The sequence below is a fragment of the Brevundimonas sp. MF30-B genome (assembly GCF_004683885.1).
In the GTDB taxonomy this organism is placed as follows: domain Bacteria; phylum Pseudomonadota; class Alphaproteobacteria; order Caulobacterales; family Caulobacteraceae; genus Brevundimonas.
In genome coordinates, this window is record NZ_CP038440.1 from 882,846 (window position 1) to 996,135 (window position 113,290).

Genomic DNA, 113,290 nt, shown 5'->3' on the forward strand with positions numbered 1-113,290 from the left:
GGCAATCCGACGCGTTGAGGACTGTCGATGTTCCGGCGAGGCTCAGCCGCCCATCTGCTTCTGCGCCTGGCGGAAATACTGCCAGCCGGTCCACAGGGTGATGACGGCGGCCAGCCAGATCAGGGCGTCGGCGATGAACTGGAAGGTCGGCAGCCAGTCGAACGACAGGCCGAAGCCGTCCCAGTTGCGGGCGAACAGCTGGAAGCCCAGCGCCACCAGCTGCAGGGTCGTCTTCCACTTGGCCAGCAGGGTGACCGGCAGCTCGACCTCGCCGGCGGTGGTCTCGCGCAGGGCCGAGACGGCGAACTCGCGGAACAGGATCAGGCCGCAGGGAATGATGATCTGCGGCACCGACCCGCTGGTCAGCACGCCCAGGATGGCGCCGGTCACCAGGATCTTGTCGGCGATGGGGTCCAGGATGGCGCCCCAGCGCGTCTCGGCGTTCCAGCGCCGCGCCAAAAAGCCGTCGATCCAGTCGGTCGAGGCCGCGATGACGAAGATCCAGAAGGCCGTCCGATAAAGGGCGAATTGGTCGTCAGGGCTCAGATAGGCCGAGGCGAACGGAAAGCCGCTGGTCGCCCCGGCCAGGATCAGGAACATCACCACCCCGGCCAGCAGACGGGCGGCGGTCAGGATGTTGGGGATAGGGTTGGCGCGATGGGCGGTCATGGACAGGCTCCGAAACTGCCGCCCGGTCTGCCACGGTTCGCGACGATAGGCGAGGGCGCGGGACGGACGCGGGGCCTCAGCCCATCACGTCGAAACGGCCGTCCTTGCGCAGCAGGCGCAGCTGGCCCTTGGCGATGCCGAAATGCAGACCGATCAGCTCCAGCTTGCCGGCGGCCTCCCGCTCGGCGATCCAGGGGAAGGTGCGAAGGTTGGCCAGCGACAGGCGCACATTGGCTTCTTCGGACGCCTGCTCGACCTGATCGGCGGGCACGCCCCGGACCTGCTCGCGCACGCTGGGCGCCGCCATGCCGACCCAGGGGGCGACGAAGTCCTGGCAGCTCTCGGGCGCGCCGTTGACCATGGCGTTCACCCCGCCGCAGTGGGCGTGACCCATGACCACGATGCGCGACACCTCAAGCACCTTGACCCCGAATTCGAGCGCCGCCGACACGCCGTGCAGCCGACCATCGGGCTCATAGGGCGGCGCCAGATTGGCGACGTTGCGCACCACGAACAGCTCGCCAGGCGCCGCGTCGAAGATCAGGGCCGGATCGGCGCGGCTGTCGGAACAGGCGACGATCAGGGTGTGCGGCTTCTGCCCCTTGGCCAGAGCCTCGTACTCGGCCTTGGCTTCGGGCCAGCGGGTGTCGCGGAAGCGGTGATAGCCGTTCAGCAGCGGGTCGTTGGTCAAATCCGGCATGGCCCGCTTCATGCCTCATGACCGCGCCAGACGCCAGTCCGCCTCAGGGTCTGATGTCCGGCCTGCGGGCCAGGAAGGCCTCGAATTTCTCCTCGGTGTCGATGTCGATGGCGAGGGCGCGACGAGTGTCCTCTACGCCGGCCTCGTCGCCTAGCGCGCGACGCGCCAGGCCGCGGCCGTACAGGGACGCCGATTGATACGGCGCCAGGGCCAGGGCTTCCTCATAGGCCGCGCGCGCTTCTTCGAAACGATCCAGCTGGAGCAAGGCCATGCCCCGGCTGTCGATGAAGGCGGCCTGGCCGGCTTCGGCGGCCGCCTCGCAATCTGCGAGAGCCCGTTCGAGGTCGAAGCCCAGAACACCCATGCTCCAGCAGATGTTGTTCAGCAGCGCCGGATCTCCGGCGGCCCATCGGCGCAGGACGTCGTAGTCCTCTCGGGCACCTTCTGAATCCCCTGCATGCTGACGGCTCTCGGCGCGCAGGGTCAGGACGCCGTCGGCGTCCGGCGCCGCGAGCAGGGCGGCGTCAAGAGCCGCAAGGGCGTCGGCAGGCCGGCCCTGGTCGCGGCTCAGGCGCACCAGGGCTGTCAGGGCGACGACGTCCGCCGGCTCCTTGTCCAGGCGTTCGTCGATCAGAGCCCGCGCCTCGTCCGTTCTCTGCAGCCGGCGCAGCGTGCGCAACTCGCCATAGAGGCCGGTGCTGCTGCTGGGATGGGCGGATTTGAGCGCGCGGTAGTCGGCGAGGGCCCGATCCAGGCGGCCAAGGTGGTAGTAGCCGGCCGCGCGGCCTGCGAGCGCCTCGAAGTTGCCCGGCTCAAGCCTGAGGGCGACCGAATAGCTGACGACGGCTTCGCCGTGGCGACCTTCGATCCGAGCCAGGCGGCCCTGGCCGGTTGCTGCGGCCGCGTCGGCGGGATCAAGCTCGGCGGCGCGGTCGAAGTCGGCGGCGGCTCCGGCGTAGTCGCGCAACGTAAGGCGGACCATGGCGCGCGCCTTGAGCGCAGCCCCATCTTCGGGCGCGCGCTCGATCGCGGTGTCCAGCAGGGCTGCGGCGCCTGCCGCGTCGCCGATCTGGCGCAGTTGGTTGGCGCGTCGGACCAGTTCATCGACATCGCTGTCGCCGGCGTCCAGCCGGGCCCTGTCGCCGGCGGTGGCGACGTAATCGGCCGGCGCGCGCAGGCGCACAGTTGTCGCGGTCGCGGTCTCGGCCCGCTTGCGAGACGCCGCCATGTCGGCGGCGCTCATTTCGTGCGTGAGACTAACCTGGGTGACGGCGGCTTCCGCGACGCCGTCCACGATCCGGGCGGTCCGAGACAGGCGGTAGGCCGCGTCCTCGATCGTCTGATCTCCGCCTTCGAGGCGGAAGCCGCGGCCCTCTTCCGGCAGGGTCACGCGCGTCACGGCACGCATCATGAACGGGTGAGCGATCGCATAAGGATGATCCTTGAAGGCCGCGAAGAGGCCGCGCCGCTCGTCCCCCGTCGGCGTGATCAGGGCGGTGCCCTCAAGCGCCATCAAGCGTCCGCCCGAGTTGTTGATCCAGGCCAGACGGGTCTTTCCACGCAGGGTCATCCGAAAGATGTTGGCGTCGTCGTCGTAGTGGGTGTCCACTCCATCGATGGTGGTCGTGCTGTCGTTCGCGTCCATCATGGACAGCATCAGCGTCTGCAGTTGATCGCGGGGGATGGCTCCAATCTGGCTGCGCACCGCAACGGCCATGTCGCCGGCGTAGGCGAAGGTGACGACCATGGGCGAGTCCGCGTCCAGCCCTGCCGAAGCATCGACTTGAAAGGTCGTCTCCAGATTCGGCTTGGTGGCCGGGGGCTGATCTATGGCGACAAGGTCGGCGCCGTCTTCGCGCACCGGCAAGGCCCAGCGGAAGGATGGAGCGGGGAGGTCGGCCAGGGCCCTGTCGCCGGCGCCCGTGCCGTCCATCCAATAGGTCACGCCGTCGATCTCAGCGCGCACGATCACATGATCGAACCAACTGACCAGCGGAAGGCGCTCGGGCAGGCCGTCTCCCATCTGGGTGCTGACCATGGCGGCCTCGGCCTCGATGCCCAAGCCGCGCAGCAGGGCCATCAGCAGCACCGTCTTGCCCTTGCAGTCGCCGAACCGACTGCGCCAGACCTCGTCGGCCGCGGTGGGGACGTATCCGCCTTCGCCCATCGACAGGGCGACGTAGCGCACCTGGTCCTGGACCAGGCGCAGGGCCGCGGCGGCGCGCTCCACGTCCGTCGAATGGGCGCTGCGGATACGCTCGATCTCGGCGTGCAGAGGCGACGTCTCCTCCAGTGTCGAACTCCGGAGATAGAGCGGCGCCATCAGGCGCGATGGCGCGCGCCAGTCCTGGAAGTCGCTGAACTGCGCAATGCGGAGCATCTGGAAGCGCGCGGGCAGATCGCTTGGAAAGCGGTCGGGCGCCAGATCCGTGACATCGACCTCGAACACGCGGTCGCGGCCGACCCGGCGGATCGGGAGATCGCTCCACGGAGCGGTCACCTGGGTGCGAACCGGCTGATCCTCGGGCCAGCTTACGCGCAGTCGGTAGCGATCGATCGTCACGCCGGACGCCCCGGACGTCAGCAACTCCCGATGCGGCGCCAGAACGCCCCCGGTGTCATGGATGGTGAAGGCCGTCTCCAGAATGTCGCCCACCCGAAGATCGCGAGGCTGCAAGCTGGCGGTCAGGGTTCCGTCCAGCATCGACTGCTCGAGATTGCTCTCGCGCCGCAGCACCTCGAACGTCTGGCCGTCGAGCGCGTCGATCACCTGATCGCCGCGTATGATGCGGATCGCATGGACCTGCACTGTCTCTCGCGCAGGATTCCAGACGGCGCTGACGACGCTGGCGTGGCTCAGGCCCTAGCTGGTCTGGATGCGCGACCGCCGCAGGGTGTAGGTGCGCACGCCGTCAGAGTCCAAGCGGACCTGCTGATCCGAGGCCAGCAGACGGATCGGCGCGTCGTCAGCGGGCGGCGTCCGGTCGGAGAGAGGCATGGGCAGAACCCAGGAGGGCGTCGGCGCGCGCTCCACCTCCTGAGCCTCCGCAAGGGCCGCAGGAATCAGCAAGGCGGCCGCGAACACGGCCAGACGCCAGAACTTCATTGGAAAACCCCCGTTTGACGGAAGGTCTAGCACGACCTTGGGCTGTCTCAAGGGGGGCGGCGTGTCGCGCCGGCTCAGGCCTTGCGGAAGAAGGCGTGGATGCGTTCCGCCAGGGCGCGGTTGATTCCCTCGACCTTTTCCAGATCGACCACCGAAGCGCGGCCGACGCCCTTGGCCGAGCCGAAGGCGTGCAGCAGGGCGCGCTTGCGGCCGGGGCCGACGCCGTCGATCTCGTCCAGCGGGTTCTTCTTGATGTCCATGGAGCGTCGCTTGGCGTGGGCGCCGTTGGCGAACCGGTGCGCCTCGTCGCGCAGCCGCTGCAGATAATAGAGGGCAGGCGACTTCAGCGGCAGCATGAAGGGCGGCTTGCCGGGCATGAAGAACCGCTCCAGGCCGGCGTCGCGGTCCGGGCCCTTGGCCACGCCGACCACGGTGATGTCGTCCACCCCCAGGTCGGCCATGACCGCCAGCACCTCGGCCAGCTGACCCGCGCCGCCGTCGACCAGCAGCAGGTCGGGCCGCACCACCTCCTCGCCGGCCTCTTCTTCCTTCACCAGGCGGGCGAAGCGGCGGCGCATGACCTCACGCATCATGCCGTAGTCGTCGCCGGGGGTCAGGTCTTCGCCGCGGATGTTGAACTTGCGGTATTGCGACTTCTGAAAGCCCTCGGGACCGGCGACGATCATGCCGCCGACGGCGTTCGAGCCCGAGATGTGGGCGTTGTCATAGACCTCGATCCGCTCGGGACGGGCCTCCAGGCCGAAGGCCTCGCACACTTCGTCCAGGATCTTGCCCTGAGCCGACCCTTCCGCCAGCCGCCGGCCCAGGGCCTCGCGCGCATTGGTGTGGGCGTGGCGCACCAGGTCGGCCCGCTGGCCGCGCAGGGGCTTTTCGATGGTCACCACGCGGCGACCGTCCGACTGCTTGGCCTTCATCGAAAAGGCCTCTTCCAGCAGTTCCTTCTCGTGCGGACGGACATTGGACAGGATCTGACGCGGGACCGGCTTGTCCTCGTAGAATTGGCCGAGGAAGGCGGCCAGAATCTCCGGGTCGGTGTCGGCCTTGTCCACGCGCGGGAAATAGGCGCGCCCGCCCCAGTTCTGACCGCCGCGATAGAAGAAGACCTGGACGCAGGCCTGGCCGCCCTCGGCGTGCAGGGCGAAGACGTCGGCCTCGGCCACGCCGTCGGCCGCGACGGAGTTCTCCATGGCGATGGCCGACAGCGCCCGGATGCGGTCGCGCACCCGCGCCGCCTGCTCGAAATCCATGGCGTCCGAGGCCGCCTGCATCTCCTTGGACAGACGGCCGATCACCGCTCGCGATTTACCGCGCAGGAATTGCTCGGCCTCGGTGACCAGTTCGCCATAGTCCTCGAGACTGATCAGGCCCGTGCAGGGCGCCGAGCAGCGCTTGATCTGGTGCAGCATGCAGGGCCGCGTGCGGGTCTCATAGACGCTGTCCGAGCAGGACCGCAGCAGAAAGGCCTTCTGCAGCGTGGTCAGGGTGCGGTTGACCGCCCAGGTCGAAGCGAAGGGGCCGAAATAGTCGCCGGGGATGGTGTGAGCGCCCCGGTGCTTGCGCACCTGAGGCGCGCGGTGGTCGCGCCGGATCATCAGTTCGGCGAAGGACTTGTCGTCGCGCAGCACCACGTTGAAGCGCGGCTTCAGCTTCTTGATGAAGTTGGATTCCAGCAGCAGCGCCTCGGTCTCGGACGCCGTGACCACCAGCTCCATCGACCGCGTCAGCGACACCATCAGGCCGATGCGCTGGGTGTGGAACCGGCCCTGTGCATACTGGACGATGCGCTTCTTCAGACTGCGCGCCTTGCCCACATACAGGCAGGCGCCGTCCTCGCCGTACATGCGGTAGACGCCCGGCTTGTCGGGCGCGCGCTTGGCCTCGTCGCGGATCAGGTCCGCGGCGACCAGGGCAGGGGCGGGGGAATCGTCAGCGGGCGTCACGCAGCCAATATAGGGTCAGAAGCGCCGCACCATCACCACCCCGGCGATGACCAGGGCCACGCCGCCGATCCGACCCCAGTTGATCGGCTGCCTGGGGGCGCCGAACGCGCCGAAATGGTCCAGGATCAGACTGATCAGCAGCTGGCCCGCCACCATCAGGGTGATGGTCAGGGCGACGCCCAGACGCGGCACGCCCCAGGTCGCGGCCACCACGAAGATCACGCCATACAGCCCGCCGATCCAGGCGTACCAGGGCAGGCCCCGCGCCGCCGCCCAGTCGGGCCGGCTCTGGAACATCAGGGCCAGCAGGCCCAGCGCGGCCGTGCCCACGGCGAACGAGATGAAGGCGGCGTTCACCGGGCTTCCCACCGCCGTCATCAGCTTGGCGTTGGTCGGCGCCTGCAGCGCGGTCGCGCCGCCGGCCAGGACAATGGCGATCATGGAAATCAGCGCGGGGTTCATCCTCTTCCACTAGCAGGAACCGTTCGGTGCGGAAGGGGCTTCGGCTTGAACGAAAAGGCCAGTCGCCGTATGGCCTGACCCGAACAGGAGCCTCCCATGCTGGCCATCGCCGTCATCTTCGGATTCATCGCCGTCCTCGCCGCCATCAACTTCTTCGAGTTCGGCTCGGTTGACTGACGTCCCGGCCGCGCTGGTCACCGGCGCGGGCAAGCGCATCGGCCGCGCCATCGCCTTGACGCTGGCGAAGGCGGGCTACGACATAGCCGTCCACTATCGGGGCTCCGAGGACGCCGCGCGGGCGGTGGCCGACGAGGTGCGCGCCTTAGGGCGGCGATCCGAGATCGTGCGCGCGGACCTGTCGGTCGAAGCCGAGGTGCGCGATCTGGTCCCGCAGGCCGCCAGGGCGCTCGGCCGGCCGCTGACGCTGCTGGTCAACAACGCCTCGGTGTTCGAGGACGATCGGGTCGGGGCGTTGTCGCGCGACAGCTGGGATCGGCACATCGAGACCAATCTGCGGGCCCCCGTCGTGCTGGCCGAGGCTTTTGCGGCCCAGGCGCCCGACGGCTCGGCGGTCGTCAATCTGCTGGATCAGCGGGTGTTGAAGCCCGATCCGCGATTCTTCTCCTACAGCCTGTCGCGCGCCGGCCTCTGGTGGGCGACCCAGACCCTGGCCCAGGCCCTGGCGCCGCGCATCCGCGTCAACGGCGTGGGGCCGGGCCCGACCCTGCCGTCCATCCATCAGACCGAGGCCGAGTTCGCCGCCGAGGCCGCCGCCACGCCCCTGGCCCGTCCCGGCAGCCCCGAGGCGGTGGCGCAGGCCGTGCTGTGGCTGGCCCGCGCCGATCTGGTCACCGGCCAGATGATCGCCGTCGACGGCGGCCAGCACCTGGCCTGGAAGACCCCCGACATCCAGGAGCCCGCATGAGCGCCGTGCCCTTTCCCGCCGCGCCGCAGCCCCGGATGCAGGCGCTGAGCGTCTTCGTGCGCGACCTGATCGTGGACGCCGGCATCGGGGTCTACGACCATGAGCACGGCCGACTGCAGCGCCTGGTCATCGACGTGGAGCTGGCGCTGGAGCCGCGCCCGGTCGAGGGTCTGGCAGACACCGTCAACTACGAGACCGTCGCCTCGGCCGCCCGCGCCATCGTCGCCGAGGGCCATGTCGGCCTGGTCGAGACCTTCGCGCAGAGGCTGGCCCTGGCCTGTCTGAACGACCCTCGCGTGACCCGCGCCGCCGTGCGCGTGGCCAAGCCAGGCGCCCTGGGCGGCGAGACCGCACCCGGCTGCGAAGTCGTCTACGTCCGCTAGAGGCGGATACGGTTGCGTCGGCTGGGCCGGCCCGCCATTGTCCGACGGTCCCGAGGAGATCATGGCTTCCGACCACCGCACCCCTGCTGACCGACCGACCCAGACGACCGGCGATCCTGACGCCGAGGTCGGCTTCGCTTCGGCCGCCGCCCTGGCTGGGGCGGCGCGAGCAGACTTGGTCGGCCAACCGGCCCGGCCCGCCGCCGACGATCCCGTCGCGGAGGTCAGCTTCCTCTACGCCCTGTACGTGCTGATCCTCGCGGCTGCGCCGACCTTGGGCGTCGGGGCGGTGATCGGCCTTGCCGCCGTCTTCCGCCGGGGCGCGCCGGCCGGCCCGGTGGCGGCCAGTCATTTCGCGTTTCAGAAGCGGACCCTTTACGGCGCGGCGATCGCGGGCCTGGCCGGGCTGGTGCTGATCCTGGTGAACCTCGGCGTCTTCGTCCTGTTTCTGATGATGCTGTGGACGCTGTCGCGGGGCGTAGCCGGGGTGCTGCGTCTCAAGGCCGGCCGCCCCATAGACCGACCCGACACTTGGCTGATCTGAAAGGCGCACGATGACCGAGACCCTGGACCGCCCCCGTGAAGAAGGCCGGATGGCCGCCTTCGCCGTCTGGGTGCTGTATCTGCTGTCCCTGCCCAGCGCGAACCTGCTGGTCATCGTCGGCTTGATCGTGGCCTATGCCGCGCGCGGCGGATCGACGGGTCTGGCGCGCCAGCACATGGATGCGCAGATCGCGCTGTTCTGGTCGGTGTTCTGGTGGACCATCGCGCTTTGGGTGCTGATCTTCATCTGCGCGATCACCATCATTCTGATCCCGCTGGCCTTCGTCTTCGGCCTGGCGCTGCTGCTCCTGACCCTCTGGTTTACGGTCAAGAGCGTGCTGGGCCTTCTGCGCCTGCTGAGCGACCGCCCGGCCTGAACCAGAACGATCCGATCGGGGAACGCGCCCGGCGACGGGCGGTTGGTCGGGGACAGTTTCAAGGAGCCGCCCCATGACCGATTTCCGCGACGTGCCGTCCGAGCAGCGCTTCGAACAAGGCTTCGCCGACAGCGACGGCGAACTGCGGCGCGTCTGGGCCGACTATGCGGTCCAGGGGCGCACCCGAGTCATTCTGCATGTCGAGGCCGACCCGGCCCTCCGCGGCTCCGGGGCCTCGGGCCAGTTCATGCAGGCCTTGGCTGAGCACGCCCGCGCCGAGGGGATGAAGCTCCAGCCGGTCTGCGGCTATGCCGTCGCCTGGCTGAAGCGTCACCGCGACTATCAAGACGTGGTGGCGGGTTGAGGCTGATCGGTCAGGCCTGGGTCTATCGCGTCGGCAACTCGATCGTCCGGGTCGAAAACGCCTTCGCCTGGATCGGCTGGGCTCAGGAACGGCTGGTGATCAATGACGAGACCGCCAAGTCGGCCCAGGGCTGGTTCGGCGCCAAGCGGGATTTTGACGAGGACTGGCTGACCCCTACCGGTGAAGGCGTCCTTAAGGTCCGCCTCGTGGCCGGCCTCATGGGCATCCATTGTCGGGTCACCCTCGACGACCAGGGCATCGAGCCGGAGGCTCTGGAGGCGGCCGTCTGGTCGGGGGCCAAGGGCGAGTGGCCGGCGCCCGAGGTGTGGGAACCGGCCGGGGACAAGCGCTGGCACGCCAGTCCTATCCCCCCGAATAGCCACCGATGATCGGCAGGATCTCGCCGGTGATGTAGCTCGACATCTGAGGCGAGGCGAGGAAGACGTAGGCGGGGGCGATCTCCTCGGGCTGGGCCGGGCGTTTCATCACCGTCTCCGACCCGAACTTCGACGTCGCCTCGGCGTCCTTGTCAGCGGGGTTCAGCGGGGTCCACACCGGGCCGGGCGCGACCACGTTCACGCGGATGCCGCGCGGCGCCAGATGCGTGCCCAGCGACCGGGCGAAGGCGTGGATGCCGCCCTTGGTCAGCGAATAGTCAAGCAGGTCCTTGTTGCCCTGCAGCCCCGTGACGGAACCGGTCATGACGATGGCGCCGCCGGCCTTCATGTGCGGCGTCGCCGCCTTCACCAGGTTGAAATAGCCGTACAGATTGGTCTTCAGCGTGCGGTCGAAATGCTCATAGGTCAGTTCCTCCAGCGCGTTCACATGCTCCTGGAAGGCGGCGTTGGGCACCACGACGTCCAAACGACCGAAGGCGTCCAGGCAGGCCTTGACGGTCGCCTCGCTGACCGCCGGATCGGCCGCGTCGCCCTGAACGATCACAGCGCGGCGGCCCTCGGCCTCGACGGCCTTCTTGGTGGTCTCGGCGTCCCCCGCCTCGTCCAGATGGCCGATGACGATGTCGCAGCCTTCGCGCGCGAACAGCACGGCGACCGCGCGCCCGATGCCGGAATCGGCGCCGGTGATGACGGCGGCCATCCCCTTCAGCTTGCCCGAGCCCTTCCAGAAGGGCGCGTCATACATCGGCGCGGGGTCCAGGGCGGCCTCGTCGCCGGGCTTGGGCTGGTGCTGTTTGGGGAAGGGTGGGACGGGGTAGGCGCGCGCGCCGGCCTGCACCGCGCCGTCGTCGCCTTCGTCGTCCGGCTGGGCCGCGTCGGACGCCTCGATCGGCGCCTGGATCTTGCGTTCGTGTTCGGCGACCGCCTCTGCGCGGTCTTCTCGATTCTCGGCCATGGGGGCTCCTTCGCTTCCGGGGACAGGAAGCAGGAAGCCCCGCGAGCCAAGCCTTGTTCCCGAAACTCAGCGTCCGGTCAGCGGCGCCTTGGCGGTGACGGCGTGGATGTTTTCGGCCTTGGCCGGCAGGTCCGAGGCCAGGCGGGCGGCGATCTCGCGCGCGCCGACCGGATAGGCGTCGCCGCCTTCGGCGATCTCGCGGGCTTTGGCCGCGGCCTGGTTCAGCAGGGTCGCCAGCGCCTCGACCTCCTCCAGGGCCAGAGCGCGCGCTTCCAGCTGCAGACGCTTGACCCGATCGGAGGTGCTCTCGGGCGCCTTCATCAAGTTGTAAACTTCCGACTCGGCCGCGACCAGTCGCAGGTCAGGCGCGCCGTTTTCCTTTTCGCTCTTGGCCATGATCGTCATCTTCCCGGACGTGAACGCCCCCACGTCGCGCCTATGCGATGATGCCGCTCCATCGGGCCGCAGCAAAGGGCCTGCTGCGGCAAAGCTGCGGCTTTTCACGCTCTGTGGCGAAATTGCGTCATTCGCAGGCGCAACCGTCAATGCGACGGCAGGAAGGGCGAGAAGGTGATGACGGTGAAGGTGTCGCGGATGTGCGGGCGCGTCTGCACCACCTTGGTGACGAAGCTGCCGATGTCGGCGTCCTTGGACAGGTTGAACTTGGCCAGCAGGTCGTACTGGCCGGACGTCGAATAGACCTCCGAGACGTTCTCGACATTGTCGACCATGTCCGCCGCCACGTCGTTGGCGTGGCCCAGCTCGCATTTGATGAAGACAAAGATGGCGGTCATCATGGCGGGGGCTCCGGTTCGCGTGGTCCCTGATTAGCGGAGGTTGGCGTGGCGGGTAAGGGCGAAGCGGTCCTGGACCTCGAGGCCGAGTACAACAATCGCGCCCGCTGTCCCGATCATGCCGCTGTCATGGCGCGCTGGAAGGCTTCGGCCGAGGCCGCGCGCGCGGCCCATCCGCCGGTCGAGATCGCCTATGGAGACCGCCCCCGCGAGCGAATGGACCTGTTCTCGGCGGGCGAGGGGCGGCCGGTCGCGGTTTTCCTGCACGGCGGCTACTGGCAGGCGCTGGACAAGAGCTGGTTCTCGGGCGTCGCGCCCGCGCTATTGGCCCATGGCGTCGGGCTGGCCGTGCCCAGCTACGACCTGGCGCCCTCGGTGCGGCTGGGCGCGATCCTGCGGCAGGTCAGGGCGGCGGTTGACGCCGTGCGAGGGCTCAACGCCGGCGCGCCGCCCCTGGTCTTCGGCCACTCGGCCGGCGGGCACATGGCGGCGGCCATGCTGAGCGAGGGTCGCGCCGGCGCGGCCGTGGCGATCTCAGGCGTATTCGACCTGGCGCCGCTGATCTCCACCACGCTGAACGCCGCGCTCGATCTGGACGCGGCCGAGGCCTCGGCCCTCTCGGTGACGCAATGGCCGGTTCCGGCGGGCGCGGTCCTGGACTGTCTGGTCGGCGGCAACGAGAGCTCGGAGTTCATACGCCAAAGCCGCGACATGGCCGCCGACTGGGCCGCGCGCGGCGTCCAGACGCATTTGGAGGCCCTGGACGGCCTGGATCATTTCACCGTGCTGGACCCGCTGTTCGACGCGGAGAGCGCCGTCGTGAGACGGCTGGTCGACCTGAACCTGCGTTAGTCCGGGGGATATCCGTACCGATTGAGGCGCTTATGACCGGGTAAAATCAAAAGGACCACAAGCAGTCCCAGCGACCCGAGATAAAGCAAATTATTGATCATTAGCATCAAGAATAGGTCCACCCCGACCTGTGCAGTGGACCTCGCGTCTTCGAAGAGCGCCCCAAACAAGGCGAGGGCAAACAGGAAGAAAATCAGAGGAAACGCACCGATCCACCCTGGCGCGCCAATATCGTGCAGACGCCGGACGACCGCCGCAGACAATAGAACCGCACTCGATAAAGCCGCGATGGTCATAACTGCGATGGACAACGTGAATGCGCGCTCGAATGCGAGAACGCTTTCGATCTCGGTGGACGCGGCGAAGACGGCTTGCATGATTGTCGACATCATCACGCCTGATGCGACAAACACCGTTCCTGTCACCACGCCAGCATAGGGCCAGAAAATGGATGGCCGATCGCGCCCTGAAAATTCAGTAAGCCGTTTCAAAGGAGCCAAGACAGGAATAGGCCAACCCTCCACCGATCAGTCTCTGCAGGTTAAGCTAACGCGTCATCAAGCGTGAAGGCCTGATCGGTTGACGCCTTGGCCTGCGCGCCGCAGTCAAGGACGAACAGACTGGAGACCTTCCCATGGCCCATGACCGCCTCAGCGTCTTGACCGCCCTTGAGACCCAGGGCGTCGCGCCGGTCTTCTATCATCCCGACCCAGAGGTCTGCCTGAACGTCATCCGCGCCTGCGCGCGCGGCGGCGCGCCGGTGGTCGAGTTCACCAATCGCGGCGACTTCGCTTGCGACCTGTTCGGCGAGATCAATCGCGAACTGATCCGCACCGATCCGCAGGTGGTGCTGGGCATCGGCTCGGTGGTCGATGCGGGCACGGCGGCGCTGTACCTGAACCGGGGTGCGCGCTTCGTGGTCAGCCCTTGCCTGGTCGAAGAGGTGGCGCGAGTCTGCAACCGGCGCATGGTCGCCTATTTCCCTGGCTGCGGCTCGGTGACCGAGATCGGCCAGGCGCACGAGCTGGGCTGCGAGATCGTCAAGCTGTTCCCCGGAGCCTCGGTCGGCGGGGCCGACTTCGTCAAGGCGGTGAAGGGGCCGATGCCGTGGGCCAAGATCATGCCGACCGGCGGGGTCGAGCCCGATGCGGCCTCGATCGCCAAATGGTTCGGCGCCGGCATCACCGCCTGTGGCATGGGCTCCAAACTGATCACCGACGAGGCCGTCAAGGCCGGCGACTGGGCCGCGATCGAGGCCAGGGTGCGCGGCGCGGTTCAGGCCATCGCAGCCTACCGCGCCGGCTGATCCCGGCTCTACTCCAGACCCAGCGTGGCGCTGCCGAGATCAATCGCGGAAGCGGGCGCCACCACCAGATCGGGATGCGCCTGACGCAGAGGCTCCAGAAACAGCCGCGCATCGCCCACTACGACCACATAGGCTTGCTCCGAGCCGATCGAGGCCCGCGCTGCGGTCTGGACGGCCTGCGGCGTCACCGCCTGGATGCGCTCGGCATATCGGGTCAGATCGGCCAGGTCGCGCCCCTGGATGACCGCCTCGGCGATGGCCCCGCCCAGACCGGCGGTCGTTTCAAGACCCCGCGTGAAACCTCCCGCCACGAAGGTGCGCCGCCCCGAGACGATTTCATCGGGCGTGGCTTCCGATCCGATCCGGTCGAACTCGGCGAGCACCAGCCCGACCACTTCTGCCGCGCTCTCGTTCTTGGTCTGGCTGCTGGCGGTCAGCAGCCCGCTCTCGGCGCGCGCCGAGAGGTTCGAATAGGCGCCATAGCTGAGGCCGCGTTTGGCGCGCACCTCCTGGAACAGGCGGCCGTTCGATCCGCCGCCGATGACCGCGTTTGCGATGGTGAGGGCATCCCAGGCGGGATCCGAGCGAAGCGGCGCGCGTACCGCCGCGGCGACGGCGGCCTGGCCCGCGTTGGGCATGTCTACGACGATCACGCGCGGCGAGGTCGGCGCACCGGCGCGGGGCGGCGACGAAGGGGCCGGAGCGGTCGGCCGGCTCCATTGGCCCAGGGCCTGTTCGGCGAAGGCGAAGGCGGCTTCGGGCTCCATCCCGCCCGTGATGATCAGGGTGGACGTATCCGGTCTCCACCATTGGCGATGGAACTGGGCGATCTCTTCCCGGGTCAGGGCCTGAAGGCTTTCCGGTGTGCCCGCAGACGGTGCGCCGTACGGCGCGGCGCCGTACACCACCCGATCCAGCACTGCAGAAGCCAGAGGGCCCGGCTGACGCAGGTTGACGCGGAGCCGGTTCACCGCCTGGGCTCGGGCGCGTTCCAATTCGTCGGGGGCGTAGGCCGGTCGTTGAACGACATCGGCCAGGATGCCGCCCGCGCCGGTCGCCGACGCGATCGGAGCCGAGAGGGACACGCCCGTGACGTCGGCGCTGGCGCCCACGTTCAGATTGGCGCCGAGCGCTTCCAGGGCGGCCGCGATCTCGGGCGCCGATCTGTCGCCCGCACCCTGGCGCGCCAGGGTCGCCGCCATGCCCGCCAAGCCGGACCGATCTGCGGGATCGGCCGAGGCGCCGCCCGCGATGAGAAGCTGAGCGTTCATGATGGGCAGGTCGGTGGACTTGGCGGCGATGACGCGCAGTCCGTTGGGCAGGACCCGCTCGGCGATCACCGGAGCGGCGATCGGCCGGCTCTCTCCCACGGCGGGCGCCGCCATGCGCTGGCCTTCGGGCGCCAGGACGTTGGGCGGCAGCACGGCCGGCGGGACGCTGAGGAAGGTCGGGACCGGGGCCGGGTTGCGCCAGCTGTCCTCAGCGGTTCCCTCGGGTCGACGACCCTCGTCCTGATACAGGATGGAAACGCGGGCTCGCTCGTTCAGATAGGTCTGTGCGACGCGCTGCACGTCGGCTGCCGTCACGGCCTGAATAGCACCGACCCGTTGATCCGGGGCCGAAGGCGCGAGCCCTGCACTGAGGGCGTTGCCGAGAATGAAGGCGCGACCCGAGGCGGTCTCGCGCTGGCGCAGCTCGGCGGACAGCAGCTCCATCTTGGCCTCGGCCAGTTCGGCGGCCGTGACGGGCTGGGATCGGATGCGTTGCAGCTCGGCGTTCAGGGCGGCTTCCGCTTCGCCGGGGTCACGGCCTTGGGCGACCGTAACGCTGGCGGACAGATAGCCCCCTTCTTCCATGGCGTTGACCCCGAACGACGCCGAGGACGCCAGCTGGCTGTCATAGACCAGGGCCCGATAAAGGCGCGAGTTCTCGCCTCGCGACAGGATGGCCTGCATGACGTCCAGCGCCGCGTTGTCGCCGTTCTGCGCATCGGGTCCCGGATAGAGGGCGGCGACGGCGGGCAGGGGCACGTTCGGCGCATAGGCCATGACTTGCCGGGGCGCGGTCCGCGGCTGGGGCGCAGGACGTTGCATGCGCGGCACAGGGCGATCGGGGTTAGCGATGTCGCCGAAATACTGATCGACCCAGGCGTCAAGCTGGGCTGGGTCGAAGGCGCCCGACACGATAAGCGTGGCGGTCGCCGGCCGATAGTAGGCCTCGTGAAAGGCGCGCGCGTCGTCGATCGTCGCGGCGTCGAGCTGCTCGATCGAACCGATGATCGAGCGCCTGTAGATGTGATCGTCGAAGGCGTTGTCCGGGGTTACGAAGAAGGCCAGCCGGCCGTAAGGCGGCGCATAGACGCGCTGGCGGAGCTCTTCCTTCACGATCGACCGCTCGGCGTCGAACACGTCCTGATCCACGACCGGCCGAGCCATCCGCTCGGCGTGGGTCCAAAGCATGGTTTCAAGATACTGGGGCGGGACCGTTTCGTAGTAGTTGGTGTAATCCTGACTGGTCGATGCGTTGCGTGTGCCGCCGACGTCTTCGACCATGGCGCTGATCGCGCCATAGGGCAGGTTGACCGTCTTGCGCGACAGGATGTGCTCGAACAGGTGGGCGAAGCCGGAGCGACCCTCCGGATCATCCTTGCCGCCGACATCATACCACAGGGTGACGGTCACGGCGCCCGCCGTGTCGTCCGGCATGGCGTAGACCTTCAGACCATTGCTCAACTCTCGATGGGTGTAGCGCAGCGGCGGAGGCGTCACCGCAGAGGCGGGGCTCGCGGCGGCTGCGGCAAGTTGGGGCGCCTGGGTCCAAGCGGGCGTGGCCGTCAGGATCGCGGCCATAGAAGCGCCGGCCAAGGCGACGGATTTCAGCATGTCTTCCCCCTAGGTTGATGATGCGCCGGAGCATGATCGCAGTTCTGCTCCCCCCGCCGGCGGCTTGGCTATGGCCGAGCTTGTGAATTCGGCGGGTCGGAGTGATCGGCGGTCGGCGCGGGCTGGCTATGCCGTCTGCCGTTGCGATTGCGGGACAGCAGGGGCGACAGGGCCTGGCGGTCGGCCTGGTCGAGGCCCGACAGCACCTGCACCGCGCCGGTCTCCAGCCGCGCGCGGCCGCGCATCTCGGCCAAGCGCGATTCCTCCAGCAAGGCCTGCACGCCGGCCTGGTCGAAGGTCGGGGCGGCCGAGCGGGCGATGGCTTCGCGGCGGGCGGCGCGGGCGGCCTCGAAGTCGGGCTTGGCGGCCAGAGCCGAGGCCCGCAGCGCCTGGCGCACCGGCGCCTGCTGCGCCGGCTCCAGCTGTTCGATCAGGGCCATGGCGGGGCTTTGACGCCCGCCGCGCCGCTCCGCCTCGGCCTGGCTTTCGGCGCGCTGGGCGCCGATCCAGATCACCAGGCCGACGGCCAGGGCGAACAGGTTCAGACCGATCGAGGCGATCAGGGCGATCTTGAGCGCGCGAGGGGTCATCCGCTCGTTCCCAGAACTTCGGCGTCGTCCACGGTGGACAGGGACGCCTGATACAGCACCGTGTCAGCGCGAACGGCGGCGGTCAGCTTGTCGTTCAGGCCGACGCCCGCCACGACGCCGGCGCAGGCCGCCGCCGCCCAGCCGGCGCCCGCCAGCCAAGCCAGGCCGCCCCAGCCCCAACGCCGCAGATTGCGCGGCTTCAGGCCCTGCGACAGGGCCGAGCCGACGGCGCGGTCGACTTGGGCGCGCGAAGCAGTCAGGCGAGGCGACGCGTCCAGGGTCTCGTCCAGAGCCCGCGCCTGGGCCAGCAGGGCGCGCGCCGGGGCCGAAGTCGACAGCAGGCGTTCGGCAGCGGAGCGCTCGCCTTCAGGCCAGCGGCGCGGCTCCGCGCCATAGGCGGCGATCAACTGTTCCAGCCGGTCATGGGTCACCGATGGTCTCCTTCAACTCCCGGGGCGATGTCGGCCAGAGCCTGCCGCAGGGCACGACGCCCGCGTGACAGAAGGCTTTCCAGCGCCTCGACGCTGACGTCCATCAGGCCGGCGGCCTCGATGTTGGTCAGTTCCTGATAATGGCACAGAACCAGCGCTTCGCGCTGACGCTGAGGCAGAGCCGCGAGCGCGGCGTCGACCCTGCGGCCGGTGTCGGCGGCCATGAGGCCCCGGTCGGGCGCCGGGCCCTCGTCGGGCCGATCCGGCGGCGTCTCGGTTGGAACCTCCCGCCGCCGCCGCAGGCGATCGTAGCAGAGGTTCAGCGCCACCCGGTGCAGCCAGGTGTCGAACTTGGCCTTGCCTGGGGTCCAGCGCGGGGCCTGGCGCCAGGCGCGGATCAGAGCCTCCTGCGCCACGTCCTCGGCCTCGGCCGCATCGCCCAGCATTCGGCCGGCCAGCGCCAGCATGCGTGGAAGCTTGCGCGCCACCAGCGCCTGGATGGCCGCGGCGTCGCCGCGCCCTGCGCGACGCACCAGATCCTCGTCGGGGTCGGCGATCCGAACCAGTGCGGCCTCCCTCGACCCTCTGAAAAAGGGCGGACGTGGCTGAAACCGCCGTCCCCGACATCATCCTTACTCCGAACCGGGCGCCGCTGGCGACGCCGGACGCGCACCGCGCCTGTCGCGACGCTGCTCGCGCATCTGGGTCATGGCCGCACGGCGCTCCTCCGCGGTGACGACGCCGTCATTGTTTGCGTCCATCCGGGCGAACTGTTCGGCGGCCCGAGCACGAGCGTCTTCGATGCGCATAGGCTCAGCCGCACGGCTGTTGACGCGACGGTCCATGCGCTTGGCGCGCGGTCCCGCGCGTTCGGTCCCGGCGCGCTGAGACCGGTTCAGGAACTCCTCCCGACTCAGCACGCCGTCGCGATTGGCGTCCAGCCGATCAAAGGCCTGGGCGGTGCGCTCGGCGCGGCGCGTCTGCATGGCGGCTCGGCGTTCCTCGGCTGTGACCACGCCGTCGTTATTGGCGTCCAGGGCCTGCAGCCGCTCGACGCGGCGTTGGACGAAGTCGGCCTGGGCGACAGGTTGCGCGCGCTCGGCGGCGCGCGGGTTCTGCGTCTGGGCCTGGGCGGCGCCGGCGAGGCCGGTCAGCATCAAGGCGGCCGCGCCGCCGAGCACAAATGTACGGCTCATGTGGATCTCCGTGAGGATGGTTGTCGCGTCCCTGTCACGGTTCACACGCGCCGCCTGTCGGAGTCCGTCGCTTTAGTTCAGAGCGTTCTCGAAGGCGGCCCGCGCGGCGCGGCGCAGAATGGTCAGTTCATCTTTCAGCGCCCCAAAGTCCGAAGCTCCCGCGGTTTCCGCCAGGCGCCGCCTGAAGCCTTCCGGCTCGGCGTCTGGATCGGGCTGTTCGTCAAAGGCGCACGCCAGCAGCTGGGACAGCCGCTGCTGCAGCCTCCAGGCCTGCTCAAGCACATCGTCATTTGAAAGGGACTGCAGAGTGGAGACGGTCAGGGCGCGGCCCTCAGCCGCCGCCTGCAACTGGCGGTACTGGGCGACGAACTCGGCGTCCACCTGCCCCCCCGGTGAGAGCTTCAGGTCCCAGAAGCCGTGCGGCGGCCGCTCGCGGTCCATCAGGGCGCGCATGGCTCGCACATCATGCCTCAGGGCTGCATCGTCCCGCGGCTGTCTGAGTGCGGCTTCGATCGTCTGGCTCACCCGCTCGCCGAAGGCCGCGTCGCCGGCCCAGACCACGCGCGCCCGCGTCAGAGCCAGGAACTCCCAGCTGTCGGCCTCGCGGGCGTAATAGTCGGACAGGGCTGACAGCCGCACGGCGACCGGCCCCTTGGAGCCCGAGGGCCGGAGCCGCATGTCGACCTCGTACAGCCCGCCCTCGGCCGTCTGGGCCGACAGAGCCGCGATCAGCCTCTGGGTGAAGCGGCCGTAGAAGGTCTCCGCGCCCCAGCCGCGCCCCGCAGAAGAGGCGTCCGGCGCGGCGTCATAGACGGTCATCAGGTCCAGGTCCGACGACGCCGTCATTTCGCGCGACCCGGCCTTGCCCAGCGCCACGACGGCCACGGCGCCGGGAAAGGCGCCGCCCATCCTTTCGGCCTCGGCCAGGGCGGCCGGGGCCAAGGCGCGCATGGCCGCGTCGGCCAACACCGTATAGGCCCGCCCCGCCGCCTCGCCGCCGGCGCGGCCGGTGACGGTCTGAAGGCCGATGCGGAAAGTCTGTTCGCGGTGCAGCCGGCGCACCACGTTCATCGCGCCCTCGAAGTCCTGGGCGGCCGCCTCGCTCAGCATCTCTGCGATGACGCCCGAGTCCTCGTCCAGATCGGCCAGGAAGCGGGCGTCCAGGACGCTGTCCAGCGCGGCGGGCTGGCGGCCCAGCATGCGGGCCAGGCGCGGCGCATAGGCCATCATGCCCACCACCATCTCGAACAGCCGCGGCTGATTGAGGAACAGGGCCTGGACCTGCACGCCCCCAGACAGGCCCGAGAAGAAGACGGCGAACCGGCGGAAGGCCGCGTCCGGCGCGCCCGTCTCGGCCATGGCCGTCAGCAGGCGCGGCGCCAGGCGGGTGAACAGTTCGCGTCCCTTGGCTGATCGTGTGGCCGAGATGCGGCCATGATGCCACTCGCGGATCGTGGAAGCGACCGACGCCGGCTCCGAAAAGCCCATGCGCTGCAGCGTCTCCAAGGTCCCGGGATCATTCTCGACGCCGGTGAAGACGAGGCTGCCGTAGGGGGACGACAGGTCCTCGCCGCCCTCGAACAACTCCCCGTAGCGGTGGTTCACCCCCGCCAGCAGACCTTCGACGCCGGCGTCGAACAGGGCCAGATCACCCTCTCCCGCCAGGGCCGCCACGGCTGCGCGACGCGACGGATCGGCGGGCAGGACATGAGTCTGTTCGTCCTCCAGCATCTGGACGCGATGCTCCAGGGCGCGCAGTTCGCCGTAGGCGTCGGACAGCTGGCGCGCGACGTCGGCGGGCACATGGCCCGCCTCGGCCAGCGCGTTCAGGGCGTCGAGGGTCCGGGGGCTGCGCAGCGACGGGTCGCGGCCGCCCAGGATCAGCTGCTGGGTCTGGGCGTAGAACTCGATCTCGCGGATGCCGCCCCGGCCCAGTTTCAGGTTGGCGCCGGCGGCCTGCAGGCCCTCGCCGGTCTTGTGGACGTGGATCTGCTTCTTGATCGATTGGATGTCGAGGATCGCCGGATAGTCGAGGCTGCGCCGCCAGACGAAGGGCGTGAGGGCCTTCAGGAAGTCGCCCGCCTCGGCCAGGTCGCCCCCCACGGCGCGCGCCTTGATGAAAGCCGCCCGCTCCCAGTTCTGGCCTACGGATTCATAATAGGCCAGGGCCGTCGGCGCGGCGACGACCGGCGGGGTGGAGGAGGGGTCGGGCCGAAGTCGGAAGTCGACGCGGAAGACATAACCGTCCCCGGTGCGCTCGCTGAGCAGGGTCGCCAGGCCCTGGGCCACGCGGTTAGCGAAGGCCTGCGGCTCGGGCCCCGCCAGCACGCCAACCAAGACTTCCGGTTGGTAGAACAGGCTGATGTCGATGTCCGAGGAGTAGTTGAGCTCTCCAGCACCGTGTTTGCCCATGGCGACGGCGAACAAGCCGGGCGCGGGGCCGCGCGGGTCATCCGCCGCGGAGGTCAGCCGCCCGCGCTCGCGCGCCTCATGCGTGGCGCTGGCCAGGGCGCGGCGCACGCTCTCGTCGGCGAAGGCGCTGAGCGCGCCAGTGACCGCCTCCAGGCCCCAGACGCCGCCGAGGTCGCACAGGGCGGTCAGCAGATGCAGTTCCGCCTTCAGCTTGCGCAGCGGCGCGCGCAACGCCTCGGGCGGCCCGTTCAGCGCCCGGGTGCGATCTAAAAGGTCGGCAAGGCGGGCTTCGGGATCGCTGCTCAGAACGGCGAGCAGGACATCGGGCGCGCGCCGCATCAGGCCCGCGAGATAAGGAGACGCCGCCGCGATGGGCGCCAGCGCCGGCCAGGCGGCGCGCAATCGATCCGCCCAGCTCGTTTCGACGGCCGCCTCGTCCAGCCGGTCACGCAGCCGCTCTGCAGCGACGGGATCGACCACCGGACCGCAAGGGCGCAAGCGATCGATCAAGTTCATTCCGCAGCCTTGGCGGACGCCGGGGGCAGGACCAGGGCGACACGCAGGCCCGGCCCCCGTCCGCCGTAGGCCCCGGGTCCCTCGTCCAGCTGGATGCGCCCGGAGTGGGCCTCCATCACCGCCGTGACCAGCGACAGGCCCAGGCCCGAGCCCGGTTCGGTGCGGCTGTTGTCCAGACGCACGAAACGCTGCGTCACCCGCTCGCGGTCGGCGTCGGGCACGCCTGGCCCGGTGTCGGTCACCGAGAACTCGATTTCGCCGGACGACCGCCTGCGCGCACGCAGGGTCACGGCGCCGCCGGCCGGCGTGTACTTGATGGCGTTGTCGATGATGTTGGCCAGGGCCTGAGCCAGGAAAGGGCGGTTGGCCTCCACCATCAGACCGCGCTCGATCTCGGCGGCGAACTCCAGGTCCTTGTCCTCGGCGGCGGGCTCGTACAGTTCGGCCATGTCGGCGGCCAGGTCGGCGGCGTCGAACAAGACCGGATCGGGCGTGCGCCCCTTGGCCGCCTGCAATCGGGCGATGGCCAGGACGGCGTTGAAGGTTTTCAGCAGTTGGTCCGCTTCGTCCAGCGCCACCTGGAGGGCGTCCGGCCCCTCGATCCGCCCGGCCTCGGCGTCGATCAGGGCGACCTCCAGCTTGGCGCGCATGCGCGTCAGGGGCGAGCGCAGGTCGTGAGCGATGGCGTCGCCGGCGTGGCGGATCGAGGCCATGGAGGCTTCAAGCCGGTCCAGCATCCGGTTCATGCCCTGGCCCAGCTCGTCGAGTTCGTCGCCTGAGCCTCGAATCTCCGCCCGCGCCTTCAGGTCGCCGTTCTGAACGGCTGTCACGACGCGGTTCAGCCGGCCCATAGCGGTCTCGACGCGGCGGCTGATGAACAGACCGCCGGCCAGGCCCATCAGGATGACCAGCGCCATCGCCATCCACAGCGCCTGGGTCAGGCGGGCCAGATACTCTTCCGTGTCGCCCATGTCCTGACCGACGAACAGGCGGTCTCCACCCGACAGAACCATCTCGACTCCGAGGGCCTGACGCTGACGCACGCGGCCCGCGGGGTCCGTGTCGGTCAGACGAAAGGTGGTCCACTGGCTGGACGGATCCGATCGCGCGGGCACGGTCTCGAGGCTGCCGGTGACGCGCGTCCCGTCAGGCCGGCTCAGCAGGTAGACGTAGTCGTTGCCGCGCAGGATTCGGTCAACGAGCGCCTGGTTCAGGGCGTCGACGCCTCGCTCGCGGTAGATCGAGGCCAGAACGCCCACCTCGCTGCGCACGCCGGCCTCGGCCCGCGCCCGCGCCTCGCTGGCCGAGGCGAGATAGACATAGGCCAGAATGGCGCTGGCCGCCGTCACGAACAGCGCCAGAAACAGCAGCGTCAGTCGAAACGGCGTGCGGCGAAGAAGGGACGGCAGGCGCATGGCGTCTAGTGGCGAGTGACGAGTGGCGAGTGGCGAGCAAGCCGCCACGCGGCACGGCGCCGCTCCCCGCCGGCGATGTTCGGGCCTGACTCGCTCACTGTCTCGCCACTCGCCACTCGCCACTCATCACTGGCTTACGCCTCCAGCCGGTACCCCGCGCCGCGCACGGTCTGCAGCATGGCCTTGTCGAAGCCCTTGTCGATCTTGGAGCGCAGGCGGCTGATGTGCACGTCGATGACGTTGGTCTGGGGGTCGAAGTGGTATTCCCAGACCTTCTCAAGCAGCATGGTGCGCGTCACCGATTGGCCGGCGTGGCGCATCAGAAACTCCAGCAGCTGGAACTCGCGCGGCTGCAGGTCAATCTCTTGGCCGGCGCGATGCACGGTGCGGCCGATCAGGTTCATCTCCAGCTCGCCGACTTTCAGCACGGTCTGGACGCCGCCGGTCTCGCGCCGGCGGGCCAGGGCTTCGACCCGCGCAATCAGCTCGGCGAAGGCGTAGGGTTTGACCAGATAGTCGTCGGCGCCGGCCTTCAGGCCCGTGACCCGATCCTCGACCTCGCCCAGCGCCGACAGGAACAGCACCGGCGTCTGATCGCCGCCCTGGCGCACGGTCTCGACCATGCCGACCCCGTCCAGGCGCGGCATCATGCGGTCGACGACATAGACGTCGTAGCCGCCCTTCTGCGCCTCGAGCAGGCCGAAGGCGCCGTCCACGGCGTGGGTCACGTCATGGCCCGCCTCGCTGAGGCCGCGCACCATGGCGGCGGCCGCTTCCGCATCGTCCTCGACCACCAGAATACGCATAGACGGGCTCCCGACAGAGATTCGCCGCCGATGCTAGCGCATCGACGGCGAAGACGTGAGTTAAGGCTTTGTCAGACCGAGGTCACTCCTCGGCGAAGCGCAGCACTATCGGGGCAGGCTGGCCCGCGCCCCTGCGGACGAAGATCAGCACGCCGGGACGCCCAGCCTGTTTCACAGCCGCCACCGCAGCCTGAAGGTCAGCCGCAGAGCGCACTTCGCGGGTGTCGGCCCGGGTGATGACGTCGCCCGCTCTCAGGCCTAGACGCGCCGCCGCTGTGCCTCGCTCCACGTCGGTGACAACAACGCCGCTCACCGATTCCGCCACCCCGTAACGCTGTCTCAGAGCGGGAGTGATGGCGGTGACGCGAACACCTTCGATCACCTCGCCCTGAGGCGTCGGCGCTTGTCCCGGGCGGCTCGGCTCACCATCAGCGCCATCGGCCGCCAGCAACTCAGCTTCCGAGGGCCGGGTGCCGGACCGAACATTCAATGTCTGGCGTCGCCCGTCACGGATGATGTCCAGACGAATCGTCTCGCCTGGCCGCGAAGCGCCTACCAGGCGGGTGGCCTCGGTGCCATTGGCGACGGCTTGGCCGTTCACGGCGACCAGAATGTCCCCGACGCGCGCACCAGCGCGGGCGGCTGGACCGCCTTCAGTGACGCTCGATACATAGGCGGCTTTGAGGTCACGCGCTTGGCCAAGGGCCTCCCAGCGGTCGCCGTCGAAAGTGTGAAGCCCCAACCCGACATAGCCGCGCTCAACCCGCCCGTCGCGCATCAGCTGGTCGGTGATCGGCTTGGCGACCGAGGCGGGGATGGCGAAACCGATGCCGATCGAGCCGCCGGTCTGGGAATAGATCGCCGAGTTCACGCCGATTACGCGGCCGTAGATGTCGAAGGTCGGGCCGCCCGAGTTGCCCCGGTTGATGGCGGCGTCGATCTGCAGGAAGTCGACGTAGCCAGCCGAGCCCGGATCGATGTTCTGGCGCGACAGGGCCGAGACGATGCCGGCCGTGGCCGTGCCGCCCAGGCCCAGGGGGTTGCCGATGGCGATGACCCAGTCGCCGACCCGCGGCTGGGCTTGGTCCTCGAACGAGACGAAGGGGAAGTCCGCCCCCTCGACCTTGATGACGGCCAGGTCGGTCGCGGGGTCCGTGCCCACGACGCGGGCGGTCAGTTCGCGCTGGTCGGCCAGGCGCACCTTGATCTCGGTGGCGTCCTCGACGACGTGATTGTTGGTGACGATGTAGCCGTCGGCGGAGATGAAGAAGCCGGATCCGGCGCCCTGAGCCGTGGGCGCATCCTCTTCGCTCTGGCCTTCCTGACCGCGGCCCTGGCCAGGCGCGCTGAAGGGCAGGGGAGGCAGGCCGGGAATCTGCAGGAAGCCGCCGGTGGGCCGCTGAACCCGCGTCGTCACGTCGATCGACACCACCGCCGGCGAGACCTGCTGGAAAATGTCGGCGAAGCTGAGCGGCGCGCCCTGCGGAGGGGCGAAGGCGGCGGCGGGGGCGGGCGAGGCCGTCAGTCGGCCCGAGGCGCCGGCCACCGGCTCGGCGTGCGCGCCCGGCCAGGTGATTACGCCGCCCGCGGTCGCGCCCGCGGCGAGGGCCAGGCCGGCGGCGGCCCCCAGAATGAACTCCTTGCGCTTCAGCATCGTCGTCCCTGCGATCCTCTTCATTCGGCCCTGAATGGACCGTGTCGCCCTTGGATATAGATCGACGGCGGCCTTGGCCAACCGTCGGCCCGGCGATCGTTGTTCCGCCTCAGCGTCCGTCGTGGGGCGAGGTTGCGTCAGGATCGCGGCGAAGCTTGTTTTCGGTCAGACGCGCAAGGGCCGCCTCTTCCTCTGGTGACAGGGGAGCGGGGTCAGGCCGACGCCGGCGCGAACGCAGCAACAACGCCGCACCTGCGCCCAGGATCAGGGCGAACGGCCCCAGCCACAGCAGCAGGGTGCCCAGGCGGAACGGCGGCTGGAACAGGATGTAGTCGCCGTAGCGATCGACCAGGCCGCGGCGGACTTGCTCGTCGGTGCGGCCGGCGGCGACCTCCTCGCGCACCAGACGGCGCATATCGGCGGCCATGCCGGCGGGAGAATCGGCGATGGACTCGTGCTGGCACACCACGCAGCGCACATCGGCGAACAGGGCGCGGGCGCGCGCCTCCTGGCCGGCGTCGGGCAGAGGCTGGTCGGGCGCCGGTGCGGGCTCGGCGGCCATCAGGCCCACGGAGGCCAGGGCGATCAGCAGCGCGCGCTTCACGCCCTGGACCTCCTGCCCACGGCGACGCGCAGCCGCCGGTCGAACAGCGATAGGGCGCCGCCCAGGGCCATCAGCGCCGGCCCCAGGAAGATCAGCCGCGCCCACGGATTGTAATAGAGCCGGACCGTCCAGGCCTGGCCGCCGTCCTGGGCCGCCCGGCGCTCGCCCATCACGACATAGAGGTCATCCAGACCGCGGAAATCGAGCCCGACCTCGGTGGTGGTCTGTCCGCCGGCGGGGAAGAAGCGGCGCTCGGCGGTCAGCACGCGGTCCGGGCCCGAGCCCGAGCGCGGACCAACGGTCAGCCGGCCCTGTTCGGCGATGTAGTTGGGGCCCTCGATCATCTGCACGTCGTCCAGGCGCGCCGACCAGGCGCCGGCCGAGACGCTCTGGCCGATCGACAGCGGCGCGGCCGCCTCGACCTTGAAGCTGGTCTCGACCACGGCCCCCAGCACGAAGACGCCGACGCCCGCATGCGCCAGAGCCATGCCCCAGGCGCCCAGCGGCAGGCCCCGCGCGCGACGCAGGCTTTCAGCCCCGGGTGCGCGGAACAACCGGATACGCTCGGCCAGTTCGACCAGAGCGCCGACGATCAGCCAGGCCCCGATGCCGATGCCCACGGTCGCCAGCGCCTTCTTCGGCTCGAAGGCGAACCAGGCCGCCAGACCCGCGAGCACCGCCAGCACCGCCGCCCAGGTCAGGCGCTGGACCACGCCCTTCAGGTCCGCGCGCTTCCACGACATAAGCGGGCCGGCCGGCAGGATGATGAAGGCGACCATCATCAGCGGCGTGAAGGTCAGGGCGAAGAAGGGCGGTCCGACCGAAATCGTCTGGCCGGTCGCGGCCTCCAGGATCAGCGGATAGAGGGTGCCCAGCAGGACCGTGGCGGCCGCCACCGTCAGGAACAGGTTGTTCAGCACCAGGGCCGCCTCGCGGCTGACCGGCGCAAAGGCCCCGCCGTCCTTCAACCGGGGCACGCGCCAGGCGAACAGGGCGAACGCTAACCCTGAAGCGACGCCCAGGATGGCCAGCAGCATCAGACCGCGCTGAGGATCGACCGCGAAGGCGTGGACGCTGGTCAGCACGCCCGACCGCACCAGAAACGCCCCCAGCATCGAGAAGGTGAAGGCCAGAAGCGCCAGGAAGACGGTCCAGCCCTGCAAGGCTCCGCGTCGCTCGGTCACCACCGCCGAATGCAGCAGGGCCGCGCCCGCCAGCCAGGGCAGGAAGGAGGCGTTCTCCACCGGGTCCCAGAACCACCAGCCGCCCCAGCCCAGTTCGTAGTAGGCCCAGAAGGAGCCGAGCGTGATGCCGACGGTCAAAAAGGCCCAGGACGCCAGCGCCCAAGGGCGCACCCAGCGGCCCCAGGCGGCGTCGACGCGCCCTTCGATCAGGGCGGCGACCGCCAGCGAGAAACAGACCGAAAAGCCGACATAGCCGAGGTAGAGCAGCGGCGGATGCACCGCCAGCGCCGGATCCTGCAGCAGCGGATTCAGCGACGCGCCCTGGATCGGCGTCGGGTCCAGGCGGGTGAAGGGGCTGGAGGTGAAGGCCGCAAAGGCCAGGAACAGGGTGGTCAGCGCGCCCTGGACGGCGAGGGCCGAGGTCTTGAGGCCGAACGGCAGGTCGCGCGCACGCGCCAGCACGGCGCCGAACACCGCCATGACGAGGCACCACAGCAGAAGCGAGCCTTCATGGCTGCCCCAGGCGCCCGCCACCTTGTAGAGCATCGGCTTGTCGGTGTGGCTGTTGGCCGCCACGTTCGAGACAGAGAAATCCGAGACCACGAAGGCGAAGATCAGGGCGGCGAAAGCCAGGACGATGGCCCAGGCCGAAGCCACGCCCGCCCCCTGGCCCGCCCCGGCCAGCACCGGGCTGAGCCTCAGTCGGCCGGCCGTCGACAGACCCGTCTGCAGCGCGGCCAGCATCAGCGCCAGCGCCAGGGCGAAGGCCCCAAGTTCGGCTATCACAGCTGACGCGCCCTCTCGACGGAGGGCGATCCGTCTTCCGGCCGCCACTCGCCCTTTTCCTTCAGGCGGTCGGCGACTTCGCGCGGCATATAGGTCTCGTCGTGCTTGGCCAGGACCTGGCTGGCGCGGAAGGTGCGGTCGGCCTGGAAGGCGCCCTGCGCGACGATTCCCTGGCCCTCGCGGAACAGGTCGGGCAGATCGCCCTGAAACACCACACGCGTCACTGCGGCGTTGTCGGTGACGACGAATGCGACCGAGCCGTCCGCCCCCTGCTCGACGCTGCCGGCCTCGACCAGACCGCCCAGCCGGATGACGCGGCCCTCGGGCGCGGCTTCGGCCGTCGCCTCGGACGGAGAATAGAAGAAGGTCACGCTGTCCTGCATGGCCCACAGCGACAGGCCGACCGCCAGCGCCAGCACAGGCGCGACGGCGGCGACGATCCAGAGGCGGCGACGCGCCTTGGGCGAACGGGGAAGCCAGCTCATGGGCGAGAACCGAAGTCGAGGGATGGCCGCGCATATAGGCCCGCGGCCGCGCCGAGCCAACGCGTCATGATGCGCCCCCGGCCGGCGGCAGGCGCCGCTCCAGATCCTGGCGCCGCGGATCGGTCGGCTGCAGCGCAGCGATCAGCGGGGTCCACATCTCGCGCGTCACGGCGGCGTCTCCGCGCAGCAGCGCCGCCTCGCCGACGAAGAAGCGGGCGCCGAGCTGCTCCGGGTCGATGTCCAGCGCGCGGCGGAAAGCGGCTTCGGCGTCGGCGCCGATGGTTCCGTCATTGGCCCGCACCAGACTCTCGCCCAGACGCGCCCAGGCCTGAGCGTCGTCCGGGTTGAGTTCGACCAGCCTGCGGAAGGCCGAGACGGCCCCGAAGGAATCGCCGGCTTCGAAACGGGCGGCGCCCAGCATAGCCAGGGCCTGCGGATCGTCGGGCCGCTCGCGCACCACCCGGCCGACGACGGCAGCCAGCTGGGCCGGACCCAACTCGCCGGGCGTTTGCGCCCATTCGTCCAGACGCCGCTCGTAGGGCTCATCGGCCCGGCCCGGCGAACCCGTCAGGCCATACAGGCCGATGGCGAGCACAGAAGTCAGGGCCAGGCCGCCCAATATCCAGTAGCGGTCACGCGGGCCCACCACGGGGCGGATTTCGCCGCGTTCCCGGTTCAGCAGGCGGCGGGCGGCCTCGGCGCGCGCGGCGGCGAAGTCGGCGGCGCTGATCTGGCCCTGATCGCGCAGCCGCTCCAGAGCGTCGATCTCGACCGTGTCGCCGACGGATGGATCAACATCCACGCCGCGTCGCGCGCCGCTCAGCACCAGCAGCCCCGCCAGGGCGGCGGCCAGTCCGGCCAGAATCCAGAAGGTCAGCATGGCCCGCGTCTAGACCAACTCTATGGCCGCCGCGAGTCAGCGCCGCGCAGACGAGGCGATCCGTCGCCGCAGCGTGCGCGCCGCGTCCGCCGCGTCCAGCGTTTCGAGAAGGTCCGCCATTCGCGACACGACCGCACGGGCGTGGGCGGCGCGCTGGCGAGGATCGCCGGGGCCGGCGTCGATCTCCAGGTCGCCGTCGTTGACGGCGTCGATCGCCTGGTCGCCCTGGTTGAACAGCCGGTCGACTGCGGCCTGCACGACCCGGACGCGCTCGGCCTCGCACCCGAGCAGGGCGGCGGGCCCGCGCAAGGCGGCCACATGTCTTGCGCCCGCCTCGGCGGCGACGACCTCGGGAGCCTCGAGGTCGAGGTCCAGACGCGGCGTATCGCGGCTCATCATGCCGACGACCGCGACGCGGCGTAGGGGAAAGGCTTTGGACAGGGTCTTGTCCAAGGCGCGCATTGTGCGCGTCAGACGCGCTCCGGCGCGGGACCGGGCTTCACGCACGCGCGCGCCCCAAGGCGATTTGGGGTGCAGGTCCAGAGCGGCGTCGAACTCGCCCAGCACTGAGGCGCACCAAGTCAGGTCGGCCTGAAACGCCGCCTGATCAAGGGCGACGGTCGGACTCGCGAGACCGACCCGGTCCAGCCGCCTCTCGAGTTCCGCCAGAAGCCGCTCAACGAAGACGGCCAGGTCCGACTGGCGAAGCAGCGCCTCGCCGCCGCCGACCGGAGACGCCTCGACCACCACCTTCAGGATCAGCCACGCGTCGCCGACCTGGGCGAATAGAATGTCCAGCAAGCGCTCCGGCCCGTCGGGATGGATGTCGCCGGCCTCACGCAGGGCGGCCCGCAATTCGACGGCCTGGGCCTCGGTCGGACGGCCGGACCACGCCGGCAGGGAGCGGCCCAGCCGCCGCGCGAGAGCGGAAAGATCGAACGCGACCGCCAAGGCCTCCAGCCGCGCCGGCCGATCCGCCGCGCCGTCGTCCGGCCATATGCGCTCGGACGCGTCACGCGCCGCGGCGGCGGCGCGGGCGCACAGTCGGTCGGCGACGATGTCGGCGCGCGGCCCGTCGGCGTCCAGCGCCGGCGCCAGATCCGGCTCTCGCGCCAGGGCCTCGGCCCACAGGCGGCTCAGGACGTGCGAGGGGAAGGTCAGGGCCTCGACGCCGTCGCCCCGCTCGACGAACAGGGCGGTCAGCGGACCGAAGGCGCGGGCTCGGCGCGCGCGGTTCAGGGCCTCGGCCTCGACCAGATGCTCCAAATCCGCCGCCCGAGCGCCCGGCAGGGCGCGCGACATCTCGCCGATCGCGCCCAGAACGGCGTCGGGCGTGGCGGTCAGCAGGCTTTCCAGCGCGACGCGGTGGTCGGCGGACAGGCGCGATGATCGGGCAGGCTGGGACACGCGCCCATCGTGGCGGACAAGCGTTAACGTCGGGTCAGTCGCCGGCGGCGGGCAGCTCCAGAACCACTTTGAGGCCGCCCATGTCGCTGTCGCCCAGGGTCACCCGGCCACCGTAGGCGCGCGTCAGGTCGTCCACGATCGACAGGCCGAGACCCGAACCGGGCGCGTCCTCGTCCAGCCGGGCGCCACGCTTTAGCACCTCTTCGCGCCGGTCGGCGGGCAGGCCCGGACCGTCGTCCTCCACCACCACCACCATCTGACCCAGGCCGCTGGGGCCGGCCGAGACCCGCACGCGGCGGCCGGACCATTTGGCGGCGTTCTCCATCAGATTGCCGAGGATTTCCTGCAGGTCCTGCCGCTCGCCCAGGAAGGCCAGGTTGTCGGGCGCGCGCCAGTCGATCTCGACATTCTTTTCGGCGAAGACCCGCTCCAGCATGACGGCCATCTCGTCCAGCACCTCGGGCACGGGCGTGCTTTCGCCCAGGCCATGGGCGGCGCGGGCGGCGGCGCGGGCGCGGCGCAGGTGGTGATCGACCTGATCCTGCATGACTTTGGTCTGGCGCCGCACCATGTCGGGCAGCATTCCCGGGCTGGTCCCGGCCTCGGCAAGCATGACCGCGATGGGCGTCTTCAGCGCATGAGCCAGGTTGCCGACATGGGTGCGCTGGCGCTCCACCGTCTCCTGATTGTGGTCCAGCAGGCGGTTCACCTGCTGGGCCAAGGGTTCGATTTCGAGCGGATAGGCGCGGGCGATGCGCGCCGCCTTGCCCTTGCGGACGGCGGCGATCTCGTTGCGCAGATCATAGAGCGGACGCAGGCCCACCTTCACCTGAACGAAGACCGCCAGCACCAGACCCAACCCCAGGATCAGCAGGGTGGTCCAGGTCACGGTGGCGAACTGGCGCGTGTCGGCGTCCACCGCCGACCGGTCTATGCCCGCCAGGAAGACCACCGGCGTGTTGCGGCCCGGCAGTTGCTTCATCGAAGCCGCGACGCGCAGCGGCTCGCCCGCGGGTCCGACGGCGTTGTAGCTGATCGTCCGGCCAAAGGCCTGGTTTAGTCGGGGCGGCAGGTCGTCAGGCACCGACAAATCCGAATCCCACAGCGAGGTCGAGCGGGCGACCATGCGCAGCCGTCCCTCCGCGGCCGGCTCAGCCACGGCCCAGTACTTTCCTGAAAAGACGCGCAGGGTCTGGGAATCGCGGATTTCGGCCACGGTCACGCCCTGGGGCGTCGCCGTCGTGGCCACCACCAGTTCATCGATGGTCTGAGACAGCATCGCGCCCAGACGACGCAGCGCCGATTCCTGAAACAGCGAGGTCAGGAAGAAGCCGGTGATGGCCAGAGCCAGAACGATCCATCCCGAAGCCAGCCAGATCAGGCGGCGGGTGAGGGATCGTCCCGGCCGCTTGAACCAGCCGAACGGCGTGCGCGAAGACGCGTCCTGGGCCGGTTCGGCTATGTCGCTCACGCCGCCTCGGATTCCCCGGCCAGCGGCGTCAGGCGATAGCCCAGGCCGCGCACGGTTTCGATGCGGTCCGAGCCGATCTTCTTGCGCAGTCGGCCGACAAAGACTTCGATGGTGTTGGAATCACGGTCGAAATCCTGATCGTAGAGGTGCTCTACCAGTTCGGTGCGGCTGATGACCCGGCCCTGATGCATCATCAGATAATGCAGCAGCCGATATTCCAGGCTGGTCAGACGCAGGGGCTCGCCGTCGACGCTGGCGCGCGCGGCGCGCGGATCCAGCCGCAGGGCGCCGCACGACAGGGTCGCAGAGGCGTGGCCGGCCGAGCGGCGCAGCAGGGCGCGCAGGCGGGCCAGCAGCTCTTCGGTATGGAAGGGCTTGGTCAGATAGTCGTCGGCCCCGGCGTCGAAGCCCGACACCTTGTCGGACCAGGCGCCGCGCGCGGTCAGGATCAGCACCGGCGTGGTCTTGCCTTCGCGCCGCCAGCGCTCCAGCACCGACACGCCGTCGATGCGCGGCAGACCCAGGTCCAGGACAATGACGTCATAGGGCTCGGTGTCGCCAAGAAAATGCGCCTCTTCGCCGTCGGCGGCGTGATCGACGGCGTATCCGGCGTCGGCCAGGGCGCCTTTCAGCTGACGCGACAGATCGACGTCGTCCTCGACCAGCAGAACCCGCATCAGCGCTCTCCCGTCACGCGGCCGGTGCGGCCGTCCACCATGATGTCTCCGACGCGGCCGCCGGGATACTCCCAGCGCACCACATAGCCGTCGCCGCGCGGGCTGACGCCCAGCATCCGGCCCGGCCGGCCCGCCGACACGCCCCGAACGATGGCGCCCAGGTCGGCCCGAGGGGCCTCGCGCGACATCGACTCCCGTCCACGGTCGCGCCCGCGGTCTGGCGGACCGCGATCCTGCGACTGTTCGGAACGGTCACGATCGCGGCCGCGCGACTGGTCCCAGGCGTCATGCGCCAGGGCTTCCGTCAGGGGCAGCATCGCGGCCAGGGCGGCGATCAGGGGAACGCGGAACTTCATCATGGGACGATGTCTAGTCTCCGGGCTCTGAACGCGGGCTGAACGCCGGTCTCAGATTGCAGTCTAGACCATCCCCTCTTCAGGAGAGAACCCGCTCATGCGCGAGGCCTTCAGCCGCTCAGGATCATGAACGCTGTCTGACACGACCTGTTCAGATCGGGTTCGAGTTCGGCCTGCTTTTCTGAGCTCATCGCAGCCCATCCCGGGTTGCGGCCATGTCCAGAAGGATCAGTTCGATGACCAAGGCCAAGATTTCCGCCGCCGTCGCCGCCCCCATGATGGCCCTGGCCGCCGCGACCGTCGCCCTGCCGGCCACGGCCGAGGCCCAGGCCTATCGCCACGGTCCCGCCTACGAGCGCGCCGCCCCCGGCTGGCAGTCCATCACCCAGCGCAAGTACAACCTCGACGCCCGCATCGACCGCGGCGTCCAGACCCGTCAGATCAGCCATCGAGAGGCGTCGCGCCTGAAGAATGAGCTGAACAGTCTCGTCCGACTGGAGCGCAGCTACATGCGCGGCGGTCTGACCCGCTGGGAACGCCAGGATCTGGATCGCCGCTACGACCGTCTGTCGGCCCAGGTCCGCTACGAGCGCAACGACTGGAACAATCGCCGTCGCTGATTTCGCGCCGACGAGGTTGCCGACGGCGGCATGAAAGCGCATCTGGCGCCCATGACCTCCCCCGCCGTCACCGCAGAAGCCCGGTCCCTGAAGGGGCCGGGCTTTCCTGAATTCGTCGCCCTGATCGCCATGATGATGGCGCTGAACGCCCTTGCGATCGACGCCATGTTGCCGGCCTTGCCCGACATCGGCGCGGGCCTGGGCGTCGCGGACGAGAACAGCCGCCAGTGGATCATCACCGCCTATCTGCTGGGATTCGGCGTGATGCAGATCGTCTATGGCCCGCTGGCGGATCGATACGGGCGAAAGCCGGTGCTGATGGCGGGCCTGAGCCTTTATGTGACCTTTAGCGTGATGGCGGCGTTCGCTCCGACCTTCACGACCCTGATCCTCGCGCGCATCGGCACCGGCGTCGGGGCGGCGGCGCTCAGGGTGTTGGCCGTCTCCATCGTGCGTGATCGCTACAGCGGCAGGACCATGGCGAGGGTCATGTCGCTGAGCTTTCTGGTCTTCCTGGGCGTGCCGATCGTGGCGCCGACGCTGGGGCAGGCCATTCTGAACTTCGCCGAGTGGCGCTGGATCTTCGGCGTGCTCGCCTTGGCCGGCGGCGCCTTCATGATCTGGGCCCTGATCCGCCTGCCCGAGACCCTGCACCCGCAGGACCGCCTGCCGATCCGCATTCCGCGCATCGCCGGGGCTTTCCGCGAGGCGCTGACGGAGCGCCGCTCCATCGGCTACACCCTGGCGATGACGGCGATCACGGGCGCGCTGTTCGGCTTCATCAACTCCAGCCAGCAGATCTTCTACGACGTGTTCCAGGCGCCGGGCTTGTTCACCAGCGTCTTCGCCGCCATCGCCGGCGGCATCGCCGTGGCCTCGCTGCTGAACGCCAAACTGGTCGAGCGGCTGGGCTCGCGGCTGATCTCGCACACGGCCCTGGTCGGCTTCATCGTCATGGGCGCGGTCCACTCGGCCGTGACGCTGAGCGGCCATGAGAGCCTGGTCAGCTTCGCGATCATCCAGGGCCTGACCATGTTCTGCTTCGGCTTCATCGCCGGCAATTTCGGCGCCATGGCGATGGAGCGGATGGGCCATATCGCCGGCACCGCCTCGTCGGCCCAGGGCTTCATCTCGACCACCTTCGGCTCGCTGACGGGCTTCTTCATCGGCCAGCAGTTCAACGGCTCGGCCGCGCCGATGGCGGTGGGCTTCCTGTGTTGCGGCCTGGCGGCCCTGGTCGCGGTGCTGTTCGCCGAACAGGGCCGGCTGTTCAAGGCGCGCCATGTGGCGCCGGTCTTGGCGGAGTGACGACGGACGGTTGATCTTTCGGCCGGTTCGGGGCGTTGTCGCAGCGCTTCAAGAGGAACCGACCGTCATGATCCGTCCCCCCGCCCGGCCGCTGACCCTGGCCGCCTCCGCCCTGGCCCTGACGCTGGCGGCCGCCCTGTCGGCCTGTGCGCCCACGACCGGAGCCTCGCCCATGATCCCGCCCGTCGCCGCCCAGCCGATCGAATATGTGCGCGACGTCCACTCCCACGCCCGGCCCGAGATCGCGCGCGTGGTCCATGTCGATCTGGATCTGGATGCGGACTTCCAGGCCAAGACCCTGAGCGGCCGCGCCACCCTGGACGTGACCGCCGAGCCGGGCGCCAATGAGATCGTCCTGGACGTCCGCAACCTGGACATCGGCGAGGTGGTCGACGCCGAGGGCCGGCCGCTGCGCTATGTGGTCGGCAACGACGATCCCATCCTGGGCCGGCCGATGACGGTCTATTTCCCGGCCTTTGCGCCCAATGAGCGGCGGCGCATCACCATTCGCTACGCCACGCGGCCCGACGCCGCGGCCCTGCAATGGCTGACCCCGGCCCAGACCGCCGGCGGCCAGAAGCCCTATCTGTTCAGCCAGGGCCAGGCGATCCTGACCCGCACCTGGGTGCCGACCCAGGACAGCCCCGGCATCCGCCAGACCTATTCCGCCCGCATCACGGCGCCCGACGATCTGAAGGTGGTGATGAGCGCCGACCAGCTGACGCCCCAGGGCGAGGCGGCCGGCCCCGGCAAGCGGGCCTGGCGCTTCCGCATGGACAATCCGATCCCGCCCTATTTGATGGCGATTGGGATTGGCGACCTGGCATTCGCGCCCATCGACCATCGCACCGGCGTCTTCACCGAGCCGGGCGAGTTGGCCGCCTCGGCGCGCGAGCTTCAGCCTACGGCCCGCATGGTCGACGCCGCCGAGGCCCTGTACGGCCCGTATCAGTGGGGCCGCTACGACCTGCTGGTCCTGCCGCCCAGCTTCCCGTTCGGCGGCATGGAAAATCCCAAGCTGACCTTCGCCACGCCGACCATCATGGCCGGCGATCAATCGCTGGTGTCGCTGGTGGCGCACGAGCTGGCCCACTCCTGGTCGGGCAATCTGGTAACCAACGCCGTCTGGGCCGACTTCTGGCTGAACGAGGGCTTCACCACCTATTTCGAGAACCGGATCATGGAGGCCGTCTACGGCCGTGACCGCGCCTTGCAGGAACAGGTTCTGAGCTGGGGCGAGATGCAAGACGCGCTGGCCTCCATGCCCGCCGCCGACACCCGCCTGCACCTGAACCTGGACGGCCGCGATCCCGACGACGGCATGAACGCCATCGCCTATGACAAGGGCGCCGCCTTCCTGCGCACCATCGAGGGCGTGGTCGGGCGCGAGCGGTTCGACGCCTGGCTGCGCGGCTATTTCGAGCGCAATGCCTATCGGCCCATGACCTCGGCCCTGTTCCTGACCGACATCCGCGACAATCTGGTGCGCGGCGATCAGGCGATGGAGACGGCGCTGAAGCTGGACGAATGGGTCTATCAGCCCGGCCTGCCGTCCAATGCGGTCGCGCCCGTGTCGGACGCCTTTGCGCCCGTCGATGCGGCGGCCCTCGCCTTCTTCCGCGACCGCGGCCCGGCCTCGGCCATCCCGTGGTCCGGCTGGAACACCCAGCAGCGCCAGCGCTTCCTGAACTGGCGGCCCGAGGGCCTGCGCGCGGGCGCCGACTGGCTGCGTCCGGCCCAGCTGACCGACCTGGAAAGCACCCTGAACCTGGCCAATGAAGGCAACGCCGAGCTGACCTTCGGCTGGCTGCAGATCGCCCTGGCGCATCGCTATCAGCCCGCCGTGGCGACCGCCGAACGCTTCCTGACGGAGCAGGGGCGGCGCAAGTTCGTCCTGCCGTTGTTCACCACCCTGTGGGCCGAGGGCGACTGGGGCCGGCCCATCGCGCGCCGCATCTACGCCGAGGCGCGGCCGCTGTATCACCCCGTCACCACGGGCTCGGTCGATCAGGTCGTCGGCCGCCCCTGAGCCGCTTGCGCGGGCGGTTGACTTGACCGCCCGCCGGCTCGACAAGAGCGCAGTCCCTTATCCGGCTCCGTCGCCTCGCGCGGCGGGGCCGTCTCGCTTTCAGGAGGTGCGATCCCGTGTCCAGTGAACATCTGATGGGTGTCTACAACCGCGCGCCGCTGGCGGTCGAGCGCGGGCGCGGCGCCCGACTGTGGTCCACGGACGGGGTCGAATATCTGGACTGCGTCGCCGGCATCTCCACCAACGGCCTGGGCCATGCCCATCCGGCCCTGGTCGAGGCGGTCAAGGATCAGGCCGACAAGCTGTGGCACGTGTCCAACATCTTCCGCATTCCCGGTCAGGAAGCCCTGGCCGACGCCCTGTGCGCCTCTAGCTTCGCGGACGTGGTGTTCTTCACCAACTCGGGCACCGAAGCCGTCGAGTGCGCGCTGAAGACGGCGCGTAAATATCACTCCGCCAAGGGCAGCCCCGAGCGCATCGACATCTACGGCTTCGACGGCTCGTTCCACGGCCGGACCTACGGCGCGATCAACGCGGCGGCCAATCCGAACTACACCAACGGTTTCGGCCCGCCGATGGAAGGCTTCCACCAGCTGAAGTGGGGCGATCACGACGCGCTGAAAGCGGCCATCGCCGCGCCGACGACCGCCGCCATCATCATCGAGCCGGTTCAGGGCGAAGGCGGCTGCCGGGTTCTGCCGGACCAGTGCCTGCGCGGTCTGCGCGGGCTGTGCGACCAGTACGGCGTGCTGATCATCTTCGACGAGGTCCAGTGCGGCATGGGCCGCACCGGCAAGCTGTGGGCCCACGAATGGGCCGGCATGGCGCCCGACATCATGGCGGTGGCCAAGGCGCTGGGCGGCGGCTTCCCCATCGGGGCCTGCCTCTCCACGAGCGAGGCGGCCTCGGGCATGACCGTCGGGGCGCACGGTTCGACCTTCGGCGGCAATCCGCTGGCCATGGCGGTCGGCCAGGCGGCGCTGGGCGCGATCAACACCCCGGAGATCCTGGGCAACGTCCAGGAAATCTCGGGCTATCTGAAGCAGCAGCTGCACGGCGTCATGGAACGCTATCCCGACGTGATCGGGGATGTGCGCGGCAAGGGCCTGCTGATCGGCATCAAGCTGAAGCCGAACAACCGCGACTTCATGGGCTGGGCGCGCGACGAACAGCAACTGCTGGTCGCGGGCGGCGGCGACAATGTCGTGCGCATCCTGCCGCCGCTGAACCTGACGCTCGAGGAAGCCCGCGAAGCGGTCGAGAAGCTCGAACGCACCTGCGCCTTCGCGCGCACCCAGATGACTGCCTAGGAGCTTCGGCGATGGTGCGCCACTTCCTCGACATCCACCGGCTGAGCGCCGAAGACCTGCGCGCCATTCTGGACGACGCCCACGCCCGCAAGCAGGCGCGTCAGGGCTGGCCCAAGGGACGCGTCGACGCCGACGCGCCTGCGCGCGATCGCGTCCTGGCCATGGTGTTCGAGAAGAACTCGACCCGCACCCGCTTCAGCTTCGACGCGGCTATCCGCCAGCTGGGCGGCTCGGCCATCATCGCCAACGCCGCCGACATGCAGCTGGGGCGCGGCGAGCCGGTGGAGGACACCGCCAAGGTTCTGTCGCGCATGGTCGATGCGGTCATGATCCGGGCCAACGACCACGAGGATGTCGAGCGTTTCGCCCGCGTCTCGACCGTGCCGGTCATCAACGCCCTGACCGACCGGTCCCACCCGTGCCAGATCCTGGCCGATCTGCTGACCATCGAGGAGCATCGCGGGCCGGTCAAAGGCAAGACCATCGCCTGGGTCGGCGACGGCAACAACGTCTGCCACAGCTTCATGCACGCGGCGCCGAAGCTCGGCTTCACCCTGAACGTGGCCTGCCCGGCGGAATACCACCCCGACCTGCGCGACCTGGCCAAGGGCGGCGACCACGTCCACCTGACCAGCGACCCGCGAGAGGCCGTGCGCGGCGCTGATGTGGTGGTCACCGACACCTGGGTCTCCATGGGCGACCAGGACTACGAAGACCGTTTGGCCGCCTTCGAGGCCTATGGCGTGGACGACGCCCTGATGGACGAGGCGGCCGAGGACGCCGTCTTCCTGCACTGCCTGCCCGCGCATCGCGGCGAGGAGGTCTCCGACGCCGTCATCGACGGCCCGCGCTCGCTGGTGTGGGACGAGGCCGAAAACCGCATCCACGCCCAGAAGGCGGTTCTGGCCTGGTGTTTTGGCCAAGGCGGCGACTGACGGCGGCCCGACGCCAAGGCGGTGTTTTCAGCGCTCTCTGCGTTGACTCAGACGCCCTGATCCGTATATGTCGCCGCTCTTCGCCCGCGGGGGTCCTCCTGCGGGCGCACTCTTTTTGCGTTCAAGCCGAGGCCAACCATGTACGCGGTGATCAAAACCGGCGGCAAGCAGTACCGGGTCCAACCGGGCGACACCATCGTGGTCGAGAAGATCGACGGCGAGGCGGGCGCCGCCGTGACCCTGGGCGAAGTCCTGATGCTGGGCGGCGACAAGGGCGTGACCCTGGGCGGCCCGCTGATCGACGGCGCGTCGGTCGCGGCTACGCTGGTCGAAACCCGCAAGGGCGAGAAGATCAAGATCTTCAAGAAAATCCGTCGTCAGGGCTATCGCCGCACCGGCGGTCACCGCCAGATGGAATCGGTCCTGCGCATCACCGGCATCGAAGGCGCCGGCGAAACCGCCAAGTGGGACGGCGAAGTCTCGCTGATGACCAAGGCGGAAATGAACGCCCGCGCTCGCGGCCTGGCCCCGCGCACGGTCGAAACCGAAGAGGCCAAGCCGGCCCCCAAGGCCAAGAAGGCCGCCGCCCCCAAGGCTGACGCCGCTGAAGCCGCTCCGGCCGAAAAGGTGCCCGCCAAGAAGGCCGCGCCCAAGGCCAAGAAGACCGAAACCACCGCTTCGACCGACGAAGCCTAAGTATCAGACCGCGCTCAAGCAGCGCGAAGCGCGTTAGCGCAACAGGAAGTAACGGAGCAGACCCATGGCTCACAAGAAATCCGGCGGTTCGTCGCGCAACGGTCGCGACTCTGAATCCAAGCGCCTTGGCGTGAAGAAGTATGGCGGCGAGCGCGTGCTGGCCGGCAACATCATCGTGCGTCAGCGCGGCACCAAGTTCCACCCGGGCGCCAACGTCGGCCTGGGCCGCGACCACACCCTCTTCGCGACCGTCGACGGCTCGGTGCAGTTCAGCACCAAACGCGGCGGCCGTTGTTACGTATCGATCCTTGCGGCCAACGACGACGCTCAGGCGATGGCCGCCGAGTAACGCGAAGCTGGGTTTTCTCGGATCGCGTTGCTCCTCCAAGCAGCCGATCCGGACCAGGGAAAATATTCCGCGGGGAGTCTGGATCACCAGGCTCCCCGTTTGCGTTCCCCGCCTCGAAGTCCGCCCGAGCCCTCCAAGGAGGCGGACACCCCAAGGGGCGAGCGAACCATGTGCGTGATCGAAACCTCTCCCGTCGTCGAGACGCGGCGTCTGACCCTGCGTGCGCCCGGCGCCCAGGACATCAGCCGCATCGCCGCCCTAGCCAATGATCCGGGCGTGGCCCGCATGACGATGCGCATGCCTCACCCCTTTGCGGTCGAGGACGCAGAAGCCTTTGTGCTGCAGGTTGCAGCCCAGGACCCGGCGCGCGCCATAGCCTTCCTGATAGAACACGAGGATCTGGGCCCGGTCGGCGTGATCGGCCTGCACGAGAGCGAGGACCTCGCGCCGGAGGCCGGCTACTGGATCGGGCGTGAATACTGGGGCAGGGGCTTCGCCACCGAAGCCTTGGAGGGCGCCCTGGTTTGGGCCAGCCGCCGCTGGAAGCGCCGCGCCATGATGGCGGGCCATTTCGTCGACAATCCCGCCTCGGGCCGGGTGCTGGAGAAGGCGGGCTTTCTGTACACGGGCGAGACGCGGCCGGCCTTCAGCCTGGCGCGCGGCGAACCGGCCCAGGTGCGCCGGATGGTGTGGCTGGCCTAAAGGTCTGGACGGCGGTCGTCAGATGGCGGCCGCCACAGCCGGGTCCATCGCGGCTAAGGTCACGGCCGCGCCCAGCCCGGCCGCCAGCGTCGCCACCACCACGGTGATCATGACCGTTCGCGCCTTGCGGCGACGGAAGTTGCCGGACTTCATGCCCCGCAGATAGACGATGGGACGTCGGCCGAAGACTTCCGAGCCGACGATGTTGTGTTGCGACATGGGACGCTCCCCGAAATGAGGAGGTCACCAACGGGCGGGGTGAGGCCAAAGGATGGCGAACGCGGTCATATTGACCGCGCGCTTTACATCTCGACCGAAGTCATCCGTCCGCCGCGCGTCGTCACGCGGCGCATCAGGGCGATCGGTTCACCGCCTTCGGCGCGCACCGGCGCAATGACGAACCAGGCGCCGTCGGGCAGGCCGGTGAACGAAAACCGGCCGTCCTGACACGGCGCCTCGCGCACATACTGCTGATAGTCCGCATTGGGATCCGGCACGGTGCGCGCCCTCACGACTGAGGCTGGAATGGCCGCCGAGGTCGTTGAGCCGTACAGCCGCTGAAAACGGGCGCGGGTGTAGGGGGTGTCCGGCGTCAGGGCGGCGGTGCGGATGCAGGCGTGACGCTGGCCGCCCGGCGCATAGGTGATGCGCCCCTCGACCGAGGCCTGGCCACCGCGCGCGGACCAGGCGAAGTCCTGGACGTTGAAGGCTCCCGAGGGCGGACCGAACCCCCCGGCCGGCGGCAGGGGCGCGCAGGCGGCGACGGCGGCGGCCAAAAGGACAGCGGCGGCGAGAGGACGAACGGTCATGGCGGGGGCTCCGGTTCTGACAGGCCGGATGATCCTATCACGCCGCGCCCGGGTCGAGGTCAAGGTTGCGGGCTGCGCGGCCGGGCGCCACAACCGGGTCGGACCGGGCGCCAAGACCCGAACCCGCATCAGGAAACCGTCCGCGCATGATCGCCCCCCTCGTAACCTTCGACGACATCCGCGCCGCCCAGGCCCGGATCGCCGGACAGGTCGACCGCACGCCCGTGCGCCACTCGCGCCGACTGTCGGAGCTGACCAGCGCCGACGTCTGGCTGAAGTTCGACAATCTGCATTACACCGGCAGCTTCAAGGAGCGCGGCGCCCTGAACCGGCTGCTGCAGTTGACCGAAGACGAGCGGCGACGCGGTGTGGTGGCGGCCTCGGCGGGCAATCACGCCCAGGCCCTGGCCTATCACGGCGGCCGGCTGGGCGTGCCGGTGACCATCGTCATGCCCGAGGGCACCCCCTTCGCCAAGATCAACGGCACGCGCCAGCACGGCGCCAAGGTGGTGATCCACGGCCTGGACTTCTCGGGATCAACGGAGGAGGCGCGCCGGCTTCAGGTCGAGAACGGCCACGTCTTCGTCTCGGCCTTCGACGACCCCGGCATCGTCGCCGGCCAGGGCGTCTGCGGCATCGAGTTCATGGAGGACGCGCCGGATCTCGACGCCCTGATCATCCCGATCGGCGGCGGCGGTCTGATCGCCGGCTGCGCCATCGCGGCCAAGGCGATGCAGCCCGAGATTGAGGTGCACGGCGTGGAAGCGGCCATGTACCCCTCCTTCACCGCAAAACGTCGCGGCGAGCCGCCGAAGTGCAGCGGCCAGACCATCGCCGAGGGCATCGCCATCAAGGCCGTGGGCGACATCCCCTTCGCCCTGGCCGATCCGCTGATCGACGAGGTCTTCGTCTGCGAGGAGGCCGACTTCGAGCGGGGGGTCTCCTATCTGGCGACCATGGAGCGCACCGTGGTCGAGGGCGCCGGCGCCGGGGGCCTGGCGGTGCTGCTGGCCCATCCCGAGCGGTTCAAGGGCAAGCGCGTGGGGCTGGAGCTGACCGGCGGCAACATCGACGCGCGCATGCTGGCCGTGGTGCTTAACCGCGAGCTGGTGCGCGAGCGGCGGCTGACGGTCTATCGCATCCTGTCGGACGACCGGCCCGGCATCCTGTCGGCCATGGCGGCCGTGATCGGCGGCGTCGGGGGCAACATCATCGACGTGGTCCACAACCGCCTGGCGCTGGACGTGCCGGCCAAGGGCGCGGAGTTCGACATCATGGTCGAAACGCGCGATAGCGCCCACGCCGACGAGATCGGGCAGGCGTTGAAGGACAAGGGTTATGCGCTTCGGATGGGCTAAGGGGATGTGCCTCGCTGGTTTTCTAGTGCTGGCAGCCTGCGGTCGCGGCGACGCTCCGCAAGGCGATCTGACCGCCGAACTGGCCGATAACGCAGCCGAGGCCGAGGCCTTCCTGACCAGGAATGCGACCGAAGAGGGCGTCCAGACCCTGCCCAGCGGCCTGCAGTACAAGGTGCTTCAGTCCGGCCCGGCCGGCGGCGTCCAGCCCGACTCCAACGATCTGGTGAAGGTCGATTACGAAGGCGCGCTGATCGACGGCACGGTGTTCGACAGCTCCTTCGCCAAGGGCCGCCCCTTCGTCACGACGCCTGAGAACGTCGTGCCGGGCTGGACCGAGGCGCTGCAGCTGATGCGGCCGGGCGACGAGTGGATGGTCTATGTGCCGCCGGCCTTGGGCTATGGCGAAATGGGCGGGCCGCCGCGCATTCCGGGAAATGCGGCCCTGGTGTTCCGCATCCAGATGCTCGACGTGGCGCCGATTCCCGGCGGGACGCGCGGCGTCGGACAGGCGGCTGGCTGAGCCGGCGATCGGCTCGCCCGACGGCGGCTACAGGCCCGGGTCCCAGACCCCCGCGTCGCGCATTCGGCACTCGCGGGCTTCTTCCGCGCGGCCGCCCATCTTGTGCGCCATGGCCTTGATCTCGTCGGAGACCGTGGTCTTGCACAGGCCCGGCACGACGGCGTGGACGAAGGCGGCGCCCGCGAGGCGCAGCAGCTTGAAGCCGGTCCCGGCCGCCACGCCCATGTGCTCGACATAGGTTTCGCCTACCTCTCTGGGGTGGTCGGCGAACAGGCGGGACAGGGTTCGGCGCATGGCGAAGCTTAATCCGCGCGAGGCCTCGGCTCTACCCCGCCCGCGCATTTTGGCCTAAACCCGCCCTCGAAACAGGGGGCTGATCGTCACGCCTGCGTGACGCGCCCGCGCAGCCCCGCAGATCAAGGACTTGAGCCCATGGCCGACGGCGCCGCCTCCGCCCAGACCTTCCGCTGGGACGATCCGCTGGGCCTGGACGGTCGGCTGACCGACGATGAGGCGATGATCCGAGACGCCGCGCGCGCCTATGCCCGCGACAAGCTGTTGCCGCGCGTCGTCTCGGCGTTCGAGAATCAGCGATTCGACCGCGAGATCATGACCGAGTTGGGCGAGATGGGCTTCCTGGGCGCCATGTTGCCCGAACAGTACGGCGGCTCGGCCGCCAGCCACGTCGCCTATGGCCTGATCGCGCGCGAGATCGAGGCGGTCGACAGCGGCTATCGCTCGGCCATGTCGGTGCAATCGTCGCTGGCCATGTATCCGATCTACGCCTTCGGCTCCGAGGAGCAGAAGATGCGCTTTCTGCCCCGCATGGCGGCCGGCGAACTGATCGGCTGCTTCGGCCTGACCGAGGCCGACGGCGGGTCCGATCCCGCCTCCATGAAGACCCGCGCCGAAAAGGTCGACGGCGGCTACCGCCTGAACGGGGCCAAATACTGGATCACCAACTCGCCGATCTGCGACCTAGCGGTGGTCTGGGCCAAGCTGGACGACAAGATCCGCGGCTTCATCGTCGAGCGCGGCATGGACGGTTTCACAACCGACAAGATCGACGGCAAGCTCAGCCTTCGCGCCTCGATCACCGGAGACATCGGCCTGAACGACGTGCTGGTGCCCGAAGAGAATTTGCTGCCGGGCGTGTCAGGCCTGCGCGGTCCGTTCAGCTGCCTGAACAAGGCGCGTTACGGCATCGCCTGGGGCGCCATGGGCGCGGCCGAGTTCTGCTTCCACGCCTCGCGCGACTATGTCGGCGAGCGCATGCTATTCGGCCGTCCGCTGTCGTCGCGCCAGCTGGTGCAGAAGAAGCTGGCCGACATGCAGACCGAAATCTTCCTGGGGCTGGAAGGCGCCTATGCGCTGGGCCGGCTTCTGGACACGGGCGCCTGGGTGCCCGAGGCCATCTCGATGATGAAGCGCAACAACTGCGGCAAAGCATTGAGCATCGCGCGCGAGGCTCGCGACATGCACGGCGGCGCCGGCATCACCGGCGAAATGCACGTCATGCGCCACGCCATGAACCTGGAGACGGTCAATACCTACGAGGGCGCGCACGACGTCCACGCCCTGATCCTGGGCCGCGCCATCACCGGTCAGAGCGCCTTCTAGGGGTGGGGAGCACGCCGGCCTTTTCCGACGACGAGGTCGAACGCTACGCCCGGCACCTGGTGCTGGCCGAGGTCGGGGGGCCGGGCCAGCAGGCGCTGAAGCGTGCGCGGGTGCTGATCGTGGGCGCGGGCGGCGTCGGCGCGCCGGCGGCGCTGTATCTGGCGGCGGCGGGCGTCGGGACGCTCGGCCTGATCGACGACGATGCGGTCGCCCTGTCCAACTTGCAGCGCCAGGTGCTGTTTACGACCGCCGACTTCGGCCGGAGCAAGGTCGAGGCGGCGCGCGATCATCTGAACGCGCTCAACCCCCATGTCGCCGTCGAGACCTTCGCCGAGCGCCTGACGCCCGACAACGCCGCCGAACGCGTCGCCGCCTTCAATCTGGTGCTGGACGGCACGGACGATTTCGCCACGCGCCACGCCGCCAACGCCGCTTGCGTGGCGACGGGCCGGCCGCTGGTGTCTGGCGCGCTAGGGCGCTGGACCGGGCAGGTCGGCGTCTTCACCGGCCGCCCCTGCTATCAGTGCCTGGTTCCCGAGGTTCCGCCCGACGCCGAGACCTGCGCCCGCGTCGGCGTCGTCGGCGCCCTGGCCGGCGTCATCGGCTCCATGGCGGCGCTGGAGGCGATCAAGCTCATCACCGGCGCGGGCGAGCCGCTGGCTGGCCGGCTGCTGATCTACGACGGTCTGGCGGGAACCAGCCGGACGGTGCGGGTGGCGGCGGATCCGGGGTGCGAGGTGTGCGGCACTAAAACTGGGGAGAGGCCCGCATGACCACAAAGGCTCTGCGATATGCGGGAATTCTCACCCTGGGCATCGCCTTCTGGGCGGCGGCGAGCCGGATGCTGAATACGCCTGAGCCCTGGGATGCGGCCGCATATCCCTGGTGGTGCCTGGCCGCGATCCTACTGTCAGCGGCAGTCGGTTGGGTTTTCGAAGGTCGCGCCTGGGCATGGGGCGTCTTGATAATGTTTGGTCAACTGCCCGTGATCGCCATCCAATCTAGCCTCGGCTCCTTGGCCGTTGTCGGCATCGGCATGATCGTGCTTCTGTCGGTACCGGCCAGTCTTGCGTCCTGGGCGGTCTCGGCGGTTAGAAAAACTTGGCGGGAGCAATTGCTCAGAAGGCAATCTCAACGCTCGCTATTCGGCCAGGAGTTTCGAACAGTTTTCACGCTCTGCAGCGAAGATGGAAACCGGATAGCTGAGGTTCGAGAGTTCTCAAATGGCGAGACCTATCTGCTTGAAAGCGAGCGAAGCGACAGCGGTCTTCTCGAAGAGCGGCATGCTGGCCAAATGGTCGGACCATTCAAGTCGCCGACCCATGCTGAGCGCTTCATCGTTTCGACCCCATGGTTTCATGGTCGTGGCTAGAGACGTTTAGCTCAGACGATTGAGCCGTCCGCCTAAAGCATCGCGGGGATCACGCGATCCGGCGGGCGGTGACCGTTCTGAACCGTCATCAGGTTCAGGATGACGCGGTCGCCCATGTCCTGACGCGCTTCGAGCGTGGCCGAGCCCAGATGGGGCAGCAGCACGACATTGGGCTGGTTCAGCAGGCCCGGATGGATGGCCGGTTCGTGCTCGAAGACGTCCAGGCCCACGCCGGCCACGGCGCGGGCGCGCACCGCCTCAGACAGGGCGGCCTCGTCGATCAGTTCGCCGCGCGCGGTGTTGACCACGATGGCGTGGGGCTGAAGCCGGGCTAGGCGCTCCGCGTTCAGCAGGTGGCGCGTCTGGGGCGTCGCCGGGCAGTTCAGCGAGATGATGTCCATGCGCGACAGCATCTGGTCCAGGTCGTCCCAATAGGTCGCGCCCAACTCCTCGGCGATCAGCTCCGAAACGGGCTTTCTGTTGTGATAGTGGACCTGCAGGCCGAAGGCGCGGGCGCGTCGGGCCAGGGCCTGGCCGATGCGGCCCATGCCGACGATGCCCAGCCGCTTGCCCCACAGCTTGCGGCCGCACATCCAGGTGGGGGTCCAGCCCTCGAAACGCCCCTCGGCCACCACCTGCGCGCCCTCGACGATGCGGCGGCTGACGGCCAGGATCAGGCTCATGCCCAGGTCGGCGGTGTCCTCGGTCAGGACGCCGGGCGTATTGGTGACGATGATCCCGCGCGCGGTCGCGGCTTCCACGTCGATATGGTCCACGCCTGCCCCGAAGTTGGCGATCATGCGCAGCTGCTCGCCGGCCGAGGCGATCAGCTCGGCGTCGATCACGTCGGTGATGGTGGGCACCAGCACCTCCGCGCGCTGGACGGCGGCGCTCAGGGCGGCCCGGTCCATAGGCCGGTCGGTCAGGTTCAGCTCGGCGTCGAACAACTCGCGCATGCGCGTCTCGACCGCGTCGGGCAGGCGTCTGGTTAACACGACCTTAAGCTTGCGGGCGGACATTGCGGGCCTTGGCTGAAGCGGGCGAGCGCCCGACTGCGACGGGTCGTTCCGGGTGTCTAGCAAAGCAGCGTTGATCTTCAAAAGGCTGGCGGTCGCCGCCGTCTTTTCGGCCGGCGCGATCATGGCCGGGGCCGGCGGCCAGGCGGTCATGCCCGACGGACGGCCGACGCCCACGGGGCTTGAGGTGCCGCGCTGGATCACGCTGAAGTCGTCTCAGGTGCGCGCGCGTCAGGGGCCCGGCCTGGACTATGAAATCCTGTGGGAATACCGCGCCGCCAACCTGCCGGTGCAGGTGATCGCGGAGACCCGCGAGTGGCGCAAGATCTGCGATCCCGACGGCGCCGTCGCCTGGATCCACCGCACCGTCGCCTCGGGCCGCCGCAGCGTGTTCAATCCCTCGTCCGAGCCGCTGGCCGTGCACTCCGGGCGGTCGGAGGGATCCGGCGTGCGCGCCCGGCTGCAGCCGCGCTCGACCGTCGGCCTGGACGAGTGCGAGGACGGCTGGTGCCGCGTGCGGGCGCGCAAGCTGAACGGCTGGGTCCAGGCCTCGCGCGTCATCGGCAGCCAGGACCACGCCCTGTGCGACGCCGCCCGCCCCGCCGGGCCGGGGCGCCTGCTGACGGCCCGCTGAAGCCGGCAAGCCGGTTGAGCCTTTACGCGCGCTCGTGTAACCCGGCCGCTACACCTGCCGGAGCCAAACCCGCGTGAGCCAGTCGAAATACCCGTCGTCGTTCGATCATCAGGCGCTTTTGGCGTCGGGGCGCGGCGAACTGTTCGGGCCGGGCAACGCCCAGCTGCCGGCGCCGCCGATGCTGATGTTCGACCGGATCGTCACGATCAACGACGACGGCGGCGACCACGGCAAGGGCTATGTCGAGGCCGAACTCGACATCCATCCCGACCTCTGGTTCTTCCAGTGCCACTTCATCGGCGATCCGGTCATGCCCGGCTGCCTGGGCCTGGACGCCATGTGGCAGCTGGTGGGCTTCTACCTCGGCTGGATCGGAGGACCCGGCAAGGGCCGGGCGCTCGGCGTCGGCGAGGTCAAGTTCACCGGCCAGGTGACGCCCGACGTCAAGAAGGTAGTCTACAAGGTCCATCTTAAGCGGGTCATCAATCGTCGCCTGGTCATGGGCATCGCCGATGGCGTGCTGGAGGCGGACGGCCAGGTCATTTACACCGCCCAGGACATGCGCGTCGGACTGTTCGGCGCGACCAAGGACGAGACGGCTCCGGCCTGATCCGTCCCAACGAAACAACCGCGGACAACGCGGGTTCTGTCACCATAGGTCTGTAAGGAAACCGCATGCGGCGTGTCGTCGTCACCGGTCTGGGTATCGTCTCCTCCATCGGCACGGGCGCCGACGAGGTGGCCGCGTCTCTTCGCGACGCCAAGTCGGGTGTGCAGGCCGCGCCTGATCACATCCAGCATGGCTTCCGCTCGCAGGTCTGGGCGCCGCCGTCGATGGGCGCCACGGCCGCCGACTGGGCCGACAAGGTCGATCGCCGCGCCGCGCGCTTCCTGGCCAACGGCACCGCCTGGGGCCACATCGCCTTCGAGGAGGCGTTGAAGGACAGCGGCCTTTCCGCCGAAGAGATCAAGGACGATCGCATCGGACTGATCGTGGGAGAGGGCGGGCCCTCGACCCAGGTCATCCTGCAGGCGGCCCAGACCACGATCGAAAAGGGCTCGCCCAAGCGCATCGGCCCGTTCGCCGTGCCCAAGGCCATGGCGTCCGGCCCCTCGGCCGTGCTGGCGACCTGGTTCCAGCTGAAGGGGATCAACTATTCGATCTCCTCGGCCTGCGCGACCTCGGCCCACTGCATCGGCGCGGCGGCGGAGCAGATCGCCTGGGGCAAGCAGGACGTGGTCTTCGCCGGCGGCTGCGAGGACATCGACTGGTCCATGTCGAACATGTTCGACGCAATGGGCGCCATGTCCTCGAACTTCAACGACACGCCCGCCAAGGCCTCGCGCGCCTATGACAAGGACCGCGACGGCTTCGTCATCGCCGGCGGCGCGGGCATTGTGGTGCTCGAGGAATACGAGCGCGCCGTAGCGCGCGGGGCGACCATCTACGCCGAGGTCACCGGCTACGGCGCCAACTCCGACGGCTACGACATGGTCGCTCCCTCGGGCGAGGGCGCCGAGCGCTGCATGAAGATCGCGCTGGAAATGGCCGGCAACCCGCGCATCGACTATCTGAACCCGCACGGCACCTCCACGCCGGTCGGCGACAGCAAGGAGATGGGCGCGGTGCGCAACGTCTTCGGCGACGACCTGCCGATGATTTCCTCGACCAAGTCGCTGACTGGCCACTCGCTGGGCGCCGCCGGGGTGCAGGAAGCGATCTACTGCCTGCTGATGATGAAGCACGGCTTCGCGGCTGAAAGCGCCCACATCGAGACTCTGGACCCCGAGTTCGAGGGCATGCCGATCCTGCGTGAACGCCACGACGGCGAACTGAAGCACGTTATGTCCAACAGCTTCGGCTTCGGCGGCACCAACGGCACGCTGATCCTGTCGAAGCTCTAAAAGGCTGGGGGCGGCGGGTCAGCCCGCCGCCTTCACCGCCGCAGCCACGTCCGACACAACCCGCTTCACCAGCCCCGCGTCGTCGCCCTCTGCCATGACGCGGATCAGCTTTTCCGTGCCCGAGGGGCGGACCAGCAGCCGGCCAGAGCCGTTCAGCGCGGCTTCGGCGTCGGCGATGGCGGCCTTGACGGTGGCGCTCTCCAGCGGCTTGCCGGCCGAATAGCGCACATTCTCCAGCCGCTGCGGCACAGGGTCGAACTGACGCGCCAGCTCGCTCATGGGCTTGCCGGATTCCACCAGCACGGCCAGCACCTGCAGCGCCGCCATCAGCCCGTCGCCGGTCGTGGCGTGGTCGTGCAGGATGATGTGTCCCGACTGCTCGCCGCCGATGTTGAAGCCGCCTTGGCGCATCCGCTCCATGACGTAGCGGTCGCCGACCTTGGTGCGCTCCAGCGTCAGCCCCTCGCCCTTGAGTTTGCGCTCCAGGCCCAGGTTGGACATGACGGTCGCGACCACGCCCCCGCCGGCCAGGCGGCCCTGCCGCGCCCAGTCCAGGCCGACCAGGGCCATGATCTGATCGCCGTCGACGATCTGACCCTTCTCGTCGCAGATGATGACCCGGTCCGCATCGCCGTCCAGGGCGATGCCGATGTCCGCGCGATAGCGTTTCACCGCCTCGATCAGGGTCGTCGGATGGGTCGAGCCGCAGTCGGCGTTGATGTTCAGTCCGTTCGGCTCCACGCCAACGGAACAGACCTCGGCCCCGAGTTCATACAGGGTGGTGGGCGCGACCTTGTAGCCTGCGCCGTTGGCGCAATCGATGGCGATGCGCAGGCCCTTGAGGCTGAGCCCCTTGGGGAAGGCCTGTTTGGCGATCTCGATGTAGCGCGCCTGGGCGTCGTCGATGCGTTTCACCCGGCCCAGCCGATCGGACGGCGCCAGCCCCTGGCCGAGGGCCTGGTCCATCATGGCCTCGATCTTCAGCTCGATCTCGTCGGACAGTTTGTAGCCGTCGGGGCCGAACAGCTTGATGCCGTTGTCCGCATAGCTGTTGTGCGAGGCCGAGATCATCACCCCCAGGTCGGCGCGCATCGAGCGGGTCAGCATAGCCACGCCGGGGGTCGGGACCGGCCCGAAGGTCAGCACGTCCATGCCCACCGAGGCGAAGCCGGCGACCAGCGCAGGTTCGATCATATAGCCCGACAGGCGCGTGTCCTTGCCGATCACCACGAGGTGGCGGCGATCGTCGGTCGTGCTGAACAGCTTGCCGGCGGCCAGACCGACGCGCAGCGCCACCTCGGCCGTCATCGGATGGGCGTTGGCGCGGCCGCGGATGCCGTCGGTGCCGAAGTATTTGCGCTCGCCCATGGTGATCCTCTCGTCTGGCCCCTCTTGATCGGGAAACCTTGCGAAACCCCTTTTCAGATGCGCGGCGGGCGGACTTCTCCTACAGCGCGGGGTTCATCGTCGGCATAAACCGTCAAACGCGCTGCGCAAAGCGCGAGACGACAGGCCAGGGAGCGCGAACCATGTGCGGCATCATCGGCGTCACGGGCCAGGGACCGGCGGTTCCGCGTCTGATCGAGAGCCTGAAGCGGCTGGAGTACCGTGGCTATGACTCGGCCGGCGTCGCCGCCGTCATGGGCGGCGGCATCGAGCGCCGGCGCGCCAAGGGCAAGATCGCGGCCCTGGAGGCCGTGCTGGCCGCCGAGCCGCTGGACGGCACCGTCGGCATCGGCCACACCCGCTGGGCCACCCACGGCGCGCCGACCGTGCCCAACGCCCACCCGCACAAGGCCGGCCGCGTCTGCCTGGTCCACAACGGCATCATCGAGAACTTCGCCGAGCTGAAGGCCGAACTGGAGGCCGAGGGCCGCGTGTTCGAAAGCCAGACGGACACCGAGGTCGTCGCCCATCTGCTGGATCACAACCTGGCCGCGGGCCTGGAGCCGCTGACCGCCTTCAAGGCGACGCTGGACCGGCTGACCGGCGCCTATGCGCTGGCCGTGCTGATCGAGGGCGAGGACGGGCTGATCCTGGGCGCGCGGCGCGGCAGCCCCCTGGTCGTCGGCTGGGGCGAGGGCGAGATGTATCTGGGCTCGGACGCACTGGCCGTCGGGCCGTTCACCCAGAAGATCAGCTATCTGGAGGAAGGCGATTTCGTCGCCGTGACGCGCGAGGGCGCGACCCTGTTCGACGCTTCGGGCGCGTCGGCCGACCGGCCGATCGTGCAGGTCTCGGCCTCGGCCGCCATGGTCGAGAAGGGCGCCTATCGGCACTTCATGGAGAAGGAGATCCATGAGCAGCCCGACAGCGTCCAGCACACCCTGTCGCACTATCTGGATCTGGTGACCGGCCGGGCCAAGCCCCAGGCGATCGACTTCGCCTCGGTCGACCGCCTGCAGATCGTGGCCTGCGGCACCGCCTTTTACGCCGGCCAGATCGGCAAATACGCCTTCGAGAAATACGCCGGCCTGCCGTGCGACGTGGAGATCGCGTCGGAGTTCCGCTACCGCTCGCCGGCGCTGACGCCCGGCACGCTGGCGGTGGCGGTCAGCCAGTCGGGCGAGACGGCCGACACCCTGGCCAGCCTGTCGTGGTGCAAGGCCGAGGGGCTGAAGACCGCCGCCGTCGTCAACGTCCACACCTCGTCCATGGCCCGCGAGGCCGAAATGCTGTGGCCGACCCATGCGGGCCCGGAGATCGGCGTCGCCTCGACCAAGGCCTTCACCGCCCAGGTGGCCGCCCTGCTGTCGCTCGCGGTCGCCGCCGGCGTGGCCCGGGGCCGCATCGACGCCGCCCAGGAGGCCGAACTGGTCAAGGCCCTGTTCGAGGCCCCGCGCCTGCTGGCCGAAGCCCTGCAGATGGACAGCCAGATCCGCGCCATCGCCCACGACCTGTCGCGCGCTACGGACGTGCTGTTCCTGGGCCGGGGCATGATGTTCCCCCTGGCCATGGAAGGCGCGCTGAAGCTCAAGGAGATCAGCTACATTCACGCCGAGGGATACGCCGCCGGAGAGCTGAAGCACGGTCCCATCGCCCTGGTCGACGAACAGACCCCCACCATCGCCCTGGCGCCGCTGGACGACATCTTCGAAAAGACCGCGTCCAATCTGCAGGAGATCGCCGCGCGCGGCGGTCCTGTGGTGATGATCGCGCCGCGCGCCGCCCCGGCCCCGCACGGCGCCGACATTCGCCGCGTCGACGCGCCGGACTGCCACCCGATGATCGCGCCCCTGGTCTATGCCGTGCCGGTGCAGATGCTGGCCTATTACACCGCCGTCCAGAAGGGCACCGACGTCGATCAGCCCCGTAACCTGGCCAAGTCCGTCACGGTCGAGTGACGGGAGCCAGCCAGCGCGTCGCGCGTTTGGCCCCTGACAGGATCGCGCCTATGACAGGCGCGCAGATGGCTGTTCAGGATATCCGATGACGACTTCACCCGCCCGCCTTCGCAAGGCGGTCCTGCCCGTGGCCGGTCTGGGCACCCGCGTGCTGCCCGGCACCAAGACCACGCCCAAGGAACTGCTGAACGTCGTCGATCGCCCGATCCTGAGCTACATCGTCGAAGAGGCGCGCGAGGCGGGGATCGAGCACATCGTCTTCGTCACCGGCCGCGCCAAACAGGCCATCGAGGACTATTTCGACCACCAGATCGAGCTGGAGGCTCAGCTTCTGGCCAAGGGCAAGACCGACATCCTTGAGATGATGACCGCCGAGCTGGCCCAGGCCGGCGAGATGAGCTTCACCCGCCAGATGCAGCCCAAGGGGCTGGGCCACGCTGTCTGGTGTGCTCGCGATCTCATCGGGAACGAACCCTTCGCCGTCATCCTGCCCGACGTCATCGTGGATTCGCAGCCGGGCGCCCTGAAACAGCTGGCCGAGGTCTATGCTCAGGTCGGCGGCAACGTCATCGGCGTGGAGGCCGTGCCGGAGGCCGACACCCACAAGTACGGCATCGTCGATCCCCAGGACCGTGATGGTCGGCGGATCGCCATGAAGGGCATGGTCGAAAAGCCGAGCCAGGGCACGGCGCCGTCGAACCTGTCCATCTCGGGCCGCTACATCCTTCAGCCGCAGATCTTCGACCTGCTGGAAACCCAGGAGCGCGGGGCCGGCGGCGAGATCCAGCTGACCGACGCCATGGCGCGGCTGATGCAGGACCAGGCCTTCACCGCCTATGAGTACGAGGGGGTCACTCACGACTGCGGCGACAAGATCGGCCTCTTGCGGGCCAACGTCGCCCTGGCGCTGAAGCGTCCCGACCTGGGCGATGCGGCGCGCGAGGCGATCAGCGCCCTCTTGTAATCAGGGCGGCCCCGGCTCGCCGGACAGGGCGGCCCGACGCAGGCGGGCGCGCTCGAACCAGACCGACCACAGGAAGACGCCCGCGCCGATCCAGATGAAGGCGAACGAGACCCCTCGCAGCCAGGTGAAGGGCTCGCCCTGGGCGACGCCGATGCAGAAGCTGATGGTCGGCGCCAGGAATTGCAGGAAGCCCACGGTCGACAGCGGCAGCCGCCGCGCCGCCCAGGCGAACAGCACCAGTGGGCCGACCGTTATGGGGCCGGCCATGGACAGCCAGAAGGCGGCCTGAGGGCTGTCGAATACATGGCCTGCGCCCTGGCTCTGCAGCCAGATCAGCCAAGCCAGACCAAAGGGGGCCATCAGCAGGCACTCCACGAACAGGCCGGTCTGGGCGTCGGCCGGCACGCGCTTCCGGATCACGCCATAGGCGGCGAAAGACACCGCCAGCGTCAGCGACACGATCGGCAACCGCCCCAGCGCCAGGCCCTGCAGCGCGACGCCCGTGGCCGCCAGGCCGATGGCGATCAGGCCGCCGCGGCTGATCCGCTCGCGAAACAGCCAGGCCCCCAGCGCCATGTTCAGAAGCGGGTTCAGATAGTAGCCGAGGCTGGTCTCCAGCGTGTGGCCGTTGTTCACCGCCCAGACGAACAACGCCCAGTTCACCGCGATCAGCAGGGTCGACAGGCCCAGCCAGCCCAGCGTGCGCGGCTCGCTGAGCACGCGGCGCACCTGTCCGCCCTGCCGCGCGAACCACACCAAGGCGGCCCAGATCAGGCCCCAGACCGCGCGATGGCCCATGATCTCCCAGGCGTCGGCGCCGACCCGGCCCATGGGTTGATAGATCAGCGGCGACAGGCCCCACAGCACATAGCAGGCCACGCCCGCCAGCAGGGCGGCGCGCGCCGGATCAGGCGTGGAGGGCGCGCCGCCGGTGTCGGTCATGTCAGACGGTGATGGTGCGATAGCCGCCGCGCGGCTTGATCGTGCCGGTCTCGTCCAGCAGCTGGGCGATCTGGACCGCGTTCAGGGCCGCGCCCTTGCGCAGATTGTCCGACACGACCCACAGCGAAAGGCCGTTCTCGACCGTCGGATCCTTGCGGATGCGCGACACATAGACGGCGTGCTCGCCGGCCGCATCGACCGGGGTCACGTAGCCGTCGTGTTCGTGCTTATCGATGACCTGGACGCCGGGGGCGTCACGAAGGATGTCGCGGGCCTCGTCGGCGCTGATCGGGCGGTCGAACTTCAGGTTCACGGATTCCGAGTGGCCGACGAAGACGGGCACGCGCACGCAGGTGACGGTCAGCTTGATCGAGGGATCGAGGATCTTGTGGGTCTCGTCCCACATCTTGGCTTCCTCGTCGGTGTAGCCGTCGTCACGGAAGCTGCCGATGAAGGGGATGACGTTGAAGGCGATCTGCTTGGGGAACAGCTTGGGCCGGGCGTCGCCCAGGCCGTAGATGGCCTTGGTCTGGTTCCACAGCTCGTCCATGCCTTCCTTGCCGGCGCCGGACACAGACTGATAGGTCGACACCACCGCCCGCGTGATCTTGGCCGCGTCGTGCAGAGGCTTCAACGCCACGACCAGCTGCGCCGTCGAGCAGTTCGGATTGGCGATGATGTTCTTCTTGGTCGCGTCCTTGACCGCGTCGGGGTTCACCTCGGGCACGATCAGCGGCACGTCCGGGTCCATGCGGAAGGCCGAGGAGTTGTCGATCACGATCGGACCGGCCTTGCCGATCTTCTCGGACCATTCCTTGGACACCTTGCCGCCCGCGCTCATCAGGACGATGTCGACGCTGGAGAAGTCGAAGGTCTCCATGTCCTCGCACTTGATGGTGCGGTCGCCCCAGGCGACCTCGACGCCGCGCGATTTGCGCGAGGCCAGGGCGTGCATCTTCTCGACCGGGAAGTTCAGCTCTTCCAGGATGTTCAGCATTTCGCGACCGACATTGCCGGTGGCGCCGACGACGGCGAGACGATAGGCCATTCTTTGTGTGTCCTTCGGACGCGCTACGCTCGGCTCGCGGAGCCTCGCTGCCTGAGCGCGGGGGAGAGGGCGGGAGGTTCTGTGCATTTAGGCCTTCGCAGGCGCGAAGCAATCGCTTTTCGCGTCGGCCTTGGCTAAGCCCGGCCCATGACCTCCCGCATACGCAAGGCCTACGATATCCGCATCGAGGAGGGCGTGTTGGCGCCCGACCCCGCGCAGGCCGCGACCCTGGTCGAGCTGGAGCGGCTGGAGACCGACCTGGACAAGAAGGGTCTGTTCGGCCGCGCCCCCGAGGTTCGGGGCGTCTATCTCTGGGGGCCGCCGGGGCGCGGCAAGTCCATGCTGATGGACCTGTTCTTCGCCACAAGTCCCGAGCCGCGCAAGCTGCGCGCCCACTTCCACGCCTTCATGGCGCGCGTCCACGACCTGGTGAAGCAGTGGCGCGAGGGCGACGCCCGCACGCGCAAGACGGTGTTCGGAACCCATCGCGGCGACGACCCCATCCCGCCGATCGCGGCCCTGATCGCGTCTGAGGCGCGCCTGCTGTGCTTCGACGAGCTGCAGGTCACCGACATCGCCGACGCGATGATCCTGGGCCGGCTGTTCGAGGCCCTGTTCGACAAGCGCGTCGTGCTGGCCGTCACCTCCAATCGCGCGCCAGAGCAGCTGTATCTGAACGGCATCAACCGCCAGCTCTTCCTGCCCTTCATCGACATCATCCGCGAGCGGTGCGCGGTGGTCGAGACCGCCGGGGCGCGCGACTGGCGCACCGAGCGGCTGGCCGGAACGCGCGTCTGGTTCTCGCCGGTCGACGCCGAGGCCCGCCAGGGGTTCGAGACCCTGTGGGCCGATCTGAAAGGAGGAGAGCCCGAGGCGCCGACCCATCTGCCCGTGCTGGGCCGCGAGGTGGTGGTGCAGCGCACGGTCGGCGGCCTGGCCCGCGCGACCTTCGCCGAACTGTGCGGCCGGCCGCTGGGGCCACAGGACTATCTGGCCGTCGCCGGCCGGTTCCACACCCTGTTCCTGGACGGCGTGCCGCGGCTCTCGCCGGCCAACCATCACGAGGCGCGACGCCTAGTGACCCTGACCGACGCCCTGTACGAGGCGGGCACGCGGCTGGTCGTGCTGGCCCAGGCCGCGCCCGAGCAGCTGTATGTCGAGGGCGTGGGCGCCTTCGAGTTCGAGCGCACCGTCTCGCGCCTGAACGAGATGTCCAGCGCCGACTGGCTGGCGCGACCGCGGCAAGCCGGTCTAGTCTCTTCGAACTGACACGGAGACGCCGCATGAAGATCGCGATGGCCCTGGCCGCCCTGGCCCTCACCACCAACGCCTCGCCGACCCTGGGCAAGACGGCGGTGCAGGCCCCCGCGCCTCAGACCGCCCCCGCCCCGGCCGCGACGGGCCTGCCGATCACGACCGTGACCCAGTGGCTGACGGCCCAGGGCCTGACGGTCAGCCCGCTCGAAGGCGAGGCTGACGCGCCGCGCGTGCGCGTCAGCGGCGACGACCTGACCTGGACCCTGAACTTCAACGGCTGCCAGAACCAGGTCTGCGGCGACCTGCAGTTCGGCGCGGGATTCCGCAACCCGACCGTGACCGAGGCCAGGGTCAACGAGTGGAACACCCGCAACCGCTTCCTCAAGAGCTTCTACGTCGCCCCGGCGCAGGCGGGCGGCGAGGGCACGGGCATGGTGCAGTACGATGTGATCCTTCTGCCCGGCTTGGGCGTGGAGCAGCTGACGGACCATCTCGCGGTGTGGCGCGGGCTTCTGCCGGCCTACGCCACCCACATCGGCTATTTCGTCTCCGAACAGCCCGCAACGCCCCAGGCGCAATGACAAAAAGGGGCACCGGATCGCTCCGACGCCCCATTCTTTTGGCCCTAGCATTCGCCGCGCGGCGGCTCATTGCTTGAGGGTGGTCGCGCTCAAGCAGCTCGGCTTCGCAAGCCGAGCGATAGCGCCCCTTCAGATCACGCCAGCGAGGGCTCGATGTCCTTGCACGCCTGGATCAGGCCCTGCACGGACTCGACCGACTTCTTGAACATGGCCTTCTCGTCGTCGTTGGTGGTGAACTCGACGATCTTCTCGACGCCGTTGGCGCCGATCAGGGCCGGCACGCCGACGTAGAGGTCCGACAGGCCGTATTCGCCCGACAGCCACACGGCGCAGGGCAGGACGCGCTTCTGGTCCAGCAGATAGGATTTGGCCATGGCGATGGCCGACTCAGCCGGGGCGTAGAAGGCCGAGCCGGTCTTCAGCAGGGCCACGATCTCGCCGCCGCCCTTGCGGGTGCGCTCCACGATGGCGTCCAGGTCGCCCTGGCTCAGGAAACCGGCGGCGACGGCGTCGGGCAGGGGCAGGCCGCCGATGGTCGAGTGGCGCACCATCGGCACCATATCGTCGCCATGACCGCCCAGGGTCCAGGCGTGGATGTCCTGAATGGACACGCCGGTCTTCTCGGCCAGGAAGTAGGCGAAGCGCGCCGAGTCCAGAACGCCGGCCATGCCGACGACCTTCTCCTTGGGGAGCCCCGAGAACTTCTGCAGGGCCCAGACCATGGCGTCCAGCGGGTTGGTGATGCAGATGACGAAGGCGTTCGGCGCGTGCGCCTTGATGCCTTCACCCACGGCCTTCATGACCTTCAGATTGATGCCAATCAGGTCGTCGCGGCTCATGCCCGGCTTGCGCGGCACGCCGGCGGTGACGATGCAGATGTCCGCGCCGGCGATGTCGGCATAGTCGTTCGCGCCCTTCAGCGACACGTCCTGGCCGAACACCGAGGTCGCCTCGGCGATGTCGAGCGCCTTGCCCTGGGGGGTGCCTTCGGCGATGTCGAACAGGATCACGTCGCCCAGCGCTTCGCGGGCGGCCACGTGAGCCAGGGTGCCGCCGATCATGCCGGCGCCGATGAGGGCGATCTTCGCACGAGCCATCAGAGTCTCCTTTGGTGGCCCGGTCGCGCTTGGCGCGGCTTGAGGCCGAGTAAGAGGTGGGGAGGAAATCGTCGGGCGGCGGTCTAGACCCGCGTTCGGCGCGCTGCAAGTTTGCCGCATGACCGACTTTCGTCCCGACCCCGCCTTCGAAGCCGGCTCCATCGCCGCCGCGGACTGGCCGCTGTGCCATGTGCGGCTTCAGGACGACGCCCGTTTCCCCTGGCTGATCCTCATCCCGCGCGTCGCCGACGCCGTCGAGGTCGAGGACCTTTCGCCTTCCGAGCGGGCCGCGCTGATGGAGGAGCAGGTGCGGGCGGGCCGTCTGGCGCGGGCGCTGGCCGAGACCCTGGATCGGCGGATCGACAAGCTGAACATCGCCGCCATCGGCAACGTCACCCCCCAGCTGCACGTGCACATTGTCGGTCGTCGGCGGGACGACGACCTGTGGCCCGATCCCGTCTGGGGGCGTCCCGGCGCGCGGCCGTGGCCGGCCGAAACGCGCGAGCGGCTGCTCGAACAGATCCGCGACACGCCAGGCTGAGCTCCATGCGTCGGCAGGCCGCAGGGGGGCTTCGCCTTGCGCCGGTCAAGGTCAGCACCTAATCCTCAGGACAGCGCCTTCGCGCCGGGAAACCCCAAGTGCCGATTCAATTCCAGCTGATCTTCTTCGCCGTCATCGCGGCCTTCGTCCTGTTCCAGCTCTACAATGTGCTGGGCAAGCGGGTTGGCCGTCAGCCCGAGGAGGACGCCAAGAACGCCAAGCCGATGCCGGGCCTGGGCCAGACTCAGGTTCAGAATCAGCAGGTCGCGGCCAAGCCGACGCCCGGCGACGCAGCTCTCACCCTGGCCGCGTCTGGTCTGAAGGCACGTGATCCGGGCTTCGATCCCGCACGCTTTCTGGAGGGCGCCCGCACCGCCTATGAGACGATCGTGCGAGGCTATGCTGCGGGCGACCGAGAGGCGCTGAGGCCTCTTCTAGCCCCGCGCGTCATGGAGTCGTTCGAGGCCGGCATAGTCGCGCGCGAGACGCGCGGAGACGCCGAACAGGTCGAGTTCCCGCATCCGCCGCGCGCCGACCTGGAATCGGCTGATGCGGAGGGCGACCGCGCCCGCGCCCGCGTCCGCTTCCTGGCCGAGCTGCGCAGCAAGGTGACGCCGTCCGGCGGCGAGGAAGCCGTCGAAGAGCGCCGCACCGCCGAGGTCTGGACGTTTGAGCGCACCCTGGGCGACGCCAATCCCAACTGGGTGCTGGCCCGCGTCGAGCCCGCCAGCGCGTGAGGCCCCTGCGGTTCACCTGGCGTCGTGTGGCGGCTGGGCTGATCGGCGCGCTCGCCGCCGCCTGCGCCAGCGCCCCGCCCCCTCAGACCGCTCCGGGCGGTCTCGGGCCAGGCCTGCCTCCATCAATCCCGACGCCTTCTGGTCCGCCGCCGGCTGGGACGATCAGTCCCGCCGTCCTGCCCGGCTGGGGCGAGGAGGACCATCTGGCGGGTTTCCAGGCCTATGTCGCCGGCTGCGGGGTGGCGCGCGACGCCGCGACCCGACGCGTCTGCGCCAGCGGCCGCGACCTGGCGCGCGGCCGGGTCACGCCCTCTGACGCCCGCGCCTTCTTCGAGGCCAACTTCTCGGCCGTGCCCGCACGGACCGACGACGGCCGGCCGGGACTGCTGACCAGCTATTTCGCGCCCGAATATCCAGCGCGCCGGCGCGCGGACCGGGATTTCGACACGCCCGTCCTCGCCCGGCCCGACGGCTGGCGCAGCGGCCAGGTCCTGGCCACGCGCGCCGAGATCGAGGCCGGACCGCCGCCCACGCGGGTGCTGGCTTGGATGAAGGCCGAAGACCTGTTCTTCCTGCAGATCCAGGGCTCGGGCTATCTGACGTTCGAGGACGGGGGCAGGGCGCGCGCCGCCTACGCCGCCGACAACGGTCATCGCTTCGTCGGCATCGCCCGCCCGATGGCCGAGCGCGGCCTGCTGCCCCAGAACGGCACGTCCGGCGACGCCATCCGCGCCTGGCTGGCTGCCCATCGCGGCCCAGAGGCGCGCGCCGTCACGGCGCTGAACCCGCGCTACATCTTTTTCGACATTCAGCCCGACGACGGCGGCCATCCGGCCGGCGCCGCCGCCGTGCCGCTGCCGCCGCGCCGCTCGATCGCGGTGGACCCGGCGCACTGGACCTATGGCGACCTAGTCTGGATCGACGCCGACGGCGGCAATCTGGCCGGCGCCCGCGCCAGCTATCGCGGCCTAGTCTCCGCGCTCGACACGGGTTCGGCGATCCGCGGCCCCGTGCGCGCCGACCTCTACATGGGCCGGGGCGACGCGGCGGGCTCAGAAGCCGGGGCGGTCCGCCATCCGCTCAGGATGTGGCGTCTGGTTCCGCGCTAGCGAATGTGTGAGCCCGGCCGTGACCGGCTTACCGCCGCTTCATTCCGCCCAGGACGCCGCGCAGGATTTCGCGGGTGAGGGTAGAGCCGGCCGTGCGCAGGACGGACTTGGTCATGGCCTCGATCGGCGTCTCGCGGGTCGAGCGGCGAGGGGCGGCGGGCGTGCGGGCGCGGGCCGTTTCTCGATCCTGGCGCGCCTGCTCCTTGGCGCGGTCGGCCGCGACCTTCTCGGCTTCCTTGGCGGTCTGGGCGGCCTGTTTGGCGCGGGCCTCGGCCAGCTTGGCGTCCGCCGCGGCCTGGTCGGCGGCGCCGCGGCGCAGGGCCAGCACCTCTTCGGCCGACTCTCGGTTGATCGCGATGTCATACAGGCCGCGCACCGGGCTTGAGGCCATGATCTGCGCACGTTCGGCCTCGGTGGCGGGGCCCAGGCGGCTGTCGGGCGGACGTATGGCGGTGCGGGCCACCACGGTCGGCGCGCCCTTGGCGTCCAGGGTCGAAACCAGGGCCTCGCCCACGCCCAGAGCCTGGATGGCTTCGGCCGTGTCGAAGGCGGGGTTCGGGCGGAAGCTCTCGGCCGCCGCTTTCAGTCCGCGTTGTTCGGCTGGGGTGTAGGCGCGCAGCGCGTGTTCGATGCGGGCGCCCAGCTGACCCAACACCGTCCCGGGAATGTCGTCGGGGTTCTGGGTGACGAAATAGACGCCGACGCCCTTGGATCGGATCAGACGCACAAGCTGCTCGATCTTCTCAAGCAGAGACTTGGGCGTGTCGCGAAACAGCAGGTGCGCCTCGTCGAAGAAGAAGACCAGGCGCGGCTTCTCGGGATCGCCGATCTCGGGCAGCTGCTCGAACAGTTCCGACAGAAGCCAGAGCAGAAATGCGCCGTAGAGGCGCGGGCTGTTCATAAGTCGTGTGGCGTCAAGCACATTCACCTGACCCCGCCCATCCAGACCGGTGCGCATCATGTCTTCCAGCCTCAGCGCCGGCTCGCCGAACAGGCCCTTGCCGCCCTGCTGCTCCAGCTGAAGGATGGCGCGCTGGATGGCGGCGATCGAGACGGGGGCGACATTGCCGACCTCGCGGCCGATGCGCTCGGCGTTTTCGCCCACATAGGTCAGCAGGCTGCGAAGGTCGCCCAGGTCCAGAAGCAGCAGGCCTTCCTGATCAGCCACATGGAAGACCACAGCCAGCACGCCTTCCTGCACCTCGTTCAGGTCCAGCATGCGGGCCAGCAGCACCGGGCCGATCTCGCTGACGGTGGTGCGGATCGGATGGCCCTTCTGGCCGTACAGGTCCCAGAACACGACCGGCGCCGCCTTGCCCGTCAGGGTCAGGTTCATCGAGGCGGCGCGGGCGGCCAGTTTCTCATTGGCGGCGCCCGGCTGGCTGACACCCGACAGGTCGCCCTTCACGTCGGCGCAGAAGACCGGCACCCCGGCGTCGGAGAAGCCCTGAGCCATGATCTGCAGGGTGACGGTCTTGCCCGTGCCGGTCGCACCGGCGACGAAGCCGTGCCGATTTGCCCGGTTCCACAGCAGAACCTGCGGCTGACCGTCGTCGGACTGACCCAGGAACAGGCCGGGGAGAGGGGAACCGTCTGCGGACATGGCGCATCTCCGTGGATTGGCTTAGGCATATCGCCATAAGGGCCTCGGGGAAACGCCGTCATGAAACCGCCCATCGCCGTGCCGGCCTCGACCGTTTCCAGGAATGCGCTGGTCCTGCTCGCCGTCGTCGCCGGCGGCGCGGCGCTCTACTGGCTGCGGGACATTCTGACGCCGCTGGCCATGGCTATCTTCCTGATGATCATGATCGATGGGGTGAAGAGGGCGATTGAGCGGCGTACGCCTCTGCCGCACCGGTTCGCCGGGGCGGCGGCCCTGATTCTGGTGATCCTGGGCTTCTTCGCCTCCATCGCCATCATCATCAACGGCGCGGCGGGCTTCTTCAGCGAGGCGTCGGGCGTCACAGCCAATATCGGGCCGCGCATCGACCAGATTCTGGCCGACGGCTCGCGCTTGTTCGGCGTCGCCAATCCGCCGACCGCGATGGACCTGATCAACGGCATCGACCTGCGCGGCTATCTGACCCAGTTGGCCTTCCAGGTGCAGGGCATCGCCTCGGGGGCCTTTTTCGTCCTGATCTATCTGGGCTTCCTCCTCGCCTCTCAGGCGGGCTTCCGCAAGAAGATCGTCGGCATGTTCCCTGACCGGACCAGCCGCAACGAGGCCGTCGAGGTCTTCGGCCGGGTGCGGTCGGGCGTCGAGGGCTATCTGTGGGTCCAGGCCGTGACAGGGGTGATGATCTGCGCCGTCGCTTGGGGGCTGATGAAGGCGGTTGGCCTGCAGAACGCGGAGTTCTGGACCTTCGTCATCTTCATCGTCGGCTTCATCCCGATCCTGGGCGGGGCGATCTCGGGCCTCGCGCCGCCTCTGTTCGCCCTGGTCCAGTTCGACAGCTACGGCCCGGCGCTGATCCTGCTGGTGGGGCTGCAGGCCATCCTGTTCATCGTCGGCAACTGGATCCAGCCCCGCATGCAGGGCGACAATCAGAACATCGACCCGGTGGTGGTGCTGTTGTCATTGGCGCTATGGGGGCACCTGTGGGGCGTGATCGGGATGTTCTTGTCCACGCCTCTGGCGGTCATGGCGATGGCGATCCTGGCCGAGTTCAAGGGGTCGCGCTGGGTGGCGGTTCTGCTGTCCGGCGACGGCGAACCCTATGCCGAGCCGCGCGGGGCCAAGGCCGACCCGCCGGCGGCAAAAGGGCGCGGCGGAAGGTCGCAAAAGCCCGCCGCCGACGGCCCTTGAAGGCGGCTTTGAACCCCCCATTTAGGTGTCAGACGCCGGGACCTTTCCCTCCCCCTCCCGGACCCGGCGTTTCATGGACCGGCGCCTCCCTCCCCCTCCCGGCGCCGGCTTCACGAAGGCCGTCGAGCGAAAGCCCGGCGGCCTTTTCGTTGTCCGACAACGGCTTGGCCATTGTGGCGCGCGAGCAACAGCCAGGCGCGCGCAACCCCCGGAGGCGGAACGGTATCCACGCTCGATGGTTTGAGGCCCCGGAAGGGCGGGGACAAAAAAGGATACGAAATGACCAAGACTCTCACCGCCGCACTCGCACTCGCCCTGGCCGCCGGCGCCGGCGGCGCCATGGCGCAGGAACGCCCGAACTGGAGCGGCGCCTACGTCGGCGTCTACGGCGGCTGGAACCAGGCCAACGACCAGGACGACGAAGTCCTGCGCTTCGACCGCAACCTGGACGGCCAGTTCAACGAGCAGGTGACGCTCGCGGACACCGGCGCCGACGCCTTCTCGCCCGGCTTCTGCGGGGGCCGCGCCCGCGGCAGTTCTGCGCCCCAGGGCTGTGAAGGGGATGGAAACGGCGGCGTGGAGGCCGGCATCCGCGCCGGTTATGACTGGCAGTTCGGCAACTTCGTCGTCGGTGGTTTGGGCGAGTTCTCGGCCACCAACGTCAAGGACGCGGTGACGGGCTTCTCGACCACTCCGGCGAATTACACCTTCACCCGCAGGCTGGACAATCTGGCCGCTGCGCGTCTGCGCGCCGGCTACGCGGTCGGCCCGGCCCTGATCTATGGAACCGGCGGCTACGCCTGGGGCAAGATCGACAACCGCTTTGAAACCTCGAACACCGCCAACAGCTTCATCGTACAGGAAGACGACGATCGGGCCGACGGCTGGCAGGCGGGCGGCGGCGTGGAATACGCCTTGGCCCCGAACCTGACCGTGGGCGGCGAATACCTCTACACCTCGCTGGACGCGGGCGAATATGTCGTGCGCGCCGGCAACACCGGCACGACTCCGGCGACCAACCCGTTCATCCTGGCGCCGAACACCGCCGGCACGGACATCATCCGCAGCAACAGCCGGATGGGCGTCCACGCCGTGAAGATCGGCATGAACTACCGCTTCTGATCTCCGGATCGGTCGAACGGTGCGGAGCCGGCCTCGAAAGGGGCCGGCTCTTTCCGTTTTGAGGCTTCCCGCGCGCGATGACCTGTCCTAGTCAACACAGGCGGCCCCCGTCGTGCGCCGCCCTGTCCAGCGGCTCTGGCCGCGCCCCTTGCGAGCCGTGCTGATGTCCGCCGCCCCGACCGTTTCCGCCTCCGCCCCGGTTCTGACGCTGGAGGCGCTGGAAGCGGCCTTTGCGGCGGCCGGAGGCGGGCAGGGCGAGGCGGCGAAGGCGTTCCTCGTCCAGGCGCACGAAGACTATGAAGCCGACGAAACGCCGGACTTGGCGGGAGAGGATCTGGCCGCTCTCCTGTCGACCGCCTGGAAGACCGTTCAAGCTCGAAGGGTCGGCGATCCCGCCAGCATCGCGGTCGGTCCGCTGGCCGGGGCCAAAGGGCGTGTGACCGGCTATGATCTGGTGCAGATCATTCAGGACGACGCGCCTTTCCTGGTGGACAGCGTCATGGGCGAGCTGGCCGACGCCGGGGTCAGCGTGCGCGCCCTGTTCCATCCCATCATCGATCTGGGCGACGGCCGCGAGTCGATGATCGTGGTCGTCATAGACCCCCTGCCGCAGGAGCGCCGCGACGTTCTGGGCGAGGGCCTGGCCCAGGCCATGGCTGATGTGCGCATGGCCGTCGCCGACCATGGTGCCATGCTGGAGATGATGCGCGCGGCCGTCCGTCGACTGGAGAGCACGCCGCCCCCTGGGCTGGATCCCGCCGTGCTCGAGGAGAATGTGGAGTTCCTGCGCTGGCTCAAGGCGGACCACTTCGTCTTCCTGGGCGCGCGGGACTATGAATATCCGCGCAGCGCCGACGGCGGCTATGAGGCGGAAGCCCCGCTCAGCCAGTCCGCCCAGGGTGTGGGCGTGCTGGTTGATCCCGAGCGCACGGTTCTGCGCCGCGCGTCCGAGCCGGCGGTGCTGACCCGCCAGATGCAGCGCCAGCTGGACCTCAGCGAGCCGGTGACGGTGGCCAAGGCCAATCTGCGCTCGCGCGTGCACCGTCGCGCCTACATGGATTACGTCGGGGTCAAGCGTTACGGCGCGGACGGCAAGGCGGCGGGCGAGACCCGCTTCGTCGGCCTGTTCACCGCCGAGGCCTATGACAAGACGGCCAAGGACGTGCCCCTGGTCCGCCGCAAGGTCGCCAACGCCCTGGCGCGCGCCGGCAAGGCCGAGGGCAGCCACAACCACAAGCGCCTGAAGAACATCCTGGAGAACTATCCGCGCGACGAGCTTTTCCAGATCGGCGAGGACGAGCTGCTGAACATCTCGCTGGGCGTGCTGCACCTGTACGACCGGCCGCGCATCAAGATCTTCACGCGCAAAGACCCCTTCGACCGCTTCGTCTCCGTTCTGGCGTTCATCCCGCGCGAGCGGTTCGACGCCTCGGTGCGCGAGCGCATCGGCCGCATCCTGGCGCGCGCCTGGGGCGGGCGTCTGTCCGCCTGGTATCCGCAGCTGTCGGACCAGCCGCTGGTGCGCATCCACTACATCATCGGCGTTTCGCCGGGCGATCACGCCACGCCCGATCCGGTCGCCCTGGAGGCCGAGGTCGCCGAGGCGGGGCGCAGCTGGATCGACCGCTTCGAGACCGCCCTGCGGCGCGGCGGCTTCAATGAGGTTTCGGTCGGACCACTGAGCGCCAAATGGGCTGAGGGCTTCGGCGCGGGCTACCGCGATCGCTATGACGCCGCCGAAGCGGTTCAGGATTTGCAGCAGATCGATCGCCTGAACGCCTCGGGCGACCACGGCGAAGGCGAGCCTGTGGCGGTGCGCGCCTTCCGCAACGCCGGCGACAGTTGCCTGCAGTTCCGCTTCAAGCTGTATCGGCGCGGTGAAGCCGTGCCGCTGTCGGACGTTCTGCCGATCCTGGCCGACATGGGACTGAAGACGCTTGAGGAGTGGGGCCACGCCATCCGCCCGACCGGCGACGAGCCGATCCACATCCATGAGTTCCTGCTCGAAGATCCGCGCGGTGAATCGCTGAGCTTCGACGACATCGCCCGGCCGTTCGAGGAAGCCTTCTCGGCCGTCTGGACCGGTCATGCTGAAAGCGACGGCTTCAACCGCCTGGTGCTCGAGCTGGGCGTGCCGTGGCGCGCCGCCGCCCTGGTGCGGACTCTGGCCCACTATCGCCAGCAGACCGGCATGGATCCGACCCAGGCCGTTCAAGAGGAGGCGCTGCGGGAGTATCCAGACGTCGCCCGCGCCCTGCTGTCTCTGTTCCACGCCAAGTTCGAGCCCGAGGGCGGTTCGGTCGCGGACCGCGAAGCCTCTGTCGCTGAGTTGCAGGACAAGATTACGGCTCTGCTGCAGGACGTGAAGAGCCTTGACCACGACCGGGCGCTGCGCCGCATCGCCCTGCTCATCGGCGCCATCAAGCGCACCAACTATTTCCAGACTGACGAGAGCGGCGCGCCCAAGCCGCATATCTCGATCAAGATCGCCTCGCGCGAGCTGGACGACTTGCCGCTGCCCAAACCCTATCGCGAGATCTTCGTCTGGGCGCCGCACGTCGAGGGCGTGCACCTGCGCTTTGGTCCCGTGGCGCGGGGTGGCCTGCGCTGGTCGGACCGCCGCGACGACTTCCGCACCGAGGTCCTGGGCCTGGTGAAGGCGCAGCAGGTCAAGAACGCGGTCATCGTGCCCGTCGGCTCCAAAGGCGGCTTCTATCCCAAGCAGCTGCCGCGCGGCGGCGACCGCGACGCGGTGCAGGCCGAGGCGATCCGCAGCTACAAGACCTTCCTGTCGGGCCTGTTGGACATCACCGACAACATCACCGCCGAAGGCGCGGTGGTCCGGCCGGCCCATGTCGTGGCTTGGGAGGATGACGATCCCTATCTGGTCGTGGCCGCCGACAAGGGCACGGCGACCTTCTCGGACATCGCCAACGGCGTCAGCCGATCCTACGGCTTCTGGCTGGACGACGCCTTCGCCTCGGGCGGCTCGGCCGGCTACGACCACAAGGTCATGGGCATCACCGCGCGCGGCGCCTGGGAGGCGGTCAAGCGTCACTTCCGCGAGATGGGCAAGGACATCCAGTCCGAGCCCTTCACCGCCGTGGGCGTCGGCGACATGTCGGGCGACGTCTTCGGCAACGGCATGCTGCTGTCCAAGGCGACGAAGCTGGTCGCCGCCTTCGATCACCGCGACATCTTCATCGACCCCAATCCCGATCCGGCCCGGTCGTGGGAGGAGCGCAAGCGGATGTTCGAACTGCCGCGCTCGTCCTGGCAGGACTACGACAAGAACCTGATCTCGGCGGGCGGCGGCGTCTTCTCGCGCTCGGCCAAGTCGATCGAACTGAGCCCCGAAATCCGGCAGGCGCTGGAGATCGAGGACGAGGTCCTGGACCCCGCCGGCCTGATGAAGGCCATCCTGAAGGCGCCGGCCGAGCTGCTGTATTTCGGCGGTATCGGCACCTACGCCAAGGCGGCGGCCGAGACCGACCTTATGGTCGGCGACAAGGCCAATGATCCCATCCGCGTCGACGCCGGAGAGCTGCGGGCCAAGGTGGTGGGCGAGGGCGCCAACCTGGGTCTGACCCAGGCCGCGCGCATCGAGTTCGCGCGCAACGGCGGCCGCATCAACACCGACGCCATCGACAACTCCGCAGGGGTCGACAGCTCCGACCACGAGGTCAACATCAAGATCCTGACCGGGGGCGCCATCGCTTCGGGCGCGTTGAAGAGCGAGGACCGCAACCCGCTGCTGGCCTCCATGACCGAGGAGGTCGGTCACAAGGTGCTGGCCCACAACTACGACCAGACCCTGGCCGTCAGCCTGGTCGAGGCCGAGGGTGCGCGCGGTCTGGAGGCGCAGCAGCGCTTCATGCAGGCGCTGGGCGCGGCCGGAAAGCTGGACCGCAAGGTCGAGGGTCTGCCCAACGACCTGCGCATCGCCGAGATGCTGAGCCACGGCTCCGCCCTGACGCGTCCCGAACTCGCGGTGTTGCTGGCCTATTCCAAGCTGGAGCTGTCCGACGACATCGTGGCGTCCCAGGCGCCTGAGGATCCTTTCTTCGAAGAGACGGTGGTGCGCTACTTCCCCGCGCCGCTCGCTCGCTTCGAAGCCGAGATGAAAGGGCACCGCCTGCGGCGCGAGATCATCGCCACCGTCATGGCCAATGAGATCGTCAATATGTGCGGCCCGACCTTCCCGGACCGCCTGCGCATCTCGGCCGAATGCGACACCACCGCCCTGGTCGTGGCCTTCGAGGCCGCGCGGCGGGTGTTCCGTCTGGACGAGGCATGGGACGCAGTCTCGGCGCTGGATCTGAAGATCACGGCCGAGGCTCAGACCGCCCTCTATTCCGAGATCGCCATGGTCCTGCGCCGCCAGACGCTGTGGCTGGCGCGCCGAGCCAAGCAAGGCATGTCGGTCGGCGAGCTGATCGACATCTATCGCCCCGCCGCTGACGCTTTGCGTCAGGCCGGCGGCGATGTCCTGAGCCAGTTCGAAAAGGGCCGACTGGAGAGCCGGGTCAAGGCCTTCACCGATCTGGGCGCGCCCGACGCGCTGGCTGCCGAGGTGGCCCTGCTCAAGCCGCTGGTCGCCACCGCCGACATCGGCGATCTGGCGCGCGAAGCCGGCTGGCAGGCGCCGGCCATGGCGCGGCTGTATCACCAGGTCGGCGCGGCCTTCGACTTCGACCGGCTGCGGGCGGCGGCCTCGACGGTGCCGTCGGCGGACCACTATGACCGCCTGGCGGTGCGCCGCCTGATCGGCGACCTGATGGCCGAGCAGGTGATGCTGACCCGCGCTGTCGCCCAGACCGCCAACGAAGGCGTCGGCGCCACCGAACAGTCCGCCGAGGCTGCGGTCGACGCCTGGATCGGCGAGCGTCTGGCCGTGGTCGAGGGCCTGCGCGCCTCGGTGGATCAGATCGAGGGCTCGGGCTCGGGCTGGACCTTCGCCAAGCTGACCATCGCCAATGCCGCCATCCGCGACGTGGCGGCGCAGGCCATCCGCTGAGCGCGGCTGACGAATCATTGACCGGCCGCCCCTCGCGTGGGCGGCCGGTCGCAGGCATGATGCGCGGCCTTTCGGCGGGGGAGCCCTGATGCCGCGTAAGTTCCTGGTGGTCGTGGACGACAGTCCCGAATTCGACGCGGCCCTGCGGTTCGCCAGCCGGCGCGCCCGCTCGACGGGCGGACGGGTCGTGCTGCTGCGGGTCATTCCCGACGGGTCGGACGCTCACTGGTCCGGCGCGCGCGACGAGATCGACCGCCAGCAGCGTGAAGAGGCCGAGATGCTGCTGAACCGCCTGGGCGAAGAGGCGGCCGAGCGTTCGGGCGCGCCGCCTGTCTTCCTGATCGAAAAGGGCGATCCCCAAGGCGCGATCCGCAAGGTCGTCGGCGAGGATCCCGAGATCAAGATTCTGGTCCTGGCGGCCGGCCATCGCGGGCCCGGCCCCCTGGTCTCGGCGGTGATGAAGGCGGGCGGCGCCTTCACCGGCCGCAAGCTGCCCATCACCATCGTGCCGGGCGAACTGACCGAAACCGACATTGAGGATCTGGCTTGATTCTGGCCCTGGGCTCGCCGCGCGGCGGCTCGCGACTTGAGGGCAGGGGTTGAAGCGGGGCTCGTCAGGGCGCATCTGGCGACCATGTTCATTCAGACCGAAGTCACTCCCAACCCTGACGTCCTGAAGTTCCTGCCCGGCCGCGAGGTTTCGCCCCAGGCCGTGCGCGACTATCGCACCGTTGACGAGGCCGCCGGCGCGGCCGGTTCGCCGCTGGCCGAGGCTCTGTTCGAACTTGAAGGCGTCGAGGCCGTCTTCCTGGGCGCCGACTATGTCTCGGTGACGCGCAAGCCCGAAGGCCCGGACTGGAGCGCGATCAAGGCGCCGGTGCTGTCGACCCTGATGGACCACTTCGTTTCGGGCCGTCCGACCCTGCGCGGCGACGCCGTCGCGGAAGACACGGCTCAGGACAGCGAGATCGTCACCGAGATCAAAGGCCTTCTGGACAGCCGCATCCGCCCGGCGGTGGCCCAGGACGGCGGCGACATCCTGTTCGATTCCTTCGACGAGGCCACGGGCGTGCTGTCTCTGCGCATGCGCGGCGCCTGCGCCGGCTGCCCTTCATCTTCGGCCACGCTGAAGGCCGGGGTCGAGCAGATGATGCGCCACTACATCCCCGAAGTGACCAGCGTGGAACAGACGATCTGATCCGCTGAAACGATTTCGCATGGCCTGAGACGGCCGTGCGCGGCATGATCGCTCATGGCTCGATTCAATCCCGACGCTGACGCCATCGCACTGGGTGCCGCCCTGGCCGAGCTTCGTCGTGCGCGCGGCTTCAGCCAGGCCGAGGCCGGCGCGCGCTGCGGCCTGACCAGCCAGGGCTGGGGCCTTTACGAGGCCGGCCGTCGGCAGGGTCTTTATCGACCCGATGTCCAGAAGCGGCTGACGGCGGCGCTAGACGCCACGACCGAAGACCTGGCCCTGGCCGCGGCGCGCTCAGAAGGCGCGGCGACGCCCGAGCCCGCGACCGGCGTTCAAGCCAAGGGCCGCGCGTTCGATGGCGCGCCGCCGGCGCGACGCCAGCGCCTGCGGCTGTCCAGCGACGACCTGGCGCCCTGGGCCGCATCGGGCGTGGTGCTGGAATACGAGATCGGCCGCTGGCCCCGGCGGGGTCAGGGCTGCGTCGTGCGCATGCTCGACGGGGCCCAGCGGGTGCGGCTGTTCGATCAGGCTGACGCCGATAATCTCATCCTGCTTGCGTCTGCGGACGGCGCGCGCTGCGAGACCCTGGCCAGGGCCGACGTGGCCGAAGTCTCGGCGGTCACCGCAAGGCTTGACGCAGAATGAAACGGAAAAGTTGCAACAAGAATCGTTTCATGAAACGATGTGGCTCTCGCTCCGGAGACGCCCATGCCCAATCGCGCCCGCACCGCCGACTCGATCGACGCCCACGTCGCCGAACGAATCCTGGAGCGGCGGCAGGCGCTTGGCCTGTCGCAATCGGCCCTCGCCGAGCGTCTGGGCGTCAGCTTCCAGCAGCTTCAGAAGTACGAAACCGGCCAGAACCGCGTCTCGGCCTCGCGGCTGCACCGACTCTCGGCGGCCTTGGGCTGCGGCGTCGAAACCTTCTTTCCGCCCATGGGCGCGGAGGCGCGTCCTCCAGAACCGCTCGATCCGCTGAGCCGCGTGCCCGATCCTCAGGTTCGGCGCGCGCTGCGCAATCTGGTGGAGGTTCTGGCGGCCTGATCCGTGCGGGCGGGGCGGCTGCGTCATGCGTCTAATGGTGATCGACACGGCGCTGGGCGCCTGCACGGCGGCCGTGTTCGAGGACGGCCGGCCTCTGGCCGTTCGTCAGGAAGTGATGAGCAAGGGCCATCAGGAGCGGCTGGGCGGCCTGGCGCGCGACGCCATGGCGGCTTCCGGTCTGACCTTCGACGACCTGAACCGGATCGGCGTCACCGTCGGGCCGGGCTCCTTCACCGGCTTGCGGGTCGGGCTGGCCTTCGCGCTCGGCCTAGGCGCCGCGCTGGATCGCCCCGTGGTCGGCGTCTCGGCCCTGGACGCCCTGGCGGCGGACGGCGGTCCCGGCCTGGTGCTGGCGGCCATCGATGCGCGGCGGGGCCAGGTGTATGCGCGCCTGTTCCGCGACGGCCGCCCGCTGGACGAGGCACGCGCCCTCAGCCTGGACGAGGCCCGCGCTGCCATCGCGCTCGAGCGCCTGGCCGACGAACCCGTGCGCCTGATCGGCTCCGGCGCCGCCCTGCTGGCCCAGGACGACTGCGACATCGACGACCGCCCCGCGCCCTCGCCTGAGGCCTTGGCCCGCCTGACCCAGGCCGCCTCGGCGGACGAGCCGGCCCGGCCCCTGTATCTGCGCGCGCCCGACGCCACGCCGCCCAGCCGCAAGGCGGGCGCGCCCCGCGTCCGCGCGACATGAGCCAATCGGCCGCGGCGACCCTGGCGGCCCTGCACGCCGAGGCCTTCGACGCGCCCTGGTCGGCCGAAGCCTTCGCTGACCTGCTGTCGCAGCCCGGCGTGGCCGCCGAGGTCGAGGCCGACGGCTTCATCCTGATCCGCGTGGTCGCCGACGAAGCGGAAATCCTGACCCTGGCGGTCCGACCGGCGGCGCGCCGGGCCGGACTGGGGCTGGCTTTGGTGCAACGCGCGGCCGTGGCGGCGACCGCGCTCGGCGCCGAGCGGCTGTTCCTGGAGGTGGCCGAGGACAACGCCGCCGCCCGCGCCCTTTACGGCCGCGCCGGCTTCGAGGCGGCCGGGCGGCGAAAGGCTTATTATGCGCGTCGGGACGGGCCTGCCGCTGACGCGCTCATTCTCACTCTCAACTTGCCCGGGCGGCTTCCCAGGGCGTGATCGTCCGCCTATTGTCCCGCTCCATGGATCGGATCGAAAAACTCTGCGTCGAACGCGGCATGCGCATGACCGAACAGCGTCGGGTGATCGCCCGCGTTCTGTCGTCCGCTGAGGACCACCCGGACGTCGAGGAGCTGTACCGCCGCGCCTCGGCCATCGATCCGCACATCTCCATCGCCACCGTCTACCGCACTGTGCGCCTTTTCGAAGAGGCGGGTGTCGTCGAGAAGCACGACTTCGGCGACGGGCGCAGCCGCTATGAAGAGGCTGGCGACGACCACCACGACCACCTGATCGACACCAAGACGGGCGAGGTCATCGAATTCTTCGATGCCGAGATCGAGCGGCTCAAGACCGAGATCGCCCAGCGGCTGGGCTTCGAATTGGTCGGCCACAAGCTCGAGCTTTACGGCAAGGCCATCCCCGGCGCGTCGCCCGAGGACCGCGAAGGGCTGATCTATCGTCGCCAGGCCGCGACCGTGGACCCCGACAAGATCGAGGCGTGAGGCGGCCGCCGCCTTGCCCACGCCCGTTTCGGCGACCATAAGCCGGACATGAGCGACACCCTTGCACAGCCGAAGTCCGGGCCGACGGCCAAGCGTCTGTTCATCAAGACCTACGGCTGCCAGATGAACGTCTATGACAGCGAGCGCATGGCCGACGTGCTGCGCCCGCTGGGCTATGCGCCAACCGAGACGCCGGACGACGCAGACTTCGTCATCCTGAACACCTGCCACATCCGCGAGAAGGCGGCCGAGAAGGTCTATTCCGAACTGGGCAAGCTGCGCGTGCTCAAGGAGGCGCGCGGCGAAGCAGGGCAGGGGGGGATGACCATCGCCGTCGCCGGCTGCGTGGCCCAGGCCGAGGGCGAAGAGATCATGCGCCGCCAGCCCGCGGTCGATCTGGTCGTCGGCCCCCAGGCCTATCACCAGCTGCCCGAACTGCTGACGCGCACGGCGTGGGCGCGCGGCGAGCGCATCGGCGCGGACTTCGCCCCCGTCGACAAGTTCGACGCCTTGCCGGCTGAGCGCGGCGGCGACGGCGTGACGGCCTTCCTGACGGTGCAGGAAGGCTGCGACAAGTTCTGCACCTTCTGCGTGGTGCCCTATACGCGCGGCGCGGAATGGTCGCGGCCGGTCGCCGCCGTGCTGGACGAAGCGCGGGCCCTGGCCGATCGCGGGGTGCGCGAGCTGACCCTGCTGGGCCAGAACGTCAACGCCTATGACGGCGAGGGCGCCGATGGGAAGCCGTCCACCCTGGCGCGGCTGGCCTATGCGCTGGCCGACATCCCCGGCATCGACCGCATCCGCTATACGACCAGCCACCCCAACGACATGTCGGACGACCTGGTCGCCGCCCATGGCGAACTGGACGCCCTGATGCCCTATCTGCATCTGCCGGTGCAGTCGGGGTCGGACCGCCTGCTGCGCCTGATGAACCGCAAGCACGGGCGCCAGAAGTATTTCGACCTGATTGACCGCATCCGCGCGGCGCGGCCCGACATGGCGCTGTCGGGCGACTTCATCGTCGGCTTCCCCGGCGAGACGGAGCGCGATTTCGAGGACACGATGGATCTGGTCCGGCGCGTGCACTACGCCTCGGCCTTCAGCTTCATCTATTCGCCTCGGCCCGGCACGCCGGCGGCCACCATGGCGGCGCAGGTCGCGCCCGAGGTCGCCAAGACGCGGCTGCACGCGCTGCAGGCCCTGCTGCTTGAGCAGCAGGTCGCCTTCAACCAGAGCCAGGCCGGGCGCGTCCTGCCGGTGTTGTTCGAGAAAAAGGGCCGCCATGGCGCCCAGGCCATCGGCCGCTCGCCCTATCTGCAGTCGGTCCACGTCGAGGACGCGGATCATCTGATCGGTCAGATCGTTCCGGTCGAGATCGTCAGCGGCCAGCAGAACAGCCTGGCGGGACGGCTCATCCATTCACAGGCGGCGCACCTCCAGCAGCAAGGCGCGGTCAGCCAAGCGATCGGGGCCCCATCACGCAGCGAGGCTCCGTGAGCCGCGCGATAGGGAAAAACTAATCCATGGCGAGAGAGTCCGAGTTTCTGGCGCTGGACGACATGGCGTTGCGCGCCGTCATCGGGCCGAACAGCCGCCACGTCGCCCTGATCGAGGACGCCTTCAAGGTGCTGGTCGAGACGCCCGGCGGCGGCGTGTCGATAAATGGCTCGGCGCGCGATCGCGCCCAGGCCAAGCGCGTCATCGACACCCTGGCCCAGCGCGCCGAGACGGGCGCCGAGATCACCGAGGCCGATGTGCGCACCGCCGTCGGCGCCGCCATGTCTCAGCCGCGACCGGGCCAGGGATCAAGCGCCAAGTCGGTCGCCGACACGCCCGCCCTGCCGGTGGGCCGCCGCGGCGCCATTGCACCAAAGACCGCCGCGCAGGCCCGCTATCTGGAAATGCTGGGGCGCTGCGAACTGACGTTCGGCGTCGGGCCGGCGGGCACGGGCAAGACCTTCCTGGCCGCCGCCTATGGCGCGTCTCTCCTGCGACGGGGGCAGGTGGATCGGCTGGTCATCACCCGCCCGGCCGTCGAGGCGGGCGAGAAGCTGGGCTTCCTGCCCGGCGACCTTAACGAGAAGGTCGATCCCTATCTGGCCCCCATCTGGGAGGCGCTGAACGACATCTTGGGCGTCGATGACGTACGCCGCCGCCGCGAGAAGGGCGAGATCGAAGCCGCCCCCATCGCCTTCATGCGCGGCCGCACGCTCAGCCACGCCTTCGTCATCATCGACGAGGCCCAGAACCTGACCCGCCTTCAGATGAAGATGGTGCTGACCCGCCTGGGCGAGGGCGCGCGCATGGTGGTCACGGGCGATCCGTCGCAGATCGACCTGCTGAACCCGCGCGATTCCGGCCTGCGCCATGCGCTGCGCATCCTGGAGAAGGTGGAGGGCGTCGGCGTCCAGGCCTTCAAGGCCGAGGACGTGGTGCGCCACGCCTTGGTCGAGCGGATCGTGCGTGCCTACGACGCCGACGCCGCCAGCTATCGCGCGGCGCCCGAGCTCGACGCGCCCGCATGATCGAAATCGAGGTCGAGGATGAGGCCTGGCGCGCCATCGGCGCGGTCGAGGCCGTGGTCGAGCGCGCGGCCCAGGCGGCGTTGGGGACCGTAGAGGGCGACATCGTCGTTCTGCTGACCGACGACGCGGCCGTGGCCGAGATCAACGGCCGCTTCCGCGACAAGGACCGGCCGACGAACGTGCTGTCGTTTCCGGCGCCCGACAGCGCCCGTCCGCATCTGGGCGACCTGATCCTGGCGTCCGGCGTCTGCGCCGTCGAGGCGGCTGCTCAGGGCAAGGCGCTGGCCGACCATCTGACGCACCTGACCGTGCACGGCGTGTTGCATCTGCTGGGCCGCGACCACGAGGACGACGCCGAGGCCGAGGCCATGGAGGCCGAGGAGCGCACCATCCTGGCCGCGCTCGGCGTGGCTGATCCCTATGCGCTGGAGCCTGACTGAAATGCTGGACCGCGTGCTGACCGGCCGGTGGAGCCGCATTGCGTTGGCGCTGCTGGCCGGGGCGGGAATGGCGTTCGCCCACCCGCCGTTCGGCGTGCTGCCGGGCCTGCTGGGCTATCCGCTGCTGATGCTGCTGGCCGAGCGGTCGGGGCGTGTGCGCGGGGGCTTTTGGGTCGGCTGGCTGGCCGGCTTCGCCTATTTCTTCATCGGCTGCTGGTGGGTGGCCGAGGCCTTCTTCGTCAATCCGGAACAGGCCTGGATGGCGCCCTTCGCCGCCAGCCTTCTGCCGATGGGGCTGGGCCTGTTCTTCGGGGCGGCGACGGCGCTGTATCGCCGGTTCGCGCCTGCGGGCGTGCGCCGCGTGCTGCTATTCGCCGCCCTGTTCTGCCTGTTGGAGTGGCTGCGCGGTCATGTGCTGACGGGATTTCCCTGGAACCCTGCGGGCGCTGCCTGGGCGGCCGGCGGGGCCATGTCGCAGTTCGCTTCTGTGGTCGGCGTCTATGGTTTGAGCCTCGTGACCGTCGCGGCCTTCGCCGCGTTCGGCGTGGTGTTCGACCCTGTGGCTCGGCCTCGGCGCGCGGCGGTGGCCGGCCTTGGCGCGGGCGCGCTCGTGGCCCTGTTCGTCTTCGGCCAGGCGCGGCTGTCGGCTGCGGTCGTCGCGCCGTCTCAGACCACCGTCCGCATCGTTCAGGCCAATGTCGATCAGGAGTCCAAATGGACGCCCGAGGCCTATCGCGGCATCGTCGATCGCTACCTGGCCCTGACTGCGCAACCGGGCGCCGTGACGCCTGACGTGGTGATCTGGCCCGAGGGCGCCCTGCCGGCCACAGCCAACCAGGTCTTCTCCGGTCCTGACGCAGACCTGATCGCCGGCGCCCTGACGCCCGGCCAGACCCTGCTGATCGGCCTGGGCCGCGGCGAGATCGATCCGGCGGCCGAGGGCGGGGCGCGCTATTTCAACAGCCTGTTCGCGCTGGAGCGTCTGCCCGAGGGCGGGATGCGGATCGCCGCCGTCTACGACAAGCACCGGCTGGTGCCGTTCGGCGAGTATCTGCCGCTGGGCGCGCTGATGAGCCGGCTGGGCGTGCGCAGTCTGGTGCATGTGCCGTCAGACTTCTCCGCCGGACCGACGCCAGCCCCGATCCGCCTGCCCAACGCCGCGCCGGTCCAGCCGCTGATCTGCTACGAGAGCCTGTATCCGGGCTTCACGCCGGGCGCCGAGGGGCGTCCCGCCTGGATCGCCAATGTCTCAAACGACGCCTGGTTTGGCCGCACATCGGGGCCGCGTCAGCATCTGAACCTGGCCAGCTATCGCGCCATCGAGACCGGCCTGCCGGTCGCGCGGGCCACACCGACGGGCATCTCGGCCATGATCGACCCCTGGGGCCGCATCGTCGACGGCGAACGGCTGGAGCCCGGAGAGGCAGGCGTGATCGATGCCCGCCTGCCTTTGCCGACCGGCGTCACGCCTTACGGCCGCTGGGGCGATGTGGGGTTCTGGATCCTGTGGGTGCTTCTGATCGCCTCAGGGCTGACGCCGCGCGGCGGCTTGAGACGAAAATCGCGCCTCGGCGAATAGCGGTCGGATAGTCTTCGGCGTGCGGGCCAGCTGTTCAACGGCGTGGAGAATTCAGGTGACAGCGCCCCCGCACAGGCGCATCTCTTACACGCTATAACGATTTCGTGATGGGATACGACGATGGCCAGAGGCGGCGGACCGGACGGTCCTCATCCGGTCGACAGACACGTGGGGCGGCGGGTGTGCGAAAAGCGCATCAGCCTGGGGTATAATCAGAGCGATCTGGGGCGCGCTCTAGGGCTGACCTTCCAGCAGATCCAGAAGTACGAGAAGGGCGCCAACCGGATTTCGGCGTCCAAGCTCTGGGACATCGCCCGGTTCTTCAAGGTGGACATCGGCTACTTCTTCGACGGGTTGACCAACGCCGCGCCGGGCGTGGGCGAAGACGAGGCTCCGGCGTTCGAGCACGACTACCCCTCGACGCGCCATACGATCGAACTGGCTCGGTTGGCGCCCAGCCTGCCTGCACGCCATCAGAAGATGCTGCTCGAATTGGCCCGCGAACTGAGCGGCAACAGGACGGACGACGCGTCGGCTTGAGGCGGGCTATTGGCCGGACCGCCGCTGGCCGAACGTCGGCGCTCTTTCCTTCTGCTCGGCCCAGTAGGTCGGCCCGTCATTCGGCTTGAACATCGTGCGCGGCGTGCCGTCGCGAGCAACCACCGCAAAGGTGTTGGTCGAGGCCTGATAGATCAGGGTATCGCCATTGGGCCGCTTGACGGTCTCGGCGTCGCGCGGCGTGCGCGTCGTGAAATCCTGCACCTTTTTCAGATAGTCGTCGGCGGAACGGGCGCCGAAAGCCGCGCCGTTGCGCTCGTACAGGCGTTGGACCTTGGCGTCGGCGGTTTCCCGGCGATTGGCGGTGACGGCGGTCTTTTCGACCGGCGCCGCCTGCGGTTCGGGGAAGCTGGCAGTGGCCGTCAGAGTGGCGCCCTCTCCGGGCGTCGAGCCCGACCGTTCGCGCGTCTCGACCGCCGATGCGCCATTGTCGCAGCCCGCGACGAACAGGGCGGCCGCAGCCGCACACATCACCACTCGCATGCCCACCCTCCTGGATACCCCTGAAGGACAACCTAAGCGGATCATTACGGTTCGTGCAATGTTCTTTTTGCGGCTTCTCGACCAAAAGCCCGCCGACGGCTAGAGGAGGCCATGGCCCAGCCTGACCTGAGCGCACGCAAAATCCTGTTGATCGTCGGCGGCGGCATCGCCGCCTACAAGGCGCTGGAGCTGATCCGCCTGATCCGCAAGGCGGGCGGCGAGGTGCGTGTCGTCCTGACGACCGGCGGCGCCGAGTTCGTGACGCCGCTGTCATTGGCCGCCCTGTCCGGCCATCCGGTGCGCCAGGCCCTCTTCGCGCCCGACGAAGAAACCACCATGGGCCACATCGAACTGTCGCGCTGGGCCGATCTGGTGGTCGTGGCGCCGGCGACGGCGGGCCTGATCGCCAAGGCGGCCAACGGCATGGCTGACGACCTGGCCTCGACCACCCTTCTGGCCACCGACAAGCGGGTGCTGATGGCTCCTGCCATGAATGTGCGGATGTGGACCCATCCTGCGGTCAAGACCAATGTCGACCGCCTGTCCGGTTTCGAAGGTTTTCACGGCGTGCGCTGGGTCGGGCCGGACGACGGCGAGATGGCGTGCGGCGAATACGGTCCGGGCCGTATGGCCGAGCCGGCCGCGATCCTTCAGGCCATCGGCGACCTGCTGGCTGGCGAGGCCGCGCGCCCCTTGGCCGGCCGCCGCGCGGTGGTGACGGCCGGGCCCACCTTCGAGCCGATCGACCCCGTGCGCGGCCTGACCAACCGCTCCAGCGGCAAGCAGGGCTACGCCATCGCCTCGGCCCTGGCGGCGCTGGGCGCCGAGGTCACCTTGGTGTCAGGTCCCACCGCTCTGCCGGTACCCTTCGGTGTGACGCGGGTGGACGTGGAGACGGCGGCCCAGATGAAGGCGGCGGTCCAGGCGGCGCTTCCGGCCGACATCGCAGTGATGAGCGCCGCCGTGGCCGACTGGCGCGTAGACGACGTGGCGTCAGGAAAGATCAAGAAGGCGCCGGGCGGCCCCCCGTCCCTAGCCCTGATCGAAAACCCCGACATTCTGGCCGGCGTCTCCGCGCCCGGTCCTCGGCGACCCGCCCTTGTGATCGGCTTCGCCGCCGAGACCGCGGACCTGGAGGCCAACGCCCGCGCCAAGCTGTCCCGCAAGGGCTGCGACTGGATCGTCGGCAACGACGTGTCCGACGACGTCTTCGGCGCCGAGGGCAATCAGGTCATCCTGTTCACCCGCGACGGTCAGGCCGAGCCCTGGCCCCGCCAGTCCAAGACCGAGGTCGCGCGTCAGTTGGCCGACAGTGTCGCCCGCCATTTCGAGACCCGTTGATGAGCACTGTCCGCTTCCTGCGCCTGCCCCACGCCGAGGGCCTGGCCCTGCCGGCCTATGAGACCGCCGGCTCGGCCGGAATGGACCTGCGCGCGGCGGTGGCCGAGGACGCGCCGCTGACGCTTGAGCCCGGCCAGCGCGCCCTGATCCCCACGGGTCTGAAGATGGCGCTGGAGCCCGGCTTTGAGGCGCAGGTGCGCCCGCGCTCGGGTCTGGCGCTGAAGCACGGCGTCACCTGCCTGAACACGCCCGGCACCATCGACGCCGACTATCGTGGCGAGGTCGGCGTCATCTTGATCAACCTGGGCCAGACGCCCTTCGTCGTCGGTCGGGGTGAGCGCATCGCCCAGATGGTCATAGCCCGCGTCGAACAGGCCGCGCCGGTCGAGGTCGCCAGCCTGGACGACACCGCGCGCGGCGCGGGCGGCTTCGGCTCCACGGGGCGCTAGAAAGCGACAAAAGGCCTTGCGGGGGCCGGGGCCTTTCCCATATCCGAGCCAACCCGGAGAAACCCCGCTGTTGGTGGGGCCATCCATCGTCAGACCCAAGCTTTTCAACCCCTGGGGGCGGTCAAGCGCGGCGCTTCCTTCGAAGGCCGCCGCATCGCCCGCCGAACGGAGAGACAGAGACACCCATGGCAAAGATCATCGGCATCGACCTGGGCACCACCAACTCGTGCGTGGCCGTCATGGACGGCAAGAACCCCAAGGTCATCGAGAACGCGGAAGGCAACCGCACGACTCCGTCGGTCGTGGCCATCCAGGACGGCGGCGAAGTGTTGGTCGGCCAGCCGGCCAAGCGCCAGGCGGTGACCAACCCGACCAACACCTTCTTCGCCATCAAGCGCCTGATCGGCCGCAACTTCGACGACCCCGTCGTGGCGAAGGACAAGGGCATGGTGCCCTATGAGATCGTCAAGGGTCCGAACGGCGACGCCTGGGTCAAGGCCCACGGAAAAGACTATTCGCCCCAGCAGGTCTCGGCCTACATTCTGGGCAAGATGAAGGAGGCCGCCGAGGCCTATCTGGGTGAAAAGGTCACCCAGGCCGTCATCACCGTTCCCGCCTATTTCAATGACGCCCAGCGTCAGGCCACCAAGGACGCCGGCAAGATCGCCGGCCTGGATGTCCTGCGCATCATCAACGAGCCTACCGCGGCGGCCCTGGCCTATGGCCTGGACAAGAACGACGGTCAGAAGATCGCCGTCTACGACCTTGGCGGCGGCACCTTCGACGTCTCGATCCTGGAGATCGGCGACGGCGTGTTCGAGGTGAAGTCGACCAACGGCGACACCTTCCTGGGCGGCGAGGACTTCGACCTGCGCCTGGTCGACTACCTGGCCGATGAGTTCAAGAAGGAGCAGGGCGTCGACCTGCGCTCGGACAAGCTGGCCCTGCAGCGCCTGAAGGAAGAGGCCGAAAAGGCCAAGAAGGAACTGTCCTCGACCACCCAGTACGAGGTCAACCTGCCGTTCATCACCATGAACGCCTCGGGCCCGCTGCACCTGAACATCAAACTGTCGCGCGCCAAGCTGGAAGCCTTGGTCGAGGACCTGATCACCCGCACCATCGAGCCGTGCAAGAAGGCCCTGGCCGACGCCGGGCTGAAGGCGGCGGACATCGATGAAGTGGTCCTGGTCGGGGGCATGACCCGCATGCCCGCCGTGCAGGAAGCCGTGAAGAAGTTCTTCGGCAAGGAGCCGCACAAGGGGGTGAACCCCGACGAGGTCGTGGCCCTGGGCGCCGCTGTTCAGGCCGGCGTCCTGCAAGGCGACGTCAAGGACGTGTTGCTGCTGGACGTGACCCCGCTGACTCTGGGCATCGAGACCCTGGGCGGCGTCTTCACCCCGCTGATCGAGCGCAACACAACGATCCCGACCAAGAAGAGCCAGGTCTTCTCGACCGCCGACGACAATCAGTCGGCCGTGACGATCCGGGTCTTCCAGGGCGAGCGCCCCATGGCGGCCGACAACAAGATCCTGGGTCAGTTCGACCTGATGGGCATTCCGCCGGCGCCACGCGGCATGCCGCAGATCGAGGTCGCCTTCGACATCGACGCCAACGGCATCGTCCACGTCACCGCCAAAGACAAGGCGACCAACAAGGAGCAGTCGATTCGCATCCAAGCGAACGGCGGCCTGTCGGACGCCGACATCGACAAGATGGTCAAGGAAGCTGAAGCCAACGCTGAGGCGGACAAGACCCGCAAGGAACTGGTTGAGGCCCAGAACTCGGCCGACGCCCTGATCCACTCGACCGAAAAGGCTCTGGCCGACCACGGCGACAAGGTCGACGAGGCCACCAAGGCCGGCATCCAGTCCGCCCTCGATGACCTGAAGGCGGCCAAGGAAGGCTCGGACCCCGAAGCCCTGCGTGAGAAGACCAACACCCTGGCTCAGGCCTCGATGAAGCTGGGCGAGGCCATGTATGCGGCTCAGCAGGGCCAGGCCGAGGGCGGCGACGCTCCTGAGGCTCCGCCCGCCGAGGACGGCGTGGTCGACGCGGAGTTCGAGGAAGTCTCGGACTCCGACGACAAGAAGAGCGCCTGAAAGACACAGGCCGACTGAAAACCGCGACCCCCGCTTGCCTTAGCGAGCGGGGGTTCGTTTCATAAAACTTGCATCAATGACCCGGGCGCCCATGTCAGCCGGGTCGATCCGGCGAGGCGATCTTCCCTAGAGAGAAGACACGGCCGGCGGGAAGTTCAGAGGATCCACGCCTGATGGCGACGCGTGATTATTATGAGATTCTGGAGGTCGAGCGCACCATTGACGCGCCCGGTCTGAAGTCGGCCTACCGCAAGCTGGCGATGAAGCACCATCCGGACCGCAACGGCGGTTCGGAAGAGTCCATGGCGCGCTTCAAGGAGATTTCCGAGGCCTACACCGTCCTGTCGGACGAGCAGAAGCGGGCCGCCTACGACCGCTTCGGCCATGCGGGCGTCAACGGCCAGGCCGGCGGCGGCAATCCGTTCGGCCAGGGGGCCGGCTTCCACGACATCAACGACATCTTCTCCCAGGTCTTCGGCGATGCGTTCGGCGACGCCTTCGGCGGACGCGGCGGCGGCCGAGGCCAGCAGGGCGGCCCGCGTCGCGGCTCGGACCTGCGCTACGATCTCGAGATCACCCTGGAGCAGGCCTACAAGGGCGCCGATGTCGAGATCACGGTGCCCGCCACCCTGACCTGCGACGTGTGCGACGGCTCGGGCGCCAAACCGGGCGCCAAGGCCTCGACCTGCCAGACCTGCCAGGGCGCGGGCCGCATCCGTCAGGCCAACGGCTTCTTCCAGGTCGAGCGCACCTGCCCGACCTGCGGCGGCGCTGGCTCGCGCATCGCCGCGGCCGACGTCTGCACCGGCTGTCACGGCCACGGCCAGGTCCGCAAGACGCGCACCCTGTCGCTCAAGGTGCCGGCCGGCGTGGATGACGGCTCGCGCATCCGCTTGACGGGCGAGGGGGACGCCGGCCAGCGCGGCGGGCCGCGCGGCGACCTGTATGTCTTCCTGTCGGTCCGCTCGCACGAACTGTTCGAGCGCGACAATCTGGACCTGCTGGTCACCGTCCCCGTCACCATGACGACGGCGGCCCTGGGCGGCGTGATCGAGGCGCCCTGCCTGGTGTCCGAGGCCTGCGACGGCCAGTGCAAGGCCCAGGTCCAGGTCCCCGCCGGCGCTCAGACCGGCAAGACGGTTCGCATCCGCGGCAAGGGCATGCCCCACCTGAACGGCCGCCAGCGCGGCGACTTGGTGGTCGAGCTGTTCGTCGAGACGCCGACCGACCTGACCGCTCGTCAGAAGGAGCTGCTGGAGGAGCTGGCGGGATCGCTTGGCGACACCCAGACGCCGCGCAACACCTCCTTCACCGGCAAGGCCAAGCGGTTCTGGGCCGATATTCTGGGCGGCGAAACCGCGCAATAACGACCTTCGGGGGGAGGCCTGAATGAGCGAACTGTTTCACGTCGGCATATCGGGCGCGCGCGGCCGCATGGGCCGGGCCGTTTCCCAAGTGCTGGACGCGCGTGAAGACGTGGTCGTCGCCGCCCGCTACGACTGGGGCGAGGCGCCGGACCTCAGCTTGTGCGACGTGGTCATCGACTTCTCCACGCCCGAGGCCTCCGTGTCCCTGGCCAAGCAGGCCGCCGAGCGGGGCGGTCCCGCCCTGGTTATCGGCTCCACCGGCCTGACGCCCGAGCAGGAGGGCGAGATCGAAAAAGCGGCCGAAACCGTCGCCATCGTGCGCAGCGGCAACTTCTCCCTGGGCGTCAACATGCTGATCGGCCTGGTCGAGCACGCGGCCCTTCGCCTGGACGCACGCGACTGGGACATCGAAATCCTGGAGACCCATCACCGCCGCAAGGTCGACGCTCCTTCGGGCACCGCCCTGATGCTGGGCGAGGCGGCGGCGGCGGGGCGCGGGGCCGACCTGGCCGACCTGCGCAGCGCGCCCTACGACGGCATCACCGGAGAGCGTGAAACCGGCAAGATCGGCTTCGCGGCTCTGCGCGCCGGCGGCGTGGTGGGCGACCACACCGTCATGTTCGCTTCGGAGGATGAAGTGCTGACCCTGTCGCACTCGGCCATAGACCGCAGCCTGTTCGCCAAGGGCGCGGTCGCCGCCGCCGCCTGGGTGCGCAGCCGCCGCGCCGGCCTCTACGACATGCAGGACGTGCTGGGTTTCCGTCAGGCCTGACCGCCAAGCCTGACAGCAAGGCATGGCCTGAAAGCGCCGTAGCCTCTATATGCGCCTCTTCCCCTCGAAGACGCGCGTTAGACCGACCATGGCCAGCCTCAAACAGATCCGCTCGACCTTCCTCGACTATTTCGCGGCCGATGGGCACGCCAAGGTCCATTCCGCGCCCCTGGTGCCGCAGAACGACCCGACGCTGATGTTCGTCAACGCGGGCATGGTGCCGTTCAAGGACTATTTCACCGGCGCGGCGACCCCGCCCTATCCGCGCGCGACCTCCAGCCAGAAATGCGTGCGCGCGGGCGGCAAGCACAACGACCTGGACAACGTCGGCTACACCGCGCGCCACCTGACCTTCTTCGAGATGCTGGGGAACTTCTCCTTCGGCGACTATTTCAAGGAACACGCGATCGACAGCGCGTGGAAGCTGGTCACCAAGGACTTCGGCCTGGATCCCAAGCGCCTGCTGGTCACCGTCTACATCGACGACGATGAGGCCGCCGCGATCTGGAAGAAGGTCACGGGCTTCTCCGACGACAAGATCATCCGCATCGCCGGCTCGGATAACTTCTGGGCCATGGGCGACAGCGGGCCCTGCGGTCCCTGCACCGAAATCTTCTGGGACTACGGCGACCACGTTCCCGGCGGCCCTCCGGGTTCGCCCGACGAGGACGGCGACCGGTTCGTGGAGATCTGGAACAACGTCTTCATGCAGTTCGAGAAGGAGAACGACGAGATCGTCCGTTCCCTGCCCAAGCCCTCGGTCGACACCGGCATGGGTCTGGAGCGCATGACCTCGGTGCTTCAGGGCAAGAACTCGGTGTTCGACACCGACCTGTTCCAGACCCTGATCGCGGCGTCCGAGGACGCGACCTCGACCAAGGCCGAAGGCGCGCAGGCCGCAAGCCACCGCGTCATCGCCGACCACCTCCGGTCGTCGTCCTTCTTGATCGCCGACGGCGTGACCCCGTCCAACGAAGGCCGCGGCTATGTCCTGCGCCGCATCATGCGCCGCGCCATGCGCCACGCGCACCTGCTGGGCGCCCAAGACCCGCTGATGCATCGCCTTGTGCCGACCCTGGTCGACGAGATGGGCGAGGCCTTCCCCGAGCTGAAGCGCGCTCAGGCCTTTGTCGAGGACACGCTGAAGCAGGAAGAGATCCGCTTCCGCACCACGCTGGGTCGCGGCATGGGCCTGCTGGAGGACGCCACGCGCGACCTGGCCGAGGGCGGCATGATCGCCGGCCAGACGGCCTTCAGCCTGTACGACACCTATGGCTTCCCGCTGGACCTGACCCAGGACGAGGCGCGCCGTCGCGGCTTCACCGTCGACATCGAAGGCTTCGACGCGGCCATGGCCGAGCAGAAGCAGCGCGGCAAGGCCAACTGGAAGGGCTCGGGCCAGACCGCCAACGCCGGCGAATGGCTGGCCCTGCGCGACCGCCTGGGGCCGACGGTCTTCACCGGCTATGACGGCGTCGACGGCTCGGGCGAGGTTCTGGCCATTGTCCACGACGGCCAGGCGGCCGATCGCGTCGAGACCGGCCAGACGGCCGAGGTCGCGTTCGACCAGACCCCCTTCTACGGCGAGGGCGGCGGCCAGGCCGGCGATCAGGGCGAGGTCGAATGGCCTGGCGGTTCGGGAACCGTGCTGGACGTCCAGAAGCACGGCGGCGACCTGTACGCTCACCAGATCGAGGTGACGGCCGGAACGCTCGAGATCGGCGCTCGCGTCCAGCTGCGCGTGAAGCCGGACGCCCGCGTCACCACCCGCGCCAATCACTCGGCCGCCCACCTGGTGCACGCCGCTCTCAAGAACGTGCTCGGCCCGCACGTAGCCCAGAAGGGCCAGCTGGTTGACGCCGAGCGCATGCGCTTCGACTTCAGCCACAACGCCCCGGTCACCGAGGACGAGCTGGCCCGCATCGAGGACGAGGTGAATGCGGTCATCCGCCAGAACCTGCCGGCTCAGACCAAGCTGATGTCGCCCGAGGCCGCCATCGAGGCCGGCGCCGTGGCCCTGTTCGGCGAGAAATACGGCGATGAAGTGCGCGTGCTGACGCTTGGCAAGGCTCTGACCGGCGAGGGTGACTATTCCGTCGAACTGTGCGGCGGCACCCATGTGGCCCGCACCGGCGACATCGCCCTGTTCAAGATCGTGTCGGAAACCGGGATCGCCGCCGGCGTGCGCCGCATCGAGGCCCTGACGGGCGAGGCCGCGCGCCAATATCTGCTGGGCCAGGCCAATGTGGCCCGGAAGCTGGCTCAGGGCTTCAAGATCCATCCCGCGGACGTGCCGGCCCGCGTCGAAGCCCTGTCGGGCTCGGTGCGCACGCTGGAGAAGCAGGTCGCCGACCTGAAGAAGCAGCTGGCCTTGGGCGGCGGCTCGGGCGGCAACGCCGCGCCGGAAGAGATCAACGGCGTCAAGCTGATCGCCCGCGTCCTGGACGGCGTGGACGGCAAGGGCCTGCGCGGCGTGGCCGAGGACTTCCGCAAACAGGTCGGTTCGGGCATCGTCGCCCTGATCGGCGTGTCGGACGGCAAGGCGGCGGTCACGGTCGCGGCGACCTCCGACATGGCCGGCAAGGTCAACGCCGCCGACCTGGCGCGCGCGGCGGTCATCGCCATGGGCGGCCAGGGGGCGGGCGGCAAGCCCGATTTCGCCCAGGGCGGCGCGCCCGACGGAACCAAGGCCGAGGCTGGACTGCAGGCCGTGCGCGACGCCTTGGCCTAGTCTGTCAGACGCCGCGCTTCATCCCCCCCGGGGGGCTGACGGTGCGCCGTCAGCCGCGCTCGCCGCGCTCCTGAACATAGGGATATTCGCTCGACGACCGCGGCGGCGGGGCGGCGGCCGGGCGGCTGTCGGGCTGGCCGTAATAGCCCGAGGGCGGCGTATGGCCGTGGTGCGGCGGCGGCGGAGGGGGCGGAGGGGCCGGAGGCGCCTGTTCGAACTCCACCATCGGCGGGGCCACTTCGACTGAGGGCGGGGCGACATGGACCGGACCCTGGCTCACATGCACGCGCGACGGGGCGACGCGGACGTCGGCCGGCGCGACGTGGACCGGCGGCGCCTGCACATAGACGTCGCTCGGTCGCACATAGACCGGCGCGGGCTCCACATAGACGGGCGGCGCCTGGACATAGACGGGCGGGGCCTGAACGTGCACCGGCCGCTGGCGCACGTGCACCGGAGGCGGCGCAGGGGCGTAGACCGGCTCGGGATAGGGCTGGGGCCGATACGACGGCGGCGGGACGCAGTGCCCGCACTCGCGATAGCCCTGGCTGTAGCCGTAGCGGCCGCCGCGATCCTCGACATAGTCCCGGCGTTCATAGCTGTAGTGCTCGACTGGCGGGGTGATCTGCGAATAGCCGTAGCCGCTGGAATAGCCGCCCGCATATCCGCCGCCGGCATAGCCGTAATCGTAGCCGCCGTAGCCCGAGCCGCCCTGACGATAGCGCGTCCAGGGCGCGCCGCCCGAATAGTCGCGCCCGAAGCCGTAGACGGGATAGCCGAACGGCATCGACTGCTCGACCTGGCCGCCCCATCCGCCGCGGATCGGCTCGGCGTGGCCGATCACCACCGGGGGCGCATAGCCCGCCCCGCCGGCGCCGTAGGCATAGCCGCCGCCGTAGACTTCGACCGGCCCGTAGCCGCCGCGCCAGCCGGTGTCGCTGTAGCTTTCCGAGCGGGAAACGTATCCGCGCACCGAGCCGTAGCTCTGCGCGTCGGACCAGGACCGCGCCTGGGCGTGGCCCCCGGCGTAGGCCTGGGCGTGGGCCGGCATGTGGCGCGCATAGCCGCCGGCGGCGTTGCGGTGGCCTTGCGCCTCTGCGGCCGTCGCGGCGGTCAACACGGCCGCCAGAGCCAGTGTCGCGGTGGTGATGTGTCGAGCCGTCACGGCCGATCTCCCTGTCGATTCCCAGCCAAGCTAATGCCGTTTTCTCGAAACGGTTCGGATTTCCCTTTCCGCGCGAGAGACAGGGTTAACTTTCCCTAAAAATCGATCGCCAGCCCCTTCTTCTCCCAGTCGCCGTAGCGGGTGGGCTCGGGCCCGCGCGGACCGCCGTCCTCGGGCGGAAGGTCAGGGGCAATGTCGGCCTCGCGGCGTTCAGCGGCCTCCAGCAGGGCGCGACGGGCCGCGTCGCTGAGCGGTCGTTCAGGCGTGGCGTGCGGCACGTCTGCGTTGTGACGCGGCGCGATGTCTTCTTCGGGCGGGGTGGGCTGATCGGTCACAGGGCGTCTCCCTTGAGGGGCGGGCGGTGCGCAATCAGATAGTCGAGCGACCGGCCCGCGTCATGGCCGGACATGGTGACCTGCGATGAATCATCTGAAGACCTCCGCCCTTCTGGCCGTGATGACCGCCCTGTTCATGGGCCTGGGCTACCTCATCGGCGGCGTCGGCGGCATGGCGATCGCCTTCGTGATCGCTCTGGGGCTGAACATCTTCAGCTACTGGAACGCCGACAAGATGGTGCTGAAGATGTACCGGGCGCAGGTGGTGGACGAGAGCCACCCCAACGCCGTGGTGCGCGCCTATGTGGCGGACGTGGTGCAGATGGCGGCCGACGCCGGTCTGCCGCGACCGGCCATCGCCATCATCCCGACCGATCAGCCCAACGCCTTCGCCACAGGCCGAAATCCGGCCAATGCGGCCGTCTGCGCCACCACCGGCCTGCTGGACATGCTGAACCGCGACGAAGTACGCGGCGTGATGGCCCACGAACTGGCCCATGTGAAGAACCGCGACACCCTGATCATGACCGTGACGGCCACCATCGCCGGCGCCATCGCCATGCTGGCCAACTTCGCCCTGTTCTTCGGCGGCGACCGGGATCGGCCGGGCGGCATCATCGGGACCATCGCGTTGATGCTGCTGGCGCCCATGGCGGCCGGTCTGGTGCAGATGGCCATTAGCCGCGCCCGTGAATACGAGGCCGACCGCGTCGGAGCCGAGATCGCCCGCGATCCCCAGGCCCTGGCCTCGGCGCTGCAGAAGATCGAGGCCTACGCCAAGCGGATCGAGAACCCTACGGCCGAGCGCAATCCGGCCTCGGGCCAGCTGTTCATCATCAATCCCCTGACGGGACGTGGCGCCGACAACCTGTTCTCGACCCACCCCAACACCGGCAACCGCGTGCGCGCCCTGATGGAGCTGGGTGCGAAGATGGGCATGAGCCGTCCGGCGCCCACCGCTTTGGCGGACCCCGCTCCGCGCGCCTCGACGGCGGTTCCGACCTCGACGGATGCACCCCAGGGGCCACGCGGCCCCTGGGGCTGAGCCCGACCGGTCTCAGTCCATCAGTTGCTGGGACAGATAGACGTAGTGCCGCGCCCAGCGACGGGCGTTGGCGACCGGATCGGCGTCGTTGGAGTGGCCGCCCGCCGTGTCCTCGAAATACAGGTGGTCGTGGCCCATGTCGCCCAGGCGCGCGGCGAACTTGCGGGCATGGCCGGGGTGGACCCGGTCATCGCGGGTGTTGGTCGTCAGATAGACGCGCGGATAGTCCACGTCGGGCCGCAGCTGCTGATAGGCGGAATAGCGGGCGATGAACTCGGCGTCGTCGGGGATGCGCGGGTCGCCGTACTCGCCGATCCACGAGGCGCCGGCCGGCAGCTCCTGGTAGCGCAGCATGTCCACCAGCGGGCTCTCGATGACCGCCGCGTTGAACAGTTCGGGATGTTGGGTGATCGACACCGACGTCAGGACCCCGCCGTTCGACCGGCCGTAGATGCCCAGTTGCTTGGGCGTGGTGATTCCGCGCGTCTGCAGATCGCGGGCGACCGCTGCGAAGTCGTCGAAGGACCGCTGGCGGTTCTCGCGCAGCGCCGCCTGGTGCCAAGCCGGTCCGAACTCGCCGCCGCCCCGGATGTTGGCTGAGACGAAGACGCCGCCGTTCTCCAGCCACAGCTTGCCCATCTCGGGCCGGTAGATCGGCGGGAAGCTGGCCTGGAAGCCGCCATAGCCGAACAGGATGGTCGCCGCCGGTCCCTGCTGGTCGCGCGGGCGGGTGACGAAATAGGGGATGCGCGTCCCGTCGGTCGAAACGGCTTCGAACTGCTCGACTACATGGGTCGAGGCGTCGAACTTGGGCGGGGTGGTTTTCAGCTCGGTCAGCGACGCGCCCGGCACGCTGGCCAGGTTCAGGGTCGCCGGCGTCAGGAAGCCTTGGGTCGAGACGAAGACCTCGCCGCGCGACTTGGAGCTGTCGCCCAGCCCGACCGAGCTGTTGGCCGGCACGGCGATGTCGGTGGCGCGCCACGCGGCGTGGCCGCGCGGGGCGCTGCTGTCGAAACGCTTCAGCGTGCCGACGACGTTATCGGACACCACGGCCAGGATGCTGTCGGACATGACGCGCACGCTGTCGATCGACTGGCGCTCGCCCGGCGTGAAGATGACGGCCGGGTCGCCGTTGGTGCGCGTCATCTCGGGCCGCGACAGATTGTCCAGCGAGGCGATGACCAGGGCTCCAGCCGGCAGGTTGGCCCCGCCGGCGGCCCAGTCCTGATCTAGCGAGAAGACCAGCTGACGTCCCATGGTCCCGTTGATGCCCACCCGTTCGGGCAGGTTAAGCTTGACGGCGCGCCCGTCGACCCAGCGCCAGGTCTCGGCGCGGAAGGTGTCCAGCGGGCGGCGGAACAGCACGGCTTCGACGTTGCCGTCCTTGTCGCGATAGACCGCCGGGCTGACGCCATAGCCGCCGTCGCCCTGTTCGCCGCGATAGACCTCGGTCGCCTGGGCCAGCGTCTGGCCGCGCTTCAGCGATTTGACGATGTAAGGATAACCTGACTCCGTAAGCGTGGGCCGGCCGTTCTCTGCGCCGAAGTCGGTGGCGATCAGCAGGGTGTCGCGGTCCAGCCAACTGATGCGGTGCTTGCCTTCCGGCAGCACGAAGCCGCCGTCCACGAACCGCTTGGTCATGGTGTCGAACTCGCGCACCACCACGGCGTCCTGGCCGCCGTCCGACAGATTGATCAGGCAGCGCGTCTCGTCCGGCGCCAGGCAGCTGACGCCCTTCCAGACCCAGTCCTTGCCCTCGGCGCGCGCCAGGGCGCCGACGTCGATCAGGGTCTCCCACTGAGGCGTTTCGGTGCGATAGCTGTCCAGCGTCGTGCGCCGCCAGACGCCCTTGGGATTGGCTGCGTCCTGCCAGAAATTGCCGACGCCGTCGCCCAGGAACGAGGGCGAGGGAATGCGGTCCGTGGCGGTCAGGATGGCCTGGGCCTGCTGACGGAAGGTCTCGTAGCGGCGGTCGCCCTCCAGCACGGCCAGGGCTTTGCGGTTGGATTCCGCGACGAAGGCCATGGCCTCGGCCCCGTCCACCTGCTCCAGCGCCAGATGATCGTCCGCCGCAGCGACGCCCGCCGGCGACAGGTCGGCCGGGAAGTGCGGGGCCGGCCCGCGCTGGGCCGCCTGCTGGGTCGCGGGCGCCTCGGCCATAGGCGCGGTGGTCGCGCAGGCGCCCAGCATCAGGGCCGGGATGGCGGCGGACAGGATCAGGTGACGCATGGATTTCAACTCCGCTCGTTCCGGCGCATGCCGGGAAACAGGTATGGGCGGCCGAAGCTGCCCGCGTTCAGGCCTATTGCTGCGCCGGTTCATCCATCAGGCGACGCGTCAGATAGGTGTATTCCAGCGCCAGCCGACGGGCGGTCTCGCGCAGGTTGGCGCCGGCCGCATGGCCGCCGTCGGTGTTCTCGTAGAACAGGACGGGATAGCCCAACTCCTCAAGCCGCGCGGCCGCCTTGCGGGCGTGCCCCGGGTGGACGCGGTCGTCCTTGGTCGAGGTGTGGATGAAGACCTCCGGATAGGGCTGGCCCGCACGGAGGTTCTGATAGGGCGAATAGCGCTCGATCCAGGCGCGCTGCTCGGGGATGTCCGGATTGCCGTATTCCGCGATCCAGCTGGCGCCGGCCAGCAGGCGATGGAAGCGCAGCATGTCGAACAGGGGCACCTGGATGACCGCCGCATTGATGAGGTCGGGCCGCTGGGTCAGCATCGCGCCCATGAACAGCCCGCCCTGCGAACCGCCCATGATGCCTAGGTGCGGCTGGCTGGTGACACCGCGCGTGATCAAGTCCTGGGCGACGGCCTGGAAGTCCTCGTGCGCGCGCTGGCGGTTTTCCTGAAGCGCCGCCTGGTGCCAACGCGGGCCGAACTCGCCGCCGCCGCGCGTATTGGCGATGACATAGACGCCGCCGCGCTCCAGCCACAGCTTGCCGACCGTCGGTGAATAGCCCGGCAGAAGCGACGACTGGAATCCGCCATAACCGTACAGCAGCGTCGGGTTGGACCCGTCCATCGCCATGGCGTCCTTGTGGACCACGAAATACGGGATCATCGTGCCGTCCGCCGAGCGGGCCTCGAACTGGTCGACCCGCATGCCAGTCGCGTCGAACTTGGCCGGCAGCGACTTGACCTGGGCCACGTCGCCGGTCGCCGCATCGGCCAGATACAGGCTGGACGGATTCAGATAGCCGGCGACGCTGACGAACACCTTGTCGTCGCGGTCGGAGGTCGAGCCGATGCCGACGGTGACGTTTTCGGGCAGGTCCAGCCGGGTGCGCGACCACTCGCCCGATGCCGAGGGCTCATAGACATAGACCGAGCCGCGCACGTTCTCGTACAGGGCCACCACCAGCTTGTTGCGGGTAGCCGAAACCGCCTCGACCGCCTCGCGCTCGCCGGGGCGGATGATCAGTTGGGCGGGCGCGGCCGGGTCGGCCAGCCAGGCCTCCAGCGGCCAGGCGATCACGTCGCCGGTGGTGAAGTTCTGGCCGGACGGGGCGGTCCAGTCCTGATCCGTGGTGACCACCAGCTGGCCGTTCACCAGGGCGTTGATGTTCGACTTGGCCGGCAGCTGCAGCTGGGTCGTCGTGCCGTCGTCGTTCAGACGCCAGGTCTCGCTTTCGTAGAAGTTGATCGACCGGTTCAGCAGCACCGCCTTCACCGCGCCGTCGGCGTCCCGCAGCGTGTAGCCCGAAACCGACACGTCGGTGGACTGGCCGCGGAAGACTTCCTGCGCCTGATCGACCGTCTGCCCGCGCTTCATCAGCTTGACGATCATCGGATAGCCCGAATCCGTCAGCGTGCCCTGGCCGAAATCGCGCGATATCAGCAGGGTGTCCTGGTCGATCCAGCTGGCGCCGCCCTTGGACTCGGTCAGCTCGACGCCGCCCGGCACGAAGGCCTTGGCCGCGATGTCAAACTCGCGGATCGTCACCGCGTCCTTGCCGCCGTCCGACAGGGAGACGAGGCAGCGGTTCTCGTCCGGAGCCAGGCAGGTCATGCCCTTGTAGACCCAGTTCTTGCCCTCGGCGGCGGCCAGGGCGTCGATGTCCAGGATCGTCTCCCACTGGGCCGCATCGGTGCGATAGCTGTCCAGCGTGGTCATGCGCCAAATGCCGCGCACATGCTCGGCGTCCTGCCAGAAGTTGGAGACGCGGCCGTCGTGGCGAAGGCCGGGCGACGGGATGCGGTCGCGCGACTGGACGATCTCCAGGGCCTGCTGATGCAGGGTTTCGTAGCGAGGGTCGCCCTGCAGCACGCCCAGCGAGCGGGTGTTCTGCTCATTGACCCAGGCCATGGCCCGGTCGCCGTCGACCTCTTCCAGCCACAGATAGGGATCGTCGGCCTCGGCGCTGGGGGCGGAGGGGGCGGGGGCCGGCGTGGGCGTCTGGGCCAAGGCGGTCGAACTCAGGCTGGTGGAGGCGAGAAGGGCGGCGAGCGCCCCGGCGGAAGCGAGCGAACGGATCATCGACAGGGCCCCGAGAGAAAACAGGGCGGCACCTTAACCACCGAAGGCCGACCGGCAAGCGGGCGCGACATTACGGCCCGGTAATGATCAGGCGCCCTCGTCGGGGATGGCCAGGGCCGTGCCACACGCCTTGCAATGCACAGCGTCGGGGTCGTGCTTCTGCAGCGCGCAGGTCGGACAGGGAAAGCGAACCTTGTGAGGCCGCAGCAGGGTTTGCCCCAGCCGCACGAATAGGGTCACGCCGGCCAGCATGATGACGATGGACACCACCCGCCCCCACGGTCCGGGCAGCAGGATGTCGCCATAGCCGGTCGTCGTCAGGCTGGTGACGGTGAAGTACAGGGCGTCGAGATAGCCGCTCAGCCCATCGGCGCGCCCCAGGAACCACGTGTAGACAAAACCGGTGGCCACGAAGACGAAGGTCACCAGCGCCGCCAGCGCCTTGACGATCTCTTCGACGCGGGTGTCGTCGTAGCGCCGGCCGACGGTGCGCCAGAAGAAGTCGGAGCTGATCAGGGTCCACAGCCGCAGCAGCCGCAGGAAGGCCAGGCTGAACAGCCAGGCGGGGAACAGCAGGGTAGCCAGGACGAACAGATCGACCCAGACGATCGGCTTCTTCAGCCAGTCGCGGATATCGGCGTAGGCCAGGGCGCGGGCCGCTAGGTCCGCCGCAAGCAAGGCAGCGATCAGATAGTCGACCGCATAGAAGACCCAGCCGCCTTCCTTGAGCACCGGTGCGGCGATGAAGAAGGCGATGATGGCGATGTCGACGACGATGACGGCCAGCCGGAACCGCACCGCCGGCGGCTGAGAGCCGTGGTAGAGGTAGCGCAGGCGGGCCCGCAGCCGCAGGCCCCCGCCGTTCGCTTCTGTATGACTCAAGCGCATCCCCGCTTCGTGGATCGGCCGGACCATAGAGCACGCCGCGCCTGCGCCAAGCCCTGCTCGAAACCTGCGCGCCGAGAGACTATATGCCACCCATGCCCCACGCTTCGCCCGGCCGTCCCTATGTCCGCATGAACGGCGCCGGAAACGATTTCGTCGTCGTCCAGGCCTTCGACGCACCGTTTCAGCCCGACGCCGAAGCGGTGCGGGCTCTGTGCGACCGCGCGTCGCCCACCGGCGGCTGCGACCAACTGATCGTGCTGGAGCCCACGCCGAATGCGGACGCCTTCATGCGGGTGTGGAACGCCGACGGCGCCAGCGTCGAGACCTGCGGCAACGCCCTGCGCTGCGTCGGCTGGCTGATGATGGAGGCGCTGGGCCGGGACGAGGTGCGGATCGACACGGCGGGCGGCCCCACCACCGCCCGTCGCCTGTCAGGCCGCGTCGGATCGGGAGATCACGAAGGGTCGACGAGCGCGGCCCAGATTCAGGTCGATATGGGCAAGCCGCGCCTGGACTGGACCGAGGTGCCGCTGGCCGAGGAGATGGACACGCGCGGCATCGAACTTCAGGTCGGGCCGATCGATGATCCTGTGATCCATACGCCGGGCGCCGTCTCGATGGGCAATCCGCATGTGGTCTTCTTCATGGACCATGCGCCCAACGACGCCTTCGTGCGCGGCTCGGGCTCTCTGATCGAGCATCACCCGCTGTTTCCAGAGGGGGTCAATGTCGGCTTCGCCCATGTCGAGGCGCCAGACCGCATCCGCCTGCGGGTCTGGGAGCGCGGCGCGGGCCTGACCAAGGCGTGCGGCACGGGCGCCTGCGCGGCCCTCGTCGCGGCTGCGCGACGCGGCAAGTCCGACCTGTCGGCGGATGTGGTGGTGGACGGCGGGGTGCTGCGCATCGATTGGGACGAGACGACCGGCCATGTGCTGATGACGGGGCCCGTGGAGGTCGAGGGCACCGGCGTCCTGCCGGCCTGAGGCGCCAAGGGCGGTTGTCCCTGGGGAAGGGGGGCTCTAGGACAGGTCTGCGCCCGCTTCAGACCCGAGACCCCAATGCCTGAACTGACCGACAAACAGACCTTCTCCGACGACGAGGCGCTGGACTTCCACCGCGTGCCGACGCCCGGCAAGATCTCCATGGCGCCGACCAAGCCCATGGCGACCCAGCGCGACCTGTCGCTGGCCTACTCGCCCGGCGTGGCGGTGCCCGTCCTGGCGATCGCTCAGGACGCCGACCGGGCCTACGACTACACCTCCAAGGGCAATCTGGTCGCGGTGATCTCGAACGGCACCGCCATCCTCGGCCTGGGCAATCTGGGCCACATGGCGTCCAAGCCGGTGATGGAGGGCAAGTCGGTCTTGTTCAAACGCTTCGCCGATGTCGACAGCTTCGATGTCGAGGTCAAGACCACCGACCCGGACGAGTTCGTCACCGTGGTCAAGAACATCGGCGACACCTGGGGCGGCATCAATCTGGAGGACATCAAGTCTCCCGAATGCTTCGTGATCGAGAGCGAGCTTCAGGACCTGCTCGACATCCCGGTCTTTCATGACGACCAGCATGGCACGGCCATCATCTCGACCGCCGGCTTGATCAACGCCTGCCACATCACCGGCAAGAAGCTGGAGGACGTGAAGGTTGTGCTGGCGGGCGCCGGCGCGGCGGGCCTGTCGTCCATCGCGCTGATGAAGGCCGTGGGCGTGCGCGCCGAGAATACCGTCATCGTTGACCGCGACGGCGTGGTCTACAAGGGCCGCGACGGCGTCGACCAGTGGAAGGCGGCGCACGCCACCGACACGCCGCACCGCACCCTGGCCGAGGCGATGGTCGGCGCCGACGTGGTCATCGGCCTGTCTGCCAAGGGCGCGATCACCAAGGAGATGGTGGCGTCCATGGCGCCGCGTCCGATCATCTTCGCCATGGCCAACCCCGACCCGGAGATCACGCCCGAAGACGTGCTGTCGGTGCGCTCCGACGCCATCATCGCCACGGGCCGGTCCGACTACGCCAACCAGGTCAACAACGTGCTGGGCTTCCCCTACATATTCCGGGGCGCCCTGGACGTGCGCGCGCGCCAGGTGAACCACGAGATGAAGGTCGCCTGCGCCCAGGCCCTGGCCGCCCTGGCGCGCGAGGACGTGCCGGACGAGGTCGCCGCCGCCTATCGCGGCCGCAAGCTGAAGTTCGGGCCGGACTACATCATCCCCACGCCCTTCGACCCGCGCCTGATCTGGTACATCCCGCCTTTCGTCGCCCAGGCGGCGATGGACACGGGCGTGGCCCGCAAGCCCATCGAGGACATGGACGCTTACCGCACCGAACTGCGCCAGCGCGTCGATCCGTCGGCCTCGCTGATGCAGAAGATCTCGTCCGCCGTGCGGGCGGGGGCGAACAAGCGCGTGGTCTTCGCCGAGGGTGAAGAGACCTCCGTCATCCGCGCCGCCTGGGGCTTCAAGCAGGCCGAGCTGGGCACGCCGATCCTGGTCGGCCGCGAGGATCTGATCCGCCAGAACGCCGCCGAGGCCGGGCTGAACTTCGACGACTTGGGCATCGAGATCGTCAACGCCCGCGTCTCGACCCACAACATGGACTACACCGACTGGCTGTATGAGCGGCTGCAGCGCCGGGGCTATCTGCGCCGCGACGTCCAGCGCATGATCAATCAGGACCGCAACTACTTCGGCGCCGCCATGGTCGCGCGCGGCCAGGCCGACGCCATGGTCACGGGCGTGACCCGCAACTTCAACATGGTGCTCAAGGAGGTTCGGCGCGTGCTGGACGTTCAGGACACCCTGATCGGCCTGTCGATCGTGCTCGCCAAGGGCCGCACCCTGTATGTGGCCGACACCTCGATCCACGAGCTTCCCGACGCCGCCGAGCTGGCCGAGATCGCCATCAAGGCGGCGGCGACGGTGAAGAAGCTGGGCCGCGAGCCGCGCGTGGCCTTCCTGTCCTACTCCACCTTCGGCAACCCGCCGGGCGACCGTGGCGAAAAGGTGCGCGAGGCCATCCGCATCCTGGACGGCATGAACGTCGACTTCGAATACGAAGGCGAAATGCCGCCGGAGCTGGCGCTCGATCCCGAGGCGCGGTCGTCCTATCCGTTCATGCGCCTGACGGGCGACGCCAATGTGCTAGTCATGCCGGCCATCCACTCGGCCTCGATCTCGACCCGTCTCGTCCAAGCGCTGGGAGGCGCGACCGTGATCGGCCCGCTGCTGGTGGGACTGGAGAAGTCGGTGCAGATCGTGCCCCTGGGCGCCTCGGTCAGCGAGATCATCACCGCCGCCACCTTCGCCGCCTACGACGAAAGCGTGGCCTGACCGGTCAGGCCGGGGTTTCGGCCCCGGCGCGCTCCGACTCGGCCTCGGCCGCGCGGGCGTCGATCTCGGGTTGGCGGCGCGCGATCATGAAGGCCAGCACCACGGCCACCGCGCCGATGGCTACGGAATACAGGAAGAAGCTGGCGTAGCCGGCGCCCAGCGAGGCTGGCGTGACGCCTGCGATCTCGGCGCCCCTGGCCAGCGCGCCTTCGGGCAGACGGTCGAACATCGGCCTGAAGGCGGCGGTCAGGCCGCCGGCCTCGGCCATGCGCGCCGAGCCCTCGACGATCCGCCCGCTCTGCGAGGCGATGATCTTGCCGAAGATGGCGTAGAGCGAACTGAACAGGGCGTACTGGGTGGCGGTGAAGCCCGCCGCCGTCAGGCTGGACATATAGACGATCAGGGCCGTGCCGGCGAAGCCGGTGGCGAAGTTGTCGATGGTGATCGAACCATAGAGCGCCGGCATGGACGCCCCCTGTGTCGCCAGCCAGATGAAGACCAGGTTCGACAGCGGACTGGCGAACACGCCCATCACCATGGTGCGCAGGATGCCGAACCGCGTCACTGCCCAGGCCCCGGCCGAGATGCCGGCCAGCGAGGCGACCACGCCATAGACCTTACGCACCTCGGCGATCTCGGTCAGGCTGAACCCCAAATCGATGTAGAAGGGATTCATCAGGTTCAGCACGAAGTCCGACAGCCGGTACATGCAGATCAGCGCCAGGATCAGCAGACCGAACTTGGTCCCGAACCGCCCGAAGAACTCGCCCAGCGGCTGACCATAGGCGCGGCGCAGATAGACGCCCGGCCGCGTCTGACGCCCGGGCAGGGGCACGCAGGCCAGGGCGATCAACCCCAGACCCGCCACCACGGCCGGGAACTGGATGAAGATGCCGGTCTCGCGCGATTCCCACACCGCCTTGAAGGATTCGGCCGCCGCGTCCGACTGTCCGAACAGGTGCAGCGCCGCGTTCAGGAAGGTGGCGTTGGCCGCCAGACCCGAGCCGGCGATCAGGGCGCCGATCAGGATCAGCGCAAGACGCCCGCCCCATTCGAACACCTCAAGGGCCGGGCGCGCGACCATGTCGGCGACCACGCTGGGGCGCGGCGGCTGGGTCGGCTCTCGCGGCGCCAGGATCGTCGCGCCGACGGCGACCAGCATGCACCCGGCCATCACGGCGTAGGAGAAGTTCCAGCCGTAGGAGTCCGCCAGCACCAGCGGCAGGGCGCCGGCAGTGATCATGGCGATGCGGTATCCCCACTGATAGGCGGCGGCCATGGTGCCGTAGAGCGGCGTGTCCACCACCTCGATGCGCCAGGCGTCTATGGCGATGTCCTGGGTCGAGCCGGCGAAGCCGACCAGCACGGCCAGAAGCGCCACCTGGCCCAGGTTCAGCGCCGGATCCGATCCCGCGATCAGCCACAGGCCGACGATAATCAGCACCTGCATGGCCGCCATCCACGACCGCCGCTGACCCAACAGGCGGCCCAGCAGCGGAATCCGCACGCGGTCCACCACCGGGGCCCATACGAACTTCAACGCATAGGACAGGGTGGCCAGGGCGAAGACGCCGATGGTCTGCAGCGACAAATCCGACTGGCGCAGCCACGCCGACAAGGTGTCGAAGATCAGGAAGAAGGGCAGGCCCGCCGCCGCGCCCAGCAGCAGCATGACGAAGACGCGGCGGTCGCGCAGGGACTTGATGAAGTCCCAGGTGGTCGGCCGGCTCTTGGCGGCTGCGGTCATTCTCGAGGCGTCCCCGGATCAGGCGCCCCCGCGCCGTTGTCGGGTCAGACCTTGGCGCGCGCCGCTGCGTTCGTCCAGCGGGCCAGGGCGGCTTTCAGCGCCTCGGCCTCAAGCGGCTTGACCAGATGGTCGTCCATTCCGGCGTCCAGACAGGTCTTGCGGTCCTCGGCGAAGGCGTTGGCGGTCAGGGCCAGGATCGGCGTCTGGTCGCCCGTGGCGCGGATGGCGCGGGCGGCGGCGGGGCCGTCCATGCCCGGCATTCGCATGTCCATGAACACCAGGTCGTAGCGGGCGCGTTTCAGCGCCTCGACCGCCTCGCGGCCCGAAGCGGCGGTCTCTACCGCGCAGCCCTCGCGCTTCAGCAGGGTGGCGGCCAGCAGGGCGCCGACCGGATTGTCCTCGACCAGCAGCACCCGCACCCCGGCGAAGCGGATCGGCGTGACGCGGTCGTCCTCGCCGCCGCGCGCGTCGGCCCGCGCCTCGCCCGCCGCGGCCTGCACCCGCTCGACCAGGGACCGGCGGCGTAGCGGCTTGATCAGATAGCCATGGAAGCCCGCCGCCCGGTAGCGGACGATCAGGTCGCGTTCGGACGGTTTCAACAGGATGATGGCCTGGCCGTCAGGCCGTTCGGCCAGGTCGCCGGCCGCCGCGCCCGCGTGATCGACCAGCGTCAGGGGCCCGGTCGTGGCCACCTCGGCGCCCGAGGCCTGAAGCTGGCTGACCGCGGCGTCGCGCACCAAAGGATCGGGCGACCGCACGGCCACCGTGAAGTCGTCCAGGCCGCGTTCGCGCCGGCCCGGTCCCGCGATGGGCAGGGCGGCCTCGAAGCGGAAGCGGGCGCCGACGCCATCGGGCCGATCCTCGACCCAGACGCGGCCCTCCATCGCCTCGGCCAGCTTGCGCACCACGGCCAGGCCCAGGCCCGCGCCGTCGAAGCGGGCGGCGTCGGAGGAATCGGCGTGGCCGAACTCTTCGAAGATGCGGGTGCGCGCTTCGGCCGGCACGCCTGGGCCTGTGTCGTCGACGACAAAGGCCAGCCGGGGCCGCGCGCTGGTTCCGCCGGCTCGCTCGACGTGGATGCGAACTCCGCCCGACGCCGTGAACTTAACCGCGTTGCCGGCCAGATTGAACAGCACCTGGCGCAGGCGCGCCTCGTCGGCGATCACGTCGGGCGCATCGGCCGCGACGGACCAGGCGATCTCTATGCCCTTGTCGTGGGCGCGGGGGCTGAGCAGTTCGGCCACGCCGCGCACCAGTCCCTCCAGGTCGACCGGCGCGGGATCGAACTCCAGCTTGCCGGCCTCCAGCCGGGCGTAATCCAGCAGATCGTTGACCAGACCCAGCAGATGCTCGGCCGACGCCCGCGCCGCCTCGGCGTAGGCGCGCTGCGCGCCGTCCAGGCGTGTTCGGGTCAGAAGGCCCAGCATGCCGATGACCCCGTTCAGCGGCGTACGCATCTCGTGGCTCATCAGTCGCAGGAACTGCTGCGCCGGCTCGCCCTCGGGCGGAGCGAACAGGTCCGGTTCCGCCTTGTCGATTGTCCGCGTCGCCCGTCTGGCCATCCTGGTCCCCGCCGCCCGTGCCCGTGCGGAACCCACACTGGCGCCCAAGGCTTAAGAACCGCTGATCTTTTCAGGCGGCTTTTCGCGCCTCAACCGGTGCGCTACCGAAGGCGCAGGCACTCCAGCAGGATTTGACGATGCGCGTTCTCATTCTCGGCGGCGACGGCTTCTGCGGCTGGCCGACGGCGCTACACCTCTCAGCCCGGGGATGGGACGTGACGGTGGTCGACAACCTGTCGCGCCGAAACATCGACAATGAGCTCGAAGTCCAGTCGCTGACGCCGATCCGCACCATGGGCGAGCGTATCGCGGCCTGGAAAGAGGTCTCGGGACGCGACATCGGCTTCGTCAACATGACGGTCGGCAAGGAATTCGACCGGCTGGTCGCAGTAATCCGCGAGCTGAAACCCGACAGCATCGTCCACTTCGCCGAGCAGCGTGCGGCGCCCTATTCGATGAAGTCGGCGCGCCACCGTCTCTACACTGTCGACAACAATCTCAACGCCACCAACCATCTGCTGGCCGCCATGGTCGAGAGCGGGCTGGACATTCACCTGGCCCACCTGGGGACCATGGGGGTCTATGGCTACACGACCGCCGGCCTGCGCATCCCCGAAGGCTATCTGAAGGTGACGGTCGACACCGACCACGGCCCGACCGAGCAGGAGATCCTGTTCCCGCCGAACCCGGGCTCGATCTACCACATGACCAAGACGCAGGACGCGCTGCTGTTTCAGTTCTACGCCAAGAACGACGCGGTGCGGATCACCGACCTGCACCAGGGCATCGTGTGGGGCGCCCAGACTGAGGAGACTCGCCAGGACGAGCGGCTGATCAACCGGTTCGACTATGACGGCGACTACGGCACGGTGCTGAACCGCTTCCTGATGCAGGCGGCGGTGGGCCATCCGCTGACGGTGCACGGCTCGGGCGGTCAGACGCGGGCCTTCATCCACATCCAGGACACGGTGCGCTGCGTCGAGCTGGCGCTGAAGAACCCGCCCAAGTCGGGCGAGCGGGTCAAGATCCTGAACCAGATGACCGAGAGCCGGCGCGTGCGTGACCTGGCCCGGATGGTCGCCGACATGACCGGCGCCGAGATCGCCCACCTGCCCAACCCGCGTCAGGAGGCCGACGAGAACGAACTGGTCGTCGCCAACGATCAGTTCCGCGACCTGGGCCTGAAGCCAATCACCCTGGCAGAGGGTCTGATGGCCGACGTGACCGAGATCGCCCGCCGCTACGCCGATCGCGCCGATCGGTCGCGCATCCCCTGCGTGTCCGCCTGGAACACCCGCCGCGCCGAGGCGCTGAACGCCGAGCCCGTTCCGGCCGTCTCGACCACGGCCGCCGCCCACAGCCGCATCGCCTGACCTGATCCATGACCACGACCGCCGCCGACCCGACCGCCCTGCTTGTCTTTGGAGGCGGCTGGCTGGGCGAGGCGGCGGCCCGCGAGGCGATCCGGCGGGGCGGACGCGCCATTGCCACCTCGCGCGACTCTGACCGCCGCACGGCCTTGCAGGCGGTGGGGATCGAGGCCGTGGACCCCAATGACGGCCAGGCGCTGCGCGTGGCGGTGGAGCAGGCGCAGGCCGTGCTGATCACGGCCCCGCCGGACGTCGGCGGCTGTCCCGGCCTGCGCGCCTTGGCGCCTCTGGCTGGACGGGCCTGGCCGGACTGGATCGGCTATGTCTCCTCCACCAGCGTCTATGGCGATCGCGGCGGCGGCTGGGTGTTCGAGGACGGCGCGCTGAACGCCGCCACGCTTCAGGGCGCGCGCCGGGTCAGGGCCGAGCGCGACTGGCTGGATGGCGCCCAGGGCATGGGGCTGACCGTGCAGATCTTCCGCCTGCCGGGGCTGTACGGACCGGGGCGCAGCGTCATCGACCGACTGCGCGACGGCTCGGCAAAACTGGTGCGAAAGCCCGGCCAGATTTTCAATCGCATCCATGTGGACGACGCGGTGTCAGGACTGTTCGCTTCCATGGCCCGACCCAACCCGGGCCGCGCCTATACCCTGACCGACGACGAGCCGGCCCCGGCCGACGAGGTGATGGCGTGGACTGCGGACCGCCTGGGCCTGCCCCAGCCGCCGGAGGTGGACTGGACGGACCCTTCGGTCAGCGAGGGCATGCGCCGCTTCTACCTGGATTCCAAACGGCTCTCGAACGCCCGCGCCAAGGCCGAACTCGGTTGGCGGCCGCGCTATCCCAGCTATCGCGAGGGGCTGGAAGCGATCCTTGCTGCAAGCTGACGCAGGCACGCTCAAGTCGCGGGCGACCGCGTCGCGAGCATAGCGCCCTTAGAACGGCAGAATATTCCGCTGGCGGCTGTAGGCCATGGTGCCGACGTTGGCGCCCAGGCGCAGGCCCACCCCGGTGCGGATGGGGGCCAGGACGATGCCGTCGGCGCGCTGGTAGTTCACGCCCAGGCCGGCCACCAGATAGGCCGAGCCCTCGACGCCGGGGTAGCGGCGATACAGCATGTCGGGGTGGTACAGACCGTAGACCAGGGTGAAGACCCGGCTGGCGTTGCCGCCGATGTCCCAGCCGATCGAAATGCCCTGCCAGAACACCTCCTGAGAGGCGCTGAGGTCCTTCATGTGCAGGGCGCCGCGCCCGTAGCGCAGGCCGACGGCGGCCGCCCCGGCGCCTTCCTCGCCTGCTATGTAGGCCGTGGGGCGGTCGCCCTGATCTGCGAACACGCGTTCGACCGCGCGACCCACGGTCTCGGCGGCGATGCCCAGCTCGCGTGAGCCGGCGGCCACTAGTTCGTCAAAGGTGTAGGCCTGAGCCTGCTGGTCCGATCGGATCGGATAGTCGGGCTCGACCGGGCGCGAGGCGCAGGCGCCCAGCGACGTGGCCGCGGCGGCGGCGAAACCGGTCTGGATCAGGTGGCGGCGATGCATGGCGGGCGCTCCGAGCGACGGTGACAGCTTGACCGCGAGGGTCTGCGGCCTTTGCGGCAGACTTGGGGCTTCAGGGTTAACGAGACCTTGCGCTTGGGTCGATCGACAACCCTGCCCAACAACAATTCGCATCCGACACGAAATGGCCCCCTTTCGGTCCATCGTGCGCCCGCTTGGCCGCCGAAAGACGAACCATCGGCCTGTCGGAGTTCGGAGCGATCCCGGATCCTGAACAGCCCCCCCAGCCCCCCTGGATCACTCCATCAAGGGCTTCGACGGGCCGATGCTTCCTCCAAGCGAGACGCCCGCTCCGCCACCCCTCCCCCTCCCGGCAGAGCGGGCGTTTTGCTGTCTGGGGTTCAGCCGGCGCGTGGAGCGAGGGTGATGTCCATCCGTTCGTCGCCGCGCCGGACCTGCAGCGCACGCGCGCCTGCGGTCAGAGCGGCGGCCGCCTCTGAAAGGGCGCCAGCCGCTTGGCCGTCGATCAAGACAATACGGTCTCCGGCGACCAGGCCGGCGTGGGCGGCGGCCGAGCCGGCTTCCACCGAGGCGACCTGCACCTCTCCGTCGCCGTCGGCTCTCAGCGTCGCCCCGTGGGCGACCACGGCGTTCTTGCCGACCACCACCGCCGGCGCCTCGCCATCCTCGACCACCAGGGCGGCGGTGCGCTCGCGGCCGTCGCGCAGATAGGCGAGGGTGAGGCGAGATCCGGGAGCGGCGATCCCGACGCTGGCCTGGACCGACCCGGCGTTGGCGACGGGCCGATCCTGGATGCGGGTGATGATGTCGCCGCGTTCAAGACCTGCGCGCTCGCCGGGCGAGCCAGGCGCGACATCATCGATCACGGCGCCCCTGACCAGCCGCAGGCCCAGTTCGCGGGCGCGCTGAGCGTTCAGCGAGCCCAGGATAAGGCCGGTCCGGCCGCGCTTGACCTCGCCGTTCCGGCGCAGCTGATCGGCGACGTACAGCATGATCCGCGTGGGGACGGCGAAGGCGATGCCGTCGTTTCCGCCGCCCATGCCGCCCGACAGGATGGAGGTGTTGATGCCGATCAGCCGCCCTCGGCTGTCCAGCAGAGGTCCGCCGGAGTTGCCCGAGTTCACCGCCGCATCGGTCTGGATATAGTCCTCGACCGCGTCGCCCAGGCCCGATCGGCCCAGGCCCGAGACCACGCCCATGGTCAGCGTCTGGTCCAGCCCCAGGGGATAGCCGACGGCGAAGGCCAGGTCGCCCGTGCGAAGTTGGTCCGAATCGGCCACCTCGACCTGGCTGAGGTTCAGCGCGCCCCGATCGTCGGGTTCGATCTTCAGCACGGCGATGTCGGTGGCCTTGTCCACGCCTATCAGGGTGGCGTCGAACAGGCGGCCGTCAGTCAGATCGACTGTGAACGTCTGGCCGCCCTCGACCACGTGATTGTTGGTGACGATGATGCCCTGAGCCGCATCGATGATGACGCCCGAGCCGCCGGAAACGGGCTTGGGTTCGTTTTCGCCTGACGCGGGCCCCCGGGACTGGCCGAGCGTCGTGACCTGGACCACTGCAGGGAGGCTGCCCTGCAGGCCGGCGGCGAAGGTCAGCACGCCGCGCTGCGCATCGTAGATTGCGGAAGGCGGCCTTGCGTCCTGCGCCGGGGCAGGGGTCGCGATCACGACGGACAGGGCGGCCAGACTGCAGGTGAGTCTGGCGGCATGGCGGGCTGCGGGCATGAACAGTCGGTCCTCGGCGAAGCGGACAGCCTATCGACACTAGGTCGGAGAAGGGAAGAGGGACGAGGTTACACGTTAAGCGCGAGAATTAGCTTAAACTTAACCTCCGATTGCGAATCTTCGAACCGGAGGTCGTCTATGCGCAACAGGTCGTGGATATCGGATCGAACCGGCTCAGCGGCAGTCGAGTTCGCCATCGTCGGGCCGGTGTTCGTGCTGATGCTGGCCGCTATGGTCTTATACGGCGGTTGGTTCTGGCTGGCGCAGTCGGTTCAGACGACGGCCTCGGAGGCCGCGCGCGCCGCTGTCGCAGGACTGGATGAGTCCGAACGCGAAAGCTTGGCCCAGGCGGTGGCGGCCAGGGTCGGCGGCGCAGGCCTTGAGCCTCAGCGGCTCCGCCTTGCGGTTCGGGCCGAGGGTGACATTCTGACGGTGGACGCGGCCTACGACGCCAGCCACCACCCTGTGATGATGCTCAAGGGCCTTTTGCCGTCGCCGCCGGCCACCATTCATCGGTCGGCGGTGATCCGCGCGGGCGGGGCCTGAGGATGTGGGCCGACCAACGCGGCGGCGTGAGCATAATGGGATGCGTGGCGGCCGCCCTGGCCTGCGCGCTCGCCGCTCTGACCATCGACGTGGGGTCGGTCGCCTTCGAGGCCCGGCGCTTGCAGACGGCGGCGGACCTGGGCGCCCTGGCTGCGGCGCGCGATCTTGAGCGCGCCGAGGCCGCAGGCTTGGCGACCGTCAGGGACAATCTCGGCGACCGGGCCCGGGCGACGGTCGAGCGCGGCGTCTACTCGCCTGACCCCGCCTTGGCCCCGGCGGCTCGCTTCTCGCCCGCCGAAGTCTCCGCCAACGCCGCCCGGGTGACCGTGCGCGCCGAAGCGCCGCTCTACTTCGGCCGCTGGGTGCTGGGACGGACGAGCACGCCGCTGGTCCGCAGCGCACGGGCTGCCCGCAGGGCCGAAACACCCGTCGCCGCCTTCTCGCTCGGCTCGCGCCTGGCGCGGCTGGACGGCGGGGTGGCCAACCAGCTGCTCAGCGGCTTGACCGGCTCGAACGTGGCCCTGTCGGTCGCGGACTATCAAGCCTTGGCTGACGCCCAGATCGACCTGCTGGGTTTTTCGCGCGCGTTGGCGACCGAGGCTGGGGTATCGGCCGGCCGTTTCGACCGCCTCGCCGACGCCGAGATCGACGGCCCCGCCCTGACGCGCGCTTTGTCTCAGGGCTTGAATGGCCAGGCGGCGTCGGCGCTTTCGCGCGTCGGAGCGGCCGCCGGCGGACGACGCCTGCGAGTCGGCGACCTGGTGGCCCTGTCGGGCGCGGGCGCGAGCGCCGGGCTGCAGCGGCTGGATGTCAGAATGTCCGCGCTGGACGTGTTGTTTGCGGGGTTGGAGACGGCCAATGGAGACCGGCAGCTCGCGCTGGATCTCGGCGCGCGCGCAGGATTGGCGAAGCTGGACGCATGGCTGGCCGTCGGCGAACGACCGAACGGCTCCCCTTGGCTGGCGGTCACCGACGACGGCGAGCCGGTGCTCACCACCGGTCAGGCGCGGCTGTACATCCGCGCCACTACGGCCCAGTCGCTGTCCGGGCTGGCGCGGGTCGATCTGCCAATCCTGGTCGAACTGGCGCCGGCGCAGGCTCGACTTGGGCGGATCCGATGCATGCTCGTTGAGAGCGTGGACATCCAGGCGCGTCCCGGCGTGGCTCGCGCACGGATCGCGACGGTCGATACGCGCCGGCTGTCAGATTTCAGGACCCCGCTTCAGACGCAGAAGGCGACGCTGCTGTCCGTCGCCGGCCTGGTCACCCTGACGGCTCAGGCCGACCTTGAGGCGGCTGACCCAAGGTTCCAGACGCTCAGCTTCGACAATAGTGACATCGTCGCCCAGCGCGTGAAGTCTGTTTCGTCCCGCGCATTCGCAGGCGGGCTGGCGGCCTCGCTGATCCAGCGGCTGAACGTGGATGTGCGCGTCATTGGACTGGGCTTGGGCCTAGGCAATCTGACCCAGGCGCTGAACGCGCTGCTGACGCCCCTTGGACCCGTGCTGGACACGGTGGTCAATGCGGTGCTCGACCCGTTGGGTCTGAAGTTCGGCGAGGCGGAGGTAGCTGTCCACGGCGTGCGCTGTCCCGAGCGTGCGGCGAGCGCCGTCACTGCGGTACTGGTCGGCTAGACTTCGGGCGCTGCGGCTTCCGGCGAAGGCTCGTCGCGGAGGGCCGAACGGCGCGACAGGCGTTGGGCCGCATAGGCCGCCAGCCACAACGCCATGGCCCAGGCGGCGCCCACGCACCAGCCGGCGATGACGTCCGTCGCCCAATGCGCGCCCAGATAGACGCGGGTCACCCCCACCAGGAGGGCCAGCACGACCCCGACACCCAGAGCGTAGGCCTTGAACCTGCGGCGCGGGAAGGCCTGGGTCAGCATCACGCCAAGCGTCAGGTAGAAGACCGTCGCAAGCAGGGCGTGGCCCGAGGGGAAGCTGGCGTTCAGCGTTTCCACCACCTGAACCTCTACCGGGGGGCGCTCGCGTTCGAACACGGCCTTCAGGCCTTCGCTCAGAAGGACTCCGCCGGCCAGGCCCGCAACGAGCAGCACGGCGGACAGCCGCTTGCTCGTCATGATGAGGAAACCCACGGCGATCAGGGCGAACAGGCCGAGCACTGAAATGCCGCCTAGGGAGGTGATGTCGGCCGCGGCCTCATGCAGCCACCACGGACCCCACGGGCGTCCCGGATCATCGGCGTAGGGGCGAAGGATGTCCAGAATGGCGCGGTCGAACCGCCGTCCCTCTTCGTCGGCCATCAGATCCGCCAGTTCGATGAAGGCCAGCACGCCTCCGGTCAGGACCAGAAGCGCGGTAAGTGCGGCGATCTCGGCGCGGGCCAGACGGCAGGCGCGCCAGACATGGGAGCGGAGCTCGGCGATCATGGCCAAGCTCAATGGACATGACGGCCCGGCGTTCCATCCAAAGAATTTCAAGGCGTGTGGATAAGAGCCCTACCCCAGCGAAACGCCCCGTTGGCGGGACGCGAATCGGATCTGCGCCACGGTCAACCGCAAAAGGAGGGGCGATGCAAAATATCAGCTCTTGGCGCCTCCTCAAACCGGTGATTTAGTCGTTGTTAAGCAGACCGAACACAAGATGTTGTGTGCGAGGCAGGCGAAGGGGGCTTTTATGGCTGGCGGCGAAGCGTTGAAGACGGTGGAAATCCAGACGGTTGCGACGACGGAACCTGTTCGTCCCCAACTCTCCGTCGTGCCCTCGATCCAGCTGGACCGATCGCGCGATGACCTGCTGACTGACTTCGGCAAGAAGACGCTGGAAGACCGCTATCTGCTGCCGGGCGAGTCCTATCAGGACATGTTCGCCCGCGTTTCCACGGCCTACGCGGACGACCACGAGCACGCCCAGCGCGTCTATGACTACATGTCCAAGCTGTGGTTCATGCCCTCGACGCCCGTGCTGTCAAACGGCGGCGCGGATCGCGGTCTGCCGATCTCCTGCTTCCTGAACGCCGTGGGCGACTCGCTGGACGGCATTCAGAACGTCTGGAACGAGAACGTATCACTGGCCTCGAACGGCGGCGGCATCGGCACCTACTGGGGCGGCGTTCGCTCCATCGGCGAGAAGGTCAAGGGCGCGGGCCAGACCTCGGGCATCATCCCCTTCATCCGCGTGATGGACTCCCTGACCCTGGCGATCAGCCAAGGCTCGCTGCGTCGCGGCTCGGCCGCCGTCTATCTGGACGTCCACCACCCCGAGATCGAAGAGTTCCTGGAGATCCGCAAGCCGTCGGGCGACTTCAACCGCAAGTCCCTGAACCTCCACCACGGCATCAACATCACCGACGCCTTCATGGAGGCGGTGCGCGACGGCCGGACCTTCGACCTCGTTTCGCCCAAGACGGGCGAGGTCCGCAAGACAGTCGACGCCCGCTCGCTGTGGCAAAAGATCCTGGAGATCCGCCTGCAGACCGGCGAGCCCTATCTGATCTTCTCCGACACGGTGAACCGGCAAATGCCGCAACACCAGAAGGACCTGGGCCTGTCGGTCAAACAGTCCAACCTGTGCTCGGAAATCATGCTGCACACCGGCCGCGACCACCGGGGCGTGGACCGCACCGCGGTCTGCTGCCTGTCGTCGGTCAACGCCGAGATGTTCCTGGAGTGGCGCGAGGAGCCTCGCTTCATCGAGGACGTGATGCGCTTCTTGGACAATGTGCTGGAAGACTTCATCCAGCGCGCCCCGGCCGACATGAAGGCCGCCGTCTATTCGGCCAAGCGCGAGCGCTCGGTGGGCCTGGGCCTGATGGGCTTCCACTCCTTCCTGCAGTCGCAGGGCGTGGCCTTTGAATCGGCCATGGCCAAGTCGTGGAACATGCGCCTGTTCAAGCACCTGCGTCGCGAGGCCGACAAGGCCAGCGTCAAGCTGGCTGAAGAGAAAGGCCCTTGCGAGGACGCCGCCGAACGCGGCGTGATGGAGCGGTTCAGCCACAAGCTGGCGATCGCCCCCACCGCCTCGATCTCGATCATCTGCGGCGGCACCTCGGCCGGCATCGAGCCGATCCCGGCCAACATCTACACCCACAAGACCCTGTCGGGCTCGTTCGCG

Annotated in this window: 107 protein-coding genes (1 of these 107 running past the window's edge); 60 read left to right on the forward strand and 47 right to left on the reverse strand. The window is 69.0% G+C overall.

Annotation, left to right across the window (positions count from 1 at the left end; all coding sequences use genetic code 11):
* Positions 1–42: 42 nt before the first annotated feature.
* The 6 genes from pgsA to E4M01_RS04520 all read right to left on the reverse strand — a co-directional run bounded on the left by pgsA (position 43) and on the right by E4M01_RS04520 (position 6,898).
* Positions 43–669 (reverse strand): CDP-diacylglycerol--glycerol-3-phosphate 3-phosphatidyltransferase, encoded by a 627-nt coding sequence (pgsA, locus tag E4M01_RS04495; protein ID WP_135062032.1) that lies wholly within the window; start codon positions 667–669, stop codon positions 43–45.
* Positions 670–745: 76 nt separating this feature from the next.
* The gene (locus tag E4M01_RS04500; RefSeq protein ID WP_135062031.1) at positions 746–1,369 is read right to left on the reverse strand and encodes a carbonic anhydrase; all 624 of its coding nucleotides are present in this window, start codon (positions 1,367–1,369) and stop codon (positions 746–748) included.
* Positions 1,370–1,412: 43 nt separating this feature from the next.
* The gene (locus tag E4M01_RS04505; RefSeq protein ID WP_256360023.1) at positions 1,413–4,229 is read right to left on the reverse strand and encodes a DUF3857 domain-containing protein; all 2,817 of its coding nucleotides are present in this window, start codon (positions 4,227–4,229) and stop codon (positions 1,413–1,415) included.
* A 3-nt stretch (positions 4,230–4,232) separates the two neighbouring features.
* Positions 4,233–4,475, reverse strand: a complete 243-nt coding sequence (locus E4M01_RS04510) for a hypothetical protein (RefSeq protein ID WP_135062029.1) — start codon at positions 4,473–4,475, stop codon at positions 4,233–4,235.
* A gap of 74 nt (positions 4,476–4,549) precedes the next feature.
* A complete protein-coding gene (gene uvrC, locus E4M01_RS04515; protein WP_245158209.1) occupies positions 4,550–6,445 on the reverse strand; it encodes an excinuclease ABC subunit UvrC in 1,896 nt (631 codons plus the stop codon).
* Between the two features lie 6 nt (positions 6,446–6,451).
* Complete coding sequence (locus E4M01_RS04520; RefSeq protein WP_135062027.1) at positions 6,452–6,898, reverse strand: DMT family transporter; 447 nt, start codon at positions 6,896–6,898, stop codon at positions 6,452–6,454.
* Positions 6,899–7,067: 169 nt separating this feature from the next.
* On the opposite strand from E4M01_RS04520, the gene E4M01_RS04525 reads away from it, so the two are divergent.
* From E4M01_RS04525 to E4M01_RS04550, 6 genes are all read left to right on the forward strand, one after another.
* Entirely contained in the window at positions 7,068–7,823 is a 756-nt protein-coding gene (locus E4M01_RS04525) for an SDR family oxidoreductase (RefSeq protein ID WP_135062026.1), read from the forward strand.
* Positions 7,820–8,206 (forward strand): dihydroneopterin aldolase, encoded by a 387-nt coding sequence (folB, locus tag E4M01_RS04530; RefSeq protein ID WP_135062025.1) that lies wholly within the window; start codon positions 7,820–7,822, stop codon positions 8,204–8,206. Before E4M01_RS04525 ends, folB begins: the two co-directional genes overlap by 4 nt.
* Before the next feature lie 61 nt (positions 8,207–8,267).
* Positions 8,268–8,750, forward strand: a complete 483-nt coding sequence (locus tag E4M01_RS04535; RefSeq protein ID WP_245158175.1) for a hypothetical protein — start codon at positions 8,268–8,270, stop codon at positions 8,748–8,750.
* 10 nt (positions 8,751–8,760) lie between these two features.
* Positions 8,761–9,126 carry a hypothetical protein gene (locus E4M01_RS04540; protein ID WP_135062024.1) on the forward strand — a complete coding sequence of 122 codons (366 nt, stop codon included), beginning with the start codon at positions 8,761–8,763 and terminating at the stop codon, positions 9,124–9,126.
* Between the two features lie 73 nt (positions 9,127–9,199).
* A complete protein-coding gene (locus E4M01_RS04545; RefSeq protein ID WP_135062023.1) occupies positions 9,200–9,490 on the forward strand; it encodes a GNAT family N-acetyltransferase in 291 nt (96 codons plus the stop codon).
* A complete protein-coding gene (locus E4M01_RS04550) occupies positions 9,487–9,879 on the forward strand; it encodes a hypothetical protein (protein ID WP_135062022.1) in 393 nt (130 codons plus the stop codon). The genes E4M01_RS04545 and E4M01_RS04550 overlap by 4 nt, the downstream gene beginning before the upstream one ends.
* On the opposite strand, the gene E4M01_RS04555 is transcribed toward E4M01_RS04550, so the two are convergent.
* The 3 genes from E4M01_RS04555 to E4M01_RS04565 form a co-directional block, all read right to left on the reverse strand.
* Entirely contained in the window at positions 9,854–10,843 is a 990-nt protein-coding gene (locus E4M01_RS04555) for an SDR family oxidoreductase (RefSeq protein WP_135062021.1), read from the reverse strand. The genes E4M01_RS04550 and E4M01_RS04555 overlap by 26 nt on opposite strands.
* 66 nt (positions 10,844–10,909) lie before the next feature.
* Positions 10,910–11,239 carry a hypothetical protein gene (locus E4M01_RS04560; RefSeq protein ID WP_135062020.1) on the reverse strand — a complete coding sequence of 110 codons (330 nt, stop codon included), beginning with the start codon at positions 11,237–11,239 and terminating at the stop codon, positions 10,910–10,912.
* Between the two features lie 146 nt (positions 11,240–11,385).
* Positions 11,386–11,640, reverse strand: a complete 255-nt coding sequence (locus E4M01_RS04565) for an Lrp/AsnC ligand binding domain-containing protein (protein ID WP_135062019.1) — start codon at positions 11,638–11,640, stop codon at positions 11,386–11,388.
* Positions 11,641–11,685: 45 nt separating this feature from the next.
* Here E4M01_RS04565 and E4M01_RS04570 point away from each other — a divergent pair, with 45 nt between their 5' ends.
* Complete coding sequence (locus E4M01_RS04570) at positions 11,686–12,489, forward strand: alpha/beta hydrolase (RefSeq protein WP_245158174.1); 804 nt, start codon at positions 11,686–11,688, stop codon at positions 12,487–12,489.
* Here E4M01_RS04570 and E4M01_RS04575 read toward each other — a convergent pair.
* The gene (locus tag E4M01_RS04575; protein ID WP_209316074.1) at positions 12,486–13,013 is read right to left on the reverse strand and encodes a DUF805 domain-containing protein; all 528 of its coding nucleotides are present in this window, start codon (positions 13,011–13,013) and stop codon (positions 12,486–12,488) included. The two genes, E4M01_RS04570 and E4M01_RS04575, sit on opposite strands and share 4 nt — an antisense overlap.
* Positions 13,014–13,123: 110 nt before the next feature.
* Here E4M01_RS04575 and E4M01_RS04580 point away from each other — a divergent pair, with 110 nt between their 5' ends.
* Complete coding sequence (locus E4M01_RS04580; RefSeq protein ID WP_135062018.1) at positions 13,124–13,795, forward strand: bifunctional 4-hydroxy-2-oxoglutarate aldolase/2-dehydro-3-deoxy-phosphogluconate aldolase; 672 nt, start codon at positions 13,124–13,126, stop codon at positions 13,793–13,795.
* Positions 13,796–13,803: 8 nt separating this feature from the next.
* Here the strand turns inward: E4M01_RS04580 and E4M01_RS04585 are convergent, their stop codons facing one another.
* The 17 genes from E4M01_RS04585 to E4M01_RS04665 form a co-directional block, all read right to left on the reverse strand.
* Positions 13,804–16,677 (reverse strand): pitrilysin family protein, encoded by a 2,874-nt coding sequence (locus E4M01_RS04585; RefSeq protein ID WP_135062017.1) that lies wholly within the window; start codon positions 16,675–16,677, stop codon positions 13,804–13,806.
* 68 nt (positions 16,678–16,745) lie between these two features.
* The gene (locus E4M01_RS04590; protein ID WP_135062016.1) at positions 16,746–17,267 is read right to left on the reverse strand and encodes a periplasmic heavy metal sensor; all 522 of its coding nucleotides are present in this window, start codon (positions 17,265–17,267) and stop codon (positions 16,746–16,748) included.
* A complete protein-coding gene (locus E4M01_RS04595) occupies positions 17,264–17,698 on the reverse strand; it encodes a hypothetical protein (RefSeq protein WP_135062015.1) in 435 nt (144 codons plus the stop codon). Before E4M01_RS04595 ends, E4M01_RS04590 begins: the two co-directional genes overlap by 4 nt.
* The gene (locus tag E4M01_RS04600; protein ID WP_135062014.1) at positions 17,695–18,264 is read right to left on the reverse strand and encodes an RNA polymerase sigma factor; all 570 of its coding nucleotides are present in this window, start codon (positions 18,262–18,264) and stop codon (positions 17,695–17,697) included. The genes E4M01_RS04595 and E4M01_RS04600 overlap by 4 nt, the downstream gene beginning before the upstream one ends.
* Before the next feature lie 66 nt (positions 18,265–18,330).
* On the reverse strand, positions 18,331–18,894 hold the full coding sequence (locus E4M01_RS04605; protein ID WP_135062013.1) for an EF-hand domain-containing protein: 564 nt from the start codon (positions 18,892–18,894) through the stop codon (positions 18,331–18,333).
* A 72-nt stretch (positions 18,895–18,966) separates the two neighbouring features.
* Positions 18,967–21,822, reverse strand: a complete 2,856-nt coding sequence (locus E4M01_RS04610; protein WP_135062012.1) for a bifunctional [glutamine synthetase] adenylyltransferase/[glutamine synthetase]-adenylyl-L-tyrosine phosphorylase — start codon at positions 21,820–21,822, stop codon at positions 18,967–18,969.
* On the reverse strand, positions 21,819–23,237 hold the full coding sequence (locus E4M01_RS04615; protein ID WP_135062011.1) for a HAMP domain-containing sensor histidine kinase: 1,419 nt from the start codon (positions 23,235–23,237) through the stop codon (positions 21,819–21,821). The genes E4M01_RS04610 and E4M01_RS04615 overlap by 4 nt, the downstream gene beginning before the upstream one ends.
* A gap of 134 nt (positions 23,238–23,371) precedes the next feature.
* On the reverse strand, positions 23,372–24,043 hold the full coding sequence (locus tag E4M01_RS04620) for a response regulator transcription factor (RefSeq protein WP_135062010.1): 672 nt from the start codon (positions 24,041–24,043) through the stop codon (positions 23,372–23,374).
* A gap of 82 nt (positions 24,044–24,125) precedes the next feature.
* Positions 24,126–25,697 carry a Do family serine endopeptidase gene (locus tag E4M01_RS04625; protein WP_135062733.1) on the reverse strand — a complete coding sequence of 524 codons (1,572 nt, stop codon included), beginning with the start codon at positions 25,695–25,697 and terminating at the stop codon, positions 24,126–24,128.
* 109 nt (positions 25,698–25,806) lie between these two features.
* Positions 25,807–26,301 carry a cytochrome c-type biogenesis protein gene (locus E4M01_RS04630; RefSeq protein ID WP_135062009.1) on the reverse strand — a complete coding sequence of 165 codons (495 nt, stop codon included), beginning with the start codon at positions 26,299–26,301 and terminating at the stop codon, positions 25,807–25,809.
* Positions 26,298–28,271: a heme lyase CcmF/NrfE family subunit gene (locus E4M01_RS04635; protein WP_135062008.1), complete on the reverse strand. Its 1,974-nt coding sequence runs from the start codon at positions 28,269–28,271 to the stop codon at positions 26,298–26,300. Before E4M01_RS04635 ends, E4M01_RS04630 begins: the two co-directional genes overlap by 4 nt.
* Positions 28,268–28,756 (reverse strand): cytochrome c maturation protein CcmE, encoded by a 489-nt coding sequence (gene ccmE, locus E4M01_RS04640; protein WP_135062007.1) that lies wholly within the window; start codon positions 28,754–28,756, stop codon positions 28,268–28,270. Before ccmE ends, E4M01_RS04635 begins: the two co-directional genes overlap by 4 nt.
* A 64-nt stretch (positions 28,757–28,820) precedes the next feature.
* Positions 28,821–29,636: a c-type cytochrome biogenesis protein CcmI gene (gene ccmI, locus E4M01_RS04645; RefSeq protein WP_135062006.1), complete on the reverse strand. Its 816-nt coding sequence runs from the start codon at positions 29,634–29,636 to the stop codon at positions 28,821–28,823.
* A 36-nt stretch (positions 29,637–29,672) separates the two neighbouring features.
* Complete coding sequence (locus E4M01_RS04650; protein WP_135062005.1) at positions 29,673–31,043, reverse strand: hypothetical protein; 1,371 nt, start codon at positions 31,041–31,043, stop codon at positions 29,673–29,675.
* Between the two features lie 34 nt (positions 31,044–31,077).
* Complete coding sequence (locus E4M01_RS04655; protein ID WP_135062004.1) at positions 31,078–32,514, reverse strand: sensor histidine kinase; 1,437 nt, start codon at positions 32,512–32,514, stop codon at positions 31,078–31,080.
* A complete protein-coding gene (locus E4M01_RS04660; protein WP_135062003.1) occupies positions 32,511–33,191 on the reverse strand; it encodes a response regulator transcription factor in 681 nt (226 codons plus the stop codon). The genes E4M01_RS04655 and E4M01_RS04660 overlap by 4 nt, the downstream gene beginning before the upstream one ends.
* Positions 33,191–33,550: a hypothetical protein gene (locus tag E4M01_RS04665; protein WP_135062002.1), complete on the reverse strand. Its 360-nt coding sequence runs from the start codon at positions 33,548–33,550 to the stop codon at positions 33,191–33,193. The genes E4M01_RS04660 and E4M01_RS04665 overlap by 1 nt, the downstream gene beginning before the upstream one ends.
* A 233-nt stretch (positions 33,551–33,783) precedes the next feature.
* Between E4M01_RS04665 and E4M01_RS04670 the strand changes: the two genes are divergently transcribed.
* The 8 genes from E4M01_RS04670 to E4M01_RS04705 all read left to right on the forward strand — a co-directional run bounded on the left by E4M01_RS04670 (position 33,784) and on the right by E4M01_RS04705 (position 41,496).
* Positions 33,784–34,167 (forward strand): hypothetical protein, encoded by a 384-nt coding sequence (locus E4M01_RS04670; RefSeq protein WP_245158173.1) that lies wholly within the window; start codon positions 33,784–33,786, stop codon positions 34,165–34,167.
* A 51-nt stretch (positions 34,168–34,218) separates the two neighbouring features.
* Entirely contained in the window at positions 34,219–35,475 is a 1,257-nt protein-coding gene (locus E4M01_RS04675; RefSeq protein ID WP_135062001.1) for a multidrug effflux MFS transporter, read from the forward strand.
* 67 nt (positions 35,476–35,542) lie between these two features.
* The gene (locus tag E4M01_RS04680) at positions 35,543–37,504 is read left to right on the forward strand and encodes a M1 family metallopeptidase (protein WP_135062000.1); all 1,962 of its coding nucleotides are present in this window, start codon (positions 35,543–35,545) and stop codon (positions 37,502–37,504) included.
* 134 nt (positions 37,505–37,638) lie between these two features.
* Complete coding sequence (locus E4M01_RS04685) at positions 37,639–38,814, forward strand: aspartate aminotransferase family protein (protein WP_135062729.1); 1,176 nt, start codon at positions 37,639–37,641, stop codon at positions 38,812–38,814.
* Between the two features lie 11 nt (positions 38,815–38,825).
* Entirely contained in the window at positions 38,826–39,749 is a 924-nt protein-coding gene (gene argF, locus E4M01_RS04690; RefSeq protein ID WP_135061999.1) for an ornithine carbamoyltransferase, read from the forward strand.
* A 138-nt stretch (positions 39,750–39,887) separates the two neighbouring features.
* Positions 39,888–40,445, forward strand: coding sequence for a 50S ribosomal protein L21 (gene rplU, locus E4M01_RS04695; protein ID WP_135061998.1), 558 nt, complete (start codon positions 39,888–39,890; stop codon positions 40,443–40,445).
* Between the two features lie 64 nt (positions 40,446–40,509).
* Complete coding sequence (gene rpmA, locus E4M01_RS04700) at positions 40,510–40,794, forward strand: 50S ribosomal protein L27 (protein ID WP_135061997.1); 285 nt, start codon at positions 40,510–40,512, stop codon at positions 40,792–40,794.
* Positions 40,795–40,962: 168 nt separating this feature from the next.
* Entirely contained in the window at positions 40,963–41,496 is a 534-nt protein-coding gene (locus E4M01_RS04705; RefSeq protein WP_135061996.1) for a GNAT family N-acetyltransferase, read from the forward strand.
* Between the two features lie 18 nt (positions 41,497–41,514).
* On the opposite strand, the gene E4M01_RS04710 is transcribed toward E4M01_RS04705, so the two are convergent.
* Together E4M01_RS04710 and E4M01_RS04715 are read right to left on the reverse strand one after the other, a co-directional pair.
* Positions 41,515–41,715 carry a hypothetical protein gene (locus E4M01_RS04710; RefSeq protein ID WP_135061995.1) on the reverse strand — a complete coding sequence of 67 codons (201 nt, stop codon included), beginning with the start codon at positions 41,713–41,715 and terminating at the stop codon, positions 41,515–41,517.
* A gap of 83 nt (positions 41,716–41,798) precedes the next feature.
* Entirely contained in the window at positions 41,799–42,305 is a 507-nt protein-coding gene (locus E4M01_RS04715) for a hypothetical protein (RefSeq protein ID WP_135061994.1), read from the reverse strand.
* Positions 42,306–42,451: 146 nt separating this feature from the next.
* On the opposite strand from E4M01_RS04715, the gene E4M01_RS04720 reads away from it, so the two are divergent.
* The gene (locus E4M01_RS04720; protein WP_135061993.1) at positions 42,452–43,663 is read left to right on the forward strand and encodes a threonine ammonia-lyase; all 1,212 of its coding nucleotides are present in this window, start codon (positions 42,452–42,454) and stop codon (positions 43,661–43,663) included.
* On the forward strand, positions 43,644–44,183 hold the full coding sequence (locus tag E4M01_RS04725) for an FKBP-type peptidyl-prolyl cis-trans isomerase (protein ID WP_135061992.1): 540 nt from the start codon (positions 43,644–43,646) through the stop codon (positions 44,181–44,183). Before E4M01_RS04720 ends, E4M01_RS04725 begins: the two co-directional genes overlap by 20 nt.
* Positions 44,184–44,210: 27 nt before the next feature.
* On the opposite strand, the gene E4M01_RS04730 is transcribed toward E4M01_RS04725, so the two are convergent.
* Positions 44,211–44,477: a DUF6356 family protein gene (locus tag E4M01_RS04730; RefSeq protein ID WP_135061991.1), complete on the reverse strand. Its 267-nt coding sequence runs from the start codon at positions 44,475–44,477 to the stop codon at positions 44,211–44,213.
* Between the two features lie 138 nt (positions 44,478–44,615).
* On the opposite strand from E4M01_RS04730, the gene E4M01_RS04735 reads away from it, so the two are divergent.
* Genes E4M01_RS04735 through E4M01_RS04745 form a run of 3 tightly spaced genes read left to right on the forward strand, consistent with a single transcriptional unit; the run spans position 44,616 to position 47,175 of the window.
* Positions 44,616–45,803, forward strand: a complete 1,188-nt coding sequence (locus tag E4M01_RS04735) for an acyl-CoA dehydrogenase (RefSeq protein ID WP_135061990.1) — start codon at positions 44,616–44,618, stop codon at positions 45,801–45,803.
* 2 nt (positions 45,804–45,805) lie between these two features.
* Complete coding sequence (locus E4M01_RS04740; protein WP_135061989.1) at positions 45,806–46,576, forward strand: molybdopterin-synthase adenylyltransferase MoeB; 771 nt, start codon at positions 45,806–45,808, stop codon at positions 46,574–46,576.
* Positions 46,573–47,175: a hypothetical protein gene (locus tag E4M01_RS04745; protein ID WP_135061988.1), complete on the forward strand. Its 603-nt coding sequence runs from the start codon at positions 46,573–46,575 to the stop codon at positions 47,173–47,175. Before E4M01_RS04740 ends, E4M01_RS04745 begins: the two co-directional genes overlap by 4 nt.
* Before the next feature lie 32 nt (positions 47,176–47,207).
* On the opposite strand, the gene E4M01_RS04750 is transcribed toward E4M01_RS04745, so the two are convergent.
* Complete coding sequence (locus E4M01_RS04750; RefSeq protein WP_135061987.1) at positions 47,208–48,194, reverse strand: D-glycerate dehydrogenase; 987 nt, start codon at positions 48,192–48,194, stop codon at positions 47,208–47,210.
* A gap of 70 nt (positions 48,195–48,264) precedes the next feature.
* On the opposite strand from E4M01_RS04750, the gene E4M01_RS04755 reads away from it, so the two are divergent.
* From E4M01_RS04755 to fabB, 3 genes are all read left to right on the forward strand, one after another.
* Positions 48,265–48,825, forward strand: a complete 561-nt coding sequence (locus tag E4M01_RS04755; protein ID WP_245158171.1) for an SH3 domain-containing protein — start codon at positions 48,265–48,267, stop codon at positions 48,823–48,825.
* A gap of 73 nt (positions 48,826–48,898) precedes the next feature.
* On the forward strand, positions 48,899–49,435 hold the full coding sequence (gene fabA / locus E4M01_RS04760; RefSeq protein WP_135061986.1) for a 3-hydroxyacyl-[acyl-carrier-protein] dehydratase FabA: 537 nt from the start codon (positions 48,899–48,901) through the stop codon (positions 49,433–49,435).
* 65 nt (positions 49,436–49,500) lie between these two features.
* Entirely contained in the window at positions 49,501–50,730 is a 1,230-nt protein-coding gene (gene fabB, locus E4M01_RS04765; RefSeq protein ID WP_135061985.1) for a beta-ketoacyl-ACP synthase I, read from the forward strand.
* An 18-nt stretch (positions 50,731–50,748) separates the two neighbouring features.
* Here the strand turns inward: fabB and glmM are convergent, their stop codons facing one another.
* The gene (gene glmM, locus E4M01_RS04770) at positions 50,749–52,098 is read right to left on the reverse strand and encodes a phosphoglucosamine mutase (RefSeq protein WP_135061984.1); all 1,350 of its coding nucleotides are present in this window, start codon (positions 52,096–52,098) and stop codon (positions 50,749–50,751) included.
* A 161-nt stretch (positions 52,099–52,259) separates the two neighbouring features.
* On the opposite strand from glmM, the gene glmS reads away from it, so the two are divergent.
* Together glmS and galU are read left to right on the forward strand one after the other, a co-directional pair.
* Entirely contained in the window at positions 52,260–54,074 is a 1,815-nt protein-coding gene (glmS, locus tag E4M01_RS04775) for a glutamine--fructose-6-phosphate transaminase (isomerizing) (protein WP_135061983.1), read from the forward strand.
* 85 nt (positions 54,075–54,159) lie between these two features.
* Complete coding sequence (galU, locus tag E4M01_RS04780) at positions 54,160–55,038, forward strand: UTP--glucose-1-phosphate uridylyltransferase GalU (protein WP_135061982.1); 879 nt, start codon at positions 54,160–54,162, stop codon at positions 55,036–55,038.
* Here galU and rarD read toward each other — a convergent pair whose 3' ends face one another.
* On the reverse strand, positions 55,039–55,980 hold the full coding sequence (gene rarD, locus E4M01_RS04785) for an EamA family transporter RarD (protein ID WP_135061981.1): 942 nt from the start codon (positions 55,978–55,980) through the stop codon (positions 55,039–55,041). It lies immediately after the preceding gene.
* Position 55,981: 1 nt separating this feature from the next.
* The gene (locus E4M01_RS04790) at positions 55,982–57,028 is read right to left on the reverse strand and encodes an aspartate-semialdehyde dehydrogenase (RefSeq protein WP_135061980.1); all 1,047 of its coding nucleotides are present in this window, start codon (positions 57,026–57,028) and stop codon (positions 55,982–55,984) included.
* 147 nt (positions 57,029–57,175) lie between these two features.
* On the opposite strand from E4M01_RS04790, the gene zapE reads away from it, so the two are divergent.
* Both zapE and E4M01_RS04800 read left to right on the forward strand, forming a co-directional pair.
* On the forward strand, positions 57,176–58,297 hold the full coding sequence (gene zapE / locus E4M01_RS04795; protein WP_135061979.1) for a cell division protein ZapE: 1,122 nt from the start codon (positions 57,176–57,178) through the stop codon (positions 58,295–58,297).
* 14 nt (positions 58,298–58,311) lie between these two features.
* Positions 58,312–58,866, forward strand: coding sequence for a YbjN domain-containing protein (locus E4M01_RS04800; protein WP_135061978.1), 555 nt, complete (start codon positions 58,312–58,314; stop codon positions 58,864–58,866).
* A 134-nt stretch (positions 58,867–59,000) separates the two neighbouring features.
* Here the strand turns inward: E4M01_RS04800 and mdh are convergent, their stop codons facing one another.
* Positions 59,001–59,963: a malate dehydrogenase gene (gene mdh / locus E4M01_RS04805; RefSeq protein ID WP_135061977.1), complete on the reverse strand. Its 963-nt coding sequence runs from the start codon at positions 59,961–59,963 to the stop codon at positions 59,001–59,003.
* 118 nt (positions 59,964–60,081) lie between these two features.
* Between mdh and E4M01_RS04810 the strand changes: the two genes are divergently transcribed.
* From E4M01_RS04810 to E4M01_RS04820, 3 genes are all read left to right on the forward strand, one after another.
* On the forward strand, positions 60,082–60,504 hold the full coding sequence (locus E4M01_RS04810; RefSeq protein ID WP_135061976.1) for an HIT domain-containing protein: 423 nt from the start codon (positions 60,082–60,084) through the stop codon (positions 60,502–60,504).
* Between the two features lie 98 nt (positions 60,505–60,602).
* Positions 60,603–61,241 (forward strand): TIM44-related membrane protein TimA, encoded by a 639-nt coding sequence (gene timA / locus E4M01_RS04815; protein WP_371682913.1) that lies wholly within the window; start codon positions 60,603–60,605, stop codon positions 61,239–61,241.
* Between the two features lie 5 nt (positions 61,242–61,246).
* Complete coding sequence (locus E4M01_RS04820) at positions 61,247–62,350, forward strand: MltA domain-containing protein (RefSeq protein ID WP_135062723.1); 1,104 nt, start codon at positions 61,247–61,249, stop codon at positions 62,348–62,350.
* 28 nt (positions 62,351–62,378) lie between these two features.
* Here E4M01_RS04820 and E4M01_RS04825 read toward each other — a convergent pair whose 3' ends face one another.
* Entirely contained in the window at positions 62,379–63,953 is a 1,575-nt protein-coding gene (locus tag E4M01_RS04825) for a helicase HerA-like domain-containing protein (protein ID WP_135061975.1), read from the reverse strand.
* Between the two features lie 60 nt (positions 63,954–64,013).
* Here E4M01_RS04825 and E4M01_RS04830 point away from each other — a divergent pair, with 60 nt between their 5' ends.
* The 15 genes from E4M01_RS04830 to E4M01_RS04900 all read left to right on the forward strand — a co-directional run bounded on the left by E4M01_RS04830 (position 64,014) and on the right by E4M01_RS04900 (position 80,246).
* Complete coding sequence (locus E4M01_RS04830) at positions 64,014–65,156, forward strand: AI-2E family transporter (protein WP_135061974.1); 1,143 nt, start codon at positions 64,014–64,016, stop codon at positions 65,154–65,156.
* A 279-nt stretch (positions 65,157–65,435) separates the two neighbouring features.
* On the forward strand, positions 65,436–66,278 hold the full coding sequence (locus E4M01_RS04835) for an outer membrane protein (RefSeq protein WP_135061973.1): 843 nt from the start codon (positions 65,436–65,438) through the stop codon (positions 66,276–66,278).
* A gap of 163 nt (positions 66,279–66,441) precedes the next feature.
* Positions 66,442–71,295, forward strand: a complete 4,854-nt coding sequence (locus E4M01_RS04840; RefSeq protein ID WP_135061972.1) for an NAD-glutamate dehydrogenase — start codon at positions 66,442–66,444, stop codon at positions 71,293–71,295.
* Positions 71,296–71,383: 88 nt separating this feature from the next.
* A complete protein-coding gene (locus E4M01_RS04845) occupies positions 71,384–71,845 on the forward strand; it encodes a universal stress protein (protein ID WP_135061971.1) in 462 nt (153 codons plus the stop codon).
* A gap of 84 nt (positions 71,846–71,929) precedes the next feature.
* Positions 71,930–72,493 carry a NifU family protein gene (locus E4M01_RS04850; RefSeq protein WP_135061970.1) on the forward strand — a complete coding sequence of 188 codons (564 nt, stop codon included), beginning with the start codon at positions 71,930–71,932 and terminating at the stop codon, positions 72,491–72,493.
* Between the two features lie 54 nt (positions 72,494–72,547).
* On the forward strand, positions 72,548–73,135 hold the full coding sequence (locus E4M01_RS04855; protein ID WP_135061969.1) for a helix-turn-helix domain-containing protein: 588 nt from the start codon (positions 72,548–72,550) through the stop codon (positions 73,133–73,135).
* Positions 73,136–73,198: 63 nt separating this feature from the next.
* The gene (locus E4M01_RS04860) at positions 73,199–73,534 is read left to right on the forward strand and encodes a helix-turn-helix domain-containing protein (protein WP_135061968.1); all 336 of its coding nucleotides are present in this window, start codon (positions 73,199–73,201) and stop codon (positions 73,532–73,534) included.
* Positions 73,535–73,559: 25 nt separating this feature from the next.
* Complete coding sequence (tsaB, locus tag E4M01_RS04865; RefSeq protein ID WP_135061967.1) at positions 73,560–74,225, forward strand: tRNA (adenosine(37)-N6)-threonylcarbamoyltransferase complex dimerization subunit type 1 TsaB; 666 nt, start codon at positions 73,560–73,562, stop codon at positions 74,223–74,225.
* Positions 74,222–74,656 carry a GNAT family N-acetyltransferase gene (locus tag E4M01_RS04870; protein ID WP_135061966.1) on the forward strand — a complete coding sequence of 145 codons (435 nt, stop codon included), beginning with the start codon at positions 74,222–74,224 and terminating at the stop codon, positions 74,654–74,656. Before tsaB ends, E4M01_RS04870 begins: the two co-directional genes overlap by 4 nt.
* A gap of 23 nt (positions 74,657–74,679) precedes the next feature.
* Positions 74,680–75,162 (forward strand): Fur family transcriptional regulator, encoded by a 483-nt coding sequence (locus E4M01_RS04875; RefSeq protein WP_135061965.1) that lies wholly within the window; start codon positions 74,680–74,682, stop codon positions 75,160–75,162.
* A gap of 48 nt (positions 75,163–75,210) precedes the next feature.
* Positions 75,211–76,659 (forward strand): tRNA (N6-isopentenyl adenosine(37)-C2)-methylthiotransferase MiaB, encoded by a 1,449-nt coding sequence (gene miaB, locus E4M01_RS04880; protein ID WP_135061964.1) that lies wholly within the window; start codon positions 75,211–75,213, stop codon positions 76,657–76,659.
* Between the two features lie 26 nt (positions 76,660–76,685).
* A complete protein-coding gene (locus E4M01_RS04885) occupies positions 76,686–77,687 on the forward strand; it encodes a PhoH family protein (protein ID WP_135061963.1) in 1,002 nt (333 codons plus the stop codon).
* On the forward strand, positions 77,684–78,127 hold the full coding sequence (gene ybeY, locus E4M01_RS04890; protein ID WP_135061962.1) for an rRNA maturation RNase YbeY: 444 nt from the start codon (positions 77,684–77,686) through the stop codon (positions 78,125–78,127). The genes E4M01_RS04885 and ybeY overlap by 4 nt, the downstream gene beginning before the upstream one ends.
* Entirely contained in the window at positions 78,108–79,706 is a 1,599-nt protein-coding gene (lnt, locus tag E4M01_RS04895) for an apolipoprotein N-acyltransferase (RefSeq protein WP_135061961.1), read from the forward strand. Before ybeY ends, lnt begins: the two co-directional genes overlap by 20 nt.
* Before the next feature lie 120 nt (positions 79,707–79,826).
* Entirely contained in the window at positions 79,827–80,246 is a 420-nt protein-coding gene (locus E4M01_RS04900; protein ID WP_135061960.1) for a helix-turn-helix domain-containing protein, read from the forward strand.
* A gap of 6 nt (positions 80,247–80,252) precedes the next feature.
* Here the strand turns inward: E4M01_RS04900 and E4M01_RS04905 are convergent, their stop codons facing one another.
* A complete protein-coding gene (locus E4M01_RS04905; protein WP_135061959.1) occupies positions 80,253–80,747 on the reverse strand; it encodes an S-type pyocin family protein in 495 nt (164 codons plus the stop codon).
* Positions 80,748–80,858: 111 nt separating this feature from the next.
* Here E4M01_RS04905 and coaBC point away from each other — a divergent pair, with 111 nt between their 5' ends.
* The 6 genes from coaBC (at position 80,859) to alaS (ending at position 89,506) form a co-directional block, all read left to right on the forward strand.
* The gene (coaBC, locus tag E4M01_RS04910) at positions 80,859–82,088 is read left to right on the forward strand and encodes a bifunctional phosphopantothenoylcysteine decarboxylase/phosphopantothenate--cysteine ligase CoaBC (RefSeq protein WP_135061958.1); all 1,230 of its coding nucleotides are present in this window, start codon (positions 80,859–80,861) and stop codon (positions 82,086–82,088) included.
* Positions 82,088–82,537, forward strand: a complete 450-nt coding sequence (gene dut, locus E4M01_RS04915; RefSeq protein ID WP_135061957.1) for a dUTP diphosphatase — start codon at positions 82,088–82,090, stop codon at positions 82,535–82,537. The genes coaBC and dut overlap by 1 nt, the downstream gene beginning before the upstream one ends.
* Before the next feature lie 185 nt (positions 82,538–82,722).
* A complete protein-coding gene (dnaK, locus tag E4M01_RS04920) occupies positions 82,723–84,636 on the forward strand; it encodes a molecular chaperone DnaK (protein ID WP_135061956.1) in 1,914 nt (637 codons plus the stop codon).
* A 173-nt stretch (positions 84,637–84,809) separates the two neighbouring features.
* The gene (gene dnaJ / locus E4M01_RS04925; RefSeq protein WP_135061955.1) at positions 84,810–86,003 is read left to right on the forward strand and encodes a molecular chaperone DnaJ; all 1,194 of its coding nucleotides are present in this window, start codon (positions 84,810–84,812) and stop codon (positions 86,001–86,003) included.
* 22 nt (positions 86,004–86,025) lie between these two features.
* Complete coding sequence (gene dapB / locus E4M01_RS04930) at positions 86,026–86,775, forward strand: 4-hydroxy-tetrahydrodipicolinate reductase (RefSeq protein WP_135061954.1); 750 nt, start codon at positions 86,026–86,028, stop codon at positions 86,773–86,775.
* A gap of 88 nt (positions 86,776–86,863) precedes the next feature.
* Positions 86,864–89,506 (forward strand): alanine--tRNA ligase, encoded by a 2,643-nt coding sequence (gene alaS, locus E4M01_RS04935; RefSeq protein WP_135061953.1) that lies wholly within the window; start codon positions 86,864–86,866, stop codon positions 89,504–89,506.
* A gap of 49 nt (positions 89,507–89,555) precedes the next feature.
* On the opposite strand, the gene E4M01_RS04940 is transcribed toward alaS, so the two are convergent.
* Together E4M01_RS04940 and E4M01_RS04945 are read right to left on the reverse strand one after the other, a co-directional pair.
* Positions 89,556–90,671, reverse strand: coding sequence for a hypothetical protein (locus tag E4M01_RS04940; RefSeq protein WP_135061952.1), 1,116 nt, complete (start codon positions 90,669–90,671; stop codon positions 89,556–89,558).
* Positions 90,672–90,766: 95 nt separating this feature from the next.
* Positions 90,767–91,006 (reverse strand): DUF1674 domain-containing protein, encoded by a 240-nt coding sequence (locus E4M01_RS04945; protein ID WP_135061951.1) that lies wholly within the window; start codon positions 91,004–91,006, stop codon positions 90,767–90,769.
* 85 nt (positions 91,007–91,091) lie between these two features.
* Here E4M01_RS04945 and htpX point away from each other — a divergent pair, with 85 nt between their 5' ends.
* The gene (gene htpX / locus E4M01_RS04950) at positions 91,092–92,051 is read left to right on the forward strand and encodes a zinc metalloprotease HtpX (protein WP_135061950.1); all 960 of its coding nucleotides are present in this window, start codon (positions 91,092–91,094) and stop codon (positions 92,049–92,051) included.
* 12 nt (positions 92,052–92,063) lie between these two features.
* Here htpX and E4M01_RS04955 read toward each other — a convergent pair whose 3' ends face one another.
* From E4M01_RS04955 to E4M01_RS04965, 3 genes are all read right to left on the reverse strand, one after another.
* On the reverse strand, positions 92,064–94,280 hold the full coding sequence (locus E4M01_RS04955; RefSeq protein WP_135061949.1) for a prolyl oligopeptidase family protein: 2,217 nt from the start codon (positions 94,278–94,280) through the stop codon (positions 92,064–92,066).
* A gap of 73 nt (positions 94,281–94,353) precedes the next feature.
* Entirely contained in the window at positions 94,354–96,528 is a 2,175-nt protein-coding gene (locus tag E4M01_RS04960; protein ID WP_135061948.1) for a prolyl oligopeptidase family protein, read from the reverse strand.
* Between the two features lie 87 nt (positions 96,529–96,615).
* Positions 96,616–97,410: a potassium channel family protein gene (locus tag E4M01_RS04965; protein ID WP_245158169.1), complete on the reverse strand. Its 795-nt coding sequence runs from the start codon at positions 97,408–97,410 to the stop codon at positions 96,616–96,618.
* Between the two features lie 98 nt (positions 97,411–97,508).
* Between E4M01_RS04965 and dapF the strand changes: the two genes are divergently transcribed.
* Both dapF and E4M01_RS04975 read left to right on the forward strand, forming a co-directional pair.
* Positions 97,509–98,399, forward strand: a complete 891-nt coding sequence (gene dapF, locus E4M01_RS04970) for a diaminopimelate epimerase (protein WP_135061946.1) — start codon at positions 97,509–97,511, stop codon at positions 98,397–98,399.
* 75 nt (positions 98,400–98,474) lie between these two features.
* Positions 98,475–100,745 carry an NADP-dependent malic enzyme gene (locus tag E4M01_RS04975; protein ID WP_135061945.1) on the forward strand — a complete coding sequence of 757 codons (2,271 nt, stop codon included), beginning with the start codon at positions 98,475–98,477 and terminating at the stop codon, positions 100,743–100,745.
* A gap of 4 nt (positions 100,746–100,749) precedes the next feature.
* Here the strand turns inward: E4M01_RS04975 and E4M01_RS04980 are convergent, their stop codons facing one another.
* Together E4M01_RS04980 and E4M01_RS04985 are read right to left on the reverse strand one after the other, a co-directional pair.
* Entirely contained in the window at positions 100,750–102,492 is a 1,743-nt protein-coding gene (locus E4M01_RS04980; protein WP_135061944.1) for an MFS transporter, read from the reverse strand.
* A 44-nt stretch (positions 102,493–102,536) separates the two neighbouring features.
* A complete protein-coding gene (locus E4M01_RS04985) occupies positions 102,537–104,054 on the reverse strand; it encodes a response regulator (protein ID WP_135061943.1) in 1,518 nt (505 codons plus the stop codon).
* Between the two features lie 137 nt (positions 104,055–104,191).
* On the opposite strand from E4M01_RS04985, the gene E4M01_RS04990 reads away from it, so the two are divergent.
* Positions 104,192–105,427 carry an NAD-dependent epimerase/dehydratase family protein gene (locus E4M01_RS04990; RefSeq protein WP_135061942.1) on the forward strand — a complete coding sequence of 412 codons (1,236 nt, stop codon included), beginning with the start codon at positions 104,192–104,194 and terminating at the stop codon, positions 105,425–105,427.
* An 8-nt stretch (positions 105,428–105,435) separates the two neighbouring features.
* Positions 105,436–106,311, forward strand: a complete 876-nt coding sequence (locus tag E4M01_RS04995; RefSeq protein ID WP_135061941.1) for an SDR family oxidoreductase — start codon at positions 105,436–105,438, stop codon at positions 106,309–106,311.
* A gap of 48 nt (positions 106,312–106,359) precedes the next feature.
* On the opposite strand, the gene E4M01_RS05000 is transcribed toward E4M01_RS04995, so the two are convergent.
* On the reverse strand, positions 106,360–106,965 hold the full coding sequence (locus E4M01_RS05000) for an EipA family protein (RefSeq protein ID WP_135061940.1): 606 nt from the start codon (positions 106,963–106,965) through the stop codon (positions 106,360–106,362).
* Positions 106,966–107,324: 359 nt separating this feature from the next.
* Entirely contained in the window at positions 107,325–108,671 is a 1,347-nt protein-coding gene (locus tag E4M01_RS05005) for a trypsin-like peptidase domain-containing protein (protein ID WP_135061939.1), read from the reverse strand.
* Between the two features lie 138 nt (positions 108,672–108,809).
* Here E4M01_RS05005 and E4M01_RS05010 point away from each other — a divergent pair, with 138 nt between their 5' ends.
* Positions 108,810–109,217, forward strand: a complete 408-nt coding sequence (locus tag E4M01_RS05010) for a TadE family protein (RefSeq protein ID WP_135061938.1) — start codon at positions 108,810–108,812, stop codon at positions 109,215–109,217.
* A 26-nt stretch (positions 109,218–109,243) separates the two neighbouring features.
* Positions 109,244–110,851, forward strand: a complete 1,608-nt coding sequence (locus E4M01_RS05015) for a TadG family pilus assembly protein (RefSeq protein WP_209316075.1) — start codon at positions 109,244–109,246, stop codon at positions 110,849–110,851.
* Here E4M01_RS05015 and E4M01_RS05020 read toward each other — a convergent pair.
* Entirely contained in the window at positions 110,848–111,606 is a 759-nt protein-coding gene (locus tag E4M01_RS05020; protein ID WP_135061936.1) for a phosphatase PAP2 family protein, read from the reverse strand. The two genes, E4M01_RS05015 and E4M01_RS05020, sit on opposite strands and share 4 nt — an antisense overlap.
* A 247-nt stretch (positions 111,607–111,853) precedes the next feature.
* On the opposite strand from E4M01_RS05020, the gene E4M01_RS05025 reads away from it, so the two are divergent.
* Positions 111,854–113,290 carry the 5' portion of a ribonucleoside-diphosphate reductase subunit alpha gene (locus E4M01_RS05025; RefSeq protein ID WP_135061935.1) on the forward strand. Its footprint extends 444 nt past the window's final position, so the window shows 1,437 of its 1,881 coding nt (coding positions 1–1,437); its start codon is at positions 111,854–111,856; the stop codon falls past the right edge of the window.

Coding starts and splice junctions, on each gene's coding strand:
- E4M01_RS04540 (WP_135062024.1), top strand. CDS start 8,761: ATGACCGAGACCCTGGACCGCCCCCGTGAAGAAGGCCGGATGGCCGCC.
- E4M01_RS04670 (WP_245158173.1), top strand. CDS start 33,784: ATGACCAAGGCCAAGATTTCCGCCGCCGTCGCCGCCCCCATGATGGCC.
- dapB (WP_135061954.1), top strand. CDS start 86,026: ATGAGCGAACTGTTTCACGTCGGCATATCGGGCGCGCGCGGCCGCATG.
- E4M01_RS04885 (WP_135061963.1), top strand. CDS start 76,686: ATGGCGAGAGAGTCCGAGTTTCTGGCGCTGGACGACATGGCGTTGCGC.
- E4M01_RS04665 (WP_135062002.1), bottom strand. CDS start 33,550: ATGATGAAGTTCCGCGTTCCCCTGATCGCCGCCCTGGCCGCGATGCTG.
- E4M01_RS04985 (WP_135061943.1), bottom strand. CDS start 104,054: ATGGCCAGACGGGCGACGCGGACAATCGACAAGGCGGAACCGGACCTG.
- dapF (WP_135061946.1), top strand. CDS start 97,509: ATGCCCCACGCTTCGCCCGGCCGTCCCTATGTCCGCATGAACGGCGCC.
- miaB (WP_135061964.1), top strand. CDS start 75,211: ATGAGCGACACCCTTGCACAGCCGAAGTCCGGGCCGACGGCCAAGCGT.
- E4M01_RS04800 (WP_135061978.1), top strand. CDS start 58,312: ATGAAGATCGCGATGGCCCTGGCCGCCCTGGCCCTCACCACCAACGCC.
- rpmA (WP_135061997.1), top strand. CDS start 40,510: ATGGCTCACAAGAAATCCGGCGGTTCGTCGCGCAACGGTCGCGACTCT.
- E4M01_RS05010 (WP_135061938.1), top strand. CDS start 108,810: ATGCGCAACAGGTCGTGGATATCGGATCGAACCGGCTCAGCGGCAGTC.
- E4M01_RS04825 (WP_135061975.1), bottom strand. CDS start 63,953: ATGTCCGCAGACGGTTCCCCTCTCCCCGGCCTGTTCCTGGGTCAGTCC.
- E4M01_RS04520 (WP_135062027.1), bottom strand. CDS start 6,898: ATGAACCCCGCGCTGATTTCCATGATCGCCATTGTCCTGGCCGGCGGC.
- rarD (WP_135061981.1), bottom strand. CDS start 55,980: ATGACCGACACCGGCGGCGCGCCCTCCACGCCTGATCCGGCGCGCGCC.
- E4M01_RS04830 (WP_135061974.1), top strand. CDS start 64,014: ATGAAACCGCCCATCGCCGTGCCGGCCTCGACCGTTTCCAGGAATGCG.
- E4M01_RS04585 (WP_135062017.1), bottom strand. CDS start 16,677: ATGCTGAAATCCGTCGCCTTGGCCGGCGCTTCTATGGCCGCGATCCTG.
- E4M01_RS04975 (WP_135061945.1), top strand. CDS start 98,475: ATGCCTGAACTGACCGACAAACAGACCTTCTCCGACGACGAGGCGCTG.
- E4M01_RS04555 (WP_135062021.1), bottom strand. CDS start 10,843: ATGGCCGAGAATCGAGAAGACCGCGCAGAGGCGGTCGCCGAACACGAA.
- ybeY (WP_135061962.1), top strand. CDS start 77,684: ATGATCGAAATCGAGGTCGAGGATGAGGCCTGGCGCGCCATCGGCGCG.
- E4M01_RS05005 (WP_135061939.1), bottom strand. CDS start 108,671: ATGCCCGCAGCCCGCCATGCCGCCAGACTCACCTGCAGTCTGGCCGCC.
- E4M01_RS04620 (WP_135062010.1), bottom strand. CDS start 24,043: ATGCGTATTCTGGTGGTCGAGGACGATGCGGAAGCGGCCGCCGCCATG.
- E4M01_RS04980 (WP_135061944.1), bottom strand. CDS start 102,492: ATGACCGCAGCCGCCAAGAGCCGGCCGACCACCTGGGACTTCATCAAG.
- E4M01_RS04685 (WP_135062729.1), top strand. CDS start 37,639: ATGGGTGTCTACAACCGCGCGCCGCTGGCGGTCGAGCGCGGGCGCGGC.
- dnaJ (WP_135061955.1), top strand. CDS start 84,810: ATGGCGACGCGTGATTATTATGAGATTCTGGAGGTCGAGCGCACCATT.
- E4M01_RS04610 (WP_135062012.1), bottom strand. CDS start 21,822: ATGAACTTGATCGATCGCTTGCGCCCTTGCGGTCCGGTGGTCGATCCC.
- E4M01_RS04745 (WP_135061988.1), top strand. CDS start 46,573: ATGACCACAAAGGCTCTGCGATATGCGGGAATTCTCACCCTGGGCATC.
- E4M01_RS04580 (WP_135062018.1), top strand. CDS start 13,124: ATGGCCCATGACCGCCTCAGCGTCTTGACCGCCCTTGAGACCCAGGGC.
- E4M01_RS04990 (WP_135061942.1), top strand. CDS start 104,192: ATGCGCGTTCTCATTCTCGGCGGCGACGGCTTCTGCGGCTGGCCGACG.
- E4M01_RS04710 (WP_135061995.1), bottom strand. CDS start 41,715: ATGTCGCAACACAACATCGTCGGCTCGGAAGTCTTCGGCCGACGTCCC.
- dnaK (WP_135061956.1), top strand. CDS start 82,723: ATGGCAAAGATCATCGGCATCGACCTGGGCACCACCAACTCGTGCGTG.
- E4M01_RS04705 (WP_135061996.1), top strand. CDS start 40,963: ATGTGCGTGATCGAAACCTCTCCCGTCGTCGAGACGCGGCGTCTGACC.
- E4M01_RS05000 (WP_135061940.1), bottom strand. CDS start 106,965: ATGCATCGCCGCCACCTGATCCAGACCGGTTTCGCCGCCGCCGCGGCC.
- E4M01_RS04675 (WP_135062001.1), top strand. CDS start 34,219: ATGACCTCCCCCGCCGTCACCGCAGAAGCCCGGTCCCTGAAGGGGCCG.
- alaS (WP_135061953.1), top strand. CDS start 86,864: ATGGCCAGCCTCAAACAGATCCGCTCGACCTTCCTCGACTATTTCGCG.
- E4M01_RS04835 (WP_135061973.1), top strand. CDS start 65,436: ATGACCAAGACTCTCACCGCCGCACTCGCACTCGCCCTGGCCGCCGGC.
- htpX (WP_135061950.1), top strand. CDS start 91,092: ATGAATCATCTGAAGACCTCCGCCCTTCTGGCCGTGATGACCGCCCTG.
- E4M01_RS04870 (WP_135061966.1), top strand. CDS start 74,222: ATGAGCCAATCGGCCGCGGCGACCCTGGCGGCCCTGCACGCCGAGGCC.
- dut (WP_135061957.1), top strand. CDS start 82,088: ATGAGCACTGTCCGCTTCCTGCGCCTGCCCCACGCCGAGGGCCTGGCC.
- pgsA (WP_135062032.1), bottom strand. CDS start 669: ATGACCGCCCATCGCGCCAACCCTATCCCCAACATCCTGACCGCCGCC.
- E4M01_RS04735 (WP_135061990.1), top strand. CDS start 44,616: ATGGCCGACGGCGCCGCCTCCGCCCAGACCTTCCGCTGGGACGATCCG.
- E4M01_RS04750 (WP_135061987.1), bottom strand. CDS start 48,194: ATGTCCGCCCGCAAGCTTAAGGTCGTGTTAACCAGACGCCTGCCCGAC.
- mdh (WP_135061977.1), bottom strand. CDS start 59,963: ATGGCTCGTGCGAAGATCGCCCTCATCGGCGCCGGCATGATCGGCGGC.
- E4M01_RS04850 (WP_135061970.1), top strand. CDS start 71,930: ATGTTCATTCAGACCGAAGTCACTCCCAACCCTGACGTCCTGAAGTTC.
- E4M01_RS04615 (WP_135062011.1), bottom strand. CDS start 23,237: ATGCGCCTGCCGTCCCTTCTTCGCCGCACGCCGTTTCGACTGACGCTG.
- E4M01_RS04790 (WP_135061980.1), bottom strand. CDS start 57,028: ATGGCCTATCGTCTCGCCGTCGTCGGCGCCACCGGCAATGTCGGTCGC.
- E4M01_RS04810 (WP_135061976.1), top strand. CDS start 60,082: ATGACCGACTTTCGTCCCGACCCCGCCTTCGAAGCCGGCTCCATCGCC.
- E4M01_RS04500 (WP_135062031.1), bottom strand. CDS start 1,369: ATGCCGGATTTGACCAACGACCCGCTGCTGAACGGCTATCACCGCTTC.
- E4M01_RS04510 (WP_135062029.1), bottom strand. CDS start 4,475: ATGAAGTTCTGGCGTCTGGCCGTGTTCGCGGCCGCCTTGCTGATTCCT.
- E4M01_RS04545 (WP_135062023.1), top strand. CDS start 9,200: ATGACCGATTTCCGCGACGTGCCGTCCGAGCAGCGCTTCGAACAAGGC.
- ccmI (WP_135062006.1), bottom strand. CDS start 29,636: ATGCTGACCTTCTGGATTCTGGCCGGACTGGCCGCCGCCCTGGCGGGG.
- glmS (WP_135061983.1), top strand. CDS start 52,260: ATGTGCGGCATCATCGGCGTCACGGGCCAGGGACCGGCGGTTCCGCGT.
- E4M01_RS04660 (WP_135062003.1), bottom strand. CDS start 33,191: ATGCGGGTTCTGCTGGTCGAGGACGACGTCGATCTGTCGCGTCAGCTG.
- E4M01_RS04845 (WP_135061971.1), top strand. CDS start 71,384: ATGCCGCGTAAGTTCCTGGTGGTCGTGGACGACAGTCCCGAATTCGAC.
- E4M01_RS04680 (WP_135062000.1), top strand. CDS start 35,543: ATGATCCGTCCCCCCGCCCGGCCGCTGACCCTGGCCGCCTCCGCCCTG.
- E4M01_RS04875 (WP_135061965.1), top strand. CDS start 74,680: ATGGATCGGATCGAAAAACTCTGCGTCGAACGCGGCATGCGCATGACC.
- E4M01_RS04560 (WP_135062020.1), bottom strand. CDS start 11,239: ATGGCCAAGAGCGAAAAGGAAAACGGCGCGCCTGACCTGCGACTGGTC.
- galU (WP_135061982.1), top strand. CDS start 54,160: ATGACGACTTCACCCGCCCGCCTTCGCAAGGCGGTCCTGCCCGTGGCC.
- coaBC (WP_135061958.1), top strand. CDS start 80,859: ATGGCCCAGCCTGACCTGAGCGCACGCAAAATCCTGTTGATCGTCGGC.
- E4M01_RS05020 (WP_135061936.1), bottom strand. CDS start 111,606: ATGATCGCCGAGCTCCGCTCCCATGTCTGGCGCGCCTGCCGTCTGGCC.
- E4M01_RS04605 (WP_135062013.1), bottom strand. CDS start 18,894: ATGAGCCGTACATTTGTGCTCGGCGGCGCGGCCGCCTTGATGCTGACC.
- rplU (WP_135061998.1), top strand. CDS start 39,888: ATGTACGCGGTGATCAAAACCGGCGGCAAGCAGTACCGGGTCCAACCG.
- lnt (WP_135061961.1), top strand. CDS start 78,108: ATGCGCTGGAGCCTGACTGAAATGCTGGACCGCGTGCTGACCGGCCGG.
- E4M01_RS04905 (WP_135061959.1), bottom strand. CDS start 80,747: ATGCGAGTGGTGATGTGTGCGGCTGCGGCCGCCCTGTTCGTCGCGGGC.
- E4M01_RS04625 (WP_135062733.1), bottom strand. CDS start 25,697: ATGCTGAAGCGCAAGGAGTTCATTCTGGGGGCCGCCGCCGGCCTGGCC.
- E4M01_RS04725 (WP_135061992.1), top strand. CDS start 43,644: ATGCGCTTCGGATGGGCTAAGGGGATGTGCCTCGCTGGTTTTCTAGTG.
- E4M01_RS04995 (WP_135061941.1), top strand. CDS start 105,436: ATGACCACGACCGCCGCCGACCCGACCGCCCTGCTTGTCTTTGGAGGC.
- fabB (WP_135061985.1), top strand. CDS start 49,501: ATGCGGCGTGTCGTCGTCACCGGTCTGGGTATCGTCTCCTCCATCGGC.
- E4M01_RS04860 (WP_135061968.1), top strand. CDS start 73,199: ATGCCCAATCGCGCCCGCACCGCCGACTCGATCGACGCCCACGTCGCC.
- folB (WP_135062025.1), top strand. CDS start 7,820: ATGAGCGCCGTGCCCTTTCCCGCCGCGCCGCAGCCCCGGATGCAGGCG.
- E4M01_RS04535 (WP_245158175.1), top strand. CDS start 8,268: ATGGCTTCCGACCACCGCACCCCTGCTGACCGACCGACCCAGACGACC.
- E4M01_RS04590 (WP_135062016.1), bottom strand. CDS start 17,267: ATGACCCCTCGCGCGCTCAAGATCGCCCTGATCGCCTCGATCGGTCTG.
- E4M01_RS04960 (WP_135061948.1), bottom strand. CDS start 96,528: ATGATCCGTTCGCTCGCTTCCGCCGGGGCGCTCGCCGCCCTTCTCGCC.
- glmM (WP_135061984.1), bottom strand. CDS start 52,098: ATGGGCGAGCGCAAATACTTCGGCACCGACGGCATCCGCGGCCGCGCC.
- E4M01_RS04955 (WP_135061949.1), bottom strand. CDS start 94,280: ATGCGTCACCTGATCCTGTCCGCCGCCATCCCGGCCCTGATGCTGGGC.
- E4M01_RS04715 (WP_135061994.1), bottom strand. CDS start 42,305: ATGACCGTTCGTCCTCTCGCCGCCGCTGTCCTTTTGGCCGCCGCCGTC.
- zapE (WP_135061979.1), top strand. CDS start 57,176: ATGACCTCCCGCATACGCAAGGCCTACGATATCCGCATCGAGGAGGGC.
- E4M01_RS04855 (WP_135061969.1), top strand. CDS start 72,548: ATGGCTCGATTCAATCCCGACGCTGACGCCATCGCACTGGGTGCCGCC.
- E4M01_RS04565 (WP_135062019.1), bottom strand. CDS start 11,640: ATGATGACCGCCATCTTTGTCTTCATCAAATGCGAGCTGGGCCACGCC.
- E4M01_RS04730 (WP_135061991.1), bottom strand. CDS start 44,477: ATGCGCCGAACCCTGTCCCGCCTGTTCGCCGACCACCCCAGAGAGGTA.
- argF (WP_135061999.1), top strand. CDS start 38,826: ATGGTGCGCCACTTCCTCGACATCCACCGGCTGAGCGCCGAAGACCTG.
- tsaB (WP_135061967.1), top strand. CDS start 73,560: ATGCGTCTAATGGTGATCGACACGGCGCTGGGCGCCTGCACGGCGGCC.
- E4M01_RS04900 (WP_135061960.1), top strand. CDS start 79,827: ATGGCCAGAGGCGGCGGACCGGACGGTCCTCATCCGGTCGACAGACAC.
- ccmE (WP_135062007.1), bottom strand. CDS start 28,756: ATGAGCTGGCTTCCCCGTTCGCCCAAGGCGCGTCGCCGCCTCTGGATC.
- E4M01_RS04840 (WP_135061972.1), top strand. CDS start 66,442: ATGTCCGCCGCCCCGACCGTTTCCGCCTCCGCCCCGGTTCTGACGCTG.
- E4M01_RS04720 (WP_135061993.1), top strand. CDS start 42,452: ATGATCGCCCCCCTCGTAACCTTCGACGACATCCGCGCCGCCCAGGCC.